The sequence below is a fragment of the Paenibacillus thiaminolyticus genome (assembly GCF_007066085.1).
GTDB lineage: Bacteria > Bacillota > Bacilli > Paenibacillales > Paenibacillaceae > Paenibacillus_B > Paenibacillus_B thiaminolyticus.
Map to the genome: position 1 here is coordinate 807,403 of NZ_CP041405.1, position 115,343 is coordinate 922,745.

A 115,343-nucleotide genomic window follows, 5' to 3' on the forward strand; every position below is an offset into this window, starting at 1 on the left:
CTTCTCAGCGAATTGTACAGCCGGTACACATGTCCGTCTTTACCCGCAGGCAGCCCCTTCCAAATTGGACTCTCCAGAAGCGCTTCTGTCGACCGCTTGGCCTCATCGTCAACCGGATCTAGGATAAAGATGCGATCACCTGCGAACTCGCCAAGCGATTCCGGGGAAATCAACCTGAAGCCCTCATTCGCATCGAGAATCTCCTGAATCGGAGCCGTCGGCTTCATGCCTCCCGGACCGTATAATAACTGCGGAAGGCCGGCCCGCGCCATCACGAACAGGCGGTCACCGGGATAATTCGTGAAGACCGATGCCGTCTCCCCTGGCTTCAGCAGCGTGGAATGGAGATTCTCCCACATCGCCGCAGCCTTGGCATGATGCGCTTGCAGCCAACCCTCCACTTCCTTTTCTTTATTAAAAATGATGCCGAGCTCCTTCATCCGTTCGTCCAACGAAGCGAAGGTATCGAACATGAATAAAATTACGCCTTCTTATGATAATGATTACCATTATCTATTTTGAGCGTACTGAATATCGTCAGGGATTACAATGGATAAAATCGAAATGGCTTTTTTCGTTTGTACAAAACGAAAAAGCCGCTCTGCATGAGCGGCTTCCTGCATCTCCTATTCGCTTAATACGAATCCGTCTCATGTCCTGTGCGTTCGGCTTCCTTGACCGCTTCTCCGGTATGCGTCGAGCCAATCGGGCCATGATCGGATGAATTCGGGCTGTTCCGCAATCCTTCCGCAACACGGCGCCCATAGTCCTTATCACATTTCGTGAACAGCTCGATCATTCGCTCCTGAATATGAGTATTGCAGGTCTTCAACGTGTTGACCAGATTCAAGATCAGATCATCGCGCTCGAACTCGTCAAATGCCCGATACGTCTCGCCTGCTTGCTTGAAATCATTTGTCCGGTCGATGCTGGCCCGCACTAGCTTCCCTTCGACATGCGGCGTATACTCCTTATTCGTTCTAGGCGCTTCTTTCAAGCCGTTCAACGAAGACGGCTCATAGTTGATATGCGGATTTTGGCCTGGAGCGACATCCACATAATAGGCCATTTGGCCGTCGCGCTGATTGGTAGCCACCCGCTTCTTCGGCGCATTGATCGGGAGCTGCAGGTAGTTCGCGCCAATGCGGTAGCGCTGCGTGTCGGAGTAAGAAAGCGTCCGGCCCTGCAGCATTTTGTCATCCGAGAAATCCATCCCGTCGACGAGCACCCCGGTTCCGAAGGCGGCCTGCTCCACCTCGGCAAAATAGTTCTGCGGGTTTTTATTCAACACCATCCGCCCGACAGGCAGCCACGGAATTTCATCTTTCGGCCATATTTTCGTATCATCCAACGGGTCGAAGTCCAGCTCAGGATGATCATCGTCGCTCAATATTTGCACGAACAGCTCCCACTCCGGATAATCTCCGCGTTCAATCGCCTCATAGAGATCCTGTGTGGCGTGGTTGAAGTTTTTGGCCTGAATCGCCTCCGCTTCGGCCTGCGTCAAGTTTTTGATTCCCTGCTTCGGTTCCCAATGATATTTGATAAGAACGGCGTCACCGTCTTTGTTGACCCATTTGTATGTATTGACGCCGGACCCTTGCATTTGACGATAGTTGGCTGGGATTCCCCACGGTGAGTATACGAACGTGACCATGTGGAGCGTCTCCGGCGAATTGCAGCAGAAATCGAAGAAGCGTTCACCATCTTGAATGTTCGTTACCGGATCCGGCTTGAAGGCGTGAATCATATCCGGGAATTTGATCGCATCGCGAATAAAAAAGATTTTCAGATTGTTGCCGACGAGATCCCAGTTCCCATCCTCCGTATAAAATTTGACGGCGAAGCCTCGCGGATCGCGAAGCGTCTCCGGGGAATGTCCCCCATGAATGACCGTAGAAAAACGGACAAACACAGGCGTTTTTTTCCCCGCCTCTTGGAACAGTTTCGCACGCGTATATTTGGAGATTGGCTCCTCTCCGACTTTTCCGTAGGCTTCAAAATATCCATGTGCTCCTGCGCCGCGTGCATGCACGACCCGTTCTGGAATGCGCTCGCGATCAAAGTGCGTAATTTTTTCGATGAATTGGTAATTTTCCAGCGTTGCCGGTCCCCGAGTTCCTACCGTCCGGATATTCTGGTTATTGTGAACGGGATGCCCTTGGCGTGTCGTTAGCGTGGAAGCGTCCTCTCCATCCCCCATGCGCCTATCGAGCGCATCCCCGGAGCCCGTTACAGAAGTGCCATGCTCCTTCGCGTCGCCTTTCCCACTGTTGTTCAAGCTTTTATTATCCATCTTCGCTCTCCTTCATCGCGTTAGTAATTTCCGGATTATATTCTATTATTATGAATTTCCGCGATGGATTATTCAGCCAGGGGAGAATCCGGAAGCTTGCAATGTGCCGACTCGTATATGCCCTGATCTGCGGTGTTATCTTCGCGATGAGTCCAACGGAGGGAGGAATATCAATGGAGGCTGGTAGTACGGTCTGGGCTTGTTCGCGTGGTGCAACAGAAACGCCCCTATTTTTGTAACGTCTGTACAATATAAAAAAAGGGCTCTCGCCCCTCTCAAACTAGTTCACGTTTAAGAACATTTGAACCTCCGCACGGCGAAAGCCATGGGATTCTTAGCTAGTAAGCGCACGCAGACCATTTCTGTTTTGTACAACTGCTAAGTTGAGGGCTAGTTCAATAGCCCATCCTAATTCAGAGCATATAGCTAACTAGGCTGACAGACTGTTACCATCTGCCACAGGTTGACACATGATGTTGATTGCACCAACTCTATCGCGGTGTGCGCGATAACCGCATGAACACTGATACGTCCGATCTTTTGCCTTGTTGCGATCACCGCAGGATGGGCATATCTGCGAAGTATACATGGACTTCTACAACCTTGATTCCAGCTAATCCCGCTTTGATTCCGTCTCCAGCCGGGCCAGGATGGCCACAAGCATTGGTTTGATCTCCTCCAAAAGTGAGCATCTCCTTTCGTGAACAGACTTAATAGCACTTATTTATACACTTTTGAACTGTTAATAGCTAATGAATTTTATAGAAAAAGAACATTTGTTCCCATAATATAAACACATCATGGCTCGTCCACAAACTTTGCGCTAAGCCAGAAGGAGCCGGATATAATGCTTCCCACGGCAATATCCTTGTCAAGCAGCTCAAGATCGGTAACGACATCGATTTCTCCGCCAAGTGTTTTTACTTTGCACCATGAGAAAGAGCTGCCGGCGTATTCATTTGGTATCACCGTAGCCTCCACGACTCTGCCCGTAAATATTGCGGTTGATGCAGGTTCATTCGAATTTCCGAACAAGCCGGAAGGGATAAATGATTCAGCTGCGAATTTCACTTCCCCTTCTTGGGATTGACTATATTCTTCTTCATTATCATATACATTGACCTCATGGGAAAAAGCAGTCAACTGGATGCTTATCCGTTGCGGAACTTCGACCTGGCCAAAAAGTCCAAGGTTCGGCATGTCGAACACAAACGGGCAGCTTCCAGATTCAAGAGATTCGTCTGGTTCCATCCAGGCATGACATGCGCCGTCCAGCACAGAATCGGTCTCCCGATCGATTATCGCCGTAAGCCCGACCTCCAGTCTTGATTTACCGGCGAAGTGCGGATTCAACCCGATGATCTCATTTTCTTGATTAACCTGCAGCCACAGTTCAATTCCGTTGCCTGCTTCAAAGTATATATATTGACCTTGATCAGCCTCCAGCAGCGTTCCGTGCTCTATCGCAACGCCTGCTATCTGCTCAAAGTCTTCACGCGATTGCACTGGAAATCCGATTGATGTCATATGGTTTGCCATGTTCATCCTCCATTTGGAAAGCGTCTGCCTCCACCAATATCAATGCCTGCCAGCAGTTCCTTTTGATACTTGCTGTGTCCATCCGTGCTGCCTGCATACTGAAAGCCGCTCGCTTTGTAATACTCATTGAGCTTCCCATTGTCGTCTGCACAATCCAGCTTTATATATTTCTTAGATTCCGGAAATTGTAATCCTTGTGCGATCCAGCGTAAAATCGCCTTACCCAACTCCTGGCCCGAATGGGCCCGGGACAACGCTAATCTATGAATAAAAATGGAGTCATCCAGACGCTCGCCTTGCCAAATATGCCGTTCCCAACCGTGTTATCAGCATTTTATCCAAATGACTCTCCTCGATCCCGGAACAGCTCCGCCACAAATGGCGTGACATCAAGCTCAGATAATTTATCGATGGCAATCCAGCGGGCTCCTAACGAATCCTGTCCGTCCCGCTTGCTCTTAATTCATAGCGGTCATCAAGCAATTCTACATCATAAATAATGCCGATATGATGGAGCTCCTCCAATTGATTTGCACTATATGGGTAAATAAGCGTATATGAGATCGCTGATCTAATCTTTCCATCGATACCTGTAATGCCGGTCTCCTCTTCTATTTCTCTTTCAAGAGCCTCATACGGCTTCTCTCCGAACTCAATTGTTCCGCCGGGAAGATCCCATTTTCCGGTATGCGGTCCTCTTGCTTTTTGAATGAGAAGGAGTTCCGTAAGACCATAACGGTTTCTATCGTTGTGTTCAAGGTAGCTCCCTTCGTTGGGGCTAGACATGAGCAGCGATATTGACGAGCTGGCCGAATGAGATAAACATCTCCCTGTCGTCATTATAATGGATTTTTTCTATTCTTTCTTTATTTTCTTGCCAAATCTATCCTTACCCCCTCGATCATCGTCCATTGAACATCGAAGTTATCATCGAGGAGGACGAGATCGGCCTGACAGCCGGGAGCGATCCGGCCTGTATGATGATTCCCGAGGATATCGGCGGGAGTCGTCGCAGCCATCTGCACCGCATCGGTTAACGGGATTCCGAGCTCGACCGTCAATTGCAATGCTTTATTCATGGTGATCGTGCTTGATGCCAGCGTTCCGTCCTTCAAGCGGGCGATTCCGCCGCTGACCTCGACCTGATGGCCTCCAAAGGTGTACGTCCCGTCACCCAGCCCCATTGCCTGCAGAGCATCCGTAATCAGCACCATTCGCTGCGGCCCCTTCAATCGATGCATCATGTGCGAGCGATCGCGGGATGCAAATGGACGTTATCCACGATCGCTTGAAGACTGACATGCTCTTCCTCGAACGCGGCGACCACAAGTCCGGGATCCCGATGATGAATCGGCCGCATTCCGTTGAAGCAATGCGTGACATGACTAGCTCCCTCGGCAAAGGCCTGCTTCGCCTCTTCATAAGTCGCAGCAGGCGTAAAGGTTCCTTCATGCTTTATCCATGTTTGAGACGCCAGACGAAGCTGCGCACTTCCTGTAAGCATATCGTGCAAATTTACTTATGCAGCAGCTCGTCTATCGAATGGCTGAACAGAGGCTTGCTTAGTTCGAGTATCGCTTTGGCGTACTCCTGTATCTCTTGCTGCGCGTCGTGCTCCAGACGCTGGTTCACAAAATGACATACGGACTGCAGCGACGCGGTCCAATACCAACGGACATACATGCCATATGCCGGCAAGAATAAACGGGCTTGTTCAGCGCAAATGCCATCTTGAAGCGCTTGCTCATACTTGGCAATCCCCTGCTCGATATAGTTCATAAGCTCGTCCGTATATTTTTGCCCGAGCCCCCACGATAATGGGTCGCCGCTGCCCTGTTTCGAATTTTCAGGCTGGCTTCTCCATTCTCCTTCAGCCGGGATATAGAATGTCGGTTCCTCGGTGATGTATCTTCGGCTTGACTCGTTCCAGCCTTCTAGGCTGTCCCCAGTGCCCTCCATATGAGCAGATCCGACAACATATTTCCACCATTGGCGGGCGACCATAAGAGGCGCATAGATCTCGTATTGCATGATGGCATGCCGAAATGGAGACGTATGCCCTTCCCGGGCTAGAAACTTGATCAGTCTGATATCTTTTTCATTCAATTCCTTCGATTCTTTCGCGTAGGATACCCTGGCCGCATTCACCACAGTCAGATCAGATCCCATATGATCGACTAACCGGACATATCCTTTATCCAGCACATGCTGCATCATCCCGGTTCCTCTCCCTTGTCTTGTTTTCAATAGATTATTTGTAGTAACGCTTGAACAAATTTCGCTTCATATCCTTATTCTCGGTGCTCAGTTGAAAATCCTGTCGACATAGAAAGGATAAAGCAGCACATGAGTCGAATGCCCGGATCAAAAAGGAGCTAGAATGTTGCAGCTGCTCCTTGTAACGGTTTATATATTCCATTCTTTATTTACCGTATATGTATAGATGCTATCCCACTCACACGTTACCTGACATAATAGACCTGTACCCCGAACTGTCTCGAAATGATGCTGCCGATCTCGTCGATATGCTTCCCGCCAAGACTACCTTCGGTCTGGTTGATTTAACTGAGTTAATTTTTCCCTTATTTCCACCTCGTTCACATCTCTCCCTCCATTGCAAATAGACAACCAGCGAATATTTCTTCTTGTAGTTGGGGAACATCCCATCAAAAGGAGTGTGTGTGGATGGAAATCATCGTTCGAACTCTGTGCGCATTTATATCGTTACTTCTATTCAGCCGGCTGCTTGGAAAAAAACAGATGAGTCACATTACGCTATTCAATTATATTACAGGCATAACGTTTGGATCTATAACAGCAGTAATGGCGGTAGACAAGCGTATTTCCATTCAAGACGGGTTGATCAGTTTAGCTGTATGGAGCATCTTAACAATTGGCGTCAGCAAGCTTGCCTTAAAGTTCCCGCGCATCCGTGTGCTGCTGGATGGCGAACCCGCCATCATTATTAAAAAAGGAAAAATTCTCGAAAAAACGATGGCCTCCACCCATTTGAACATGGATGATTTGAGCATGCTGCTTCGGGAGAAAGATATTTTCTCGATCAAAGATGTTGAATATGCTGTTCTTGAACCGCATGGCCGAATTAGTGTTCTCAAAAAGCCGGAAAAACAAGTCGCAGCCAAAGAAGATGTAAACGTGAAAACTGCACCGCTGCAATATATGCCGACTGAGATTATTGTCGACGGATCAGTGGTCGTCCAAAATCTTCGTGATCTGAACTTGTCTAACGAATGGCTGGAAAAAGCGCTCCGCAAAGCCGGAAGCTCAATCGCTCATATTCAACAAATATTTTATGCGGAACTGCAAAGCGATGGCACGCTTCATATTGATAAAAGAAGTGACCACGTACACTAAGCTTCCTTACCTAGACGCATCGCTAGCTGGAAGCGGAATCTCGCTATCTTTGGACGGATTTGGTGCGATGACGGGCTTGACCAGACGCGTTCGCCTTCCCGTGTTCGCTCGGATAATAGCCATAGGTTTTGCGGAACAGAGCGGAAAAATGGCTTATATTATGGTAGCCGACCATGAGGGCCGCTTCGCTCACATTGCCTTCTCCTTTCTCCAAAATTTTCCGCGCTTCATTCATTCGCAGCGCACGCACGTAGCCGAATACGGTCGTGCCGAACAATTCCTTGAAGCCGAGCTTGAGCTTATAATCATTCAAGCCAGCCAATCTGGCAAGCTCAAGCAGGCTCGGAGGCTTCCTCCAGCAATGAGTCAATATTTCCCTCGCTTCGTGAAGACACCGGATATCCTCGGCGTTCAGCTTGGATAGTTCTGTTCGGACCCGTTCTTCCTTTTGCGCCCCGTCCAGGTGATGGACCAGCAGTTCATTCGCTTTTCCTTCCAGATACAGCTTCCGGAGGCTTCCCCGATAAGGGCATTGCGCCATTTGTTCCACGATATGGGCAATGTGGGGAGAACCGGCCGTCTGTCTGCAGTACGTGGAGTCATCCGTCAGCCGGACCACATCAGGATGCAGGTCGCGGAACTGGCGGAAATCTAGCCGGAGCTCCATATGCCATAACCGTTCCTGCGGATACAGCTCCGCATGCACCCTCGAATCATGGATGAAGATGAAATTGGACACGCCGGGCGCCAAGCCGTAGTCTGAAGCTCGGCCCTCCGTACTCCAGCAACCCTGGCCTGACAATGTATACGTGATCTCCAGGTGAGGATACTGGATGCCGACATCCATCGTCACCGGTTCGGACAGACTCGCCTCGAACCAATTAATCTCCATTCCACGCCGCAGCACAATCCGCTGCACACGGCCTGTGCCACCCAGAATCGGAACAGTATACTGATATTGCTCTTGCGGATCCGTCGACGGAGATATATCGCTTAACTGTTCAAAGACACAGTCTAAATTTCGCGTATTCATTTGCAGATTCAACTACGTTTCCCTCTCTTCCTCGAATCAGAAGTAGAAGCTCTCCAAAATGAGCTATACTAAATATATCGAATACATATTGTATATGTGCTATTTTTTTGCCTAAGGTAAAAAAAGCTCTCGTCACCTTATATTTCAGTTTATTTGATAATGATTCTCATTGTCAAATTTTTCGTCCCGTCAGGCACAAAAAATCGCCGCCTACCCAGCCGCAATTGCTGAATAGAAGGCGATTAGTTACAATTCATATTCCCGCTACGATGCGTTTACCCCGGATGGAGGCCTGCCGCAGCACCTCATCTTCGTCGATTGTCATCAATTGCCGATGCCTCATCAGCACCTGCCCATTGACAATCGTCGTGTCGACATCCGCTCCGTTGGCGCTGTAGGCCAGCAGCGATTCGATCTGGTGGATGGGCTGCAGATGCGGCTTGTTCATGTCAATGAGGATCAGGTCGGCCCGCTTGCCGGCTTCGAGCGTCCCCACTTCACGGTCGATATTCAATAGCTTGGCGCTCTCCCGGGTCGCCATGCGCAGCGCCTGGCCGGCAGGCAGCCTCGTCGGATCGCCGTAGTCGAGTTTTTGCAGCCAGGCAGCCGCTTTGATCTCCTCGAACAGGTCGACCGTGGCGGCGCTTCCGGCGCCGTCAGTTCCCAAGCCAACCACAATATCCTGGTTTATCATATCTACGATCGGCGCAATCCCGCAGCCTAGCTTCAAGTTGCTAACCGGATTATGCGCCACGCCGCCGCGCATGCCTTTCAACAGCCCAATGTCTCCCCGGGTCATATGCACGCCATGCGCCAACAGCACATGCGCCTTCTCGAACAACCCGGTATTGTACAAATATTGGGCGGGCGTCTCGTTGTATTTTTCACGGATAGACACCACTTCTTCTGTCGTCTCGGCCAGGTGGATATGGATCGGAAGACTCATCGCCTCGGCCAGCCTTGCGATGTGCTTCAGAGGCTCGGGCGGACAAGTATACGGCGCGTGGGGAGCAAGCATCGTCGTAATTCTGCCGTCTGCCTTCCCGTTCCAGCGCTCGATAAGCCCAAGCGCTTCCGTCAATCTCTGGCCCCTGTCGTCCTGCAGGAATACCATTCCCCGGGACAAAGAAGCGCGCATGCCCACTTCTTCAACTGCGGCGGCGACTTCATCCATATGAATGTACATATCCGCGAATGCGGTCGTGCCCGATTTAATCATTTCCGCCATCGACAGCTTGGCGCCCCAATAAATATCTTCGGGCGTCATATTCGCTTCTGCGGGCAGCATTTTGCGTTCAAGCCAATCCATCAATTTAAGGTCATCCGAGAAGCCCCGCAGCAAGCTCATCGGGGTATGCTGATGCGCATTGATCAGGCCGGGCATGGCGACCATGCCTTCCCCTTCGATCACTTCATCAGCCTCCACGTCCAGGGAAGGTCCGATTTGTTGAATCGTATCCCCTGCGATATGGATATCCCCATGATACGGAGCTTCCCCATCTTTCATCGTCACAATGATCACATTTTTGATTACCCTATTCATCGGACAGTCCTCCTCCACAGCAATGATAATTCGAGGATAGACTATGACGTCACGTTAAGGTCAATGCGATCGGCGTGATTATGCTTCCGGAACGATCACCACTTCGGGTTCGGGAATGAAGCCGAAGTGCCGGTAAATCCCCTCAGAGATGATATCCCTCAAATAGAGGATATCGGACGCCGTCGCATCGTTATGATTCAAAATCATATTGCCGTGATACGGCGAAATCATCGCCCCGCCATGAGCAAGCCCTTTTAAGCTAAGCCTATCGACGAGGGCACCGATCGAGGCGCCTGCCGCGTAGTTATTTTTAAAGAAAGAGCCGCAAGATCGGGAAGTAAAATGCCGGTTCCCCGTCCGGTACTGGTCGATATCCGACAGTTGCCCAGGTATAGCGTGATTACTAAGCTGAAGCCCCTTCACTTCATTGGAAAAGAAAGAATAAAACTGCGACAGCGATGACAGCTTGCCGCTGCTTTCCTTATATCTCTCCAGGATGCCGCTGAGTCCGCCCTGTACCGGTTCTTCAGCTTCGGGAACCCGGAGCTCCGCCCCTACGATGATCCATGGCTTCTGTTGAAAGATCGATTGTTTATAGGAGAATTGGCAATCTTCGGCACGGATGACCTGCAGAGACAGCGTCGGGTCGGTTACATCCACGTAATGCACCTTCTCTACCTTATCGCCCATCTGATCATCGTGATACTTCGCATTCATATAAATACCGGCGCCCACGCAGCCCGGCAGCAAATATGTAAAATGAAATCCGGATGTTCCCCAGATCAAGCCTGCGACGGACAGCATCGACAGCGGTAAGCCAGAAGAAACAAACCAAGCGGACCCGTCAACCTGTCTGATCTCGGCGAAGTTCTTCAAGGAAATAAAGACGGTTCCCCGCCGCGGCCGCTCCGGAAACAGAATGTTCGTCCCCATGCCGAACACGAAATATTCCATCCCGTATGTTTTGCACCTATCCAAGATGGTCATAAGCTGTTCCGCCGTTTCCGGCATCGCAAAATAATCGGCCTTCCCTCCGATTCCATAAGAGGAGTGATCCGCTAACCGCACTTGACGTTTGCACAATGTATGAAAAAGCTGATGGCGATCATTCATCGCTGTGAAAAAACCCCTTTCGAACGAGATGCGTAAGATTCACCAATGCAGGCTTTTTCATTATACATGACAATCTTGTATATTGTTCGCACGCCCTTTAATATACAAAAATAGCCTTCCTCCCTGATCAAGGTACCTGATCAAATTCAATTCGCGCCTCAGTGTGCCTGCCATTCTTCCTCCTTCATCTTGATATTCAACGCCACTCCTTCGATAACAATCGCGGTCAGTCCCGCTTCCGTCCTGGTCTCATGCCATTCGCCCTCTTCCCAATATGCGGCATATCCCGCCTTGATGCGGTACTCTTTATCCTCTGTGCCCTTGACAACGCCTTCTCCTGCCACGACGGCAAACAATTGTGATACGGATGCTTGATGATAGCCGACGATTCCGCCTGCATCGACATGCATGCAGCCCATGCGAATCTTGTCCGTTGCGTCAATCATTCCTGTCATGATTAGATTTTTACTGTCAAACGCCTTAATTTCCTGTCCTATGTCCTTGCCGAAGTTATAGATTTTCATGTATGTATTCCTCCTCTAATTCGTTAAGTTTCACAGATTTCATGTCATCTTTCCGAGTAGTATGATTATACAACATAAAAAACAGCCGATTGCTCATAAAACGAACAGCCGACTGTTTTTATTCAAATATGCTGTTCCTGTACTTACCCTTGCATCATGGCAAATGCCCTGCACTCCTGAGCGCAATGCAGACAGATCCTGCTGCACATTTGCGACATTTGATCCGGGAATCGGGCGCACTCGTTCCCGCACATTTCACAAATCTGGGCACACAGTCCGGCCGTCGCCTTGGAAAAAATGCTGGCGCTCGCCAAATAAGATGCCATCGTTGCACATATCGTCACGCAATCCCGCAGTAGAAGAATCTGCCTTCTTCTGGCATGAATATCGGGTGTGCCGAGCATAGCTGTCACCATATGCTCGCACATATTCAAGCAGTCTTGCACCGTTTTTAACAACGGCGGGAACATCATCGGATGAGCCATCATTGGTTGCACTTGACCAGAACCCCCTAAACTTCGATTTGGATAAAACATACTTATAGCCTATTTCTATGCCCTGGGCATTTGTCCCGATAACAGGTATCGGGCTATAAGCTCGTCCCTATTGAAACGAAAGAAAAAGAACGGCCTGCACAAAACAGACCGTTCTTCGCTGCAATTATATTTATTTTATTCCGCGTGCGACGTGGTTTTTCTCCATCTGCGCTTTTAGCTCATCGACAGTCATCCCTTTTTTCGCGGCCAACTGCTCCAGCTTTGCTTCGCGCTCCTGCTCCATTTGCGCTTTTAACTCATCGACCGTGATGCCTTTCTCGGCTGCCAGCGACTCCAGATCCCGGCCGCCCCGGAATTTACCTTTCGTGCCGCGCTCCTGCTCCATCTGCGCCTTCAGCTCGTCCACCGTAACTCCTTTTTCTGCGGCCAATTGCTCCAGCTTCGCATCGCGCTCCTGCTCCATTTGCGCTTTCAGTTCATCGACCGTGATGCCTTTCTCGGCTGCCAGCGACTCCAGATCCCGGCCGCCCCGGAATTTACCTTTCGTGCCGCGCTCCTGCTCCATCTGCGCTTTCAGCTCATCGACCGTGATGCCTTTTTCTGCCGCCAGCTGTTCAAAATTAATGCCACGATCTTTATGCAAAGCGAATGGCTTCGCGGTTGCTTCTTGAGTTAAGGTTGTATCGGTCTCCGCTGCAAAAGCGGACCCCATTGCACTGACGGCAAGAATAGCTCCAAAGGCGGTGACTGCAAGCGATTTGTTCATTTTTTTCATTTGATTTCCCTCCAAAATGGTATTTTGTCCTACAAGAATGAGTTTATATCGTTCACCTGAACTCACCCTGAATGCCGACTTTAAACTGCCTGAAAATATAAAGACTCTTATCATTTCTGCGTCGTGGCCAAGTCGTTCTTATCGCCTATCTTCACGCGCACCTCCTGTTGTTGTCCATTGCGCGACATCGTAAGCGTCATCTCTCCCCCGGCTGGGGAAGCTTCGATTTTGTCGGTTAGCTCCTGCACACTGGAGATGTCCGCCCCGTCGACGGCCGTGATGACATCGTAAGGGCGGATGCCGGCCGCAGAGGCGGGCGATTGCTGCTGCACGTCTGCCACGAGCACTCCGTTGGCGCTGCTCAGCTTCAAGTCTGCGAGCATATCGTCGGTAATATTGAGCGCGCTGATGCCGATGTACGGCAAAGGCTCCTTCGGAATCGATTCGTTATGCTTCAAGCGATCCAATACGGAGGATACCGTGCTTGATGGAATGGCGAAGCCGATTCCCTGCGCATCCGCATTGACGGCCGTATTGATGCCGATGACTTCGCCGTTCACGTTCAGCAAAGGTCCGCCGGAGTTGCCCGGGTTAATCGCCGTATCGGTTTGCAGCAAATGCTTATAATATCTTGTCCCCTGCTCGTCATCGATCTGGATAGGCCGCTCCTTGGCGCTGAGCACGCCAGCAGTCACCGTGGAATCGAATTCGTATGGATTGCCGATTGCCACGACAGTATCGCCTACATTGCTTGCATCCGAATTCCCGAGAGCCAGAGCAGGAAATGGCTTATCCCCCTCTATCTTGATCACGGCCAAATCCAGATCATAGCTGCTGCCCAGCAGCTTCGCCTTGAACGGCTCATTATAGCCCTGAACATACACATCGATCTCATCCGCTCCATCGATAACATGCTCATTCGTCAAGATATACCCTTCCGATTCAAACAGAAAACCGGAGCCTGTGCCGCTAGGCTGCAAAGCGCCACTGTCGTACTGCTGTCCGGAAGCGTCGCTGCTGCCATTGTCAAGCCGCTGCCGGGAGAACGGACTGCCGGACAACGGATTGCTCCGGTTCGGGCTTGCTTTCGTTTTCGTTTCGATTTTGACGACTGCTGGGCTGGCTTGGCTGACGATGCTGGAGAGAGTGCCGGACCCCGCTCCATTGAACGAAGCGGTCTGAATCCCGCTATCGGCGGGTGCCTGGGCCGACACGTTGTAGGCAAGCGGCTCATCGCCGCCGAATACATCCATCCGGCCGGCTGCGAACAGGAGCCCCCCGATGGCCAACGATCCAGCCATAAATGCCGCAAAGATCGGCCGCCATGAGCTTGTGCTCCGCGCGGTATCTCGCCGGCCCGCAGGAACCATCTCCAACGGAACGTTGACCTTGCGCGTTTCTTTACATTCTTCCTTCATCTTATATACCGCCTTTCTATCTGAAGCATGGGTTTATTATGCCGGCCATGGGTGAAGGAAGCTTGTCCGTCCGCTGAGCATCCGCTGAAACCTTTATTTGGATCGGCTAACCTTCCTCTTTCTCAGCTTGTTTTCAGATTTTTTTAAGAGCCGCTTCAGCTTCGTCCTCTATACTGGTTGCAGCAATATCCGCGTGTGCAAGCCGCTTACAGGCAGGAGGAACCATATGGGACAATTGAAAGGCATCAAAATACTGCTCGTCGACGACGAACCGAACATTCTGCAGTTTCTCGAACTTGGCCTGACCAATGAAGGCTTCGAGATACAGACCGCGACGGACGGCATAGCAGCCGTGGCGATGGCGAACGAATTCCAGCCGCATGTCGTTATTCTCGACGTCATGATGCCGGGGATGGACGGCTTCGAGGTATGCCGGATGATCAAGAAATCGGAGAACGCAGCCGTCATCATGCTGACCGCCAAAGATGAAGTGGACGATCGGGTGAAAGGGCTGACGCTCGGCGCGGACGATTATATGATGAAGCCGTTCAGCTTCGAGGAGCTCCTTGCGCGCATTCACGCGCGAATCCGCAATCAGTTCCCTCATTTGTTCGGCGAGGTCATAGCCGGACCGTTCCGGATCGATGACCGGCGCAAGGAGATCATCTTCGACACCCGGGTGCTGGAGCTGTCCCCGACCGAATACGAGCTGCTGAAGTTTTTGGTCCTCAACCAAGGCCTTGTGCTCAGTAAAGCAATGATATTGGATCGAGTATGGGGCTATGATTTCGGCGGTGAGGAAAATATCGTCGAGGTGTATATCCGGTCATTGCGGGAGAAGCTGAATGACCGCGAGCACCGGCTTATTCGGACGCTGCGCGGGGCCGGATACCGGGTCGATCTGCCATGAAAGCGGCGGAACGGCTCAGGCGCTTCATCCACCCTGGCTCGTTGCGGTTTCAGCTATTATCCCGTTCCCTCCTTATTCTCGCCGCACTGCTTATGCTCATCGGCGTATTCCAATATTTAGTAATGCAGCAATTCGTCTATGAAAATAAGGCGGAAAGCTTGAAAAGCCAAATTTCATCCTTTCCGCGCGAGGCCTGGCAGCTGCTGACGGACCGGGATGACGGCGTGTCGGGGCGGCGGCCGATGCTGTTTTTGCCTGCCGATGCGTCGCTCGCCATTATCGATGCGAACGGTGCTATACAGGCCGTATCCATGGGGGATAAGATGGCCGATCCGCCCGAACTGTCCCCGGAAGAATATCAAGCGGCCATGAACAAGAGCAGGAAGGAAGTCAATTATCGGGTCATGAACGACAGCGAGGGAGAGGAGCAGCTGCTCGTGCTGCAGCCATTAGAATGGAAGGGGCGGATGATCGGACTCATTCAGGTCAATACAAGCACCAAGCCGTTGAAGGAGATGCTGGCCAGTCAGCTTCTGACCTTCCTATCGCTGTCTGTCCTGGCGCTGATCGGCGGCATGATCGCTTTCCTTCCCGTATTGAGAAGAACGCTTATCCCGCTGTCCAATATGGTGCATACCGTCGGAAGAATCGATGCGGGAAATTTGGCGGAACGCGTTCCGTCCCGTCAGGGCCAGCTCGAAATCGATCGGCTCGCGTTATCGTTCAACGGTATGCTGGAAAGACTGGAATCCTCGTTCGAAGCGGAAAAGGAAGCCAAAGAGCAGATGCGCCGCTTTATCGCAGACGCCTCCCATGAGCTCCGGACGCCGCTGACATCGATTCACGGATTCCTAGAGGTTCTGCTCCGCGGCGCCATGAACCAGCCGGAGCAGCTGCGCAAAGCGCTCATCTCAATGCACGGGGAATCCGAGCGGATCAATAAGCTGGTGCAGGATCTTCTTCTGCTCGCGAAGCTGGACCGGGCTCCGGTCATGGAGCTCGCAGACGGCGACTTGAATCGCGTGCTTCGGGAGCTGGGGCCGCAGCTCTGTCTGCTTGGCGGTCAGCGGCATGTGACGCTCGCTCTGGCGGAAGAAGCGAATTGCAAGTATGATCCGGACAAAATGAAGCAGGTTGTCCTGAATTTATTCCATAACGCCGTTCAGCATACGGATCCGGAAAAAGGAGATATTCGGATTGTGACCGAAACCGTGCCCGGCGGCGTGGAACTGACTGTGCGGGATAATGGGACGGGGATCGGGAAGAGGCATCTTCCCCATTTGTTCGACCGTTTCTACCGCAGCGAATCTTCCCGCACCCGCAAATACGGCGGCGCCGGGCTTGGCTTATCGATTACGAAATCGATTGTGGAGGCGCACGGAGGATCGATCCGCGTCAGCAGCGCGGAAGGTCAGGGCACCTCGTTTATCGTTACGCTGCCGGCAGCTGTTCCTCCCTTGCACGGATACGTGGAGGGACATAGATAACGCAAAAGGCTCCGTTCGCTGCCGATAGCGGGACGGAGCCTTTTGGTATTTATATTTTATATAAGCTTACGCAGCCGTAATCGGTATAAACTGCTAAATAATCGGTCGTGAACGCCAGTGAGCAGTTCTTCACCACATGCTCGAGTTGGAATTCAAGGACGCATTGCTTCGTGCGCATATGATACAGGATGATCTTGCCATACTGATACACGGCCACAAGCTCTTTGGCGGCATCGACGGCACAGCTGCGGATGATGCCGCCCGTGTCCCAGTCGCCGCATGGCGCCATGGTGCTTAGATCGCAGCACACTATCCCCCAGCTCCCGTACTGCTCCTGCGTGAATAGATACCGATCGTCAGGCGAGAAAAACATTGCCGCCGTCATGGCGCTTGCAGGCTTAGCAATCACCGTCTCCCGCTTGGCTGACATGTCCCAGATGGAGATCTCGCCGCTATTGGCGCAAGCAGCAAGCAGTTGCCCGCTGTACGAGAGGGCGGCGCACAGCTGCGGGCTGTGGCCGCCATACAGCTCGCACTCCACTTTTTTACTGTCGATCTCACATTGATTCAGCAAATCATACACGACGATCCGCGGCTCGTCGTACCATACAGCCGTGCTGCCGGATACAGCCAATGTGCTGACGGGATGTATCGCTGCGGAAGCGTAATCCCGCAGTGCTCCGCTGTCGAGCGACAAGCCCCGAATATGATGGCTGTCATTGATAAGCAGCTCTCCGGCCTCCGGGCAATACCGCATCTCGTAAATCAAATGATGTCCCGCCAGCTCATAGGTATGCCGTATGACGCCGTGCTCGTCCAGCAGATAAATCTGTTCTTGCTCGAATTGTCCGACCACATAACCGGCATAAAACATATTGGTGCCGGGCACGGTCGCAAGCGGCATAGATCCGGTATACCCGCTGCCGATATACCGATGAAGGACGGGTTCCCCCGCCCCCGCTTCCAGGTTGCTCAGAACGAAGCCTTTTTTCAGTCTGCTCCATACTTCCTTTTCCGCATGTTTGGCCGCTTGTTCCGGGGTTTCGAACATTTTTTCCCGCTCTTTGCCGCCATTGGCGGACGTGGTGACTCGATTCCCGCTGCATTGGATGCTCCATGTTTTGCCGCTGCTGCGATCCGCCAGCATTCGCTTCATCGGGGGCTTCCTCCATTCTAGGCTCTTACATATTCGTACCAGATTTCTTCTTCTTCATCGGTCATGGAACCGGTCATCGCCGAAAAGTCGATTTTCCGGTCAAAACGATCCTTCAACAGCGCAAACTGCGGAAAAGAGGCCGTGATTTTCTTCAGCGAGGCCGACCGGGCGATCTCCTCCAGCTTGCCTATATCCGGGCAGCCGCTTAGCTCCAGGGACTGCAGATGCTCCAGATCGGCCAAGATCGAAATATCATTCACAGCCGCATTGGTCATCTTCACGGTCCGAAGCTTGCGGCAATTTCGTAAAAACTCCAGATTCGGCAAAGAGACCTCTTCCAGTTGAATCACCCGCAAATTCACGAGCTGTCCCAGGACAGCCAGATCGTCCTCGGCAACGGAACCAAGCCCGGACAGCGTCAACTCCGCAAGCTGCTCCAGCTCCGCCAGACCGCGAAGCTGCTCGCCATCCGGACGGCTGACCTCCAAGGCGCGCAGACTATGAACCGCCTTGAGCGGCGACCAATCACGAATTGCCGTCTGCTGCACATCCAGCGCTCTTAATTTGGGCAGCACACGAAGAGGAGATAGATCCGTAACTTCCGTGCCCGCGAGGAACAGTTCCTGCAAATGCATCAATCCCTGCAGCGGGCGAAGATCCGCTACCGGATTTTTCCCCAGATACAGCCTCTTCAGCTGCGTACAATGACTGACCGCTTCAATCGAGCCGATCTTGTTCATGCTCAGCACCAATTCCCGCACATCGGTACAGCGTGCCAAGGGGGCAATATCCGTGAGCCCCTCCTGTATGAAGCGAAGCTGCTTCGCGCGCACAAAAGCTTCCGGAGATCCGCACGCCGCCACCACCCTCGCCTTCCACTTGTCATCCAGCCCGCCGAACCATGCCAGCGGATCCGGGGCATTCGAATCGAGCCGAAGCGGCTCGAGCACAGGCAGATCCAGCGACCGGATCGCATCGAGAAAATGGACTTGGCTGTCCCGGCCATAGCTCCAGAAGCGATAGTCTTCTTCTTCATGGACGGTATAATTCCTCTCCTTGGCCGTATCGCGGATAAATTGCAGGAGATGAGTCAGACGATGGGCAATGACATATTTGACTTCTTCATCGCGGCCGAAGTTGATCACCTGCCCCTTCCTTCCCTGCTCATCGGGATCGAGGTCGATACCAAGGTGGTTGCCGCCCCAATCCTTGCTAATCGGCAGCCAGCAGCGGTGAATATACCGTTCCTTAATCCAGGCGGCAGGCACGGAGTAATGCTCCCCTTCCCATGCATATTCCTCCTCCAGCTCCGCCCATATTCGCCATTCCGTCAACATGCAGTCCAAGGACAGGAACGGAAGGCCGAAAAACAGCCCGGGACCATCTTCGCTTTCTCCATTATGGATCAGGTAAAGCTCCCGCAGCTCGGCCGGCAAGGAAAATCCCAGTTCCTCCTCCGCCTGGCGCAGCTCTATCTCCGTGGCGGGCGGGTTGAGAGATGCGGCCAATTCCGGCAGATCTCCCCGAAGCCGTTCCGTGATTTCGTTCAGCAGCTCTCTCAATCTCATGCTTCCTCCTTAACGGCCAGATCTTTGATCAGATATAGAAGCAGCTCATCATCGACGACGGCCGCTTGGCCGGGAACGACCGGAACGTTCTTGTACATGATTCCATTCCCGTCCATGACGTAACCGCGTGTCGCATACATGATCTGGGCAGGGCCATAGTCTCGATAAAGTCCGACTCCAAGCCCGATATATCTATATGTCTTAGCCGCTACGTCCTCCAACTCATCAAATAACGCACTGGCAACCTTCCTTCTTCTGAACCGGGGGAATACATTCAAATCATTGATTTCGTATACCAAGGAAAAGACAAATCGCATTCATGGTCGAGCAATGCGGCTTCATCAACCGTTGACAATTGTCGTAATGTGATGTTGTCTGCCACCCTAGATCCCACTCTCCTTCATCAGTGCCAGCAATGCTTCTGTACCGCGATGGCCCCCAGACATACGGACCGCTATGTAAGGTCCTTCTTATAGTAATAATGCTTGTATCCAATTGGCGCATTCTCGAAAATGGCGACGACCTCGTAGCCATATTTTTTGTAGAATTCGGGAGCTTGAAAACTGAATGTATTCAGTTTAATGAACGTGCAGTTTTTTGCTCGCGCGATTTGCTCCGCTTCTTCCAATAATCGTTGCCCCAACCCTTGTCCGCGGTGATTGTCATCCACCCATAAAATATCAACTTCCATCCAATTCCATAGCACGGTGCTGTTCAGACCGGCAACAATCTCTCCGTTATCATCCTTCAAGCATAAATTAACGTCTTCGAGGTGGGCGTTGGGCACGCATTTGGCATTGAACTCAATCAATTTGTGCAGGACATGCTTGGATTCTTCGGGTGTGCTGTGAAAAAGCTTAGGTTTGTTTGTCATATTTCTCCTCCTGTAATGCCTTTATATGAAATAGAACATGTTCCATTTCTCGTATTTCTTGCCATCTCGCGCTTTCTTGTAACTCTCCTGTTCACGTCGCTACTATACCACATCCTGGGTGTTTTCGTAATTCAAAAATTCATGCTCTTCATGCTCTGCGATCATACTTACAGCCCATCCAATCCTCCCCCGGATTCCCCATCCATGTTCAAAAATTTGATATTTTTTCGCCAAAGATGGGCGGCGCTTTTACCCAAGCCAAATGGTATGATTAAAGAATTCTGCGGGACCTTACTACAGCAGGCAGGAGGTGATATTGATGTGGATGCCTGATCGCCGCAGCAGCCAGCCTCTCTATCAACAGATAGCGGATGACATCGAACGAAGAATCGCGTACGGCGAGTTCCCGCCAGGCAGTCTGCTGCCTTCCGAACGCAAATTAGCCGCGCAATTGGGAGTGAATCGCAGCACCGTGATTCTGGCTTACGCGGAGCTTCGTGCCCTGGGAATCATCGAGAGCCGGTCGGGAAGCGGAACCCGGGTAAGCAAATATAAATGGGGAGCGACGCCGAAGCATACCCCGAACTGGCACCGGTATGTCGAGGGCGGAAGCTTCCTGCCGAACGTCGCTTTTTTGCGCCGTATCCGGGAAGCGCTGCAGCAGGACAGCACATTAATCGATTTTGCCAGCGGCGAATTGGGTGCGGACCTCTCTCCTGTGGAAGAAATCAATGCGCTCATCGATGAAAATCACTATACCGGGTATCTCGGGTATGACAATCCGCAAGGGTTTTTACCGCTTCGGGAAGCGCTCGTCTCCTTTTTGAGCCAATATCGGGGCATTCAGACGACAGAATCGTCCATCCTCATCACATCCGGATCCCAGCAATCGTTATATTTGATCACCCAGTGTCTGCTGGCCCCCGGGGATGCGGTTGCGATCGAAGATCCTTCATATTGCTACTCGCTGCCCATGTTCCAATCGGCCGGTCTGCGCTTGTTCCGGCTTCCCGTCGATCAGCATGGAATCCGGCCTGAGGATGTGCGCGCGCTCTACAAAAAACATCGAATCAAGATGGTCTTCCTCAATCCGAATTATCAGAATCCGACAGGCGCCGTGCTCGATGCCGAACGACGGGCGGAACTGCTGCATGTGACGAGCGAGCTGGGGCTGCCGATTGTCGAGGATGATCCGTTCAGCCTGACGGTCTATGACGGCAACCCGCCGCGGCCGCTCAAGTCCATGGACTCGCTCGGTTCGGTCCTCTATATTGGCTCATTCTCCAAAATCGCCGCCTCCGGGCTGCGTGTCGGATGGATGGTCGCGCCGCATTCCGTGGTCGATCGGCTGGCCGATGCCAGACAGCAGATGGACTTCGGGCTTAGCGTCGTACCGCAAAAGGTGGCGGCCCAGTTCCTGAAATCCGCCTACACCCGGCCGCATTTGGATCGCTTGCGCATGAATCTGCTCTACAAGCGGGATGTGGCGATCGAGGCGCTGCAGCGCGAGCTTCCAGGCCTGGTCAGCTTCCCGGTGCCGCAAGGAGGCTTGCACCTGTGGTGTAAAATCTTGCCCGAGGTCAATGACGGCAAGCTGCTGGAGGAAGCGATCCGCAATGGAGTCATCTTCGCGCCAGGCAGCGTATACGGCTCCGATTCCGGCTATGTGCGATTCACCTATGCCAGGCCGAAGGCGGAAGAGATCGCTCCGGGCATTGCCGCATTCGCCGCCTCTCTTCGGGCGGTTCTTGGTTAGTGTAAGTAAAAAAGGTGGATGAACGCGCTGTATAGTTATCCTATACACGTCAGTTCATTCACCTTTTTTCATTGCTTATCTATCGCGAGGCTCCCGGCTGCGCCTCGCCACCCCGGCTTCATAGGCTGCCGCGATGACTGCTTGGCTCACTTTGTCCGCCACCTGAGGATGGAAGACACTCGGAATAATATACTGCTCATTCCGTTCCTCGTCGGCAATGACCGAGGCGATCGCTTGGGCGGCGGCAAGCTTCATCGATTCTGTAATGCGGGAAGCTCGGCAATCCAGTACGCCGCGGAACATACCGGGGAAGCACAAGACGTTATTGATCTGATTCGGGTAATCCGATCGTCCTGTCGCAATGACGCGCGCATACGGCTCCGCTTCCTCCGGCATAATTTCAGGGGTGGGATTGGTCATCGCAAATACGATCGGGTCTGCCGCCATCCGCTTCACCTCCTCCGTCTTCAACACCTTCGGACCGGATAGACCGATAAATACGTCAGCTCCCTCAAGGGCTGCAGAGAGGCTGCCTTCCACCTTCCGCGGGTTCGTCTGGCTGGCGAACCAGTTCCAGAGCGGATCCGAATAAGCGCGTCCGCTCACGAGGGCTCCTTGACGGTCCACGCCGATCAGGTCGGACACTCCGGAGGCCAGCAATATTTTGGCACAGGCCATCCCCGCCGCCCCCAGACCGCATACAACCACTCTGCACTGCTCCAGTTTTTTCCCGACGACTTTCACGGCATTGTACAGCGCAGCCAGGATGACGACGGCGGTTCCATGCTGATCGTCATGAAAGACCGGGATATTCAGCTCCTGCTTGAGACGTTCTTCGAGCTCGAAGCAGCGGGGAGCCGCAATATCCTCCAGGTTGATCCCGCCAAAGGCCGGGGCAATCGCTTTAATAATGCGGATCATCTCTTCCGTATCCTGCGTGCTCAGACAGATCGGAAAAGCATCGACGCCTGCCAATTGCTTAAAGAGCACCGCTTTCCCTTCCATAACCGGCATCGCGGCTTCCGGCCCGATCGATCCAAGGCCAAGCACGGCGGAGCCGTCAGAGACAACGGCTACCGTGTTCCGTTTGATCGTCAGCGTATGGGCGCGGTCGGGATCTTGATGGATCGCCATGCATATCTGCGCCACGCCCGGCGTATAGGCCCGGGACAGATCGTCCCGATTTTTAATGGGCGTCTTGGGATGAATCTCGATTTTGCCGCCCAAATGCATAAGAAAGGTCTGATCCGAGACGTTGATTACCGTAACCCCTGGAAGCTGGTCAACCGCGGAGACCATGCGTCCAATATCTTGCGGGGAACGCAGATGAACCGTAATGTCTCTCACCGTTCGCACAGGCCCAACGCGATTGATGTCCATCGCGACGATGTCGCCGCCGGCATCGCTTATCGATGAAGCTATCGCTCCGAACGTTGCGGAATCTTGATCATACTCCAACCGTAAAATAACGCTGGTGTTCATTTCCAACGAGTTATGCATAGGTTGCTTCCCCCTCGCCGCCATATTGTTAACGCTGCAATGCTTTCACATCATTAATGATTTTGTCGTAGGGCGTATCCATCATCCCGTCGTACTTGGCTACGACCGTGCCTGACGGGTCAACCAAGAAAAACGAAGTCCCGTGAATGACTTGATCCGAGGACTCATCCTTCGCAATGGCTGTCTTGAAGGAATCGAGCAAAAAGGTTTTGATCTCGCTGAACGAATAGCCGGTCAGCGCATGCCAATTCGAGAAATCGGCGTTGAACTTCGTCAAATATTGCTTTAACGCCTCCGGATCGTCCCGCTCCGGATCGACGGAGAACGAGATCAGCGTCGCATCCACGCCCGCTGATTGGAGCCGCTGCTGCAATTCAGACATATTGGCCGTCATCGACGGACATACTGTGGCACAATAGGTGAACACCATGTCCGCGATCCACACCTTCCCTTTCAAATCGGACAAGGACACCGGATCCCCGTCCTGGTTCATGAATGCTAACGGCGCAACCTCGTACTGAAGCTGATTCGGCTTCCCGCCGCCGCATGCGGAGGCGAACACCATCATCAGGCCAAGCAAGACGGATAAGATCGCTTTGTTCATGGCTTATCCTCCTCTGCCTGTGTGTGGGTAGAGAGCCATTGCGCCAATGTCTCGATTTCATCGGCACGAAGCACTTTTTTGAAGGCCGGCATCCCTTTGGCTCCATCCTGTATCGTATCGATGAGCTGCCGCTCTGACATTTTCGAGCCAATCTCCTCCAAGCTTGGCCCCACCCGTCCGCTTAGATCGGCAGCATGACAGGATAAGCATTGCTTCTTATATAGGGTCATCGCATCGGTCCCTCCCGAAGCGGCTGCTCCCGCTTCACTCCCTTGACGGTCCGTTCCCCCGCTGCACGCAGCGAGAGCAAGCGCCATTGCGACGATAAGCAGTCCACCGCCCAACGATGCAGCCCGTGAATATGACCGCCTCATGTCGCCACCATATTGTAGAGCATAATCCACATGGAGCCGACCACGATGACGAGTAAAATGATCAAGCCCAAAATCAGCGTCACCAGGTTATACCGGGGCTTGGGCTCCTCCCGCAAATGCATGAAATAAATCAATTGCACGATGAACTGCAGCACGGCTGCCGTCATCAGAATGGCGGTGTTCGCGATTCCCTCGGCCCAGCCGTACAGGACGGCCGTAACCGGAATGATCGTCAGCACGATCGAGAACAGAAAGCCGAGCGTGTACGATCGGAAGAATCCGTGGCTCCCGGTGTCCTGCGGAGCTGTCGTGTCCTGCTGCGCCATCTATCTCACCCCCATCAAATAGACAATGGTAAAGACAAAAATCCATACGACGTCAAGGAAATGCCAAAACAGGCTGATTACATTTACTTTGCGCTTGGTAACCGGCGTGATGCCATGCTTGGCGAGCTGAATCATCAGCGCAATCATCCAGACCAATCCGATCGACACATGAAGCCCGTGCGTTCCGACCAAGGTATAGAAAGCCGAGAGGAACGCGCTCGTGCTGATCGTGGCTCCCTCGCGGACGAGATGAATAAATTCACTGACCTCCAGCACAATGAAGGCGGTGCCGAGCAAGGCCGTGACCCCAAGCCACCCGAGCAAGGCGCGTAGCTTGCCCCGGTGCATGGCCAGTACGGCGAGGCCGCTCGTATAGCTGCTCGTCAGCAAAATGATCGTGCTGGCGATAATGCCGCCGAGCTGGAACAAATCTTCCGGGCCCGGCCCGCCGTTCCGGTTCGGCTGCAGCACAATATAGGCAGCGAACAACGTGCCAAAGATGATGACATCAGTCATCAGGTAGATCCAGAATCCGAACGTGCGCATCTCTTCCATATCCGGATGAGCATGATGATCCGAATGCGGCGCGGGATGGCCGGCATGTACGGAATCGTTGATGTGAGCCATTCTTGTATTACCCCCTTAGCGCAGCTTCTGTGCGTGTAATCTCCTCTACCGGGATATAATAGTCGGTATTGTAATTGAAGGAATGAACCAGCATGCATACCGCCACGCCAGCCAGACCGGCCACCGTCAACCAGACCCAATCGAATACGAACCCGAATCCGGCCGTAAACCAGAACATCGACATCACAAAAGGAATGCCCGAATTGCGCGGCATATGGATCGGTTCCAGCTTCGGCGGTACGGGAGATTGTTCCCCGCGCGCCCGCCGCTGCTTCTCCTCCCACCATTCATCCTGGGAAGACACTTGCGGCAGCGTGGCGAAATTATAATGCGGCGCCGGAGAAGGAATCGACCATTCCAAGGTGCGTCCGTTCCATGGATCCCCCGTTGTATCTGTGGGCGCATACTTCACGCTGTACACGCTCTGCCAGACTTGGAGCAAGAAGGCGATTCCCATCAGCACGGCTCCGATCGTGGATACGAGATTCATCTCCCACCATCCTTTGTCCCATCCGTACGTCACAAGCCGGCGCGTCATCCCCATTAACCCGAGCACATATTGCGGCATGAAGCAGACGTAAAATCCGATATTCCAGAACCAGAACGCCCACTTCCCAATCCGCTCGTTGAGCGTGAAGCCGAACAGCTTGGGCCACCAATAATACAAGCCTGCGAAATAACCGAACACGACGCCGCCGATGATCGTATTATGGAAATGCGCAATCAGGAAGTAGCTGTTGTGGAATTGAAAGTCCGCCGGCGCAACCGACAGAAGCACCCCGGTCATCCCGCCAATGATGAAGCAGACGATAAAGCCGATCGTCCACAGCATGGGCGTCTCGAAGGTGATTTTTCCCCGGAACATCGTGAACAGCCAATTGAACACTTTGACGCCGGTCGGGATCGCGATCAGCATGGTCGTGAGTGCAAAAAAGGCGTTGACATCCGCTCCGGAGCCCATCGTAAAGAAATGATGCGCCCAGACGAGAAATGATAAAATACTGATGATCATCATGGCATACACCATCGATTTATAACCGAACAGCTTTTTCTTAGCAAAAGTCGATACAATCTCTGAAAAAATGCCGAAGGCAGGCAGAATGATGATATACACCTCAGGGTGACCCCACATCCAGATCAAATTGATATACATCATCGGGTTGCCGCCGCCGTCCAGGGTGAAGAAATGCGCCCCCAAATAGCGGTCCAAAAACAGCAGCGCCAACGTCGCCGTCAAGATAGGGAACGAGAAAATGATCGCGATGCAGCTCGACAACACCGACCACGGGAATAACGGCATTTTCATCAGCTTCATGCCGGGAGCGCGCATCTTCAGAATCGTCACGATAAAGTTGATGCCGGTCATCAGGCTGCCGATCCCCGAGATCTGGATCCCCCATATGTAGAAATCCTGACCAACGCCCGGATTGAACATTCGCTCCGAATAAGGCGGATAGGCAAGCCATCCCGCATCAGGCGATCCCCCGATGACAAAGGACAGGTTAAACAGCATCGCGCCCCAGAAGAAGAGCCAGAAGCTCAGCGCATTCAAAAAGGGAAAAGCGACATCGCGCGCGCCAATCTGCAGCGGCACCACCACGTTGAACAGGCCGAACATGAACGGCATCGCCATAAATAGAATCATTATGACGCCATGAGTCGTAAAGATCTGATTATAATGATCCGGCGTCAAAAAGCTCAGCTCCGGCATCGCCAGCTGCGCCCGCATCAGGAGTGCGTCCACCCCGCCGCGGAACAGCATCAGAAAAGCGGAGAGGATGTACATGATGCCGATTTTTTTATGATCGACTGTCGTCAGCCATTCGCGCCACAGCCAGCCCCATTTTTTAAAATACGTCAGCCCAAATACAATCGCGATAATGGTCAGAACGATGGTGACATCGGCACCGTATATTAACGGATCGCCCGTCACAAAAAATTCCGATGCAAAGCTTTTTACTTTCTCCCACATGGAGCACTCTCACCTTCCCTTTCGATTCGACCCCGTTATTCTTGGAGCTTGATGTTCTGAATGTCCTCCCAGGACAAGCCATGATTGTGCGAGGAAGCATACTTCGTGACCGTCATGTAGAACAGGCCTTCCGGGAACGAGGAAAAGGTCTTCACATCCGATGCGGCTGGCTCCGCCAACTGCTTGTAGCCTTCCAATGTGAGCGCAGGCGAAGCGGCCTTGACCTCGCTCACCCATTGATCGAATTCCTCCTGGGAAGTGGCCTCCACGTCAAAGTGCATCTTCGCAAAATCTTTGCCGGTGAAGTTGGCGCCGGAGCCCCAATATTGGCCACGCTCATCCGCCTGTAGATAAAGCGTCATCGCCATCCCGGACATCGCGTACATCTGACCGCCGAGCTGCGGAATCCAGAAGGAATTCATCGGGGCATCGGCCGTAATCTCGAATCGGATGGGCACGTCCTCCGGAATCTTGATGCTATTGACCGTGGCGATGCCTTGCTCCGGATATTGGAACAACCATTTCCAGTCCAGCGAGGTCGCCTGGATGGTCAAGGCCTTGCGGTCCGATGCGAGGGGCTTGGACGGCTCGAGGGCATAAGTGCTCTGTACGGTAATAATGCCTAACACGGCAATGACCACGATCGGAATCCCCCACCAGATGACCTCCAGCTTGGTGTTGTGCTCCCACTCCGGCGCATACTTCGCTGTCCTGCCCTCCTTGTCCCGGTAGCGCCACACAATAATCGCCGTAAGGATCAGAACCGGCACGATAACGATGGATGCCAATACGGTGGAGATCACCATGAGATCCCGCTGTTGTTCGGCAATCGGCCCTTTCGGATTGAGCACGATCATATGCTCGGTGCATCCGGCCGTCAGCAAGAGCAGCGGCGCAAGCATGGATAGGAACGCCAGCCAGCGGAAGGCGTTGGATCTCTTCATTTTTTCATCTCCTATCGAATGGTGTGATTAATGTCACGCCCTACTTTAAAAGGGAACGGTACAGGTGTCACCATCCACTCGCGAAATGAAAAAACCGACCATGTTCAATAAAATGAAACATTTACGTTCCCCTTTAGCGCTGCCCGCTTGCCTGTTCGCTTCGCCTTTTTTTGATTTTTGTTCACAATCTCTACAAAAACAGAGGCGCCATGCCGATATAGATAGTACAGGGAACAACACCGTTTCTTGGAAATCAGTTGATGGAGGGATTTATATGACAGTTTTCATCGCAATACTCGGATTCCTAGGCGCCATAATTCCCCCGCTGATTGATTTACTGAAGCACTTCATCGTCTAGTATCGATATTCGCTCCATACACACGCCCATGAATCGAGGCCTGGCCGCCTTGGTTCATGGGCTTTCCTTGTGGTGTAAGCCTCCTGGCAAGTTAGATCCCCAGAATAGGCAAAGACGCTTCCACCCCCGCTATGATAGCGAGGTTGAAGGCGTCTTCGTGAATTGATGCGGATGGCAACCCTGCCTTATTGCATTCGATGCTTCCAAGAGCGGATGGCGATGTCCGTCAGCACGCCGAACAGCAGCGTTGCCAGCACATTATGGAGAAGGCTGGCCAATAAATAGGCATTCTCGTCGGCAATCGTTAGGGTGAGCAGTCCGCCGCTCACAATCTGTGCCATGGTGAGCGCGAGGGCCGCCACGGTTCCGGCTCTCCAATCGGAACGCCGGCTCTTGATGGCGGCGCGGCGAACAAGGATATGTAATCCGGCAAGCAGGAGAAGGAGGACCGCGGCGGCGGCACGATGCGCGAAGACAATTCCCGACGCCCCGTACAGATACGGGATAAGCTCCCCATTACATAGCGGCCAGCCCATGCAGGCCCCTTCGGTCCCCGTATGACGGATGTAGGCCCCCAAATACACGACGCCATAACAGTAGATCCAGATCCCCCATGCCGCGATATATATCCATTTCGGTAGATGACGGGGGGAAGCCGGCCCGGTCTTTTTGTCCACTCGATAACACCATGCAACCAGCAGCATGCTGCTGGCTACGGCAAGCAGCGATATCCCGAAGTGAAGCGCCATCACGGCCGGCTGCTGCGGCCATTTGACCGCCGCCGCTCCCATCAAGGCCTGGACGATCGTGAATAACAGCGTTCCGCCGGCATACGCCGCCGCCTCGCGATGATGTCTCAGATGACGCCATGTATACCAGAACGTCACCACCACGATGATGCCCACGATTCCGGTAACGAAGCGGTGCGAATACTCGATTAACGACTCCAGCGTGTAGGCCGGAACGAACTTCCCGTTGCACAAGGGCCAGTCATCTCCGCAGCCGCGCCCGGAACCGGTCTTGGTCACGAGAGCTCCCGCAAGCAAGACCAGAAACATACCGGCGAAGGAAGACCATGCCAACAAGCGGTAACGAAGCGATAACAAAAGACATGACCTCTTCTCTGTGCTGTATTATCCTACTGCCGCAGTAAGCCTGACTGCTGCACTTCCGTATAGAATCGCTTGAATTCCTCGATATTCATCTGCTGCGCGGCGTCGGACAATGCGGTGGCGGGATCCGGATGAACCTCGACCATGACGCCGTCTGCCCCCGCGGCCAGCGCCGCCTTGGCGCAAGGAGCCATAATATCCTTCCGGCCGGTGGAATGCGTGACATCGACCAGCACCGGAAGATGGCTCTCCTGCTTCAGAATCGGCACGGCAGAAATATCGAGCGTGTTCCGGGTCGCTTTCTCATACGTCCGAATGCCGCGCTCGATCAGCATCACTTGGCTATTGCCCCGCGATACGATATATTCCGCCGCGTGGAGGAATTCATCGATTGTAGCTGCCAGCCCGCGCTTTAACAGGATCGGCGTGCGTACCTCTCCCGCCGCCTTCAGCAGCTCGAAATTCTGCATATTTCTGGCGCCGATCTGGATGACGTCGATATACTCGCAGGCCATCTCGATGTGGGACGGGTCCACGATTTCGCTTATTGTCTTCAATCCGAATTCGGTGCCGACTTCTTTCAAAATCTTCAGGCCCTCTATCCCGAGACCCTGGAAATCATAAGGGGATGTTCTTGGCTTGAAGGCTCCCCCGCGCATGACCGTAATGCCGGCTTCCTTGAGCGCCGCGGCGACTTGGCGCACCTGCTCATAGCTCTCGACCGAGCAAGGGCCGGCGATCATGACAGGCCTTCCCCCTCCGACCGCAATCGAATTCAGCGTTACGATAGTATCTTCCTGTTGATTTTTGCGGCTGACCAACAGATGCTTTTTCTGCTCCTCTTGTTGAAGGTTCAGCGACGCCTGAAAAATTTGCTTGAACAGGTGGCGAATCGTTTTGTCGTCAAACGGTCCTGTATTACTGGCGACTAATCTGTCAAGCATCGCTTTTTCCCGCACCGGGTCGAATTTGGGAACGCCCTGCTTCCCTTTTTCACTTCCGATCTCCTGCGTAACGCGCGCCCGTTCCGACAGCAGCTCCAGCAACTGAGCGTTAATCGCGTCCAATTGCTCCCGCAATTGATGAACATTTCGTTGCGTCATGGCATTCTCTCCTTTTCTCTTTCTACAAAAAACACGACCCAAGGTCGTGTCTGGCTCAGGGCGCCCGAGGGCAGCCAAGGCGAGGATCCGCAGTTGAGCGGAACTGCCTCCCTTTCATTATGACATGCCTGCAGTTCGTACGACTTCTTGTTTTTTATCGTTGTAGTTCTCCCAACAGATCAACCCGCCGATTCTTGCGGCAGGGGTGTCGATAACCGTCAGCGTACTGCCGTCCCCTTGGCCCCATAACAGTCGTTCCGAACCGGTAGGGACAAGCTTGCGATGAATGCCTGACAATCGGCCATCTGGACCGATGTATACGATGGAATTGTACAGCGTGCCGGTACTGTATTCCCGATCCCGCTCCACTGCGCCGATGACCAGATACACGCCCAATTCCTTCGCCAGCTCGCCCCAGGACTCGGTCTCCGCTCCCGGGACATCGATGGCGCTGGCCCAATATCGTGCCCAGTCTCTTCTTCCGTCGGCATTCCGGCTTCCGACGCGCGTGCCGAAGCTCAGCCCCCGCGGATAGCCGGGCACGAACACCTCCGGGAACACAATCAATGCCGCCTTGAATATAACGGAAATGCCGCAACCCGTAACCATCCAATCTGACGATTTCTGCACCAGCCACTTTACCCGGCTAACCGGATTGGCCTAATCCATCCCAAATGGATGGTTACTTTTCGGGCGCCATGCTTTACATTCTTGATTACATTCAACCGACGAGAAGCATGTTCATGCATCGTTCATCACTTATATTGAGAAATGGAGTGGATAGCAGTGCTTACCGAAGAGCAATTGCGCGGCGTTATGGTTCCTATCGTGACGCCCTTCGATCGCAGCGGGAATGTAGACTTCGACTCGTTCACAAAACTGATTGCGCGCTTGGTGAGCAAAGGAATTCACGGCCTAATCGTGAATGGAACGACCGGGGAATCCCCGGTAATTGAATCCCGTGAGCTGGAAGACCTCATCCGGACTGCGCGCCAGTCCATCCCGGCAACCCAAGCCATTCCGCTCATTGTAGGGACCGGCTCTAACAATACGTCGGCTACCGTGAGAAGAACCGCGCAGGCCAAATCGCTGGGGGCGGATGCCGCTCTCGTCGTCACGCCCTATTACAATCGACCGTCGCAGCAAGGCATTATCCAGCATTTTCAGGCGCTTGCCGAGGCGGAGCTGCCCGTTATTCTATACGATATCCCTTATCGCACCGGAGTTCAGCTTGAACTGGAGACGATGAAAGCAATCATGAGGATGGATCATGTGATTGGTCTCAAAGAAAGCACAGGCAATTTGAAGCGGCTCGCCGCACTGGCCCGCACGATGACCAAGCCGGTTCTGTGTGGAGAGGACGAACTCTTTTTTGCTTCCTTGTGCTGCGGAGCGGCTGGAGGAATATTAGCCAGCGCGAATCTGGACAGCGATCAGTTCGTGCAAGTGTATGAGCAGTATCAGGCGGATAACATCAATGAATCGCGGCGACTATTCGATCAACTGCTGCCGCTAATTCAGTTTCTCTTTTCCGAACCGAATCCCGCTCCGCTGAAATGGCTGCTCGCGCAGCGTGGACATATCCGTTCCGACCGGCTTCGCCTGCCGATGACCGCGATTAGCAGCGCCGCGAGCAAGAAGGGAACTCGTCTCATCCAAGGGCGTACGTGAAGATAACGTCGAACACAATAATTTTGAACACCAAAAGCCTCCTCGCCCTTCTGGCTGTGGAGGCTTATTCGTGGAGGCTTTTCCATGTCAAGCTAATGTACAATGAATGCTCTGTCCATTCCGACAGCAGCAATCCGGCCGGGAAGCTTAATTCTTGGCATTTTTGTCTCTTATAATTCCATGGCTCGAACCGATGAGCACTTCTTTTCCGTGTTGATTCCTATAAACCGACTTTAATTCGATCTTCTTAAAGCCTTCCAATTGTTCAATCTTGGTTAACGTTACTTCACATGTTATCGTATCGCCAGTAAAAACAGGCCGAATAAATTCACTTATCATCTCTCTTGCGATATAGTTCAGATCACCGCCAATTTTTGTTCCTATACTAGCAGTTAATAAGCCCTGAACCATTACACGTCCTCTTTCATCAGGTTCTACATGATGACTGCCTTGATCCCCTGAAATACGTCCAAACTCCAAAACATCTTCTTTAGTAAACGTTCTTTCCCATGTAAAAACATCATTTATTTGAATCATCCCTTCCCCTCCTTCACATGTAATATTCTGTATTTCAGCCTAACACAGAATTAAATGAATGACCATTCATTTTTCGCCCTTTTCTACGAATCTTACCTTTTAGCAGCATAAGAATGCACATTGGAGTGCTCTGTCCATTCCGACAGCAGCAATCGGGCCGGGAAGCTTAATTCTCTGCTTTTATGAACGATCATTCCGTGCGTTGAGCGGATGTCCGAACCGATGGGGAGCACGTCGAACTCTCCTGCGGCTAGCTCGGCTTGCACCGCAATTTCCGGAATGAGAGCAAATCCAGATCCGCATTTCACGGATTGCTTAATCATATCAAGGCTGGGGAGCTCCAGCGCCTCCTTCACGGCAATCCCCGCCTCCTGCAGCGCTTGGCTCGCTTGCGTATGATACAAGCAGTCGGTCCCGAAGCTGATCAAGACCTCTTGGCTTAGCCGCTCAAGACCTTCCGTCTCCACCTCCCTCATCAGCGCCCGGGAAGCAATAAAAATCAATTTCTCTTCCACCAAGGGATAAAAGATGACGTCATGCCGCTGCGGATCGCGCGGGACCATGCCGAAGTCAATCGCATGCTCCAACACATGATCGAGAATATCCTGATAAAATCCCGCTTCAATCTGCAATTTCACCTCGGGGTACTTGTTCACGAAATACTGCATAAAAGAAGAAAAGCGTGTCAGAAAAAAAGATTCCTGCATGCGAAGATATACCGTGCCCTTCGGCTGCTCCAGCTCATTCATCGCTTCCTCAATCGAAGAGCCCAAATGAACAAATTGATAGGCATACTTCATCATTTTTTCACCGGCGGGCGTAGGCTTTACGCCACGCGGCAAGCGATGGAACAATTTCTGCTTGCAAGCCTGCTCCAGAGACTGAATATGGGTGGTTACTGTCGATTGAACATATCCTAACCGCTCTGCCGCGCGGCTGAAGCTTTTTTCTTCCATCACGGCAATAAACGTTTTCATGACTCTTCCTTCCAGCAATTCTATCATAGGTTCCCTCCTGATATCGAAAAACGAAATACGTTCTATCGTATTTCCTCATGACTGCGATAGCTAATTCCATGATATCATAAATCTCGCAACAATATTACAAATCGATTTCAAAATTCGATAGGAAAGCGAGAGGATGAAAAATGAGTCAAAAACAAGGTTTCCGCTTGGGTGTCTATATTTTCAAAGATGCCGAAGTCGTCGATTATGCCGCGCCATACGGCGTATTTTCGGTAGCGCGCAGGCTGGATCCCGGGCTTGACGCCTTTCTCGTCGCGGATGCCTTAAGACCCGTCCAGACCCAGGCCGGCCTTACGGTCCACCCCAATTACAGCTTCAACGACATGCCGGATATGGATGCCTTTCTTATCCCCGGCGGGTTCGGAACCCGGCAGGAGACCTACAACAAGCGGCTGCACCATTTTATACGCTCCCTGCCCGAGTCGACCTTGCTGACCAGCGTATGCACAGGCTCCTGGATCTATGGGAACATGGGGCTGCTCGACGGGCTGCCGGCGACCAGCCGTAAAGAACCGGATCGGCTGGAAGCTTCCGCCATGGGCAAGGTGCCTATCGATCGCCTTGCCGAACTTGCGCCGGCGTGCACGATCAGCCGGGCACGCATTGTCGATACCGGCCGAATCATTACCGGAGCAGGCATCGCCTCCGGGATGGAAATGGGCTTCCATTTGTTGCGGCGGGCCGGCTATGACGAAGCCTTCATCTCGGATGTAGCCAGAGTGATGGAGTATGGCGAAGCGTATAGCCTGTACAAAGAGGATATCGAATATTTCAATCCAATCGGAAAATAAAAAGAGCTGCCGAACGAAATCGACAGCTTCTACAGCAGCCGTTTCCCGGTATTGAACCGGGGAGCGGCTTATTTACTCGATCACATCTCCATATCCCATTCAAGAATGGAATTCACGCTTTCTGCTCCTTTCAGATAACATCTAACATCTCCCGCATTACAAATCCTCGAATGACTCCGACATCCACAGCAATTCTATCCCTAATCACGTATCTGGGTGAATGACCATACAATACATCAGATGAACATCGGGGAGTGAATGAAGTTGATCAAACTGACATTGGACATGGCGAAGCTGCTGATCGCTGCCGCGGAACGCAAGTCTCGCGAGCTCGGTCTGGCCGAGGTGATCGCTATCGTCGACGAAGGGACGAACCTCATCGCACTGCACCGGATGGATAATGCCCGGATCGCCGCTATCGATATCGCCCTCAACAAGGCATGGACGAGTGCAGCGATGAAAATGCCGACATCCAATCTGTCGGAGGCAGCTCTTCCCGGCGGACCGTCCTTCGGCATCAACACGACGAATCAAGGAAAAATCGTTATCCTGGGCGGTGGCATTCCGCTTGTCAAAAAAGGGAGCATCGTCGGGGGGATCGGCGTAAGCGGCGGCACAAGCGCGCAAGACATCGAAGTGGCCAATGCCGCCGTGCAAGCATTCGAGAGTATCCACGAGCGAGGCGGCTCGCCAATCGGAACGGCACGAATTGGTACGCGCCAGCCAGCTGTTCCCTCGCCTTACTTGATCCGTGAATGAACGGCTCACTTTTCACTGAAGAAAACTTGCACGGCGATAAGGACTCATAAGAAAGCCTCCTTATTTTTGATAATAAAAAGGGCCAATTCCTCAAGCATGTAGAAAACATGCGAGGAATTAGCCTTTGAATAAACTCTTTTGAAAGGCACGAAACCAATCAAGGTCATTTAGTCTAATTATTAATTGATGCCCAATTTTTAAATATCTCCAGTATCTCTCTAAGATTGTTTGGTCCACCGTATCCCTTAAAAGTATTTTCTTCTACAAAACAATGAATCCAATCGTTATTGCTACGTTCTATAATTGTTTTTGTATATTCCATTTCCTCTAGAACGGTATCATTTAAACTAATTTCTACAGACCACCCGGGGTTATCCAATGTGGCAATTCTTAGACCATAACTATGCTCCCAGTCGTTATCGCAGTTCTGTAAAAACCAATTCTCCAACCAAATTAATATATCCATTTTTAATCACCACTTCATAGGGGTTTCTTTCCCTGATCTTCTAGGTTCTCTAACTCCTCCCGGAGTCTTAGGATCATGGACGTGTGGTTCTTTAACCTTTTGCCCAGTTACTTTGTTATAATGACCATCGCCTTTACCAACACCGTCATACCGCTTTACTTGTTCCCACTTATTTGGGTTATTCGTATTAGTTTGTGGTTTATACGTTGAGTAGTTTGTTACACTCCCATTAGAGTCTCGTTTAAATGTAGTGTGTGCTCCAATTGCGGAGTTATCAGGTTTTAAATTGTTTTTTGCTTTTCCAACATTAGACGCCTGGCTAGATCCTCCGCCTCCCCCTGTAGGCGCTCTCATCGGGATACTTCTTATTCCGCCGGCTCCACAATTATGCGTCCATATTTCCAGCTCGGTTACGAAATAATTATGTACTCCTTCGACACGGAAGTTATACACAGTGGTGATGTCGTTCTTAATCTCGATACGATCAATCGGATAAAGTTTGCCTTCTGGATTTTGAAGCAGGTCACCTGCTTTTAGGTGTCTTGCCTCCACCCAACCTTGTCCAGGAATCCAGAACGGATGCTCTTCCGTCGTCGTTATCGTTATTCCTTTGACCGTAATTTGATACGTTTCGTTTGCTTGTCTCTGGAACAATTCAATAACTGCATTATATCCTGTTTTTCCTGTAAGTTCATCCTTCGTCAGTACAAAATCACCGATGCGGATCTCTTCAATCGGCTTGAAGCCTGAAGTCGTTTGTACCGGCGTTCCGGCAGAGAAGCAATGCAAATTACAATTCGCGATGGATTGAGCAGAAGCAAGAGGAATACTCGTAAATGAAAGGATAAAAAATAACATCAAAGAAATAATTTTTTTCATGTTCTTCTCCTTTTTTGCAAAAATTTAATCGGATACTGCGTCCCTGATTGGTCACGGTATGCTATCGTTCATACATTTCATGTTGCTGCTTCGGTTGATATTAAGCAATGTCTTTCCCCCTTAGCTCGTCACACAGCAAAGTTATCTATATAAGGTGCTGGATGACGTATATTCCTTGTCAAAAAATGATGTTTTCGAGTATACCAAAAAATGCCGGCTCGTGTCCTTGTTTTTGAAAATACTTTAAAGATTTGTAATAAACTCCGAAATGATGGGTTCGAAGCAACGACAAGAAGGCTGCTGAGGGAAGCCTGAATGGATTGATTCTCGGGCGGAGCGCTAGGGAAAGGCTGGAGAGTGGGGTGCAATCAGCAGACCAAAACGGCATCAATCAATGGCGTGCCTGTACCGGGTGAACTTATCGACGGTGTGACATACGCTCCTGTCCGTGCAGTTGCAGCGGCGTTGGGTAATTAAGACGATAATGTATAATTACGGTATTCTATTATTCCTAGGATAAGCAAGAAAATATATTACATAATATTAACCTCCAACCAATTCAAACGAAAAGCAAAGAGCCGTGAGTAACTACTCGCGGTCTTTATGTATGTATGAATAAACACAGGAGTTCTGGATATGTTATTGTTCCAATCCACCTGTTCTTTCAATGGTGTAAGTATTTGTAAGGCAAATAAATGGTTGAATATTTCGTTTAAGTTTATAGTAAAGCAATATACCGCTCATAAAGAGAATCGTAATCTGTCATATTTCATTACTTCAAGCATCTCAGATCAATGAATTTGAATTAACTATAGGAGGAAAAGTAATGAAAAAAGGTTTGAATGGTTTTCAAATAAAATTGATTGCCTTATTTTTCATGACGTTAGATCATATCTATGCTAATTTTTCAGTCGTAGCAGATATCCCTATTTTATTCACAATACTTGGAAGAATAGCTGCGCCATTATTTATATTTATGGTAACACAAGGGATGAGACATACTCGTAGCAGAGAGAAGTACTTACTTCGTTTATGGGTTGGATCTGTGGGGATGAATGTAGGAAATAATGTTTTAAACTCATTATTCCCAAGAAGCGATGGTGCAGTGCTATTTGCTAATATATTTTCTACTATGTTTGTAATCTGCCTTCTCATTTATGGATGTGAAAAAATTATCGACTGTTTTAAAAATAGAAATTATAAAAAGGTTGTTGGTTTTTCTCTTTTAACTTTGCTTCCCTTCATTGGTTCAGGTTTATCACTCCTTTTGATGAGTCATATGGAAAATCCAACTATGTTATTGTTATTCAAATTAATTACTACCACTATCCCTTCCATATTGTTCGTTGAAGGTGGTTACATTATTGTACTTCTTGGTATTGGATTCTATTTATTTGGGAAAAATGCAAAGAATACTGGTATTTATTACCTCTTATTTTCAGCACTTATTTTTATAAGCCAAGTAGATATTTCTTCTTTTCAAGCATTGCTTCAGAATAATCAATGGTTCATGGTTTTAGCTTTACCTTTCTTACTACTTTATAATCACGAAAAAGGTAAAAGCATGAAATATTTATTTTATTTCTATTACCCATTGCATATATATATTTTTTGGATTGTATCTACATTTCTAGTCTAAAAAGAGTCTTAAAAACTGATCATTTCGATAAGCAAATACCCTTCGAATAAATGGGAATTACCTAAGTTAACTGCTTTATTACCAGAAACGGTAATGGTTATTTAAGTTTAGAACAAAGGAATGATTTGCCAACCCTTTTATGAATAAGGAGAAACGAAGAGAGTGATATGCTCCCCTTAAGTAGACAGGTGAAATAATAAAACCTTCTGCTTTAGAACACTCACAACAGAAGTTATTCTACGGAACTCAAGCTCCAAGCCGTAAAAGATTATCTATCCGGGGAGTTCACGTAAAGTCGAGTTATTCATCTTCATGACAAATCATCATCTCTTATGTGTTTGGACGTTCCAATAATAATTCTCTCGTATTTCAGACAATGAAACAGGCATTGCAAAAAGCTCCAGGAAGCAAGCCCTTGTTTCATAGCGACCGGGGTTACCAATATACCTCCTTGGCTTCAAGAAGATCTTGGACGATAACGAAATGACCCAGAGTATGTCCCGTGTTGGACGGTGCATCGATAACGATCCAATGGAATCTTTTTGGGAACTCTAAAATGCGAGAAGTATTATTACATACCTACCATACCTTTGAGGAGCTCGAGGGGGACATCCAGGCCTACATCCACTTTTACAATTACGAACGATTACAGGCAAAACTAAACGGCCTTGTTCCAATGGAATTCAGAACCAAGGCCGCTTAAAGAATTTTTACTTTTTGTATTGTCTACTTGATGGGGGGCAGTTCACATACTTCCTACGGCTCTTGTTTAACTTAGAAAGCTCTAGAGGAAAACTCGAATTGATAACCACTTCCGCCATCATTGGGAACAATGATGTATCTATAGAAGCCTGTATATTTTCCCGGTCTAAAAGATTTTGTTATTTGATTTTTGGTTTTAGTGGTTTTTCCTATCGCGACTTGTTTATTATTTTCGTTATAGATTTTTATTGTCATTCCTACACCGTCTTTATCCCACAAATGGTAACGGATTTCATTTCCGAAACTAGGCTCATAATAAAATGAACCTTTATACTCTCCCTCATCTGGTATTTCATCTTCGACTATATCCAGTCGATCCATTGTGCTGAAAACTGGAACGGCCTCATTCTGAATAGTCCTTGGCTGCGCAGAAGCAGATAAAACGGGAACTGCAAACAAAGTCAAAGCAGTTAAGGTGAGCAATACCTTTCTCATTTAAACACCCTCCTAAAAAAAGTATAGGTGACTGTAAATGATGGGTTTCTAAGTTTACATTACCATATTTCTGGTAAAAAGAAAACCATAGTATATTGGAGCGCATCATGTCATGGCAACAGCATCGCCAACATGAAGGGGAAATGGATCGGTGGAAAATACACCTGCATTAGGTGTGAGAAGCCCATGTACGACGCATTCGGAAAAAGATGAGCCCCGGCATTATTCCAGGGCTTTTCCTTTACCCACACCCGTTTGATATCGTTCCCCCGTATCCGCATCAACTTGCACTTTTCCTGATTTGGGGTTAAGCGTTTTCCCCATATACCAGATAATAATTCCCGACACAATAAACAAAAAAGCAAGCGGCAGCCGGGAATCTATTGAGTTTAAAACACCCGGGCCCTTCCAAACAATCACAAGAAACTTCCTTTTCTGGTTATGTCTAAATTGAGCCCTGCGCACCGTTCCAGTTTGACATCCATGAGCATTCCCTTCTTTGCATCGTAGCTGGAATACTCGTGCTCAATGCGGTGGCCAAAAGACCATGAGGGTTTTCTGACCAACTAAGTTGTAGCCGATCCAATTGGTTAATTCAGACCAGAGTTTTCCATTGAGTCCCCCCTTGGGGGGAGGTTCATATAAAAGAGTTTACACAAAATCCCTGACAGACCCCGTTTTCTATGCATATTATAAGCTAATTTTACGAAAACCTCGCTTATACAAAATGATGGACAGACCTCAAGATCGAAATATATACTCACTTATCTTTATTCTACTTTGGGTAGAAATCCACTTCCGTTACACGTTGAGCATAATTCTAGTTTGCGAGTTGATTTGTAAAAATCAGCCACTCCACAACTAGGATCATAGTACTCCCAATCTAAATAATAATTTATAGCCAATGCTACTTCTTCCCATGTTTCACGTGCACATGCCTTAAGGAATTTATTTATTTTTTGTTCTACTAATTTTAGATTAGACTCCATATCCTGCTCATGTACAACAAATATTCCTCTTCCACTCACAACACCGTCTTCCAATAAAATCTCATTTAATTTTTGGGGTGTCATAACTCTACAGTAAAATATATCTGCCCCTTCATCATCTTCTGTAGAAATGTTAACATCTACGCCTATAACAAAATTATTGATATCAATCGGTTTTTGTACAAATGAAATGTGCAAATTTTTTAAAACAGGTTTAATCATTTTTTCCACTCCTTTTTGAACTACTCAAGTTGAACATGATAGTTTGTAAGTTGTCTTCCTGATGAAATAAATGTTTCAAAATTCGCTTCATTGGCGCCTTTTCCTTTTTTGTATTGAATCCTCACACGCCCACTACTCGTCCCCTTACCATCAGGCGGCTTCCCATTGGGCTTGCTTGGTTTCTGCGGTGAAGGCGTTTTCGGCGGTGGAAGATTTGACCCTTCGCATGTCTTAGATACTCTACCCAGCGGAGCACGGCTTCAAAAGTTTCCTTTATTTTGAAAAAAATGTGAGAAAACGAAGACAACAAAAAACAGGTCAATCCTGATGCTATCTAATCATAATGAACCTGTTAAATGTAACGCTGTTACGTTATTCAGGGTATAAAATTAAAGCATAAATGTGTGACTAAGCAAATTGGAAAAATCTTTTCTACGGGTATTACATGGTTATATGTGTTATTGATAGAATGAAGGGTTTATTTGGCACTGGGTAACCTCCACCAAAAGAAAAACCTTGAAAGGTAGGAAGCCAATCAAGGTCTTTACTAAAACATGATTTTTAAAACCATTTTCTACTTACTGTTTACTCTAGCTTTCCTGTCTGTTTATCAAGTAATAGACATGAGATTTTCTTCGCTCCCACGAAGTAATACTTTTCATTATTAAAACCTTCTGCAATAAACTTAAAAATATAATTACCGATTTCCACTTCAAATTTGTCAGTTAATTCTTCTATTTCTTTTTGAGTGGCTAATTGAATCACACGACTTGAAGTATCGGTTTTCCATCCAAAAGGGATTGAAACAAAAGATATTTGCTCAAAAGTAATCTCAATGTTAGCCTCTTTTAAGGTATTATCCAACCGACCGATAATTGTTAAATCCCAACCATTGGATAAGGCAACATCAAAATCCATCCAAAGTTCCTTAGAAACGTATTCGTTGATATTCTCAACTACTTGAATTACTTCTTTTTCATTCATTAAGAATCTTTGTTCACTCAAAATTAACACCCCTAATCACGGTAACTGAATATGTGTATCTCTAGCAGCATTTTCATTAAATAATGGGTTTGGACGACCGTCTTTATAAGTTTCCTTTAACGTACTTTCATGATGCCACTTTCCATTGGTATCCATATACTCTGTTCCCTCTCCACGTTTCTGCCTACTCACCCTATAAATGCTTCCAGTTTTTCCGTATTGAGATTCAGCTTCATGTGCTCTAACCTCGTACTTATAATCTCCTTCTGTCCATTTTTCGTTGAATCTTCCAGGCGATTTATCCAAACCTTGTCTTTCTACTGCAGTTTTCAGGAAATCACTTGGGTTATTTGATTTAGACAAATCAATACCTTTACCCGTCCCCTCAGGCTGCTTCCCATTGGGCTTGCTTGGTTTCTGCGGGGAAGGCGTTTTCGGCGGTGGACTATTTGACCCTCCGCTTTTAAACATTTGATAAAGCTCATTGAGGGTTTCACCAGTATTAGATAAACCTTGATACGTTACTCCTGCTCCATGTCCTGCTAAAGCGACGGATTCTCCGGTAACAGCTACGCCTACAGGTGATAATACTGCGGCATACATCAACTCGTACGCCATCTGCTGACCCATCATGAGTCTGGCTTCCGCTTCCATGAGCTGGGCTTCGCCCAGAATAGCCAGCCACGACTTGGATGGTTCTTGCTCCGGCTTTGGCTGCTCGGCCATGTAACGCTCGTAGTTCGCCCTCCAGCGTTGTCTCAGTTCGGATGGAATCTGATGGTAGACCTGCTCCAACTCATTCGCAGACTGAGCCATACGTCGGACATAAGAAGCGATATCGTTCCATGATGCGGGTGTTCCTAACTCACGCGCACTTGTAAATACCTTGCCCAGCAGCCACTTTCTATAATAGGCATCCTTGGCTTTCTCGTGCTCGTATTGACTGATGAGTCCTTGCATGACCAGAATGGCCAGATATTTCAGCGGATGCAACCCGCCTTTTAGACTTCTATTATTGTTTCAGTATATTTTTTGTCATCTAAAAGATTTTCGATCCAGAACTTTCGTTGTTCAGCCCCTCCAATATTTATACCGAAATAAAAGGATGGGTCTATAAACAATTCCTGTCCATTAATTAAGTTTAGCTGAATGCTATTACAAATAATTTGTTCTTTATCGTTCAGTTCCATCCCGTTAATGATAATACTTTTAACCGTATTTTTAGCCGACATCGGATCTGTCAATATTATTTGACTTACTGATGTTTTACACGGTTGCATATCCTTATCAATTTCGAACTGATATCGTATTGAATCTACTATCCTCACACTTAGTTTAGAGTACTGCTCAATTGATTCAAATTCGATACATTGATCCCCCACTTCAAAATAATAATACCGCATATCTGGACAGAAGTCCGCAATTCCATCTTCAATATCGACAAAGCCAACTAAGTAAATATCCTGAATGGAATTACTCTTAAAGATACTTATAAGTTTTTCTAGCATAAGAACCTCTCCTTTTTAAGGCACAAATAGAATACTTAAGTCCATACCCTTACCAACAAACGAGACTGTTCCATCATTTCTAATAGTCCGGCTACTGTTGTGATGGGGTGTCCGATCAATTCACCTGATTTGGGCGCCTTCGGATGATTTGAGGCATATTCCTTTCTCATGATTCCATACGTATAATCTTCTACAACTTGTTTGTTGCAACACAAGGATGCTTAGTTTTGCAGCAATAGTTTATGCAGCAAAACTAACTGGTTTTAAATAGAGAAATGGGCATGATAGGCTTGCTGGCCTCTGACTAAAATTGCCTAGAACTGCAGCGTAAAAATGCTCAAGTTGAATGCAAAAAAGCACTTGTCAGCCCGTTTGCTGAGAACTTGACGAAGGAACAACACTATATCCGATTTTTACGCGAAGCAGAAGGGTGCTCGATCCGTGACATCGCCAGACAGATGGGCATTCACTGGAGAACCGCGAAGAAGTACGCCGATCAGCCCAACTGGAACGAATCGATTGGCAGAAGAAAGAGTTAAAGTCCAGTTATGGGGCCATATATGGAGATCGTGGACAAATGGCTGGAGGAAGATCTCCTACTTTCCCGGAAACAGAGCATACCGGCATATGGATCTACCAGTGGCTGAGAGATGAACACCGGTTTACAGGCGGACAATGCCCCCTATTTTTCAAGCCAACTATTTCATTCGAACTTATCCTATGCTGTGTATACGATTACGTCAATTTTGGCTCTACGAAAGTTGAGTTAAATAATCATCTAAGTCATCTCCATCTAATGAAAATAAACATTGATAAACACCTAATTCTTCACCCTCATATTCAACATCTATAAAAGCAGATACAAATTTTATTGGCTCATCAAACGTATAATTAATTGTTAAACTAATTTTACTAATATTGGTTTCCAAAAAATTCATATCTACATTACCGAACACTTCCGAAAACTCATCTGGTTCTTCCTGTTTATAATTTTCCATGTAGTTCCAAAATCCCTTTTTAGTACGTTCAATTATATTATGTATAGAGACCCAGTTCTCAAATTCCTCAGTATTCACTTGTTCATCTCCTTTATGTTAATGTAACCCTTTTCCGAATAGGTCAAAAACAGAACATACTTTTGAAATTTATAGTACCTGGCTATAACTCAATTCACATTCATACGAAACTAAATAGCCAGTCGCCGAGTGATTTTCGACGACTGGCTACAGAATGTGGTTTGATCCCTGTCTACAAATCTTTATATTATTCGGGCAAAGTATACATCACATCAAAAGGATTCTTATCTTCAAAAAAACGAGTATACAATTTTGTCATATCTGCTGCAACTAGGTTCTTGTCACTGCGTATTAAACGCCCTAATTCTACTAATATATTTGCTTCTTTTGGACTGACAATTTTTCTATCTAACATATATTTTGTGCTTTCTGGTGTTACCCACGCCCAATCATTTACCGCTACTTCAGTAGATGGATATCCAAATGAAAATGAACTGATATGTGCATACCTTGAACACAAAGGATGAACAATTAACAAAAATGTTGAGATTACCCCGGAGCGGTAACTTAACCTTTGGAGCGTTTCAACTTCATTAGCGAATGATTCCAGGTGACTAGGTAAATCTCCCCAATCCCTTTTGGCCATTAACACTAAGATTTCAATTGCCACTTCTTTATTTGGAGATTCCGCCAATTTAGTAAAAATTTCATTCATAGTATTGCCAGAAACTGAAAATGCACCAAAACATCTGACTGCTTCTGGAACAATCACTTCCCCTAACGAAACCAATCTTATATACTCGTCTAACAGTTTAGTATCGTTGCTAACATAATGTGGAGACTCGACAATAGTTTCAATTATTTGAGCCTTTATACTGTTATCCTCAACCAAGGGAATCATGCTACTAAGAAAAGTAATACTATCGCCTTCTAGTGCATTTATAGCAGAGCTATTTTTTAATAAATTTAGCGTTTCTACCAAAGTACTATCATAATCTTCTTCTAAACAAAAGTCATATATCGTTGAGATGATTTTTTTGTCCATATGTCTCCTCCAAATATGCTCTTTCATTTCCGTGGGGAATAACTGAATTTGACGCAGATCTCCTTAGACAGAGGCGAAGGTACGTGCCAGACGAGGGCGGAACTCTTGTTCAATGTAATCACGGATTGTTATGAAAGGCAAAGTGATGTCTAACTTGGAATTTGGCCAGTGGACCTCCATCTTTGGGGACACCAAACTCACGTCTGCGCTGGTCGACCGCTTGGTGCACCATGCACACATTCTCTCGTTTACAGGCAGCTTCCGTTTCAAATAAGCTATGGAACGAATCACTTTGTAAGCTTTGGAGGTTGGCAAGTGCCCCTGGCCCTTTTGGCTGCAAAATTGAGCATTTTTCACTTGCAAAAAACAGTTTGTACACAGAACTTATCCTTAACAGTTTATTAGACAGGGTAAAGGCCACCATAAAAAACGTCTTACACATCCTCATATTATTATGGGAAGTTGGCACACAAAGTAAACTCTCGCTATTTTCATGCAAGGTTTGCGAGTAAAAGCTCATGAAGGATTATACGTAGTATGTTTAACTACAATAATTTCCGGGTACACATACGTACCTCATGATTTTTCAAATTCAAAAAAATTATAAAAGCGGTTATCTTAAAGGCAACCGCCATATTTTAGCTTTTATATAATTATTTTGAAATTTTAGTTCACAAAATTTCTTCAATTTCAGATTTAATTCTACTTAATGTATTTTCAAGTATTTCCATATCCAATTCTCCTGCTAAATAGTATAATTTTAACCAGTAAGCATTATTGTCAAGAAAAGTATCGAGCGCTTTTCTAATATTTTCTTCTGTAAGCTCCTTAACAATAATCATTGGTGGCATGGCAGGAAGATATTCGATGTTTTCTTTTTCCATTAATGTCTCAAGGTTTTTGGGAGTACCGACAACTAGAGTATAGGTAAAACCATCATCTAGTTCCACAAAAACGTCAATATTATCATCTTTTATATTTTCTACTTTTTGTAATGAAGTTGGAAAATTAATTCTTTTAATTTTCACTCATATCACTCCTTATTTCCCATATAGTTCTTTTTTTGATTTACCTAGAATCTCCATCTTACTATCCTTCATCCTATAAAAGACCCTTCCGCCATCCAAATAAATTCTTACTCCCTAATCCAGGATTTGTATTTCCCCTTATAAATTTTTGTATTATCTCATCTACTTGTTGTTGTGTGGCTTTATCTTTACCCATTTGCTCTGCTGCTTTAACTAGTTTAGGGTCTTTTTTTAAAGATGATGTTATTGATAGAGTATTTCCCGTACCCTCCCCCCCAGGCGAAATTCCCATTGGGCTTGCTTGGTTTCTGCGGGGAAGGCGTTTTCGGCGGTGGACTATTTGACCCTCCGCTTTTAAACATTTGATAAAGCTCATTAAGGGTTTCACCAGTATTAGATAAACCTTGATACGTTACTCCTGCTCCATGTCCTGCTAAAGCGACGGATTCTGCAGTAACAGCTACGCCTACAGGTGATAATACTCCCGTACCTGATAACGTAACACCAGCGCCTCCTCCCAATACAGCGCCACCCATTTCTAATACTCCGGCTACAGTTGTGATGAGGTGCCCGATCAATTCACCTGTTTTACGCGCCTTCGGATGATTTGAAGTATATTCCTTTTTTAGGGGTGGGAAGTCTAACGTCAAAACTTCTAAAACGGCCGTTCCTGCTCCTTTTACAACTTCTCCACCGACATCTGCGGCATACTTCAACTCGTTCGCCATCTGCTGACCCATCATGAGTTTGGCTTCCGCTTCCCTGAGCTGGACTTCGCCCAGACACGACTTGGATTGTTATTGCTTCGGCTTCGGCTGCTCGGCCATGTAACGCTCGTAGTTCGCCCTCCAGCGTTGTCTCAGATCGGACGGAATCTGATGATATGCCTGCTCCAACTCATTAGCAGACTGGGCCATACGTCGGACATAAGTAACTTGTTTCTGAAGGGCAAAAAAGCTCATTCCTACTCATGGTTCAAGTTGGAATAAGCCTTTAAAAGTTTACCAAGTGTATTTATAAATGTTCAGTTTAATTTTATTATACGATCTCAATATGTAGTCTCAATCTATTTTCTTTTTTTGTTACTTGGGGATTCTTTACTTTTGTTTGAGGGCAGGTCTGCTCAGTATTGGGTATCCACACCCCAAAAACATACTTAAGAAAATATTTCAAACTAGAATTCATCCAATGAGATAGCTTCAATAGAGCTACAGTAAAAGTCGATAAAATTATACCCATCGTCTTCCCCATATCCACTATCATCATGAACATGATATCTTTGAGTAATATCCCATCCTAATTCTTTGTTGTCGTGGATTATCAAACCCCTCGTCAGGTAAAGATTGGTTACTTTTCTTAAATTTAAGTCAGAGACATTATGATACCTAACCAGTAGCTTAAACCTTTGCCCTGTTTCTATAACGGATACAAAGAAAAGAATATTAAGTGTCGTAGTGTAATTATCTTCATAATCAATATCAATATTATAATCAATTCCAACTATCTCCTTGTAAATCCAAGAGCCTAAAACATTCAATTTCCCAGTTATGAGTTCATAATTTTCAATAACCACAGATTTTTTCCTCCTTCACTAATCAATAAATTTGATACTGTTTGTTGCCTCATCGATTACACCTTGTCTCAGTCTACCTGTAAGCGTGTCCATAAAGTATTTAATTTCTGTTTTTAAACTTTTCCCTGCATCTTGATAGATATACTCATGCATATGCGGATTTGTATGATGAGCAGAATTTCCATGGTCGCTATAATCAATTCTATACTTTTGTTTCCCTCCTTGATCATAAATGACTCTGGATTTCTCTATTTTCCCACTAGAACCTAAGCGACTAAAATCAAATCTATCTCCCGGAGTTCCTTGCATTGGTGCAATGTTGTTTTTGTAATACTCATCAGGTAAAAAGGGTTCTTTAGCAAATCCGTCACCCTCACCTTTCCCCCCAGGACTTGTTCGAATCCGTTGATTTCGGCGCTTCGGGCTTGCTTGGTTTCTGCGGGGAAGGCTTTTTTGGCGGTGGACTATTTGACCCTCCGCTTTTAAACATTTGATACAGCTCATTGAGGGTTTCACCAGTATTAGATAAACCTTGATACGTTACTCCTGCTCCATGTGCTGCTAAAGCGACGGATTCTGCAGTAACAGCTACGCCTACAGGTGATAATACTCCCGTACCTGATAATGTAACACCAGCGCCTCCTCCCAATACAGCACCAGCCATTTCAAATAATCCACCTACCGTTGTGATGAGGTGCCCGATCACTTCCCCTGTTTTACGCGCCTTCGGATGATCTGAAGTGTATTCCTTTTTTAGGAGTGGGAAGTCTAACGTCAAATCTTCTAAAACGGCCGTTCCGGCTCCTTTTACAACTTCTCCACCGACATCTGCGACACACCCCGTCCGCCATCTGCTGACCCATCATAAGTTTGGCTTCCGCTTCCATGAGCTGGGCTTCGCCCAGAATAGCCAGCCACGACTTGGATGGTTCCTGCTCCGGCTTCGGCTGCTCGGCCATGTAACGCTCGTAGTTCGCCTTCCAGCGTTGTCTCAGATCGGATGGAATCTGATGATACGCCTGCTCCAACTCATTAGCAGACTGAGCCATACGTTGGACATAAGAAGCGATATCGTTCCATGATGTGGGTGTTCCTAACTCACGCGCACTTGTAAATACCTTGCCCAGCAGCCACTTTCTATAATAGGCATCTTTGGCTTTCTCGTGCTCGTATTGACTGATGAGTCCTTGCATGACCAGACTGGCCAGATATTTCAGCGGATGCAACCCGCCTTTTAGACTTCTATTATTTTTTCAGTATATTTTGTGTCATCTAAAAGATTTTCAATCCAGAACTTTCGTTGTTCAGCCCCTCCAATATTTATACCGAAATAAAAGGATGGGTCTATAAACAATTCCTGTCCATTAATTAAGTTTAGCTGAATGCTATTACAAATAATTTGTTCTTTATTGTTCAGTTCCATCCCGTTAATGATAATACTTTTAACGGTATTTTTAGCCGACATCGGATCTGTCAATATTATTTGACTTACTGATGTTTTACACGGGTGCATATCCTCATCAATTTCGAACTGATATCGTATTGAATCTACTATCCTCACACTTAGTTTAGCGTACTGCTCAATTGATTCAAATTCGATACATTGATCCCCCAGTTCAAAATAATAATACCGCATATCTGGACAGAAGTTCGCAACTCCATCTTCAATATCGACAAAACCAACTAAGTAAATATCCTGAATGGAATTACTCTTAAAGATACTTGTAAGTTTTTCTAGCATAAGAATCTCTCCTTTTTTAAGGCACAAATAGAATACTTAAGTCCATACCCTTACCCGTTTCAAGTAGGGTAACAAATTCACCATTTGGTTTAGTCGCAACAGTCATACCATTGCCCCTGTATATATTTAATACTTCACCATCTTTTTTCAGAGTGCCCTTACCAACAAACGAGACTGTTCCATCATTTCTAATAGTCCGGCTACTGTTGTGATGGGGTGTCCGATCAGTTCACCTGATTTGGGCGCCTTCGGATGATTTGAGGCATATTCCTTTCTTATGATTCCATACGTATAATCTTCTACAACTTGTTTGTTGCAACGCAAGGATGCTTAGTTTTGCAGCAATAGTTTATGCAGAAAAAGTAACTGGTTTTATATGGAGAGATGGGCATGATAGGCTTGCTGGCCTCTGACTAAAACTGCCTTGAATTGCAGCGTAAAAATGCTCAAGTTGAATGCAAAAAAGCACTTGTCAGCCCGTTTTCTGAAAACTTGACGAAGGAACAACACTATATCCGATTTTTACGCGAAGCAGAAGGGTGCTCGATCCGTGACATCGCCAGACAGATGGGCATTCACTGGAGAACCGCGAAAGAAGTACGCAGATCAGCCCAACTGGAACAAATCGATTGGTAGAAGAAAGAGTAAAAGTCCAGTTATGGGGCCATATATGGAGATCGTGGACAAATGGCTGGAGGAAGATCGCCTACTTTCCCGGAAACAGAGCATACCGGCATACGGATCTACCAGTGGCTAAGAGATGAACACCGGTTTACAGGCGGACAACGACCCCTATTTTTTAAGCCAACTATTTCATTCGAACTTATCCCATGCTGTATATACGATTACGTCAATTTTGGCTCTGCGAAAGTTGAGTTAAATAATCATCTAAAATAATCATCTAAGTCATCTCCATCTAATTAAAAGAAACATTGATAAACACCTAATTCTTCACCCTCATATTCAACATCTATAAAAGCAGATACAAATTTTATTGGCTCATCAAACGTATAATTAATTGTTAAACTAATTTTACTAATATGATTTTCAAAAAATTCATATCTACATTACCGAACACTTCCGAAAACCCATCTGGTTCTTCCTGTTTATAATTTTCTATGTAGTTCCAAAATCCCTTTTTAGTACGTTCACTTATATTATGTATAGATACCCGGTTCTACAAATTCCTCAGTATTCACTTTTTTAATCTCCTTTATGTTAATGTAACCCTTTTCTGAATAGGTCAAAAATCAGAACATACTCTTGAAATTATAGTACCTGGCAGTAACTCAATTCACATTCAAACGAAACTAAATAGCCAGTCGCCGAGTGATTTTCGACGAATGGCTACAGAATGTGTTTTGATCCCTGTCTACAAATGTTTATATTATTCGGGCGACCAGAAGTTCCATTAAAAGATGGATTGTATGCTCCAGTTTTACCCGTCCCCTAAGTAGTAATCTTAAACTAAAAAAAGAAGATGGTAGTTGAGTAACCAACTATCATCTTCATCTCAATTCAATCTGTAGTTGTAATTTCAAGCAATTTAGTTTCTATAAACTCTATTACTTCTATATAATTGTTAGATTCAAACCTTTCGATTGGTTTATCCCAGTCTTCGTTTATCAAAATAACAACCAAGAAATTACCTTCTGGCAAAAAATCTGGTCTCCAGCCCATATCCAAGGTTATTGATTTTTTTTGATGATGTAACTGCAATAAACTGTCTGTAAACATAAACCAAATATCATCATCTGGATCTAAATTGCATGGATCAATTTCCCAAAAATTATTTTTATTTACTGACCAACCTGTAGGAATTCTCATAGCATGGATATTTAGCTTAGGCACGTCCAATTTCACAAACTGTCTCATAATAGATCCTCCAACATATTATTTTATCCCTAATTTCCTGAGGTACTTGTCTAACCTAGCTCCTGCTATCGGATGCCCGTGGTATATATTACCATTAGTGAGTTCTGCTCTGATCCACTGAGTAGGTATACCATTGTCATAACCAATAACTTTGCCTGTATCATAAATAAAGTAGTAGTTATTATTTCCGTTATCAATTATATGTCCATTCGACAGTGCTTCTTTTTCAATTATCTTATTATTAGCATCAGGTAAGTATTGTGCATTTTTGTCACCTGTTTCACTAAACCTTTTTGCTTCTTCAGCAGTCTTTGCTTTTAAATGTTTATGGCCATGAGGGGTGTATTCAGCATTATAGATCTTCGTTCTAAAATCTTTTCGTTCATAATATCCTCCATAAGCATCATTACCCGTCCCCTTACCACTTGAGTTCTTATTTTTTCCCGGCGTAGATCCTGATGCTGAATTCTTCGGATCGCTCCCAGGATAAGACTTCCGAACCTCGATCTGATTCTTCGTCGGCTCAAGCGGTTTCTGCGTAGACGATTTATAGTTCGCATTTGGCCCATCGTATGCCAACTTGTTCTTGGACAATTGCCCAGCGGACTTTTGAAAGGCTTCCCAGCCTTCCTTGATAACCGTCTTCGCTTGACCCCAGTTTACAGTTGACCCCCCACCTTGTGGTACAACGCCATACTTCGGCTTATTAATCTTCGCACTGGTTCTTGCCTCTACTTTTGGCACCGGCGTCTTTGCATTCACCTTTGGAAGAGTAGATCCGCCACCTTTTAATGTAAAATTAAAGCATTTGAGGTGCATACAAACAAAATGGCGAAATCTTTTACGGGTATTACATGGGTTATATGTCTTATTGATTGAATGATGGGTTCATTCGGCACTGGGTAGCCCCCACCCAAAAAAGAAACCTTGATCGGCACGTTACCAATCAAGGTTCATTATTTAACCGTTTTGATGTTCCTTTTTCGCCAAATCAATCGCCACGGCTAATTTAATTTGAAATATTTTACTTAACCTTCTTTGGAAATCCTTCAGATTAAAAGTTTCGATTATAGGAACTTCCGAAGGATTGACTCTGCTAATTTCAACTTTGGCAATTCTATCAAGGTCAACTAAAATAGTGAATATATCTTCGCCTTGTTCAGGTGTCCAATTCAAAATATATGCACTTTTTACTTCTCCAAAAGTAGTTCTCAAAACATTCAATATCGCTTCTGCTTTAGCATCTTGAGCCAAAACTATATTCGAGCCTTCTAACTCCTTTCTGAAATCCTGTTCCTGTTTGCTTCCTATTAGTTTCATTTTATCACCCCTGGAGTAGCAGTAACTAGATTCCCGTACTTATCAGTTAATACCGTCATAATATTTGTAGGAGAACCACTAAACTTGTCAATACCTATGTTGCAGTCTAATGTAACTTCCCTTACATATCTAGCCTGCTTCTCAATTGTCCCATTTGCTAACTTTATGTCTGAGTATAAAACTCTTGAAACTGGAGTGTTCACAACTTCTTTACTTTGAAGAACTCCCTTTAGTTCGTCAGGTGTAATTGAGAATTGGGAAGCATTCTTTGAAGGGTTAAAATGTCTATCTAGTACATGATTAAAACCTGCCCCCTCTTCTGCACTTCCATTTCTTAAGTTTACTCTAGACTGAACAATCGGAGGCATTCCTTCAATCTTACCCGTCCCCTCACCACTTGATTTCTTATTTTTCCCCAACGTAGATCCCGACGCTGAATTCTCCGGATTGCTCCCCGGATAGTATTTCCGCACCTCGATTTGATTCTTCGTCGGTTCAAGAGGTTTTTGCGTAGACGATTTATAGTTCGCACTTGGCCCATCGTATGCCAGCTTATTCTTAGACAATTGCCCAGCAGACTTTTGTAAGGCTTCAAATCTTTCATTGATAAACGTCTTCGCTTGACCCCAGTTTACAGTTGACCCACCACTTTTTGGTACAACACCATACTTCGGCTTATTAATCTTCGGACTGGTTCTTTCCCCTACTTTTGGCGCTTGAAGCATTTTTTGGGGTGACTTAATTAATCCTTTCGTTACCGGACCGCCTACAACCCAACCGGACGTCCCTAGTAAATCCGCCCAGTGCTCAGGGGAAGCAACTTCCTTCGGAAACATCGCCCCGCGAATCATTCCATGAATTCCAAACGTTAGATGATTAGCTGCATCAGCCGGTGAATCTAGCCAGTGTTCCGCCCGATCCATATAACTGGTGAACATTGCCTTTGGAATTCCGGAGGATATATAGTCAAGGAAGCTGCCAATGGAATCAAATTTCTTCTCATTTCTTTCGGCAGCTGCTTCATAGGCTCCTTTTCCTAGCTCACAAATACTGTCCCATGATTTTTCAAAAAGATTCCGGTTATCTTCCTTGACTCTGCATAATTCCGGCTTCGGCTGCTCGGCCATGTAACGCTCGTAGTTCGCCTTCCAGCGTTGTCTCAGATCAGATGGAATCTGATGATATGCCTGCTCCAACTCATTCGCAGACTGAGCCATACGTTGGACATAAGAAGCTAAATCGTTCCATGATGTGGGTGTTCCTAACTCACGCGCACTTGTAAATACCTTGCCCAGCAGCCACTTTCTATAATAGGCATCTTTGGCTTTCTCGTGCTCGTATTGACTGATGAGTCCTTGCATGACCAGACTGGCCAGATATTTCAGCGGATGCAACCCGCCTTGTGCACCTCCAGCCCGGCTCGTTCCTGTACTTCGAACAGGAACAGCTGCGCTTGCTAGCAGACTCACACTCACCGCCGCTCCGGCAAGTCCGCCTAATGCCCCTCCCGCTACTGCTCCTATCACCGGAATGGAGCCTAGCAGCTTGGACTCCGTACTCAGCAATCCATCCGCTCGTTTTTGATCGGCTGGGCTCGTGATCTTCGCAGTCGGAGTCTTGGCATTGTTGGTGGTGGAACCCTCCCGCGCTGCGGCTTGTGCTGCTTCGTAGTCTTTCACATTCATCAGCGGCGGCTCCGGCACAGGAGGAAGATCCATGACGAACACGGGAGCCTTTACCGTTCCCTCTTGATTCACCACCGGGGCCTTGATATCCGTTTCACCGTCCAGGACCATGCAGCTGGCTCCGCCTGTGAGGTACAATGCACTTCCCGCTGTAAGCGACAGTTCCTGACCTGCATCCAGCTTCACGTGACCGCCTTGAATCTGTACATCGCCCGGGCTGCTGACGGTAATACCGTTCCCTTCATGGAGTGTAATTGACAATGCTCCCGAGGTAGACAGGGTCAGCTCTTGTTCAGACATGTTCACGCCGCTACCTTGCGTATGTCTCCATACTTTAACGTCCGGCTCCCCTTGCGCGTGGCGATGCTGGCGCGAATCCATGACATAGGCTTCCTGTTCCCGGCTCGTCGGCAAGTAAAGCTCCACCCGCTCCCCAACCTCCGGCATATCATACCAGCCACTATGTTCTTCCGCTACATAGCGGGTGGCCACCGGGAACCAGCATGCTTTCTCCGGGTCCTGCTTGGGGTCAATATCCAGTTGGAGTTGTACCAGGTCTTGATGTACCTTCAACACGCTGCCCGTCAGCGCAATCCCCGTAGCTTGATCGTTCTCATAACGGGCAAGACGAATATCCTGTTCAGCCTGGAGATCATAGCGAGTACGCAGCAGGCCGTCCTCCAGCCGTGTCACGGCCCGAACGACAATGAGCTCTTTTCCTGATCCAATCGGTAACGCAATGATATCTCCTAATGCATAGTATTCCAGGTTTTCAATCACGTAGGTCACATACGAGCCTGCATGTTTTCCCGGCTTTCCCCTCTCCAGCTCATGGAACGTTCTCCGTACCTGGCAGCTTACATTCCGTTCCACCTTGTACCGTTTGCCTTCCGGTATCCCGAAGAATACTTTGGGCGACGCTGCGGTTACCTCCGGCACGAGCACTGACCCAAAGCGAGAGGCTAAGCGTTGTAAAAACGCCCAATCCGTCTCCTCATATTGTAGAACAAAAGCGCCCAGTTTGGCATCATTCGTTAAGGTATCAATGGCATCTCCATACTTGTATTTTCGAATCATCGTGGTAACCAGATCCGCGTAGGTACGATGAATATCCTGATAGGATCGCTTCTTGATCCGGATATCCATCTGATACGAATGCGATGCAGCTTCCAGTTCAAACGTATACACGCCCCGAATGCAATGCACAGACAGGCGCGTAACAATGCCATGGAACAATCGTCTCCGTGATTGTCCCTGCTCATCCAATTGACGGATAACGATCGGTTCCTCTTCCATGTTCTGTCCAATGCAGGCGGCTCCCTGTTCTTCCGACAGCATGCCGCTTACCGTTAAATAGGCGTGATCGTTGATGGTCCTTGTAATTTGAAGCTTCTCTATATGCTGAGGCTGAAAGGAACCGTAGAAACGCAGACTTTCATACCCGATTCCGTCATGTAATACACTCAAGGGAGTTCATGTCTCCTTCCCGCTCCTTAATCCAACTCCTGCCCGTCATTTTCGATGTGGATATGACCGCAATATAGACACTGCAGGGTGCAGTTCTGCGTCAAGGCAGGCTGCCCCTCGATCTTCATATCACTTTTCCCGTTCAGCCACGGCATCGTCAGCACCGGAACACACGGAGCCTTCTTCACGCCATAAATGTCTACCATCTCACTGGCCTGTACGGCTGGATTGAGCAGGCTTGAGCAATTCCCGAAAGACTCAATGTTCACCCCCGGAACGTAATCTCCAATATTCAATTGTGCTTTGTTTTTTATGTAGACGCCATGGCTAAAAGGCCTTTTCAAACGGGTAGGCTGCGTACCATAGCTACAGCTTACGATCGCTCCTGCCACGACATAGCTTTTTTTCGCGCCGCTTCCCGGTCTTACCTGTGTATTATCCACCTTACTCTATCCTCCTTCCTGCCTCCATCTCGACCCTTTGTACTCGAATGCCGGTAAAGAATCGCCGCAGTAAGCTTTCCGCCACAGCCAAATGGATATAGATATGAGGTTCGATAAGCCCCTTAATCCGAAAAACAGGCGACTCCACCTCCCCCTGTCTCAGTACGAGGCGCTTCAATGTCTGATTGGGATACCATTCCGTCTGTGCGGACAAACAGTCCTCCATCGGCGGACGAAGCAACCAGTATACATCCTGTCTGGCCTGCTGGAAATCGGTAAGGATGGCCGCTCTCCATTCCAGTCCCGGCATATATTGCTCCAATAATGCTTTCATCCGATCCGACACCAGCGGCAGAGGAAATTCCAAAAAATCCGGGTACACCGTATGTGGATCGGTATGTACAGCTAGAAAAAGAGAGGCCTCCTGTTGTTTCTGTCCCTGGGTCTCCGTCAGGATATCTGTTACTTGCAAAGGAGACATCGCAGCAGGCTCCACCCGATTCTTTACCCGCTCGTCTACCATCAGTCGAAAATATCTCAATGCAGCCACTCCCTTTTCCTAACGGCATCCCTTACCTGTGCCGGCTCAGAAGACGGCTCTCCATCTGGAAGCGAAGTCGCCAAAGTTGCCCCGTCCAATCCAATGGCTTCTCTACGCTGTGCATCCGTAAACATGACTCCTTGTACATTGGCTCCCGTAAAATCAGCCCCGCTCAAACAAGCACCTTCAAAAGATGCACCTGATACATCTGCTCCAGCAAAGCAGGCATCCGTTAGATCCGCCCCGTTCAAAGTCGCTCGATGCAGTAACGCGTTTTGAAACACGGCTCCGCGCAGCTGTGCATCTGTAAAACGGGCCTGCTGCAAGCTCGCCCCTGTGAAATCCACGCCAACAAAACCCAATGGCTCCCAATCTAAAGAAGCGCCTGGTCCGAATCCGGCGTTCCCCATAACGGCATCGAATATCGCCCCTTCATCGAGCATCCGCTAAAATTGGCTCCACAAAGCAAGCTGTAGGTCAAGTCGATTCCATTCAACTGGCTTTGCTGCCATACCGTTCCTACCAAAACACAGCCATGCAAGCGGCTGCGCTCCATCTCCATCTGCCGAAAAGCCGTATAGCGAAAATCCAGCAGACTGTAATCTCCATCTGACAGATGAACCTGGGTCAACGCTTGATAGCTGTACGCATATTCTTCTTTTTCCTCCAGCCATGACCGAATCTCACTCGCCTCCATAGCTCTGCGATCTTCGCGATACACCGATACGCTATGGTCCATGTATTCCCCCACACGAATCTCGAATATCTCTTCCCGCTCCAGCTCTTGAAACTCCGGCAAGCACACGGCCTGTTTCATCGCCAGGCGCATCATATTTACAAGGAGTGCATGAACATGTTCTGCCGCCTCCAGCATGGCATGCTCCCATTCAAGCTCTGATAGAGACATAAACTGCTTCTCTGCCTCCCTTCGTAATTGCTGCTGCAAATCGGCCCAATAGGCATAGGACCAGCTTATATCCCATTCAAATCGGATCGGCTCAGGATCAAGCATCCATCGAGCATCCGAAGCCTCCACCAGATAAGCAGGCCGCCCCTCCAACCATGCGGTTCGCAGCATGGAGCAGGTGATATAACCGATCTTTCCTTTTCTTCCTTCAATCTGTTCGCGCCGAATATCCCGGCAATACCCCCGAAAATCCTCGATACAGGCCTTTATCCGCTGCTCTTGTACCGCCTTGAACTTCAATGCCCAATCTCTACGGATAAGAAACCACGCCTGCTTCAAGACGGCTTGGGCTTGCTGCTGTGGATTTAGCTCTTCGTTAGGCTCCTCCATTTGTGCATTCCTCCACGACCTTGAAGTTCTTCCTATGTCATCTCATCATGCTGCCGCCATCCTGCGGCCGCACCATAAATAGCCTAGTTCGACTTGACTTCACTGCCCTTCATATCCGCTGACCCGCTCAATTGAATATGACTGCCTTTGCACGCCATACGCAGCTCGCTGCCTGCGGACAAACTCATCTTTTTCCCGGCAGACAAGCTCAAGTTGCCACCCGCCGATATACTCACCTGCTTATTACTCACAATATGAATGCCTTCCTTATCGTCCAGCTTGATAAAAATAGCGCCATCTTTCCCCGTCACAACCAGTTCATTCGGTCCCAGACGAATTTCTTTTCCATGAGGCGTTCGCCAGATTTTCATCTGCGGATTGGAAAACTTGTTGTGTCCGCGCTCTCTGCCCGCACGTCGAACCGCACTTCCCGCAATCCCATCCTCTTCACGGCTGCCTGGAAAATACAAAGAAACCGGGTCCCCTATTTCCGGCATCACGTACCAGCCTGTATGTCCCCCGCTGCTATACACCGCTGAATAAGGAAACCAATGCGCCTGATCGATCTCCTGCTTCTCGTCGCAATCCAGATGGATACGCACCTGATCCTGACGCACGTCCACGACCACCCCGCCTAGCGAAGCACCCGCCAGTTTTTCCTGATAGTAGCATTTCTGCCGTAAGCCTTTGTACGGGGTAAGCACATATTGATGCCGCAGCAGCCCCTGTCTCATCTCCGAATAGGCCTGAATGACAAACAAGCTGTGTCCCTGAAAAGCCAACCGGGCCCCCAAATCCAGCACCTCGTCCGTCTCTACCTCATAAACAATAAAATCATTTTCGTCCACCTTTACCTGCTCGTTCTGCTGAAAATAACGGAAAGGCAGCATTTGCTTGCGCACGGTATAACGGGTATGATCCAGCACCGCCTGTACCGGGGTGTCCTCGATGCCAAAATAAAATTTAGGACTGTCAAACCGGGCCACAGGCATCAGACTTGTATGATAGCGGGAAGCCATGCGTCGTAAAAAAGCCCAGTCCGTCTCTTGATACTGGATAGCAATCCGCCCGATGGACTCTCCGCCTGTCGCTCCATCAATCACGTCCAGCCCTTCATAATCCGCGCCAATGATCTCCAACATCTGGGGAATCGTCATTTTGGTATACTGAAAAGAACGGGTGCGCTGCTGGATATCCATCCGGTAGGTATGAGAAATGGCCTCGACCACAAGATAGTACACATCCCGAACGACCTTCACTTCGACCGAAAGGGCGATCCCGCTGAATAGCGGCTTGCTGTCGCCCGATTCCTCCCGCTGACTCACCTCAATGACCGTGTTCTTCTCCGTCTCTTCCACATAGCTGTCCCGCATCTCTTCCGGGATAATTCCGGTAAAATAAAGCCGGGTATGCTCGTTAATTTTCTTCATGAGGGTAAGCTGCTCCAGCTCGACCAGCTTATAGGGATGGATTTGGATATTATCGTAGCCCAGGCTCATAGCGAATCCGCTCCTTTCCTCAACGTAGGGTGCAAGGGCGATGGCATAGAATGAAGTGATTGGACCGTATTTTCCGCTACAGGCAGCCATCCCTCCATGTCCGATTCCATACAGTTAAACGTCCCCATCATCACTTGTCCTTCATGGACAAAAAGCAGGATTTCGTTGTACAAATTCGTATCCACGCCTGCAGCTATAAAACGGATTATCCCGATGGATAGACCCGAACGATTCATCATCACTTGAGTACCCATCCAGTTACGGATAGGTTGTACAGACCGCAGAACGTCTGCCATCTGCTCGACAAAATCAGGAAGCTCCTCGACCGCCAAAGGGGTTTCCGTTCGATTAAAGGTGATATTCACCGTCCCATCCTCCGAAGTATATATGACCTCCGGCCGATGCTCCGAAGGATATTTAAACCTGGCTTGCGCAAGCGGCATTAGCTTAAACAATTTCGGAACGCTAACCTCCATTTTCCCGTCCAAAATCACTTTCATTTCCAATGGAATGAGGTCATTGCCCAGCCGTAACGATGATATTTGTTCAGTCATCGTTTTATCGTGAGCGTTTACAGTCGTTTGAGATAGGATCGTAATTTCGTTATTGTTATTAGATGCAGCATTATGATTAAGCTTGTTTTTGATGCTAAGGACCTGCTCGTCCATATAGTTCATAAGGGTAGTCCCTTCTTCTTAGTAATATGGGCTCAGAAAGCTAAATGGGGAGGATATATTTAGCATTTTGTCTACATCATAAAAAAACGACTAACAAGCGTCAATGAGTCTTCCACATAGGTCTATCGCGCCAAATTATAGGCATCTGATAGCGAAATCTGTCGAATGTCAACCATATGTTTCCACACTTAGGAAGCCGCGAATGATCCCACTCTACATCGGGAAGTAGGGGGAAGCCAGCGAGAGGCGGGAGCAGCAAGCCTCCACTTGCGAGCGATGCGCATACTGGAGCAAGGTTTCGACGACGCTACGGCGGTAATGTCGATTCCAGAGAAGTACCTGAGTGTCTGTCGTACGACAGAGCGTGTAAACATGGAAGTACGGCGTCGTGCGGTGTGATTCGTAACTTTCCACGCCGCGATTCTGCCTAACGATTACTTGGAACCTTGCTAATGGAGATAGAAGAAAAATGGAGCAATGGCCGAAAGTATCTTGATATGAAGGATTATTTGGAGTGGCGAAAAACGAACGTAAAAATCCCATCCAAAAGTGTCGATTAAGGTAGAGGAGCGAGTTGGTACTTGCCCCCGGCATTATATCGGGGCTTTATGTGTTATGCATACTGGGGACGAAATGGGGACCGAGTGAACATCTTTCCTCGGAATAGACTCCATTAGGTTCCAAGCGTTTTGTAATTTATGAGGAATTGAAACGAGCTACAAAAGAATGTCTTAAGGTATGCACTGAAAAAGATAGTTATCCATATGATTTAGCAAAGTACTTCATTAATAGGGGTAACTTTGTGTCAATGCGACAAAAACAATGTGCTATTCCAGTAAACTAGAGTACAAAAGATTTGTATAGGTCAACAGAACATAACATGTGTCGTTCGACAAGAGTTGAAATCGGACATTTGTTATCAAGCCTGAGATATCAAATAGGTTTCAATGGTAAAATGAGGATTTGAAGGGGCGTTTTTGCTAGTTTTAAGTGAGGATCTGATATTATGACTACTACATTTCCTCGTAAAAATGATCATCTTTTTTTTATTAATAAAGAGGTAATCGTTGTTAAAGTGTTTTTGAGTTTTCAATTGGCAGAAGTTCGTTATCTTAGTTCTTTCGATAGCTTCATTGTTGATATTAATGTTTTAAATCAATACGCTGATAAAAGAAGCTCAATATCCATTAAGTTATTAGGTGGGGTAGTTTAATGATTCTTAATTTTATAAACACTCCGTTAGATGGTGATTCTTGGGAGATTTGAATAAATTCATGTTATAGAATGAAATTTCAAGATGAGCATTTTACAGAGATACCAGCAGTTCACGGCGGTGATGCTGGAATAGAAGGTTTTACACGCCTGGGTAGAGTTTATCAATGCTACTGCCCTGAACGTGAGTATAGTGATGATGAGTTATATGATCATTTAAGAAACAAAATGACTAGAGATATAAATAAACTAACATCGATTAAATATGCTGGTAGATTAAAAGAAAATTAAGGAGCCAAAGAAGCCGGAACATGAAATCCTTCAATTTCAACAGTCAATCCCAGTGGATCTATCGCTTCCTGAATAAAGAAAATATCCTTAATCTGTGCAACATCAGCTCTTGCTCCCCCCAGAAAAGAACCTTGGATATAGTTCATCTTGCGCGAGATCGACGGATTTCGTAACAATAGGTACCGCAGTTTTTCCGAAAAATGCTAATCACACTAAACAGGATAATGGCCTGGAGTATAAAAATGATATGCTCTGCGCAAGGACAAACAGATTATCCGGGCCGGGCATCAACGTAAGAAGAACGGCTACCCCCAGAAAAGATAATACAGACACGATGTCCATCCAATCAGCTCCCTTCGTTCTTGTTAATTGGCTCCATTTGCGAGGCCATGCAGATGTCGGCGAATAATCGATATAAATTCGGTAACGTAAGCTTCGGATTTTTCGTGTTTACGCGTACATAAAGCAATTGTATTGACAGGAAGCAGCTCGTCCACATGCACTCGGGCCAGCGCTCCCCGATCGACATACTCCCTGGCTGCCAGAGAAGAGATGAAGCTGGCTCCATACCCGGAAGCGACTGCATGGATCGTCTCGTTCAGCCCGCTAAATTGGAGCGCGACTTGGGGAGGGCTCACCATGTTCGTCTTGCATAGAGCGAATAGCCGCTCCCGAACAGCGCTTCCTTCCTCCCGCATAATAAAGGGCTCCGTCATCATTTGACGGAAGGTGATATGCTGATTCGCATACTTGTGATCCGGGGCGACGACGAACCATACTTCATCCTGATAGAGCTCCTCCCGCTCTACTTCCCCGGAATGACTATCGGGCTCTCCTCCGCATACCGCGATATCCGCCGCATAATTGATGAGCTGCTCCAGCGCCTCCTGCGTGTTCGCCGTTGTAATCTGCACCTCAATTTCCGGATGCTTGCTTTTGAATCGGGCGGCCCATCTTGGAATGAGGCAGCTCGTTGCCAAATACGTCCCGACGATACGCAATCTCCCGCTGCGATGAGTTCGATAGTTTTCCACGATCGCTTCGATTTGCTCTTCCAATGCAAAAAGCCGCTTTGCCGGATTCATTATTTTTTGTCCAATGGCCGTAAGCGCGACTCCCCTTCCTTTCGGTTCGAATAAAGATACTCCCAATTCCTTCTCGAATTTCTTGATCTGGGCCGTGATGGCCGGCTGGCTAATATTCAGCTTCTCCGCCGCTTTCGTCACGCTCCCTGTCAAGGCAACGGTATAACATATTTTGAGGGCATGCAAATTCATATGAAGCGCTCCTATTATATATTTTCATTATATGTAGCGTTCAAAATATATTATTATTCTATATTTTTCAATAGTATACTCGAGACGATAACGGAAGTAAATATGGAGGGCTGAGCCTTGGCAAAGACGACTTTATACTTGACGAGACATGGACAGACGGAATGGAATGTGGAAGAGAGAATGCAGGGGCACAAAGACTCGCCTCTTACAAGCTTGGGCGTGCTTCAAGCGGAATGGCTGCAGCACAGATTAGCGCCGGTGCCGTTGGATGCGCTCTATTCAAGCTCCAGTCTGCGGGCTTGGAGAACGGCCCGGATCGCGGCGGGCAATAAGCAGGTCAGCATCAGACCGATGGATGAACTAATGGAAATCAATATGGGGCTGTGGGAAGGACAGCATATCGAATTTATCGAGAATCAGTTTGCGCAGCAGTATTTTCATTTTTTCAACCGCCCGGACTTGTATCAGCCAACCGGCTTCGGAGAAACCTATGAGCAATTGATAGGCAGGGCGATCCCCGCTATCGACAGCATCATCTCCAGACACCAGGGCGAGACCGTGCTGATTGTGACTCACCGCATTACCCTGAAGACGATTATGGGCTACTATGGGAAAAAAACATTGCATGAGCTTGGAACCTTGCCGGATATCCAGTCGGCCAGTCTCAGCAAAATATCGATAGAGGACCATGTTCCCATGATTGAAATGTACGGGGATACATCTCACTATCAATAGGGAGCACAGGTCTTGCCGGCGATAACAAACCGCCCCGCCTGCGAGGAGGGGCGGTAATATTTATTATGTTAACTGGTACAACGATTTGGCATTACCATCTGGCGGCCCACGCTTCGATTTCGACTTTGAGAGAAGGAAGCCCCAGAGCCGGCACATAGGACATCGTCATCGAAGGAGCGATCCCCCCATGGAACTTCTCCCACACTTCATCGAAGTAGTCCCAATCCATTTCTTCGGTAGCCAAAATATTGATCTTGATAATATTATCGGCGGGCACCGCCTCCCCTTTCAGGATGCGCAAAATATTTTGCAGCGTATTCGATAGCTGCCCGTTCAAATCCGAAGGCATGTCTCCGTTCATGTCAGTCCCGACTTGTCCGGACAGCACCAGCAATTCCGCCCCTTTCGGAACGACAGTGAGATGACTATAAGGGCCGACCGGAGCGGCAACCGTAGTCGGATTGCTGCGTTGAACCTTTTTGACCTCTTTCCCTTCCCAAGTATTGTCGTTTACGATAGCTAATGTCTGATGATCTTCCCAATAGCCATTGATGTTTACATTTTTCTTGGCGATGCCTTCTTTATGGAACCCGGCTTTTAACAGCACTTTGAGGGAACCTGTGTTATGCGGCATGACCCCCGCTTCGATGCGGTGAAGATCCAGTTCCTGAAACGCATAGTTGACAACAAGCTTGACCGCTTCGGTCATATAGCCTTTCCCGTTCTGTTCTTTATCGAGAAAGTAGCCAATCCAACAGCTTTGCAGGTTGTATCTTACGACTTCGGTCAACATAATCTCGCCAATGATTTGTCCCGATGCTTGCGCACAAATGACAAACAAATATGCTTTGTCTTCTTTGCTTTGCTCCATCGCCTCTTTAATACGATCCTCCTGGCCTTGGAGCGTATAAAAAGACGCTTCCCGCAACCCTGTGAACTGTTGAAAGAAATCCCTGTTCTTTACTTCGAGAGCGAGCAGCATATCCGCATCCGACACCTCGACAGGTCTGACGTACACATTACTTCCGATCCATTTCATAGTTCTCTTCTCCTTTGTGGTTAAAAATTAAAAACGCCACAGGAACCCTGTGGCGCTTAGCACAAGCTATGTAACCACAGGGAAGCGGCCTGTGGCATTATATCCGCTGTCTTATAAGTAAGCGTGCGCAATGCTGCAGGAAGTAGCCGCTGTTATCCAATTTTGGACACACTTCTCCCGTGATTGCGCAGCATCAAAGAAAACAGCAGTGGAGTACCCCGTACCTGCAGACAAAGACTTTAAAGCTCTCTTCTTCATACGAATACTCCTCCTTTCGCCATTTCCTCGTTATAAGTGCAAATGATGGTACAATTCATATATCTCACATACATTCTTCACGTACAAATAGGTAATCATTGCGATTATATATCGAAAAATATACAATTGCAAGATTTCAATCATGTTCATGTTATTGAACGCTCATAAGCAAAGAAAATCATTACAACACCTAAAAGAGCGCAAACTGTATACATTTGAGAGTAGGACGTAAAATCTGCGACTGGTCCCATTACTGCACTGCCTAAAGTAATACCTAAATCAGCCGTGGCGATAAATAAACCGAGCAACACATTACGGTTTGCATTTGGTAACACAAATGTCAAATAGGTTGTTAATGTAGGATACAATAATGCCTGAGCTGTCCCCATCAAGATAGCTCCTATGTATAAAAAGATGGCCCCACCCGTTAACGAATAGCTAACCATTCCAGCTGCTACTGCTAAAATAGACATAATCCCCATTATAAATTTAGGGTGCCACTTACCATCGGAAGGAATTCTCTTTCTCAGCGTAAACCTTGCCAAAACAATTGTACCTGCTTGAAGCATTAAGTAAATACCAGCATTGCCACTCGTTAAATCATTAGCATACAGAGGGATAAACGTTGCTATTGCGCCAAACACTGTAGATGCAGTTAACATTAGTACACTGCATTTAAATAAAAATGGGTTTGTCACCAAATAACTAAAGGATTTAAATACATTATTAACAGTTTCAGCTTCTGTCTCAATTTTAGCTTCATTATTATCTTGTATTTTGATACTATAACCAAAAACCCCTGTCATCACAGCTATACCAATCATAGCAAATGTAAAGTAATTCATACCCCCGCTTTCCCATATCCCTAATGCAAGAATAGGTCCAATAATACCAGGCATATAAGTAAACAAAGAATACAAGGATACACCTTGCGAGAGCTCCTTCTCTGGTAACGCATCAATAATGCCAATCTGTAATGCCATCGAGAAAAAGGCCGTAGAGACCCCCTGAAGTATACGCGCTACAAAAAAGCCGCCTAATCCTGTTACTGTATAACTAATCAAAGCTAGACCATTACATAAAAGTATGACACGCAAAACCCTTATCGGTCCGTATTTATGAATAATTTGACCTGCCCATGGTCTGAAAAACATAGTCGTAAACATATAGGCACCCATGATTAATCCAATTGCCGAAATGCCAACATATATAAACGCATAAAAGACCAAGACATTGCTTTATTCAAGTTATTCCCCCCCTAGTTTGAAATCCTGTAAGCTTCTTAAAGTACTTCTAACTTCACATTCATTTCATATTCACATTGAAGCAGGGATTGTGTATAAGGATGGCAACTTTCATTAAGCTAAAGATATCTTTACAGTTTATTTATCTTGTTTCCACACATATCCGACTTTATAAAAAAACGCCTGAGCATGACACTTCTCAGACATTGAAATGATGAATATTGTTGAACCAACTTATAGTCCATTAATAAAACAATAAACAATTTCTTCTTCTAATTGACTTAATTTACGATTTAGTTGAGCAGATAGCTCATGAACCAAATTCAAGTGGTTTCTTTGATGTTTTTCTGTCAAATCACAAATTAACTTCAATAGCCTTATATAACCGATAAAATCATTTTTAGATAATGGAGGTTCATGCGAAAGCACATAGATTTCGGCCTCAAACATTTCAATATTTTCTAAGAGATGTCTAACATTATCAATCTTATATTGTGGTTGTTGTGTGTAAATACTTGGATACAAGCAGTCCCCTAAGAAAAGTACTTTTTCTTCCTCTACAAAAATGAGTGAGGAGTCATCAGAATGATCTCCACCTACATGCTTGATTACACACCGAATACCACCTAAATCAATCTCAAATTTGTCCTTAAAAGTAATATTAGGTAAAGTGATAATGATATTTCTGTCCACTCCAAATTCTTTTTTTATCATTTCTGAACAAAACTGATTCTCTAAGCCTTTTTCTACACGATTATCTAAAGCTTCGTCTGACCAATCATATACCATCATTTTTTTCAGATGCATTTTTGTGTTTTCATGTGCTATGGTTAACATATTCATCTGATTTGTTCCAAAGCTATGATCCCAATGCCAATGTGTTAATACTACAGAATGATAATTAGAAATTTGAGATTGATCTAGTTCACCAAGAAATAACTTAGCATGTTTTTCAGAATTTCCTGCATCTACAATTAAAGTTTGGTGAATCCCACATATAGCAGACAGTATTGGCCGATCTGTTTCAGGATCATGCGGTAAATAATGTATACGATTGGTTAGTTTTTTCAAATTTTTCCCCACTATCTTAACTCCCTTTGTTTTTTTAGGCTCCGACAATCTTATTTAATGTATCAAGAACATTTTTTAACTCTGTCAAGCTTACTTTCGAGTAATATTTTTCCATAAGGATGTCGTCAATTTTTTTTAGAAGCTGATGAAACTCTTGACCCCTGTCCCCAAGATAAATAAAGGTCTCTCTACGGTTTGTTGAATTCTCTTGACGATATATCATGTTCATTTCTTCAAGCTTTGAAATTACTTGGCTAACCGCACTTTTTGAAATATCAAAATGATTTGCAATATCTTTGGCAATTACCGGCTCATTACGAATGATATAAGACATTATAATTTCTTGTTGAGGCGTTAAGTGAAAGTTGTCTAATTCCCCAACCTCTTTGGTTTCTTGTAAAACTAACAACTTGAACTGCTCAAATTTTTGATTGATTTTGTCTATAATGATTAAATATTCATGCACAGATTTATCATCCCTAATTCATTTTAAAAGTTTATGATTAAGTTAAGTTTACTTAACTGTCATATATTTGTCAATTATTAAAACAATCAATTTGCAAGCTCCGTCCAGGATGATGAATAAGTCGCCTAAACGAGAGCGCTGAAAAAAACGAGGCGCAGCAGCGATTTCAACATCGCCCTGCCCCTCGTTTTGCTTGTATCTCATTTCGTCCTTGCACTTACACCAATTTCACCAAATGATATTTCTTCTTTCCTTTGCGGATAATGATGAAGCGCCCTTCAATCGCATGCTCGGCGCCGACGACGAATTCCAGATCGCTCACCCGCTCGCCGTTCAGCGAAATCGCGCCATTCGTAATATCCTCGCGCGCCTGGCGCTTCGACGGCTCAATGCCAATATCGACGAGCCATTCCACGATATTTTTGGATTCCGCGGAAGCCTCAAACGTCGGCATTTCCTTGAAGCCTTGCTCAATTTCATCCGCTGTCAATGACCGGATATCCCCGCTGAACAGCGCGGCGGTAATTCGTTTCGCCTGCGCCAGCATTTCTTCGCCGTGAACGAATCTCGTCATTTCTTCGGCCAGCGTTATTTGCGCTTCGCGCTTATGCGGCTCGGTGGCACTTTCTCGGCTAGCGCTTCAAAAAGACGAAGGACAGAGGCTCGGTTGGAAAAAATGCGAATGACGCGTTCTCGACGCCGCAACTCGCCATTCAGACGTTCTATAGCATTTGTGGTGCGTGTACGTTTCCGACAGGTAGCCGGTCGCTGTCGCATCTTCAAAGCCCTCTTCTAAGACCCTCATGGCCTTTGGAGCTTTATCTTAAATGTTTCTTGTGTCCGCTCTAGCAGTGTACGGGCACTGGTCTCATCAGCAGCTTCGTAGATGGCCCTTACATGAGCCTTCACTACGTCACGGCACGATTTAGGAGCAGCATCTAGAATATTACGCATAAAGTGGGTTTGACACCGTTGCCAGGTTACGCCTTGGAAATGTTGCCGAATCGCTTTTACCAAACCACCGTGTTGGTCGCTTGTAATGATATCAACACCGGATAACCCACGACTTTTGAGGTGCGTAAAGAAAGCTCCCCACGTTGATGCGGACTCGGTATCATCTACGGCATGTCCAAGCAGTTCCCGGTAGCCATCCGCATTAATCCCAGTTGCAATCATCACGACACGTGAGCGCACACGACCGTCCTCCCGAACTTCGACGTACAGGGCGTCTACACTAAGAAATGGGTAGGCCTTGTCCAGTTTTCGGTTATTCCACTCCTCTACGAAGGGATCCAGTTGCTTGCAGAGCTCACTAACAGTCGATTTGGAGAACTCCGTCCCGCATAGTTCTTCAGTGATATTGCTTACCTTTCGCGTTGAGACACCATTGAGCACCATCTCCATCATGGCTAAGATAAGGGCTTGCTCACTACGTTGGTATCGAGAAAAAAGTTCCGTCGAGAACCGACCGTTGCGGAAACGCGGAACTTGCAGGATTAATTTTCCCACCCGTGTTGTCAGCCGATGAGGATATGATCCATTACGGTAACCTGCACGTTCTTCTGAGCGCTCATAGTGCCCCGCCTTCAGTTGTTTCGTTGCTTGCGCCTGCAATACTTGATTTAAGATGGACTCTAATAGGGCCGCTATTCCCGCATCTCTTGATTCGAATAAAAACAGTTAATGCAAAAGTTGTGAATCTGGGATAATCTGGTATTGGGTCATAGCTAGATCCTCCTTTGGAATGTTGTCTCGACAACCTCATTCTATACGAGGATCCTTGCTATGACTCTTCTTTTTGCTATTTTCTTTTTTACACAGTTATATGGACTCAGCTAAAAAAAGCGTCATAATTTGCTAGGATAAATCGTCTTAGTAGTAGATTAGCTCTTTCGGTTACAGACATCTTCAAGGCTACCTTACTTGACTTGAGCGAGGTAACAAACAAGAAGCTGTAAACCAACTAGAACTTGCCATAGAAAAGAGGGTAGCTTGCATCGAGGAAATGGGGAGGTGAGTTCTTTTTTTATGGTTGGTTTGAAGGGCTAATTTTTTTATTTTAAATTTATTTTTGAGGAGGATTAAAATGAAGAAATATTTATCGGTTTTACTGACGTTAGTATTGATGTTAACTTTGTCGACGTCTGTTTTTGCACAAGCGGAAAGCCAGTTTGATGGACAAGCTTTGGCTAAGGCTTTGGTTCATAGTGAAGATGCCCAAGCTTTATGGAGTAAGTATACAGATGAAGAAAAAACCGCTGTAAAAGGATTAGCGAGCCAGGGAACTTCACTGCTAGAGCAGTACGCTGCTGAAGGAGTAGGTGCTCAAGAGCTCAATGCCAAGACTGCCGGCCTTTCGGATGACCAAGAACTGGCTGTAGCAGTTGCGCTTGTTCAGGTTGATACAGTTGTCACAGACCTTGTAACACCATTAAAAACTTATACGTATGGCCGTCAGGTAGAAGGCAAAAATATAGTTGATGGAGTCCTTTGGAGACAAGAACACTCTATTGAATGGACTGTTGGGTCAGATAATTTCTTGACTTACGCGAGCCGAACGGCGACTCCTTATGTTGCTCACTGGGCTATAGGCTGGTCGTTTGACGGGTTAACAACCGATGAACAGGAGGGTGGCCGTGATTGGAATTACTATGAATCCGATGTTGTCGGTCATTACAAATTTGAGGTATTAGGTCAACCTGTTCAGAATCAGTACCCTAGAATTTGGCTGCAAGGTTGGTATGACGGAACCGTTTATTATGAACATTGATTTTAAATACCAAAAAAGAGGCTCTTCGCCGCTAGCGATGCTACCAGCATAATATGCTCTATGAAAATTCCAGAAACTCTTTGAAAATCGGACAAGGGGATTGGTTCAGATGCGAGCGATGCGTGGCTCCATGCTGTTGCCAATTCCTTTTTCATTTCAAGGCGAAATTGAGCTTCCCTGCCAGTACATATACCATCGCGATGATGTTTTTCTCAGAACGGTAACCTCTTGCCTTTTCGTTTGGCTGTGCTGTTTGTTGCACCGCAAGGATGCTCAGTTTTGCAGCAAAAGTAACTGGTTTTATATGGAGATATGGGCATATTAGGCTTACTGGCCTCTGCGAAGCCTGTAGCTTCACCCCTTCGCAGTGAATCATGCTCATAGAGGCTCCATGTCAAACCTATGCATAAACCTTACTTGTTGCTATATATTGATAAAATTTCTTGGCTGCAGAACTCGCACTTTTCGATTGCAAAAACAGTTTGGCGGCTTGGAAGAGGCTATTCACACCTTCCAGTAAACCGTTGTTCAGCTTCGATTTAAACCATCGAATGACGCCGTCATAATGCTTCTATAGCATTTTTGCGACTTCAACCATCGGCTCTAAACGGCAGCGCAGCCCCCACTGAATCCAATCCTGAAGCACCATAGGTGCAATCGAAGCTAAGAAAACGATAGATTTCCCGCAGGATCAGCCTCATCCTGTACGCCTTGGCTGTATCAAGATCGCATTCTTTAAGCTTATCCATATCCATTGTTTGTTTCTGGGCATGACTCAGTTTGTCCGATTTTTCAGCCAGAGATATCGCGTATTCCTTTAATAAACGCCGGTGACATGTCCATACAGACTTCCGTAATGTTGTCTACCTTGCCGCCACGGGCCTCTAACTGCTTCTTGCATTCCGCCCATGTACTGAAATCCCGGCCTTTGGTTACGTAAATAACGTTTTTTTTCTTAGTATCCATGAAGATAATTATGTAGTTGTAACCGCGCTTAGCCGACGTCTCATCCGTGCTTATTTTAGTGACGTAGGACAAGTCCTGCGCCACGATCGGATTGTAATGATGAAGTATACGCCACAGCCGAGTATCATGTTCTCCGAGCAACCGACTGACGGCATTCATCGGCATATCCTTGGCAAGCTTGATGATGAGCGCATCGAAATGCAGGGTAAAGTAATGATTCGGTTTATCCAGTGTCCATGGAACATTGACTCTGGGCTCACCACACTTTGCACATGGGAATAACGCCCGCTCTAGAAACTTGACGTATACGTCCAATCGCTTGGCTTCCAGGCTGGACTCACCTCACGAATGTATCACGGTTCCGGATATGAAGAAGGTCCTCCAGTTGCCCTTCCTTTAGATTCTACTGCTCTCTTGATTTCCAGTATTAACAGTTTTTCATATGGCGAAGAAGCAAAAAAGAACACCGTTAGCGGCAATGTCATTAAGATAAGGCGCGGAAACCATAATCAAGCAAAAGAGCAGGTTATCGAAAAGATAGCCCGCTCTTTTTTTTGAAAGAAAATCAAGACTTAACAGGTAGATGGATATGTGTGGCGAAGACCCTTGAAACACGAGGAGGCCACGTCCATGAATGAGTATGCGATTTCGCTAAAAAAAACGCTGACATCCCTTATACGAGAAATGGCAGCCGCACCAGCTCCTTATGTCAAAAACCCTGAAAAAGATTTTACCCGAAAGAAAAAGCTGCCCTTTGAAACGGTGATGCAACTCCTGATCTCCATGGGGGGCAACAGCATATATAAGGAACTTTTGGAATCACAAGGCTATGACGTAAACACCGCAACCACTTCCGCTTTTGTCCAACAGAGGAATAAAGTCCTGCCGTCTGCTGTGGAATTCTTGTTTCACGCATTTACGCAATCGGTTACGGATATCAAGGACTACCGAGGGTATCGATTACTTGCCTTTGACGGTTCGGATTTGCATATCGCAACTGACTCTGCGGACACGGACACCTATTTTCAAAGTCAACCGAACACGAAAGGCAATAACCTTCTGCATTTGAACGCTGCCTATGACTTGTGCAACAGACTGTACGTGGATGCCATTGTTCAGCCACGAAGGTTATGCAACGAGGGAAGGGCGCTGGCTGCTATGGTTGACCGTTCTCCCATCAAGGGCAAAACCATTGTGATTGCCGATAGAGGCTATGAAAGTTACAACAATTTCGCGCATCTTGAACGCAAAGGGTGGAACTATGTCATACGGGTAAAGGATTTGGATTCCAATGGTATTCTTTCGGGCTTGCGTTTGCCCTCTAGCGGAGAGTTTGATAGGGACATTCATCTGACACTCACCAAAAAACAAACCAAAGCGGTCAAGGCTCATCCAGAGAGGTACAAGTTCGTCCCTTCCACGTCAACCTTTGATTTTTTGGATTTGCACGAGAACTTGTTTTACCCGATTTCCTTTCGGGTGGTTCGTTTCGTCCTGCCGAGTGGCGCTTTTGAGACCGTCATTACGAATCTTACCGCCACGGATTTCCCACCGGGTGAAATCATGTCTATGTATAACATGCGATGGGGCATTGAAACCTCATTCCGGGCATTAAAGTACACCGTCGGTCTGACGAATTTTCATGCAAAGAAACGAGAGTCCATTACCCAAGAGATTTTCGCAAGAATGCTCCTGTACAATTTCGCTGAAATGATGACCTCGCACGTCGTCATTTCCCAAATGGAGAAACGGCACCCCTATCAAGTCAACTTCACGGTTGCCGTTCACGTGTGTAGACACTTCCTGCGCTCAAGGGACGATGAACCCTCGCCCGATGTTGAAGCACTGATCCGCAAAAACATTTTGCCGATTCGCCCCGTTCGCCCAGGGCAGCAGAATACGCGCAAAATCCGCTGGAAATCAGTAGTTAGCTTCGTCTATAGAGTAGCATAATTCGTTTCATATGAACATTTTTTTAAGCGGATCATCCCTCCGCTTTGTTTGCTGTACACTTTTTTCCTTTCTTGTATACAAAAAAGAAACGGCACAGGGCTTTTTCCCATGCCGTTTCGGATTCCATTTTTATTTCCGCTCTTGTCTTGGAGCTAAACTTAATGACATTGCCGTTAGCGGTGTTCTTTTTACATGAAGTAAGCCGGTTGCGGGTAAGGGTCTAAGGTACATACTGTTGCTTCTCATGCTTGTGGTCATTTATATCTCCCTCAATAACACCTTCACTTTGTACTACAACCGAATTATTTTGTGAAGTGTTGAATTGCGAGGCAGTATACAAGAATGCAGCCGTTGCAAGCCCCATAGCGGTGTAAGCAATCGCTATTCTCATTTTGGCATTTCCGGTCTTCCATAGGATAATGCCAATAACGCTCAGTATTATAAATAACATGAACTTTCTCCTATCACATTATGGTTTAAGATGCTTTATTTCGTGTCGGTGATCATTTAAATTCCCTTCTTTGACACCTTCACTTTTAATTGTTACTCCGTTTCTAATTTTTGCGAGTTTTGTATCTATTTCAACATCAGGTGCATTTATTGAGGCCCAAACGGCCGACGATAAACCAATCGTTCCCACGATAATTACTGCGAATGAGGTAGAAAGTATGGTTTTCTTTTTCAGTTTTTTCACATTAAGCATCATATTCAATCTCCTTTTCAATTGTTTTCCGTCACCGGATAAAGATGTACAAAACCTAACGGGCAATCCTTTTGAACCTGCCATCACGTTCAGGATCGTTTGACCATATCGTTTCCGTTCGGCATAGGACATTTCTTTCACGACTTCTTCGTCACAGGACAACTCGCTCCATATGTGAATATCTTTACGAAGAACGTGAACCAAGGGATTAAACCAATGCAAACTACTTGCTCCTAATGAAAGCGCCTTGACCCATAAATCCCTCCGTTTTAAGTGGATCAGTTCGTGGTGCATTATCATATTTAAATCCACATTTATCGTATTATCGATAGGCAGGAATATGGTGGACTTCCATAGACCAACGAGAATAGGACTACGGATTGCGGAGCTATATGCCATTTCGACGTTATTTTGAATGTCAAGTGCTTGCTTCATAGAAAGTAGCTTTATTGCAGCTTCGCTATTCTCAAGAACAGGGATACGGGTACGTTGCAAACTCTTTATAAACCTTCGGTAGCAATAAATCTGCCATGTGAAGTAAGACGCAGCTCCAATGCCCCACAGACTTATAAGGATAACGGCTAATTCGGCAGAAATGGTTGATGGTAATCCAGATACAGAATTAGTTATTATTGGTTTTGTAGTAAACGGCAATGGAAACCATTGAAAAAGAAGGGCAACAGGCAGAATATAGAACCAAACCGCTAATTTTCCGAGTACATATCGCCATTTTGTTGAAATGTTTAGTGGAATGAGTCTCAGTAAGAGTATACAGATTACAACGGTGCTTCCCGCAACAGAAAGCGTACTAAGCAGTTCAAGAAGTTTACTCATTGGCCCACCTACTTCCTGGAGAACCACTGTTTCAGCTCTGCAATATCTTCGTCTGAAAGCCTATCTCCGTCATACAGAGATGAGATCAAGTTTTTAACTGAACCTTGGTATAAGCCGTGTAAAATGTTCTGTGTTTCCTGAAGCTTATATTCTTCTTGTGAAAGAATGGGGGCATATGAATTAGTTCGGCCTTGCCGTGTGACGATGGATAATGCCCCTTTGTCCACCAGTCTCGACAGGAAGGTGGAAATGGTCTGTGCCTTCCATTCCTTACCCCGTTGGGCAAAAATGCGTAGCAATTCGGTAGATGTGACAGGATGGTCATATTCCCAAATCGCTTCCATCAACTCCAATTCGGTTTCAGACAATCTTTGAACTTTGCTCACGGTGTACACCTCGTTGTATCATTACTACGTATTGTAGTAATACATTACTACATTCAGTAGTAAATGTCAAGTGAAGTTGGGTTGAGTTGAGTTGAATTTATCACTTTTAAAGGCATCCCTTGTGAGTTGCTTTTTGTCTAAAGCATAGTTTTTTCAAAATGTACTAAAATGACATTAGGAACGTATCAAATTAATTTGGTACTTTTGGGAATGATCTGATATCAGTAAAACGATCAGACGAACATAAATTCACACCTGAACAATGGAAAGATATTCTCTCCAAAATGAAAGTGACGAAATATACTGGGAAGACTAACTGAGAATATAACCAAATAATTCCAGGTAGGAATTTACTTTCAATGCAACAGGTGAAGGCTATTACAAAACGCTTTCCAAATTCGTAACCTTCGTTATCCTTACCGGCAGGTGAATATTCAATCTGTGTTGGAAATCCATTCGATGCAAGTATAATTTGGAGCGTCGTTTACGCTATCAGCCTTTTCTAAGCGGCTCGTTAAAGAGTCGCTTTTTCTTGTCTCACGCGCCAACCAAGTTAGGTACAACTAGCCGGTACGAGTCCGGTCGAGGAAAGAGCCTAGTCACTGACGGAACTGGTGGGAATGCCAATTTACTGAATTTGTGTCAATAAATAAGATACCTTGAGTATATATTTACCTGCCACAGCTTTCTTGGAACGAGCTGTTAAGGTCGTACCGAAATAAACGAACATGATCTTTCGCTCACAAACCGAGCATGAAAATCAGCAGGTTTATCGACTCTCATATGCTCCAATACTGCTAATACATGGTGATCGCTCGAGCCAATCATCTTCCCAAAGCAGCCTTATGCGAGGGGGTTTGGGCAATCGCTCGCTCCCGAAACACAGAGTTGTCAACGAAGTTCTGGAAAATCGCATCCAAACGCGGCAAGAAAAAAGCATGTATTTCCATTGCACGGAAGCTATTCGTTATCTGCTATCACATGCTAAAAACAAGCAATCTTACATTGAAGGCGGACCAAGGTTAAGCCCATCAAGCAAGTTGACGTATTAGTATTCCAAATAATACTTCGCGCATACGTAAGGCCCTACAAATAAAGGGACCGGGCATCCTAGACGAAACCCATCAAGCGTGCATTGTGATTTTTACAGAAAACAATTGCAAGCCCTGTCCAGGATGATGAATAAGTCGCCTAAACGAGAGCGCTGAAAAAAACGAGGCACAGCAGCGATTTCAACATCGCCCTGCCCCCCGTTTTGCTTGTATCTCATTTCGTCCTTACACTTACACCAATTTCACCAAATGATATTTCTTCTTTCCTTTACGGATAATGATGAAGCGGCCTTCAATTGCATGCTCGGCGCCGACGACGAATTCCAGCTCGCTCACCCGCTCGCCGTTCAGCGAAATGGCGCCATTCGTAATATCCTCGCGCGCCTGGCGCTTCGACGGCTCAATGCCAATATCGACGAGCCATTCCACGATATTTTTGGATTCCGCGGAAGCCTCAAACGTCGGCATTTCCTTGAAGCCTTGCTCAATTTCATCCGCTGTCAATGACCGGATATCCCCGCTGAACAGCGCGGCGGTAATTCGTTTCGCCTGCGCCAGCATTTCTTCGCCGTGAACGAATCTCGTCATTTCTTCGGCCAGCGTTATTTGCGCTTCGCGCTTATGCGGCTCGGTACGCACTTTCTCGGCTAGCGCTTCAATCGCCTCTTTATCGAGGAAAGTGAAATACTTCAAGTATTTCACGACATCGCGGTCATCGGTGTTCGCCCAGAACTGGTAGAACTCATACAGTGTCGTCTTCTTCGGATCGAGCCAAATCGCGCCCCCGGCCGTTTTGCCGAACTTCGTACCATCCGCTTTCAGCATCAGCGGAATCGTCAGGCCGAACGCCTTGGCCTCAGGGCCTTCCTTTTTGCGGATCAAGTCCAGGCCGCTCGTAATATTCCCCCACTGATCGGAACCGCCGATTTGCAACTGCACGCCCTCTTCCCGGTACAGATGCAGGAAGTCCATAGATTGCAAGATCTGGTAGGAGAATTCAGTGTAGGAGATCCCGCTATCCAGGCGGCTTGACACAATATCTTTGGCCAGCATCGTATTAATGCTGAAATTTTTCCCGTAGTCGCGTAAAAAGTCAATCACATTCAGCTGATGCGTCCAGTCATAGTTGTTCACCATACGCAGCTGATTGTCTCCATCGGTCAGGAATAGCTTTTTCATCTGCGCGGTCAGCGCATCCACATTCGCCTGCACCTGCTCCATCGTCTGCAGCGACCGCTCGGATTGCCGTCCGCTCGGATCGCCAATCGTTCCGGTCGCGCCGCCGATCAGAATGACGGGCTTGTGCCCGGCCAGCTGGAATCGCTTGAGCATCATGAACGGAATGAGATGCCCGATATGCATGCTGTCTCCGGTCGGGTCCACCCCGCAGTACAACGAAATCGAATGTTCTTCCACCAGCTTGCGCAGCCCTTCAGCATCTGTCTGTTGATTAATCGCCTCGCGCCATTCCAGTTCATCAATAATATTCAACATTCTCAGCTCCCTGTCCTTGTGTCTTGGTCTTATATCTGAATATACGTGATAATAAAAAATCGCCCCTCATCTGCACCAGCAGATCCAGGGACGATTGAATAACCGCGTTACCACCCAACTTGTACAATGACCGGAACAACCGGATCATCATACCGCTCTCAGCCCATTATCGTGAGCTATCCCGCTTGGCATTACCCAAGATACTCCAGAGTTGTAATTCGCAAGGAAACAGTATGCTGCCAGGTCCCATCAACCCCTGGCTTTCTGTGAACAGTGACTGCCTGCTACTGCGCTCTTTCAACGTATATTCCGTATAAGATTACAAGCCATTATAGTGAATTATGAATCGGTTGTCAAATAGATGCAGCCAGAATTATGGCCCCGCTTGATCACACTCCGCCACAAGATATTCTAGCCTCTCGCTCCTTTTACAAAACATTTATATCCGCTTCACATTCCGAATACATATCCTAACAATTCCATTAACAATCCCCTTCCATAATGAAGGGGGTTAAGCACATATTCGCTTGGAGGGATATCAAATGAAACCATTCGTACGGAAATTGCTGGTTGCGGCTCTGGCGCTGCTCATGCTTCCATTTGGCGCATGGCAGTCCGATGCGGCGCTGGCTGCGGGAGCAGGGAACCGGAAGCCGGAATCCAAAAACGTTATCGTGCTCATCGGCGATGGCATGGGACCCGCGCAAGTATCCGCAGCACGGATCTACTCCAAAAATAAGCTGAAGAAGCCGTCTTTGAACCTGGACAGCATTTACGTCGGTCAAGCTACGACCTTTGCCGACAAAGGCGAAGACGGGGATACCATCGTGTCTGGAGAAGTTACGGATTCTGCATCCGCGGGAACGGCCTTTGCGACCGGACATAAAACCTACAACGCGGCCATCAGCGTCTCGAACGAGGATATTTCCAAGCCATTCGCTTCCGTGATCGAAGCTTCCAAAGCCGCCGGCAAGTCGACTGGATTAGTGACGACAGCACGAATCACGCATGCTACTCCGGCTGTGTACGCCGCGCACGTCCGCAACCGCGACAATGAAAATGCGATCGCCTCTCAATATTTGGAGTCCGGCGTTGATGTCCTGCTGGGCGGCGGCAAACGCTATTTCGTCAGCAAGGAAGACAAAGGCAAGCGTGACGACAAGACGATCATTCCCGATTTCGAGAAAAAAGGCTATAAAGTCGTTTACGATAAAAAAGGCTTGGCGGCTTTAACGTCCAAAAACCAAAAAATTCTCGGCTTGTTCCATGATTCCCATGTCGATTATGTGCTGGATCGCAAGCCAGAGACACCGAGTCTTGCCGACATGACGGCCAAGGCGATCGAAGCTCTGTCCACGAATCCGGTAGGGTTCACGATGATGGTTGAGGGCGGACGCATTGACCATGCCGCCCACGCGAATGATTTCGGCGCGATGATCCAGGAGACGCTCGATTTCGACGCCGCCGTGAAGGTAGCGCTTGACTTCGCCAAGAAGGACGGCAACACATCCGTGGTCATTACAGCCGACCATGAGACGGGCGGCCTCTCGCTTTCCCGTGACAATATTTATGAGCTGAGCGTGGACGCATGGGACGCACAACAAATTTCTTCCGAGCTGCTCGCGCCACAGCTTGCCCAGGCAACATCAACAACGAAAATCAAGGAGCTAATCCAGAAATATACCGGATTTTCCGATCTTACGGAAGAAGAAGCGCAATATATATTGCAGGGAGACGGAGCCTCTTATAAGCAGGAAGGCGCCTTCAATCAAGTGATGGCCAAGCGTTACTTGATTGGCTGGTCCGGCCATGGCCACTCGGCCGTCGACGTCGGCGTGTGGGCTTACGGTCCGATCGTGCAGCATGTCCAAGGCCAGATCGACAACACAGCAATCGCAACCAGCATTGCGCAAGTCGCAGGATTAGATTTGGAAAAAGCAACAAAAGAATTGCAAGCGAAGTACCTGTACCCGAAATATAAAGGAAATAATGACGGCACCGTACTCTTCCCTGCCGTCAAGCTAGCTCAAGCGCTGCAAATCAAAGTCACGGACAACAAGGACGCAAAGGTCACGACATTTGCGAAAGGCAATGTTACCTTGAAAGTACAGAGCGGCAGCAAAGTGACCGTGAACGGCAAAGCCAGCACCCTTCCGGCCGAGGTCGATAGCAATATCCTCTATCTGAGTCTGGAAGCGTTCAGCCAATTGACAGGCCAAGCGTTGAAGTGGGATGCCTTGTCCGAACGCATCATACTGGAATAAGGTGATTTATCGGGCGGGATGATGCTCTATCATCCCGCCTTATTTCACTGGGGCTGCCCTGTGCCTATAAGCCGACTCGTTCGGCCCTTCTAGTCAAGCTGGGGGCATCCGGGCCTTCCCGCCGCACCCGCAGGGAGCGCCGCTGCTGCGAGGCCTACCGCACCCGCAAGGATCGCCGCTGCCGCACCCTCTAGTCAAGGCTGGCCGCTACCGCGAATTCAAGTCAAGAATGCCGCGCCCGCGACCCACATCGGCAGCGCCTTTGCCGGGCGATATGAGCAGCATACGCACATGCCCCCTGTCTTACCAATCCTGCAAAATGGCAGTTTTGATTCATCGGGCAAGCCTACTCGACGCCAATCCTGCAAAATTACATCATTTTTCTCATGTAAATCGTATCCCGCCCGCTATTTCTCGAAATTGATGCAGCGCTGCAGCAATTCCCTCTTAAGTCACCGAAAGCGGCCAAAAATCCTGCACTTTTCAGGCTGTTGAGAAAGTCCAAAGGATTTTTGGGCACTTTATCAGGACTTGTCTCTCAGTAGAAAAATTTTATCTGAATCGAAGTGCCTAAAAACTGCACAATGAAATGTCTATCCGATAGGCGAAGTCCTCAAAACTGCACGGTTTCTCAAGACACGTTGATTCAGTAGGCAAAATCCTGCTCAAATACAGCAATTCGGTAGGGACGACTTCACCAGAAAGGGAATCCTGTAAAACGGCAGCAATTTCACCCGTTTCTCTTCGACTTAGCTCAAAAGGGCCTAAAATGATGTAGCTGTGCAGCAATTCCTCGAAATGTGGACTCATTGAGCCGAAATTCCTGTAAAATAGCAGCAATTCCCTCCACACGTTAAAACCCCAGGAGATTATGATGTCTCCAGAAGGCGATGACGCTCTGAATGCCAAGTTGCGATTAGGTAATCACCCCTCCGAAAAAAACAGGGGTTTTCCAACAGCCTGACTTTTGCAGCATTGGTCCATTGGTCCACCATCATAACTTTCAGGCCCCATTGAACAGGTTAGAGAACGCGCGAATTTGTCTACAACCAAGCGCCAAACAAGTTCCGCACCTCATGCTCAGAATACCCATCTTCCCCGCGCCAGTTGACGACGGCAAAAAAGTCGTTTTTCCCGCCGCGGCCGGGCCTGTTTTTGCCCGGTGCCAGAATCCCCGCCGTTGCGAAAATTTCCATAAAGACATCCCGCTCATGCTTGCCGGAAGGGAAAACACCGTGGAGCCGCTTCTCTAACTGACGCGCCGCATCGGTTGGTTCGCAGCCGGATATGGTTTCGAGCACCTGGCGCAATATAGCCACATCCTCTGCTTGTACCTCAATGTCCTCTTCCCTGCTCAGCAGCTCCAGATCGAGCAGCATATAGGGCAGGTAATTCAAGCGAATGCCGCCCCATTTGATTCGCTCGAAGTTCAGCACATTCAGATCCTCGTCTTGATAGATCTCGCGGCTGGCCATATGGCAGCGGTCGCAAATATGGCAATCCCCATACATCGCGTAGTTTCTGCCATTTTCCGGATCGGTATATTTCCCTACGTTGCTTTCAAACGTATGCGTGGCTAATTGACGAGACAAGCTCCAACTGGAGAGCACACTGCGCAAATGCACCTTTCTCGTGGACAGACTATGCAAAAAAGCGGCCGCTACCTGCTCCTTGGCAATCTGGTTATGTAAAGCGACGAGCTTCCGCACACCCTCGTCATGACTGATCGTCAACAGATCGAACATCAGTCCCTTGCTTTTCGCATATTCAAAATCCGCTCCTGAATAATGGCTGGGACGCTCTTTCCAGCCTTGGCTGCTCCAAAAGGTTTTCAGTAAAATTTGCTTCGCTTTTTTATCCATCAACGATTTCCCCATTTCCATATGTACCTCATCACCGTGCAACATGCGGGTTTGCAAGCAGCCCTAGTATTTTTATAAATTCAGTCTACGCAGAAAAAAAACAGTACCTTACTACGAAATCGGGAGGATACTATCTTATCTCCTCATATGGAATCCACATTGCATAGCAACCCTTCTGTATATATTTCTACACTTTCATGACTATACTATATAATTATCTAATTGCTATCGGAAAATTTGAAGAAATAGATCCGCCTCACCTTTTCTCCACCTGAACAATAAGCAAAAAGCCTTAATCCGCTTGCGTGTCGGACTAAGGCCCTTTATATGGAAGCTATCACCCTTCGTATCTTTGCATTTACGCCTCATTCACATACATTCCGCCGCTCAAGCCTTTCCGCTGGCCCACACGTCTTTGACGTAACGCCCTTCCGCCTCAAGCCGCTCGAGCCATGCTTTCGCCTCCGCTTCGCTAACGCCGTGAACCGTGTGATAACATTTCCGCAAGGCGGCCTCTACATCCGGAGCCATCCTGCTTCCATCGCCGCACACATAGAATTGTCCTCCCCGATCCAGCATGCCGATGATCTCCATGTCCCGCTCCTGCATCAGATGCTGGACATACGTTTTCGGCTGCCCCGGAAGCCGCGAAAATGCGGTGTGCACCGTAACAACCCCCTCTTGCTGGAACTGCTCCATCTCTTCAAGATAGATATGATCCGCTGCGTCGCGGCAGCCGAAATAGAGATGTGCCGCCCCGAGCTGGGCACCTTGCCGCTTGAGCGCGCGTCGAGCCTGAAGGAACCCGCGGAACGGCGCGATGCCTACCCCCGGTCCGACCATAACGATTGGAGTTCGCGGATCTTCCGGGAGCCGGAAGCCCGACTCCGGGGTGCGGACGAACATCATGACCGACTCTCCCGCCTGCAGTCCGGCAAGATAATTGGATGCGACGCCGCGGTACTCGCCTTGGCCGCTCCAGGCCGGACCTTGCACGACGCTAACCGTAATGCTGGCCTGCTGCGGCTGCACGCGCGGAGAACTGGACATCGAATAGTATCTCGCTTTCAGCGGAGGCAGAAGCTCCAAAAACCGTTCGAACGGCATTTCACAGGCTGCATATTTTTCCAACAAATCAAGCATCGATATCCGCTGCTGCAAAATATTGGCCTTGTATGCCTCATCCTCCAGCAATACTTCCAGCTCCCGCTTATGGGGCGGGCATGCGGTCCGTGCGGCAAGCTCCCGAATCTGCGCCCGTGTCGCCGGCTCCTGCAATTCCACGCTGCGGCCGACAAGATCGAACAGCTTGACGGGGCGATCCAGCGGCAGATGCGCCACGCGCAGTCCGGACGTTTTCAGAATAACATAATCGTTGCCATCCAATTCGAAGCGGTTCAAGACACGTTCCACGAGTTCCTTGCGATTTCGAGGGAACACACCCAGATGATCCCCCTCTTGATACGCGCTCCCCTCCGGAAGTGCAATTTCAATATGGCGCGTGCTGCGTCCGCCTCCTGCTTTTTGAAGCTCGCGGTTGTCAACGACCTTGGCATAATGAGCATCGTACGATTCGGCAAGCGGCGCCTCGATCATGCCGCGGACCACTTCCAAGGACAGATCCGGGCTTGCTTGATGCTCCATCGCTTTGAAGCTTAGACCTAACGTGCTCATGACCTCAGGCCACAGCTGATCGCGCCAGTTCTCCACCTCGGTCTCGAAATCGCCGCCAACATCGCCCCCGCCCAGCGGTACAAGCCGCTTCGCCCCTGTAGCCGCCATCTGCCCGTCAATCCATGTCGGAACGCTCTGAAATGTGCTGGCCCAGTTGCGATCACCGCAGCCGAAGACACAATAGCGAACTCCTTCCAAATCTCCAGGGTTAACTTCCCGAAGCCACTGGACAAAGCCGCGTGCATTATTGGGCGGCATGCCGTTATAGGACGACGTAACGATATATATCACGCCCTCCGCAGGCAGCTTCCCTGCATAATCGTTCAGCGCCGCTACCTTGCTCTGGAAGCCCTGGTAACGCGCCGTATCCGCCAGTTCGCGGGCAATCCCCTCAGCCGTGCCCAGATCGGAGCCGTACAGCACGAGCAGCGGGGTATCATGGCGCTCCGCCGGAGCCAAGGCTTCCCGTTCGACGGCATTTTTCTTTGGCGCAGCCGCCCCTCCCCCGCCGACTCCGAACATAAAGCCGGTTTGTCTGCTCCGGGGGCGAATTCGGATCGTGAAGCCATCGGGCTTCACCGTCAGCGTCTCCTTCACCTTCAGTTCGTAACGGGTATGATCGATGAACTCGAAATGTTTGAGCAGGAGTCCCAGCACCAGCGTCGCCTCCTGCAGCGCGAATTGCTGGCCGATACAGGCCCGCTGCCCGATTCCGAACGGCTTGTATGCATCATGCGGCACCCGGCTCGGGTCCTCGAACCGTTCCGGGCGGAACATCTCCGCATCCTCGCCCCATGCGGACACGTCCCGATGCAATTGGGGAATCAGCACGACCATCCGGTCACCTTGGTTCACCGCATATTTTCCAGCCAGCATCGTATCCTTCTTCGCCTGCAAAGAGAAGCCCGGAGCCGTCGGCCATAGACGCAAGGCTTCATCAAGAATCATGCGGACGTATTTCAAGTTCTTCACTTGAGCGTAAGTGGGGACCGGATCCGTTAACACGCGGTCTACCTCATCATATCCTCTTTGCAGCTTCTCGGGATTATTCAACAGATAGTACAGCGCAAAGGATAATAAACCGCTCGTCGTCTCATGACCGGCGATCAAGAACGTAATAATCTGATAGCGAATGTTCGTGTCATCCAGCGCCTCTCCCGTCTCCGTATCTTGGCCCTTGAGCATATGGGCCAGCAAGTCATCCTCTTCCTGCTGACCATGGGCCTTCCGTTCGGCAATAATTTTGTCTACCAAGGAGAACATGAATTCGAGATCCTGCTGGAGCTGGCGTCTTGACTTCACCATCAGCATATCCTGAATGCCGAGGCGCTGCGCTTGGCTCATCGTTTCACTGAGGGCCCGCACCATGCTGGCGACGAATGGATGCGATTGCTCACGGTAAAAGCTGTTAAACCGATAATTGAAGCCGCATAATCCAATCGTGTCCAGCGCCAGCCGCGTCATATCTTCCGGCACGTCCACGCTTTCATCCGGGTTGAGGCGCGACCACTTCTGCACCAGTTGGATCGCGATCTCGAGCATCTTGTCGAAATAGCCGCGCATCGCCGTCCGGCTGAAGCTCGGGAGCAAAATATTGTGAGCCTTCCGCCAATTCGGATCCTCGGTTTCCGAAGTGAACAATCCGTCCCCCAAGAGGGCGCGCACCTTTTCCAGCACGGTTTTCTCAACAATTTTGTCAAAACGGGACGGATCGGTCAGGTCCTTCACCAATTCATAGCCGGACACAATGTGCAAATGTCCAAACGGCAGCTTCAATCGAAAAAATTCACCATACTCTTCCGCCAGCTTCATGAACGACTGAATAGGCATTTCCGTGTCAAGCTGGGGCAGATTGCCTAGCGGCCCGTACGTTCTGGGCTGTGGAATCGCAATCGTCATCCTACTACGCCTCCTCATTGTTAATGGCATCGCGGAATGAATATTCATTCCGTGTGCGGTATGAAAAGCGACCGGGTCAATGGACCCGTATCGCATTCCAACAACATTCCTCCACGCCGGCAAGAAGCTCGTCCGTTTCCTCCAATACCTCCGCTCTGATCGTTTCGAATAGCTTGACGAGAGCGCCATAGAAAATGGAAATCAAGGCATTGGGCGACAAGGGGGAGATGATTCCTTGCTGCTGTCCTTGGACTAAGAAGTGACGAATAAAATCCATGCCCACTTCGAATGTTTTCAGGCTTTTTTCATCCAGCAATCGAGGATTCAAGTGCGAATCAATGAACGAAAACGCTTCTCTGTTTCCTTTGGCAAAGTGGATCGTCTGCATAAAAATGTGATGAAATTGCTGCCGCACAGTACCGGATTCGGGGAAACCATGGGTTACCGTCTGGAAAAATCGCTCCGTCCATTCTTGAAACAATGAATTCAGAAGGACCTCTTTGTTCTCGAAATACCGATAAATGGTGCCGGCTCCCACGTTGGCACTCTCGGCTATCATCGGTACCGTTGTCGCATCGAAGCCGCGTTCCGTAAACAAATGCAGTGCTGCCTGCAAAATGTCTTCTCTCTTCGTCGTCGCCACTAAACTCACCTTTCTCTCGGAATGAATGTTCATTCCTTTGTATATTATACCAATAATTTCAATAATTCAAGAGCATAAAATTTTAATTTTTTGTGAAAGGACTCGCCTGAAACACCGAAGATATACCTCCTATTCATTGACTTGAAATCCTTTTCACAAAATATGATATCATTAAGAATCACCTAATCAACTCTGATCAGACGTTATAGAAGTCTAATCTGACAATCATTTCAACAGGAGTAGAATCATATGGCGAACATTTATGATATAGCCAAAATGGCTGGTGTGTCGGTTGCAACCGTCTCAAGAGTACTGAACAACCATAAATATGTTTCGGATGACAAACGGGACAAGATACTGACCATTATTGATGAACTGAATTATACCCCGAACAAAAACGCCATCGACCTAATCCGTGGCGAAACAAAGATCATCGGTCTCATCATTCCCTATAACAATAGCCAATGCTTTGATCAAATCCTGAATGGAGTGCTTAAAAAGGCGATCGAGAAGGATTATACCGTTACCGTGCTCCCATCCCAGTACAGCAAAACAAAGGAAATCGAATACCTCTCCAAATTAAAAAACAAGCTGCTGGACGGCATTATTATCGCTTCGAGGGCAAATGGCTGGGATTCCATCCTTCCGTACACGGAATACGGCGCAATCGCAGCCTGTGAATTTACGCCCCACCCTGCAATCGGCTGTTCTTACTTTGACAGATATTCTTCTTATGTCGAGGCTTTTCAGCTCTTGAAAAATAAAGGGCATAAACATGTTGCTTTTACATCGGCAAGGGGAATCGAGAGCGTCAGCACTCAGCAAGTGATAGCTGCATATAAGGAGGTATTTGGAAAGCTTCCACCTGAATTTCATATATCCAATTGTTTTTGTCTTGAAGATGGGTTCAGCGCCGCCAAGCAATTATTACATTTGCCCCAGAGACCTACAGCTATTTTTGCAAACGGAGATGAAGTCGCTGGCGGAGTTCACCTGTACGCCAAGTCAATTGACCTTCAGATTCCTGATGATGTAGCGATAATCGGACAAGAAAATCAACCTATTAGCGTTGGCTTAGGCATTACTTCTATTGATCATCAATTATCCAAAGTCGGTGAACAGGCATGTGAGCTTATTATCAATAAATCCACCGCAAAAATAAAGATTCCGTATCAGTTTATTCCAAGATCATCGGTCTAACCGTATGTTCTATGAGCGCTCTGCAAAAAGAATTAAAATAAAAAAGCTCTTTCTCCCTATCTGGGAAAAAGAGCCTTCGCCCTTCATTTCATTCGTATTCTGTACAATCGACTGACTATAGCTTCTCCTGCAAAGCAACCCCCGCCGGGAATGCCGCTTGGATCTGGGCCCGGATCGCTTCAGAACGGTAAACGTCTCCGTCCAGAATAGCGACCCGTCCATAATCAGACGACGTCCGGATCAGCCGTCCGATGCCTTGGCGGAGACGCAGCAGCATGTAAGGCATGTCGATCTCTGCGAACGGATCCGCCGCGGCTTCGCGCTTCGCCAGGAACACGGGATCGTCCGGCGGGTAAGGCAGCGACCAGATGATCAACTTGGTCAGCGCCTCTCCCGGCACGTCCAGCCCCTCCCACAGGCTGACGGCGCAGAGCACGCTGTCCGTGTCCGCCTGGAAGGCGGAGATGAGGCGGCAGATCTCCTGATCCCCTTCATACAGGAAGCGCGTGCGGGATTCAGCGGGATAGCCGGAAGCCTCCATTTCCCGCTTGAAAAGCTGCAGCTCCTCCCGCGTGCGGAACAGCATCAGCGCACCGCCAGTTGTCTGCTCCAGAATAGCGAGCGCCATCCTCGTCTTCACCGCGAAGCTGTCCTGACCATAAGGAAGCGGCGCCACCGCCTGCATGACATTCGCATAATCATAGGAAGACGGGACGGAGAAGGACAAATAGTCCCCCATCCCGAGACTGTCCGCCACATACTTGAAGGAGCCGTCCACCGACAGCGTCGCCGAAGAGAAGACGATCGGCATCCGTGTCTTGAAGAGCCGCTCCGCTAATATCTCCTTGATCGTCTTCGGCATAATCGAGAAGACGAGACCGTCTCCGCGCTCGGTCGTCCAGCATATCGGCTTGTCCGCCCGATCGAATAGGACGAGTGCCTTCTGAATCATCTCGAGATGCTCTTCGACGATGCGCAGTTCATACGCGTTCAGCGTGTAGAGCTCGCTCTCATAGACGAGCGCTTCCTCGATGTCATCAATAATCCCTCGGAAGAGGCGCAGCTCCTGCAGCAGCGGTTCATCCAGCATTATCCGGCTGCGGTCGGAGCCGGCGATAGCCTGACTGCGGTCAGCCAGCGAGCGGAACAGATATCCGCTCTGCTCAATCGCCCGTTCAATAAGCTGCGCGAGGTTCTCCCGCACCTCTCCATTCAACAGGCGAAGCAGCAGCTCCTCGAATACGTCATGCTTGAGCTTGTAGCTGACCGCCTTCAACGCGGCAGACTCCAGCAGATGGCCTTCGTCGAAGACGACCGCGCAATGGTCCGGCAGCAGCGGCAATTGCCCTTCCCGCTTCCGGCTCTCTGCCGTCCACAGATGCTCCATGTAATAATCATGCGAACAAATGATCAGATCGGCAGCCTTGCGGTACTGATCCCGGGACAGCGTCTGTCCGCAGCGGTGCCGCTTCTCGCACACGAAGCAATCCTGGAACGTATCCCAGTTGATCCGCTGCCACCGGGCATCGTTCAGTTCCGGATATTCCGTCCGGCCGCCGTACGCATGGAACGCTTGCTGAGACTCCGGGCGGCGGACAAAGCGCGGCAGACCTTCATAGATGGCGTCATACAGCGGCGCGTCATCGTCCTCCCACAAGGAGCGGGCCTGATCCAGCTTCACCAGACACAAGTATTGATCCGGCGATTTGCTGAGTCTGGCATCGATGTCCAGCTTCAGATGCGCGGACAGCTTCGCGATATCGCCTTCCGGCTTCACCAGTTGCTCGATAAGCGACTCATCCGCGCATGCGATAACCGCCGGCTTCCGCATATAGCGGGCATAACAGATGGCATACAGCAAGTAAGCCATCGTCTTGCCCGTCCCTACCCCGGCCTCGGCGAAGATGGCCTGCTTCTCGGCATAGGCGCGCTCCAACTGGAAGGCCATATATATCTGCTCATCCCGCACTTCAAAGCCGGCCTCCGGCAATACTTCATAAAAAACGTCCGCCACCCAATCACTAACCTGTGGAATATAAGGGCGAGCGGGGTTATAATCAAAGGGGTACCGTTCCAACGTATGTATAGCCTCCATCTTGTTCATGACTTCAACAGAGGAGCCGAATAGAGCGTCTGCGGCATGCCCGCTCTCCGAAGACATGCGCATTCCCTCGCACCCTGCTCCTCTTCTGCTAGATTCATTCATTCCTATTTTATCGATTTTCGCGGCATCCAGCAATGCCACGGCCTGCCATCGCAGACAACGCAACACAGCCTTGCGGATCCATGCCGCTTACGGCATATATGCGATAATGGATAAAAATACCGGGCTTCGCTTCTTCGAACCACTTTTGCACACCCGAGATCCTCACTTTCGCCATCTAGCATGAACACAACATGATTATCTCCTAGGTCTGATGCAAATACATGTAAGAAATCATATAATAGTCAAAGTGACCCCCGGTTCATTTTCATACTATCAAAATGAAACTGTGATCTAATCCACACGTATTATTAGGTAGTTCATTGACACATCGTTATCAAAAGGGAGTTGGAGAAAACGTGAGAAACCGATGGCTTGTAAGCTGCCTCGTCGCAGCAATGCTCGGGACAGCGCTGGCAGGATGCAGCGGTCCTCCGGCCGAAGAGCCCGCGCAAGGGGCGGAGCAGGAGAAGGAAACCCCTGTTCAGGTCGCCGAAGTAGAGAAAGGATCTCTAAGCCAACAAAATGAAATTATCGGCACAGCCAATCCAAGCAGATCTGTCGATATCATGCCGAAGCTGAATGGAGAGCTGGTCCGCTTGAATGTCAAAAAGGGCGATATGGTCTCCAAAGGGGCGACGCTCGGGACCATCGACGCGGATGACCTCGAAGTCCAGCTTAAGCTTGAGCAGTTCAATCTGGAGCAGGCACAGGATCAGTACAAGACACTACATAACGCCCAAGCGTCCGATCTCGAGCTGGATCAAGCGAAGCGCGGCATTGAGCAGGCTCAGCTGCGCGTCAAGCAGGCAAGCAGCCGGCTGGCCGATGCAACCTTGAAGGCCCCGATGAGCGGACAGGTCATTCGGGTTGCGGCAGAAGCGGGAGAATTCGTTACCTCGACCTCCCCGCTGTTCACGATCGTATCCACCAATCCGGTGAAGTTCTCGGCCAATGTCAGCGCGAATCAGATGCTCTTGCTGCAGAACCGGAAGGAGACGAAGGTCGAAGTGCCGGATGTGGGCAAGAGCTTTACCGCCCGGATCACGTATCTGTCCCCCGTCGCCAATGAAGGCGGATTCTACGCCTTGGAGACGCAGGCCGACAATGCGAAGGGCGAGATCAAGCCCGGCATGACAGCCAAGTTCATCGTCGACCAGGAAGTGCAGAAGGATGCTCTCCTCGTTCCTACCGAAGCGATCGTGGAGAAGAACGGCGAGTCGCATGTGTTTATCGTCAAAAATGGACGAGCCGTGGAAGAAGCCGTCGAAGTCCTGGAAGCCCAATCCAAAATGACGGCGGTGAAAGGCAATCTCCAGGCGAAGGATCAAATCGTCATCAAGGGACAAATGACCTTGTCCGACGGCAATAAAGTGAAAATCATCGAGGGGGCGCGCTAACGTGAAAATTATTGACGTCTCCGTTAAGCGCCCTATCGGCGTCATGATGGTCGTGCTCGCGATCCTCGCGCTCGGGATGGTCAGTCTGCGCAACCTCGCGATCGACCTGTTTCCCAATATCGATCTTCCGATCGCCGTCGTCGCGACCTCGTATCAAGGTGCGGCGCCGGATGAGATCGAGAAGCTTATATCGAGGCCGATCGAAGCTTCGTTAAGCACAATCCAGGGAATTGACACCGTGTCTTCGCAATCGCAGGCGAACTCCTCGCTCGTCATGCTGCAATTCAAGACCGGTACAAATATGGACAATGCCCTGATCGATGTCAGGGAGAAGGTCGACCAGATCAAAAGAATGCTTCCCGAGGATGCCAATGATCCGTCCGTGCTCCGGTTCGACCCGAATCAGATGCCTATTATTACGCTGGGCTTGACGGGCGCTTCGCCGGAGAAGCTGCAGGATATTGCAGACACGAACATCATCCCGTTCCTGGAGCGGGAGAACGGCGTTGCGTCGGTAGCGGTTTCCGGCGGCAAGACCCGGGAGATTCTCGTCGAGCTGAACCGGGCGAATCTCGCGCGCTACGGCATCGGGGCGTCGCAGGTCGTCCAGGCAATCAACACGGAGAACAAATCAGCCGTTGCCGGCTCGGTGCCGAAGGGCGTGCAGGATCTGCAAATCCGGGTCAAAGGCGAGTTTACATCCGTCAAAGATATCGGCCGGACCTTGATTCATCTGCCTGGCGGCGGACAAATTCGAGTCAGCGATATCGCCGATATTAACGATACCTTCAAGAAGCAGAGCTCGCTGACGCTGGTGGACGGAGCTCCGGCGCTCGTCCTGTCGGTGCAGCGCCAATCGGACGCCAATACCGTCGCCGTCGCGGACAATGTCGACAAGGCGGTCAGCCGGCTTCAACAGAATCTGCCGCAAGGCATCGAGCTGAAGAAGGTATCCGATACATCGATATTTATCAGGCAGTCGATCGACAGCGTCGTCAGCAATATGATGAGCGGCGGCTTGTTGGCCGTCTTCATCCTGATTTTGTTCTTGCGCAGCATCCGCTCCACGTTCGTTATCGCGTTGTCGATGCCGATCGCGATCATCTCGACGTTTACGCTGATGTATTTTACCGGGCAGACGCTGAACATTATCTCCATGGGCGGACTCGCCCTTGGCATCGGCATGATGGTCGATAACTCGATCGTCATCCTGGAGAACATCTTCACCTACCGGCAGAAAGGCATGTCCATGAAGGAAGCCGCCGTTAAGGGCGCCTCCGAGCTGGCCTCGGCCGTTATCGCCTCAACGACGACGACATTGGTCGTATTTCTGCCGATCGTATTCGTTCAGGGTATCACAGCGGATATTTTCCGCCCGCTTGCCTTGACGGTCTGCTTCTCGCTGATCGCTTCGCTCGTCGTGGCGATTACGCTGATTCCGACGCTGTCCTCCAAGATCGTCTCGCAGAAGAAGATCGTGCAATCCGAGAAGAAGGGCTGGTATCTCCGCTTCTTCGGATCGTTCGTCTCCGGCTACAAGCGCATCCTGCGATGGGCGCTGGGACACCGCAAGACGACGGTGTTCACTACGATACTCCTGCTCGTAGGCAGCTTCTTCCTCGCTTTGTTCATCGGCATGGAATTCATGCCGGGCGGCGACCAGGGACAGATTCAGATCAGCGTTCAGACGCCAAGCGGCACGAATCTGGAAGAGACGAAGAAGGTGGCCGACGATGTTGCGGCCCTATTGAAGCCATATGAGAGCATCATCGATACCGCTTCGGAATCGATTGGCGGAGGCGGCCCGTTCGGCGGAGGCGCCAATTCGGCCACCTTCACGATCCAGCTCATCCGGGCGACCGAACGCGATATGACGACGAAGGCGGTGATGCAGGATTTGACGGATGCGGTAAGCGAAATCCCCGGAGCGGAAATTACCGTATCAGCCATGGAATCCGGCTTCGGTGCGGGCTCGCCGATCCAGATCAAGCTGAACGGACAAGAGCAGGATGTGCTGGAAGAGGTCGCTTCTCAGGTCGTCTGGCTCATTTCCGATATCCAAGGGGTCTACAATGCGGATTCTTCGGCGTCCGAGGGCAATGCGGAACTGAACATTTCGATCGACCGCAGTCTGGCCGCCACCTACGGCTTATCCTATCAGCAGATTATGAACGAGATCTCGCTGGCGATGAACGGGCAGCTCGCGACGCAGTACCGCGAAGGCGGCAACGAATATGATGTGCGCGTCATCCTGCCGGAAGCGGAACGGGACAGCATCTCCGCCTTGAATGCGCTGACGATTCAATCGCAGACGGGCCAACTGGTACCGCTGTCCGCCGTCGCCCAGTTCCAGCAGCTGCAGGGACCGGTCATGATTCAGCGGGAGAATCAGCAGCGGCAGATCAACGTCACGGCCGATGTGGCCGGAAGAGACCTGGGCAGCGTCTCGGTCGAGATTATGCAGGCGCTGCAGAATATGAACTTCCCGGATGGGTACACCTACTCGATGGGCGGAGAGACAGAAGAAATGATAAAATCATTCATCGATCTGGCAATCGCGCTCGTCTTCTCGATTTTCCTCGTCTACGTCGTCATGGCGGTGCAGTTCGAGTCGCTGCTGTATCCGTTCATTATTATGTTCTCGATGCCGACCATGTTCATCGGAGTCAACTTCGGTCTGTTCATTACCGGGACGCCGATCAGCGTGACGGCCTTAATCGGGATCATTATGCTTGCAGGGATCGTCGTGAACAACGCGATTATTCTCGTTGACTATATCAACATCCAGCGCAGATCCGGGCTGGAACGGCATGAGGCGATTATGCAGGGAGCCCCGAGCCGGCTGCGTCCGATTTTCATGACGACATTAACGACGGTGCTCGGCTTGATTCCACTCGCGCTCGGCATCGGAGAAGGCGCGGAGATGCAAGCGCCGCTTGCCATCGTCGTCATCTTCGGCCTCTCCAGCTCGACCATCTTCACCCTGCTGCTGGTGCCGGTCATGTACACGTACTTGGATGATTTCTCGAACTGGCTCAAGCGTCTGTTCACGAGAAAAGACAAGAACAAGAACACGCAAGAAGCAGCCGTATAACGAGAGTTGACAAGTTAGGCAAGACAAAGAGACAACCTCCGTTCCGCCACTCGGCAGGACGGAGGTTTGTTCGTCTGCAGCCTAAGCAACAAAGCGGATTACGCATTATATTATAGAAGCGGCACGATTGTTTCATTTCATGTCATGCGGACTTGTTCCGAATAGCCTCATTCGGGCAGGACAGCCGATTGATCAGGTCAGCGAGAAAGAACAGGACGATAACCGACTGGAGGTAGTGGCGTTGAGTTTTATGGATAAAATGAAGCTTGGTCTCAATCAAGTGAAGGATAAAGCGCAGCAGACCGTGGAGGTTACGCGTATCAGCGCGCAGATTGCGGGGAAAAAGAAAGATAAAACAGCGCAGTACACCCTGCTCGGCGAGCTGGTGCATGAGGCGTATATCAATCAGGAGCTGGCGGAGCAGATGCATCACATCGAGAGTCTCTCACAAGCCATCCAGCGGCTGGAAGGAGAGATTGCCGCACTGGAGAAGCAGCTCCGCAAGGCCAAGGGCGAGAAAATATGCGCCTGCGGCGCCGTCATCACCCAGGAATCCAGATTCTGCAACCATTGCGGTCAAGCGATGCCGCTGGAGCCAACCGAGATCATCCCCGCTTCGCGCAGTAGGCGGGACGATCCTGCGATCGTTGTCAACTGCCCGCAATGCGGAGCGCTGCTGAATGGCGACTTGGAGAACTGCGTTCTGTGCGGCGGTCCGGTGAAGTGACAAGGCAGCATGAGGCTGTCCCCTAGGCAGTGCACAACGATGCGGGGCAAGATGGGACAACCGGAAATATAGAGACGGGAAGACGGCGGCTGAGGTAGTGAATCCAACGTTAATGCAGGAATTTACGCTATTTAGATCCGACAGTTCATGAAATTTCTGCAAAACTGCAGTTTTGCAGTTTTTCGGCAAGTCGAGCGTTGAGAATCAGGGGGACTGTCTCACTATAGCTAAATACTACTTATGGGACACCCCGTTCTGTTCCCGTTGTCAGTCGCTTTCCATAAACAGTGCTGGTCCCTGGCTCAAGCGGGTCATCCGCGAAATATTCGCCCAAAAAATCTTGCAGGGCCTCAGGCCGTTGGAAAATCCCTGTTTTTTACGGAGGAGTGGAGATGTCCATTTACACAATCAAAACTTGGCACTCAGAATTTTTCTACGGAGAGACGAGATCCACTATATAAAAAATGCAGTGGCGAAAATTACCATAGGCTTCTCAACGGCCTGATTTTACGGGATCCAAGAGACGCGTCGGATCCTGGGGGCATCATCGCCTTTAGGAAGCATCATTTCCTTCAGGGGGAAAGGGGGCATCATTGCCTCTAGGAAGCATCATTTCCTTCAGGGGGAAAGGAGGCATCATTGCCTTCTGGAGGCATCGTTGCCTCCTGGGCTTGAACGTGTCGATGGAATTGCTGCTATTTTACAGGAATTTCGGCTCAATGAGTCCACATCCCGAGGAATTGCTGCAAATCTACATCATTTTAGGCCCTTTTGCTTAAAGTCGAAGCGAAACGGGTGAAATTCCTGCAGTTTTGCAGGATTCCCTTTCTGGTAAAGTCGTCCATATCGAATTGCTGTATTGGTGCAGGATTTCGCATACCGAATAGTCGTAGAAATCGTGCAGTTATGCGGATTTCGCTTAGCGAATAGGCGTGTCTGGAGAAATCGTGCAGTTTTGCGGATTTCGCCTACCGGACAGACGTGTCTAGCGAAATGGTGCAGTTTTCAGGCCGTTGGAAAACCACTGTTTTTTACGAAGGAGTGGAGATTGTCCATTTTCCTGCTCACAACTCGGCACCCATAGCGTTTTAAATCGATTTTTTCTACGGAGAGACGAGATCCACCACATAAAAAATGAAGTGCCACAAAACCCCTTGGACTTTCTTAACAGCCGAAGGCCTGCGGGAATACATATTTCCGCGCCCGCTCCGAGAAATAGCTATGCTCCACCGTTGCGATGACATCGCGGACCGGCAGCCATTCGCTCCCGATCTGCCCTTCGTCGGCATGCCCGCCGCCGGGAGCGGCCCCTTGCCGCTGAAGCCTGCAGGCGTAGATGAATCCGACCCCGTGGACCGCCTTCTCTATATGGGAATATTCGTGGTTCGCCGATACATACTCCCGTACACAGAGCAGCCCAAGGTCTGCCACTGACGTACCCAGCTCTTCCTCGCATTCACGCCGCAGCGTCTCCTCCAGCGTCTCGTTCGGCTCATGGGCTCCGCCCGGCAGCGCATAGTAGACGCCCACTTCCGGCCGGTCCTTCTTGATGCACAACAGCCGGTCATCCTCCATGATTAACGCCCGCACCGCATCGCGTCTCCTTCCATGTCCCCATCCCTCCCCGGCATCACTAGCAAGCCCGAAATTGCTCATACCGCTGGCTCGCTAGTCGTGATGCATCGATTATCAGAATCGTATCCTCTGCTTCCACTATCGTATGCAGCGAGGCATCATGTATAGCATGCAGGAGGCAGCACGGGCGTAATTCGGATTCCCTCCTGGTGAAGATGCCGCCCCGGGACCCGCTTGGCTTATGGCCGCTACGCTGCCTCGCCGGACAAGATGCGGACCTCTCCCCCGGCCCGGCCTGCCCTCCTCTCAAGTTCAGGCGATGTCCCCCCCTACTCATCCGATAAGACGGGATTGTATACGGTCCAACGCCGCTTCCCAGTGCCGTCTCATCACTTCCCGCATATAAATATCATCCAGCTTCTCCTGATGCACGGAGACGGTCGTCTTGTCGGGGCTCTTCGATAGAACGTAGAGCTGCAACGTGGACGGACGATCCCATCCCTGCGGCTGCCAGGTCAAGCGCAGCTTCTGCTCCGGAATGACGGAGCGAATCTGTCCGCGGGTGCCTTCCTCTGTCACATATTCATGCCGTACCTGCAGGGGCAAAGACGGCAGCGATCCGAGCCAGCAGGACAGCCCTTCGGATGACAGCAGGAAAGTCCACACCTTCTCCTTCGAGATTGGCATCGTCCGCCGCACTCCAATCTGAACGCCTGCCGAAGCCGTCTGGCCGACAGAGACACGGCCCAGCTTCTGTCCGTACAGCAGGGCGAGCATATCGCTCCATTCCGGCGATACGTCATATTCGCCGGCAATATACCGGACAATGCGTTCATGGGACCAGACCGGATCCACTTCCCGATCCAGCTGCTGAATCCACTCTTCCCAGGCTTGGCCCGTATTCGCCAATATCGCTTCTCTGCATAGGGAACCTACCATCGACAATCCTCCCTTTTTCGTCGATACCTATCTGTATTATAGAACAAAAGCACTGGCATCGGCGGCTAGTGTTGCTTATCCCTTCGATAGTATTCCACTACATCCGAGGCCAACTCCATCAACTGCTCCTTCAGCCCGGCGGGCTCCACAATCCGCACCGGCTGCCATACGACAGGAGAAGATAGGTCGTCTGAGTATAGACCGTCAGTTCGTCAACCTTGCAATACGCATAGCCAGCGCCGCGCTCGACAAGCGCATGGCCGAGCAGCCAATGTGCGCACAGATCATCGATGGCCTGCGGGCTGCCTTCAAGATGTAGCGAAGATGCCCTTGCGGCTCGGAGGATGGAAGGAGCTGCTCCAACAAATATTGGCATGCGGAAACGCCGGCTGGCCGCTCGAAAACGGATTCGATCCGGAGAACTCCGCATTCGGACAGCTCCGCCGGGAAGTCAGGAGCCATAATATCGCGAGCATATTGTCGGCCTTCGCGATCGTCACTCACTCTTTTACCAGTCAATGAGGTGTCCGTATTCCTCATCATACGGTGCGCCGTGCTTAGCCGCTTCGCCCATTTGTAACGCCAAACGGCACGTGCACCGACGGCACGATGCGGGCCACGCCTTCGATATGTCCCATCTGATCGTCGAAGAAAATATGCGGCTTGAAGATACGCAGCACCCGGCCCTTCTCGATTCCCCCGAGGAAGAACGCTTCATCCACGCGAATGTCCAGCTTGCGCAAGGTCGTAATGACGCGTTCATGGGCAGGCGCGTTCCGAGCCGTCGCAATCGCGACCCTGATCTTCGGCTTATAGCTCGCATCCCGCTCATTCCGTTCGATTTCCCGCTTCTGCAGATTCGCGATGTCCGTGAAGAAGCGGAGCAGCGGTCCCGGCGGGAGCGGCTCATCCGCCAACGTGCGCTCATGATCATGGAACAGCTTCAATTCCCCGCCTTCCTGGAATACGGTCTCGGCAGAATCATCCGCGATAATGCCGTCGAAGTCGAACGCAATCCGAAGCTCCTCATCTTCGTCATCATCGATATAATCCGTCGGGTAGATGCAGCCAGCAGGACAGCCGCGCTCGACCGCTTCCGTAACGTCCTTCGGGTTCCCGGACAGGAACAGCGATGCATTGAACGCTTCCATATACGGGAACGGATTGCTGCCGGCGACGAACACGGCCCGGCTAATATTCAGCCCATAATGCTCGATAGACTTGAACACCCGCAGCCCCGTATCCGGATCGTTGCGCGACAGCAGCACGACTTCGACCGGCTGATCGTCGGCCGAGCTTCCGTTCAACTGCAGCAATCTCTTGATTAGCGGAAAAGCAACGCCCGTCCTCAAAATGTCATACTCATGGGCCCGCTGATACTGCCGGTATGCTTCCTCCCCCTTCTCCTGAAATACTTGATCGGCCTCCGCCAGATCGAACAGCGCGCTTGACGCCGTCGCGATGACCAATTTCTGTTCAATGTCGTATGGCATTTTCGAATTTTCCTTTCTTGTGATGCGCCTTGCGCGGCAGCGTGATCATGACCCCCGGATGTGCAGCAGAATCAGAATAACCAATTTGGCAATGGACAAGCGGATCACCATCGTCGCCATCTCGATCGGTTCTATCGGACCGCCGCAGAGATAGCGAACATAATCATAGATTACTAGGCTGGCGGGCAGCACAAGAAGAAGCGACACCAGCCTCTTCCTCCGTGACGTTCGTTGATCCGGTTGCCGTCCGATCTCATTATTCATCCGGTCCCGCCTTTTTCTTAAAAGATATGAAAATAGCTGTAATCGGTTTCATTTTATCACAGCCCGACCGCCGGCACCATGGGCCTTGTGCGTATCAGCCTGGCACCATGGGCCTTGCGTGTGTCAGCCTGACAGTGTTGGCCTGGCGGTGCCAATCGCCGGAGTGCGCAGCTTTTTAATCCAATTCGGGCCGGATCGGCTCACGATGCTCCTGTTCCACAACTTCGGTGAACAGATTCGCCTTTGGCTTCGGCTTCTGCTTCCGGGGCTTTCCTTCGAGCTGAGCAAGCATCTTTTCCATCTCGCCGATCGTGACCGGCTTGGCATGCCGCATTAATTCATACCCCATATGTCCCGAGATTTCAAGGGTTGCGCACTTGACGTCACTGATGGAAGCGATGCCCGTCGCTCTCAGCTTGGCCTCCAGTTGATCGACCGTTAAGCGCAGCTTCTTCAAATTCTCCGTGATGACCTGTCCATCTTTAATGATCAGAGTCGCTCTCCCCATGAACCATTTTTCCACCCAATTGAACCGGAGCGCGAGATACTGTACGACCAGCAGCAGAGAGACGTAGACGCACAACGTGATGATGGTTTTCACCAACCCGTCTCCTTTCACGGCATGACCAATCATGGAAGCCATCGCCAACAGCGTTATGATTTCAAGCCCCGTCATCTCCCCCACTGTTTTTTTTCCGAGAATTCGAAGCAGAATGAACCCGGTTAACAAGACAATCAATGCTTCCACGGTGAAATGTAATTTCATACGTTCCTCCCGTCTATACACCTTGCAATTGTATTTTCAAGCAAATGCGTTTATTTCACTTTGATGACAAGAGAAGCATCTACATCCTGAATCGAGCTCCGCCCCGATATTGCCAACTGCAGCTCGGTCTCGGCGATAAGACGCTCCATCACCTCCTGCACACCGGTCTCCCCCGCGACAGCCAAGGCATACGCATAGGGTCGGCCGATCATAACGGCATCCGCTCCCAGGGCTATAGCCTTCAGGATGTCGGCTCCTCTGCGGATGCCGCTATCCATCAATACCGGAACCTTGCCTTGAACCGCTTCACAGATCGAAGGCAGCGAATCCAACGTCGCGACCGCACCATCCAACTGCCGTCCTCCATGATTCGAGACGACAATGCCATCGACACCATGCTCTACGGCCATGACAGCATCATCCGGATGCGTAATGCCTTTGATCAGAACAGGCAAACGCGTATGGTTGCGAATGAAGTCCAACTCCTTCCAGGTAAAGCACGTGTTATTGCCTTCATCCAATGCGAGCTTGACAGCCTCTTCCTTATTTTGGTCCGGCGGTTCCTTCAGCATCGAGCAGAATACGGGATCCGTAAAATAATTGCCCATTCCTTGGCCTGACAAAAATGGCAGATACGCATTGCGCAGATCCGTCTCCCGCCATCCGAGCAGCGTGGAGTCCACCGTTACGACGATCGCCGAGTATCCGGCCGCTTCGGCACGCTGAAGGAAGCTCTGGGTAAGCTCATGATTTTGGGGAGGATAGAGCTGGAACCAGCGGACACGGTTCCCCATCGCTTCCGCGACGGCCTCCATCGGAATGCTCGACACGTTGCTGAGTATATAGGGAATGCCCAGCTTCGCTGCCGCGCGGGCAGGAGCGAGCTCTCCCTCCGGATGCAGAATCGTATTTACCCCGATCGGAGCGAACAGCACCGGGAACGGGAGCTTGTCGCCGAACAACGAGATGGACATGTCCCGTTCCGTAATATCGCAGCACACCCTCGGTCTGATGCGGTATTTCTGGAAGGCCTCCACATTGCTGCGGTTCGTGTCTCCCGCTCCGGCCGCTCCATACACGTAGCCGAACGGTGCGGCGGCCAACAGGCTTTTCGCCTTGCTCTCCCACTCATCAAAGGAGACCGGAAGCAGCTTCGCCGCCCCGTCTCCGCTCTCATAGAATTTCATTTGCAGCTTTTCACTATCGAACGTCAAGATGCAGATACCTCCATGTTCAGAACTGACATGATTCATGCTCCCATAGTAAAATTCCCCGGGACGCCCAGCCTTATCCCTCAATTGGAAATGAAAAAAGCACCTCCTCTTTACCGTTGAGAGAAGGTGCTTTGCTTGTGCGGCAGCATGTTAACCAGTTGCACTCAATTCGTATCGCCCATGTAGCGCCGCTCCCGCAGCCCTTGCTGCAGCGGCTTGACCAGCCGTTGAGGATACACGCGGATTCGGTCGAGCCGCTCAAGCTCGATCCACTCCACGCCGACCTGATCCGAGTCCGGATTGGTGGCGGCCTCCATCGCAAGCTCCCCGTCGAGCCGGCATTCAAAATAAAATTCCACCTGATGGACATCATAATCCCATTCCGCGTGCTCATGGTTCTTCCCGATATACTCGCGGATATACCATATATCGTTGACGATAACACGGCATCCAATCTCTTCCATGCATTCGCGAATAACGGCTTCTTCCAGCTTTTCACCGATTTCCTGGCCGCCCCCCGGGAATAAATAAAACAATCCGTCGCGATCGCGGTTCTGGGTCAGCAGAATGCGGTTGCGCTCATCGATAATAACCGCCTTGGCAGAATTGCGAATAGGCTTCATACTGCTTGTCAACCTCCTTTAGCCAAAAAAACGGATATGCTTCACTTTGGTGGCGAGCCGATCCCATGATTTCTTAAGCGGTCCTCTCCCATCCGGCAATAACGGCAGCCCGCATTCGGACGCGATGCGGGTCACGACATCTTCCACCCTCATCGAATCGGTATCGAGATGGTCCCGGAACACCGGCTGCGACAAGCCGTCAATGCACCGGTCTATCTGCTGGGCCGCCCACGACTGCCCTCCCTCGCCCCGGGTCTTCAACCGCTTCAGCAGCACTTCCTTCGATGCGCATAAGGCAAAATGATGCACGATTACGCTATCTTCCCGAAGCCTCCCAACGATCTCGCGGAAATAATCGGCATTCACGATCGTCATCGGCACAATGATAGTTCCATCATACTCGGCGTTCAAATGGCGGAGCATCGAGTAATTGCACTCCCGCCACATCGGATAATCTTGAAAGTCGCTCCGCATCATCTCATGAGGCACATTTTTCCGAATGAAATATCCTGCATTTTCCGGATCATACACAAAAGAACCCGGTATTCTGCGGTGCAGCTCAAAGGCTGTCGTTGTCTTACCGGAACCGAACGCCCCATTCACCCATACAATCATTCGCTTCACTCCATCGTCTCGCGCAGCCCATAAGTGCGTTAGGCCGTCGTATACATAGAATACATATAGTCATGATCTGCATATCATCAACATGGCAGCAACCATGGCAACGTTAGATTGATCAGTTCTATCCATCGCCTTCCAAATCGTCCTCTACGTACTATAGACTGGAATCGTCTTGTCGTCAACGGTACTGCTAATGAATGAGCCTCGCCTCACCACCGAACGCGGCCAGGCCGCCGGAGAGGAATCCCTCGGCGGCGGCCTGGCATATCGAAGCCCTCTATCAACTCTGTCGCCCGGCTAGGCCAATGCGTTCAGTACGTCGTCGATTTTGCGGTTGTGCGCGATGATGCCGTAATTCATCCACGGCCAGAAATCGACCTCATACACGCACCGGTTCCGCACGGCCGGAAGCTTGTTCCATACAGATGAATCCAATATATCTCGTTCCTCTCCGGGCGCTTCGGAATGGCGCTTGTCGAACGTAATGAACAGATGGTCGGCATCGAGCTGCGCAAGCCATTCCGCCGTCAGCGAAGCCTTACGCGTCCGGTTCGCCAGCTGCCGCACGAGAGGATGCGGCGTCAAGCCGAGGTCGCGGTACAGAACCGGGCCCGTATACCCGAGCTCCGGTCCCCCGTACAAGCTGACGCCAGCAGCCGAGATTCTGAGACACGCGACGGTTCCGTCCCGAACGATGCGCTGCAGCCGGCTCTTCGCCTCCCCTGCCTTGCTCTCATACTTCGCGATAATATCGTCAACCTTGTCTGTCTTCCCCAGCAGAACGGCTGCCATGCGCAGCGTCGTCCGCCAGTCTTCGCCAGGATGATCCAGTGCATGCACCGGTGCCAGCCGCCCGAACCGGGCGCCAGGAAGCCAGCGGCCGAAGCCTTCATCGAGCAGGATGACGTCGGGTTGATAACGGGAAAGTGCGCCGAGATCGCCTTCCGCGACATCGAAGACAGGCACATGGTCTATCCCGAGATAGTCCTGCATTCCCCAGCCGGGATGGGTACCCTGCATGACAGGCGTCATGCCCAGCGCCACCACGAAATCTTCGAGGAACGGCGCGAAGACGCGGGGCTGCTCACGATGACTGCGCCGGTAATGTCCAGGCGAGACCCCGACCTCCTGCCGGAAGCGGCGGCTGAAATAATATTCATTATTGAAGCCGACATGCTGTCCGATCTCATACAACCGATCATTCGTCGTCACCAGCAGATGCTTCGCCCGATCGATTCGGATTTTATTCACATAATCAAGCGGAGTGAGTCCCGTCATCTTTTTGAATAAGCTTGTATATTTCCAGCGGGCGACAGCGGCCTGGTCCGCCAGCTGCTCCACGGTCAGCCGCTCCGTATAATGCTGCTCGATATGCAGTATCGATTTGCGCACCGCATCAGCCTGGCTTGTCCCGTCCGTGGCGGCCTGATTTTGTCCAAGGAGGAACCTCAATAATTGCTGGAACCGGATATGGTTGTCGAAGACAGCCGTCTCATCGCTGTCATGACGCCATCGATAAATAGCTTCCACATGCTCGATACATTGCGAGAACGGATGGCATAATATCTCCCCTTGGCAAGGGAACGGCTCGCCTGCCGCAGGCGGAACGTTCTCCGAATCGGCCCCGTCCGCCCGCAGGGCATCGAAAGCCAATTGATAACAGCATAAGCCGGCATCCCCAGAGACGATGGCGGATACCGTTCCGGGAGGCATACCGTAGCATTTCCCCCTCTCGAGACGGAAGCCCGTCCCGGCCATGTCGATTCTGCCGCTGCCTCTGGTGACGACCAGCAGCGAAGAGGAACCGTTTTGTTCTTCTTTTTTGTAGCCATTCGCGGCAACCATGCAATATCGAATGTCCTTCATCACATATACCCAGGCTGGGTGAGCCGATGGATCGGCTGAATTCCCCTTCATTCCCTATCCCCCTGAACCGTTCTGACAAGATAGAAAAAGAAAGCCAATCAGCGCTGGGCTGAATCGCTTTCCATTATTGATGCACCGCCTTCCCGTCTACTTCACGAACCATTGCAAAAGATCATCGATTTTCTTCATGTTCGCCGTTATCGCGCCGGATTGCCAATGGGTTCGCTCCGCCTTGTATACCTGTCCTTTCTGAACGGCCGCCAGCGATTTCCACAGTGGACTGTCGAGCAGCTGCTCGGCTTCTTTGTTCTCCTCTGCTGACCAAGAGCCGTTCGAAGGGAAGATAATGATATGATCCGCATCGAGCTCGGGCAGCTTCTCCTCGGAGAGGATCGCATGATAATCAGTCATCTCTCGCGCAAACGGGTGCGGGGTAAGCCCCATATCCCGGTAAATAGTGCCGGTATACCGGTTCTTGACGCCGAATAAAGCCATCGTCTTGTCCCCGACATTCAGCCGGAGGACGGCGACCGTCTCCCCTTTGGTGGACTGGGACAACTTCTCCTTGGCATCGGTTATTTTTTCTTGGTACTGGGCGGCGGCGCTCTCGCCTTTTTCCGGAATACCAAGCAAGTCGGCGATTGCGGTCAAGACGTTGGCAGGATCGTCCAAGATGTCTTCCTTCAGCCGGTAGGTCGGCGCGATTTTGGAATACATCTCATATTTGGCGGCATCGGCGCCCCCGTCCACGATGATCAGATCGGGATTCGTCTCCAGCAGCGCCTCGATGCTGCCCGTGATGTCGAATAACGGCACGTCCAACCCGAGATATTCCTGCTTCCCCCAGCTTGGATGATACCATTGCACGATTGGCTCCACGCCGAGAGCTACCATATAATCCTCTACATAGATGCCCGCTACCCGCTGCGGATGGGCGGGAATCTTCACCTCGCCGAATTCATCCATGACCGTTCTCGTGCCGCCGGCTTCACTCTCCGTCCCTGATTGTGGCTTATCCTGGGTTCCCGCCGGGTGTGCTGACTGTTCCACACGGCCCGGCGCCTCGCCGCCGGCCTCCTGCTGCGCGCCGCAGCCTGCCGAGCCGAACATCAATACGAGCAATAACGCCGTCCATGCGGCCGTAAATCGAAAAGATCTGGACATTTCCTCAACCACTCCCATGCAAGATGTATGTACCCGTAAGGTGATACTGAGAATTGTCGTTATTAATAATGATTCTCATTTTCACCCGCCGGAATCCATTCTAGCTCATGGGATATCGGCTGGCAATGCACATTCGCGACGGATTTCTTACACATTTTCAAGACACGGCGGACGATCCGGCTCCATGCTCTAGTTCTAGTTCTAGCTCGTCATGCCCGCTTCCGCTTGCGGAGCTCCCTTTCTCCTCATGGCGAATATGGCCGAGATAGCGATGAGCAGTACGCAGAATGAATACGGCAGTGATAAATGAGCCGTATATAATGCGGTGCCGGTAACCGGACCCAGGAACGAGCCTCCGCCCTGAAGCGCCGCGATATAGGAAGCGACCGTACGCTGCTCCTCATCCCGGACGGCCATCGAAGCTCCGGCGCTGTACCCCAGCAGCGTGAAGCCGATGCCGATGCCCAATACCGCGAAATCGAGATAAGCGAAGCGCAGCAGCGTCAGCAGTCCCAGCAGACCGAGCGCGACGAAGAGCAGCCCGACCCGCAGCACCCGCGACGGATGCCATTTCAAATATCTGCTGATGAAAATTTGCGAAGCGACCACCATGACGCCCGAGACGGCTAGGCCGAGACCGATAAGCTGCGTGGCGGCCTGGGCATCATAGCCTAATATGTCCTGTACATAAAACCCGATTGTCACCTGAACAATGTTCAAGGCGAACGAGAGCAGAAGCCCTACCCACAAATAGAGCCGAACACGGCTGTCATTCGGAGATAGAGCAGGACGGGCGGCTTGCTTCCGCATCTTCCGTACCGGCTCCTCGGCGATGGTTGCCATGAAGAGCAGCGCGGTTACGAATAACAGCGTGGCGGCGCCATACATCGGGGCCGTAAGGCCGATCGCCGCCAAGCCCCCGCTCATCGCGGGACCAAGCACGAAGCCCAGCCCGTTGGCCGCCCCGAACAGAGCCATGCCCCGCGTGCGCGTTTCCGGAGTCGTCCAGCCCATCACATAAGCCTGCGCCATAGCCGGAATGCCGCCGAAGAAGAAGCCGGCGACCGTACGCAGGAGCAATAGCGTCCAGAACAATCCTGCGCTGGCGGTTCCGTTAAAATGGGCCTCTGCGTAATCCGCAAGCAGAGCGAACACGACCAGCGTCGCGACATAGATGACCATAATCGATGCGAGCATCTTTTTTCTGCCCATGAAGGTCATCCTCTCCCAGAAGTACCCGCCGAGAAGCCAGGTCAAGCCCGTGATGGAGACGAGACATCCGGATTGAAGCTCGCTCAGCCCCAGATGGCGGGACAGCGGCCCGATAATCGGATTGAACGCGGCGATCGAAATCATCCCGCACAATACAATAAGAAACATAATGCCCATTCTGAATTTCACAAGCATGCCTCCCCTTTCCTGGCCAGTTCACTTCATTGGCCCGTTGCACGGCAATCCGCAGCATCAGCCTTGGCAGACGCGGATGAGATTCGTTCTCAACGGTACCATGATACGATCGGGGAGAGGAGGCATGCTACCACCAGCCGGATTCATTAGCTGGTTATACGGATCCTGAGGAGCATACTGCTCCGTGAGGCAGTTGCGTTTTGGCTAGCTTCCTCCAGGGAGGCTAACTGTCATGGCTGAAGCTGGCCGAAGACCGCCGGACCAAGCTGCCCGGATTCATGCCATATTTCGCTCGGAACGCTTCCGCGAAATAGCTGGAATTCGAATAGCCCACCGCGCAGGATACATCGATGACATTTATCCCCCCTTCCATCAACAGGCGATAAGCCTTCTCCAGCCGCTGCTCCCGGAGGTAACCAAATACGGTCGCACCGTACATTTCCTTGAAGCCGGTCTTCAATTTGTAGTCGTTCAGTCCGATGAGCCGGGACAGTTCGAGCAGCGAGGGCGGCTCCGCCATCCGCTCGAGCAGGATGTCCTTCGCTTCCCGGATTTTCAGCATATCGGTTCGTCCCAGCCTGGCGCCTCCCAGCGGGCCATCCGCCAGGAAGGAACGGAAGGCCATCGAGAGCAGCTCCAATACGCTGCATTCGATCTCGATATTGGTTGCTCTGCCGTTACGAGCATGCTCCATCAACCGGTTGAGGATGACCGTGGCTGCGGGAAGAGTCGTCTCCTGGAAGCTCCGGAATGAGCGCCAGCCCATAATTTGCGTAAAATCGACGCTTCTCGTTCCATCCAACGCTTCCATGAAATGATGAAAGCTCGTCACGGGAATGCCGATGCTTACCATCGTGAACGCTTCCCTCCCGCCGAATTCGAAGCAATAATCCGCCTGATTGATGAATTGGAGCGAGGATATCCCCGGCATCATGCTGTATTCCTCGCCGTCGACCCGAAGGCCGCGCCCCCCTTGCACCGCGTAATTCAGTTCAACCATCGGCGCTTCCGTAGCGAGAGACAGCACGCAATCGCGATGCAACTCATATTCCGATAAGACGACCTCCATATCGTGGCGAGGGAGAAAGCGCCGGATTCCCCCTTCGCCGGCAGACGATGGCAGCCCCATCTGATCCGCACGGGCCCCGCTCCGGCTCGTCAGCCTTAGCTCATCGAAAAAGCGGTTGAAATTGAGGTGAAAATCTGTCCCGTTCATCTGGTGCGCCTCCGGTATGTAATCAGAATGATAATCATTCTCATTATTATAACGAAATCCTGTGAATCTGGCTATCCATTCCGGAGGATCAGAGCAATTTTGATGTTCGAAGGGTCAATTTGGCCGGCGTATACGTAATATTGCGATTCGGCGAGGGCATTCCGGCCTCAATCAGGCTAAATATTAATGCGGTTTAATTAATAAAAATTATTGCCTGCGCAATTGTAAAAAAATATTCAATTCACACACGTTCTTCTTTTTCCTATATGATAGAGATAAACAATTATCCTTATTTTTCTACCCCGTTCTATCTTCCGTTTCAAAGTCTTTCATTTCACGCGCTTTACATATTCGCCGCTTTACCGTTTACCGTTTTGGCCTATTCCCTTATTTGCTGTTCTTCGGTTTGCCGCAATGGGGTATAAGCTCTATTTCATAGAGTTTATATAACAACATTTCATAGAAAGGAGGGTTTGCCCAGTCTCCCGTCAGTTCGTCTTGCAACGTACTGAATCTAGTAAGAAAGGAGGGTGCGTAATAAAGTTAAAGGGTTTCAACTTTTGACGAAATACCGTGATCCAATTCAAAAATCAAAGGAGGAAATCGTATGAATCAGCTGCGCATGCCGAATCCATTCCTGTCCAAGCTGCTTCTTTCCTGCGGAGTCATGCTGGCCGCCATCGTCTGTATGGTACTGTTCGCCGATAAAGCGTTCGGGCACGGCTATGTCGAAGGTCCGGCGAGCCGGGCAGCCTTGTGCAAATCCGGTCAGAACCAGGATTGTGGAGCGATCATATGGGAGCCGCAAAGTCTGGAAGCTCCGAAGGGCTTCCCGAATGCAGGTCCTGCCGACGGCAAGATTGCCAGCGCCAACGGCGCCTTCCCGAAGCTTGATGAGCAATCGGCTACCCGTTGGAGCAAGGTCAACATGTCTAGCGGACAAAATACGTTCAACTGGAAATTGACCGCGCCCCATGCGACCTCCAGCTGGAAATACTACATTACGAAGCCCGGCTGGAACCCGAATGCCCCGCTTACCCGGGATTCATTCGTGCTGACTCCATTCTGCTCCGTGGACTATAAGGGAGCGCGCCCGCCATTCACCTACTCGGACACATGCAATGTTCCGGAGCGTACGGGCTACCACGTCATTCTCGCCGTCTGGGAGATTGCCGATACGGCCAACGCCTTCTATAACGTCATCGACGTCAATTTCAGCGGCACCAATCCTGGCGACACCGAGCCGCCAACGGCGCCAACCGGCCTTGCCGTAACGGGAACAACCGCCACGAGCGTATCGCTCTCATGGAGCGCCTCTACGGATAACGTAGGCGTGACGGGCTACCGCATCTACAACGGCAGCTCATTGGCCGCCTCCGTCTCGGGCTCCACGTTGAGCTATACGGTGAGCGGGCTCACCTCGAACACCTCCTATACCTTCTCGGTGCGAGCGGTGGATGCCGCTGGTAACGTGTCGGCCTCCAGCAATACCGTGATCGCGACGACGCCAGCCGTGCCGGTTGATACGGAAGCCCCGACCGCCCCGAGCGGTCTGCATGTCATGGGAACGCCGACATCCTCCAGCGTCTCCCTGATGTGGAATCCGTCCACTGACAATGTCGGCGTGACAGGCTATCGCATCTACAACAATGGCACGCTCGTTGCGACGGTATCCGGCAGCACGACGAGCTATGCCGTGACCGGCTTGACCGCCAATACGCAGTATACCTTCACCGTGCGCGCGTTCGATGCCGCCGGCAATGTATCCGCGGACAGCAATGCCGTAACGGCGAAGACCGCCGACGGCCCGGCCATTGCCGCCTGGGCGCCGAATACCGCGTATGCGGTTGGCGATCAAGTGACCTATAACGGCTCGGTCTATGAGTGCAGACAGCCGCATACTTCGCTGAACGGGTGGGAACCGCCGAACGTTCCCGCTTTGTGGACGCTGAAATAATCCGCGTGTCCCTATAAAATGTAAATCGCCCCCTACTTGGCCTTATTGGCCAGGTGGAGGGCGATCCTTTTCATGTTCTGTGCATTGGCACTCATCAATGCTTTGGCATCCGCAAAGCTTCGGTTCGCTCGTGTGGTATCGCAGTCGGTACATATACTTGCCAGAGCGGCTGAGCCGATTCAGCCTAGCCCGAGCGTCCACCATTCACGCGAATCCGTTCATCTGATGTAATTGGTTGCACAATCGATGCAAGCTGTTTTCGGCCTGAATGGTCACAGCTGTAAATAAAGCCGGTACAGCATTCGGGCAGCTTCCCCGCGCGTGACAGCCTCGCGAGCTTTAATCCGTTTATCGGCGGGAACATCGATCAAGCGCTGCTTCACAGCCAAGGACATGGTTGGCTTGGCCCAATTGGATATCGTTTCTTTGTCCACGAATTGGTTCAGGTAAACCTCCGGATTCGTAGGGTAATAATAATTTTTCTTTTCATGCAAGGATCTTGCGCCGATCGCGGTCATTTCTTCCCGGGATATCGTATGGTCCGGCTTAAACGTGCCATCTGGATAACCTTTAACGATATCCTTTTTTTCGGATGAAGCGATATATGGATGATGCCATTGCGGCGGATGCACGTCTGAGAAACTCTCCGTCGCCGTTTCATCCAAAGCGTAAAAAGCTCTTACAAGCATGGCCGTGAATTCTGCACGGGTGAGCAGGGAATCGGGTTCAAAATTGCCATTGTCTTTCCCTTTAACGATTCCTTTGGAGGCCAGAAACTGTATCGCTTGCTTTAACTCCGGATCTCTATCGTCGACATCCGGGAAGGACTTGGAATTCTCGTCCACGAAATACGTCCCGGAACGGTTGATTTCCGCTTCCATGCCGTTTTTGGACGGATTGAACTTCCCGCCGATCGGCTGCACTTTTTTTCCATTCATATAGAACACGCTGGTATGTGTCGCGTCTGCATGATTCGCAGGCAGAATAAGCTGGATGTTGCTTGATATATTCGCAAGCTCCTGCCCTTGTTCATCTGCAAATTGTACGCGATAACCGCCGCTATTCTCTTTCACCAGATGAATGACGATAACCGGATGCGAATGGAAGAGGCGCTCTGCAGTCGCAACATTTAGCACCAGTGTCGCATCCCCCGCATGAACGGTAATAAAGTCGATATCTTTCCGACCGACTAAGCCATCCTTATACAGCTTGAACATATATTCATTTTCTCTGGGCAAAGATAGAATTTCCGCATTTACGATCAGCTCTCTCGCAAGCGTAATCTCGTTCTCCGATAGCGTCTGCATTACCGCTGACTTCGCCTTTGACGCATTGCCTGCTAAGCGGTCAATCAGTTCGGGCGTTATGACGAGCTGGCCGCTAACAGGAGTCGGCTGTTCGCTGCTTGCGGCTGTGATCACAAGCTCTCCCGCTTGCGTCAGTCCTTCCACGATAACCGAATTCTGCTTGTCAGCGACAGGAATAGACCGAACGGCAGTGAAATACGTATCGGGCAACATGCTGCCGTCTACGACATACAACAATAAGTAAGTGGTCTCGTCCGGAAAGCCGGCTCTGGTTGTCGTAGCCCGTACAATGGTTTGTCCGGATTTATTCGCTGTTATGACCGGTATGCCATTCACATTCGCTAAGGTTCCTATGCTCGGATCGTCAATGGTATACGTTATTTTGGTTCCGGGAAGCACATTGTTTGTGGTAATGAGCTGTTGTCCGCCAGGCTGCAGCATCGTGATAAACGGATACAGGCTGACTTCCGGATAAGTCCGTGTCGCAGGTTGAGCTTTTGTCTCAGGACGATTACCAGTTGGTTTGTCTGTTGACCCAGAACGATTGCCAGTTGGATTGTTTGCTGTCCCAGAACGATCGCCAGTTGATTTGTTTGCTGTCCCTGAATAATCGCCAGTTGATTTTCTTCCTTTTCCAGAGCGATTGCCAGATTCCGATTCTTTCGTGAACACAACAAGCTTCGGCAAGGCAGAAACACTATCTTCCCACGCCCACAAGGTCTGATCCTTTTTCAATACATAATTTTTAAATACATATTTCCCCTTTTGTATACCCTTGTCCTTATGGTGTACGGAAGCGATATTTGAAAGCCCGGGGAACACTTTACCGTTGCCAATTGACCAGAGCTTATCGTCCTTTCGCAAAGCATAAGTCGTATCGATATTCGAATCTGTTGGCTGTGAGCTAAATTGAACAATACCTCGCGCGCCTGTCGCTTTATGTAATTGGATCGGTATACTGTCGGGTTCATACATTGCCCAAGACCAGACCGTGCCATCTTTCTTATAGGCATAGTTTGTATAACCGCCCATCTCTATGTTGACGATATCTACAAGCCCTTTGATTTCCTTTGGACCTTCGTTATTAAAATTAAATTGGTTTTGCGGCCAGTACATGTATGCCTCCCATTGCCATACCGAACCGTCTTTTTTAACCGCGTATACGTGACCGTCCGCAGATTTTATGGATACGACATCATCAAGCAGCTTGTATTGAGCCGTCGACGAAGCTTTGCCTAATCGACCTACCCAACACCAAACCGAACCGTCTGATTTCAATACATACAAGGTCTTAAATTTTTGGTAGTTGCTGGAATAATCGGCAACGAGTGAAGTTACGTCATTTAAATCTTTGATACGCTTCGGAGTAGTCCTAGAACTATCTTTAAGATAGGTGTTGTTCCTATAATCCCAATACCATACGGTTCCGTCTTTTTTTAGCGCGGCATAGTTCATCATAAATCTACTTTCCCCGTCCCTGCCCTCGAACGAGAACTGTTTCACATCCTGCAAGCCCGGAATTTGCTTAAGCCTAGCTGTATAGAATGGATCGGAAGCATGAAGTGGATAACCGAAGATATCCCAATACCATACGGTTCCGTCCTTTTTTGCTAGAAGTATATTCCCATCAAGAATGTCGAAATCCTCGCCGATACGTGTATATTCCTGTTCGCTAACGGCACTTATGTCATTCCCTTTGGCTTGCACCGAACCTGAATGAGACGTGAGGATTAACATAAGGCTTAACACCGCTGCCATCAATCGTTTCATTGTCGCCCTCCGCTAGAAATTCTCTTGTCAATCTCAATATTCTGCCTTCCGGATTCCCAACAGTAAGGCGATTGCCTGTCTTTCTTTTTCAATTTGGTTTCCCTCTCTTTTTTCTATTATTTCTCCTAATCCTTTCATCGGTTAAAAAGAGTTTAGATTTCACTTTCACCAAATTATTCATAATATATTCACTTGCCATAGTCAATGATTAATCCAAAGAATACCCCTTGGCATCATCCGAATCCCGGAAGGTCCGACAACCATACTAGCGACCGGAGTTCCATAACTCAACAGGCAGAGGAGCTTGCTTATATGCAAGCTCCTCTCTCTTAAGCGGCGCCACGGTCAATAGACCTCATAGCTTTGTCCCGTCTGCGCGCCTTCCACGCTCTAGCGATAGGCCAGCGCGACCTGCCGCACGGGAACAGGATCGAAGCCGGGAAAGATCTAAGCTGAGAACCGCCATGCGGCGCTGCGGTTGCCATGCATACAGATAGGCCGGGAAAAGAAATGTCTCATCCGAGCTCTCGTATGCAGCCGGATGAGACCGGGGAGCGTTCCTTTATTCTCCTGTCCGGGCGCGATCTCCGACGAAGGCGGAGCCTGAATGGACCGCAGCCTGGCTGTCTTCGTGGACCGCGTTGCCGGCCGGCTTCTCCTGCCCGCCCACATTGAGCCCAATGACGCCCAAAATAATGAGCAGAATCGAGACGCCTTTGAGCAGCGTCATCGACTCCTGGAACACCAGATATCCAATGACCGCGATCGCGGCCGTTCCGAGACCCGACCAGATCGCGTAGGCGACGCTGACCGGCACCTGCTTCAACGATAAGTTCAAGCTCGAGAACGCCAAAATATAAAAGACAATCATGAACACGGAAGGCCATAGCTTCGTAAATCCTTGCGACAGCTTCATCGATACCGTGCCGGCTATTTCGAGCACAATGGCGAAGAACAAATATACCCAATGCATGATGTGACGCTCACTCCTTTTTCCACATGGCCATGGCCGTCTCGAAATCTCGCGTTCTCGAACTCCACGGTAATGATGGAACTATAATATATTTTCCGGTACCACTTAGGCAGTATAGTATGCGGCTATTCCCGCTGTCAACTGGAAATGTGGTAATTCGGCTTCGAATCGATGTCTTGACTTCAGACGAAGGCGAACTTCGACAGGGCATGCCAGCCTCCGCACCCATGTGAAAAAGCGTGAAAACAGCTGCCCCTGCTGCTTGCGGATAACCGCTTCCACGCTTCGCCATTCCCTCTTCATGTAAAAGCAAACGGTCATAGTCATCTGTCATGTTCCCGCTTCTGTTATTCCTCGAACAGCTTCTCTCCCCGATGCAGTCGCCAGGCGATGCGCGCCGTATGCGGCAGCTCCCGCGCTGTCGGCGAATGGGCGGCCAAATAACGCGTCAATGCAAGCAGCATCGTCTGCTTCGCCTGTGCAGCCAGCGGTCCGCTCTCGGTGTCCCAGCGGTCATACTCCGCGCTCGCCGCCTCGTACATCTGGTACGAATGGAATTCCGCGTCCTCCCTTAACAGGGCGTGGCCGAGCGTGTTGAACAAGGCATCAATGTCCCCATTCTGACGCAAATACTGGGCCAGCCACTCGCCGGCTTCCGCCACTTGCTGCTGCCGATCGAGCAGCTTGAGGAGCCAGCCCGGATCGGTCGAATTCGGGTTCGCTTCTGCGTGCTCACCGTTCGGCCGGCGGGCGGCCGGAACGTTAAGGAAGCGATCCAGGTATACGGTGACGGCGGCGTAATAGATGGCGCGC

Annotated in this window: 102 protein-coding genes and 11 pseudogenes (2 of these 113 only partly in view); 22 read left to right on the plus strand and 91 right to left on the minus strand. The window is 49.3% G+C overall.

Annotation, left to right across the window (positions count from 1 at the left end):
* The 8 genes and pseudogenes from FLT43_RS03580 to thyX all read right to left on the minus strand — a co-directional run.
* Positions 1 to 473 carry the 5' portion of an ABC transporter substrate-binding protein gene (locus FLT43_RS03580; RefSeq protein ID WP_244194062.1) on the minus strand. 118 nt of this gene lie to the left of the window's left edge, so 473 of the gene's 591 nt are visible here — the first part of the coding sequence; it begins with the start codon at positions 471 to 473; its stop codon lies off the left edge, out of view.
* 161 nt (positions 474 to 634) lie between these two features.
* Positions 635 to 2,296, minus strand: coding sequence for a catalase (locus FLT43_RS03585; protein WP_373994947.1), 1,662 nt, complete (start codon positions 2,294 to 2,296; stop codon positions 635 to 637).
* A 430-nt stretch (positions 2,297 to 2,726) separates the two neighbouring features.
* Complete coding sequence (locus FLT43_RS03590) at positions 2,727 to 2,885, minus strand: zinc ribbon domain-containing protein (RefSeq protein WP_373994946.1); 159 nt, start codon at positions 2,883 to 2,885, stop codon at positions 2,727 to 2,729.
* Positions 2,886 to 3,094: 209 nt separating this feature from the next.
* Complete coding sequence (locus FLT43_RS03595) at positions 3,095 to 3,835, minus strand: hypothetical protein (protein WP_087440968.1); 741 nt, start codon at positions 3,833 to 3,835, stop codon at positions 3,095 to 3,097.
* A gap of 2 nt (positions 3,836 to 3,837) precedes the next feature.
* Positions 3,838 to 4,062, minus strand: coding sequence for a hypothetical protein (locus FLT43_RS03600; RefSeq protein ID WP_244194063.1), 225 nt, complete (start codon positions 4,060 to 4,062; stop codon positions 3,838 to 3,840).
* A gap of 202 nt (positions 4,063 to 4,264) precedes the next feature.
* Complete coding sequence (locus tag FLT43_RS03605) at positions 4,265 to 4,675, minus strand: NUDIX domain-containing protein (RefSeq protein WP_244194064.1); 411 nt, start codon at positions 4,673 to 4,675, stop codon at positions 4,265 to 4,267.
* Between the two features lie 26 nt (positions 4,676 to 4,701).
* Positions 4,702 to 5,264 (minus strand): annotated as a pseudogene (locus FLT43_RS03610) (N-acetylglucosamine-6-phosphate deacetylase); the annotation flags it as partial.
* An 86-nt stretch (positions 5,265 to 5,350) separates the two neighbouring features.
* Entirely contained in the window at positions 5,351 to 6,052 is a 702-nt protein-coding gene (thyX, locus tag FLT43_RS03615) for an FAD-dependent thymidylate synthase (protein ID WP_087440969.1), read from the minus strand.
* 468 nt (positions 6,053 to 6,520) lie between these two features.
* Between thyX and FLT43_RS03620 the strand changes: the two genes are divergently transcribed.
* Complete coding sequence (locus FLT43_RS03620) at positions 6,521 to 7,210, plus strand: DUF421 domain-containing protein (protein WP_087440970.1); 690 nt, start codon at positions 6,521 to 6,523, stop codon at positions 7,208 to 7,210.
* A 43-nt stretch (positions 7,211 to 7,253) separates the two neighbouring features.
* On the opposite strand, the gene FLT43_RS03625 is transcribed toward FLT43_RS03620, so the two are convergent.
* From FLT43_RS03625 to FLT43_RS03655, 7 genes are all read right to left on the minus strand, one after another.
* Complete coding sequence (locus FLT43_RS03625) at positions 7,254 to 8,255, minus strand: helix-turn-helix transcriptional regulator (RefSeq protein ID WP_087440971.1); 1,002 nt, start codon at positions 8,253 to 8,255, stop codon at positions 7,254 to 7,256.
* Between the two features lie 241 nt (positions 8,256 to 8,496).
* Positions 8,497 to 9,786, minus strand: coding sequence for an amidohydrolase (locus FLT43_RS03630; RefSeq protein WP_087440972.1), 1,290 nt, complete (start codon positions 9,784 to 9,786; stop codon positions 8,497 to 8,499).
* Between the two features lie 78 nt (positions 9,787 to 9,864).
* On the minus strand, positions 9,865 to 10,899 hold the full coding sequence (locus tag FLT43_RS03635; RefSeq protein WP_087440973.1) for a UDP-N-acetylmuramate dehydrogenase: 1,035 nt from the start codon (positions 10,897 to 10,899) through the stop codon (positions 9,865 to 9,867).
* A 158-nt stretch (positions 10,900 to 11,057) separates the two neighbouring features.
* On the minus strand, positions 11,058 to 11,423 hold the full coding sequence (locus FLT43_RS03640; protein WP_087440974.1) for a cupin domain-containing protein: 366 nt from the start codon (positions 11,421 to 11,423) through the stop codon (positions 11,058 to 11,060).
* Between the two features lie 143 nt (positions 11,424 to 11,566).
* The gene (locus FLT43_RS30985) at positions 11,567 to 11,959 is read right to left on the minus strand and encodes a four-helix bundle copper-binding protein (protein WP_479691893.1); all 393 of its coding nucleotides are present in this window, start codon (positions 11,957 to 11,959) and stop codon (positions 11,567 to 11,569) included.
* A gap of 130 nt (positions 11,960 to 12,089) precedes the next feature.
* A complete protein-coding gene (locus tag FLT43_RS03650) occupies positions 12,090 to 12,695 on the minus strand; it encodes a hypothetical protein (protein ID WP_087440975.1) in 606 nt (201 codons plus the stop codon).
* A 110-nt stretch (positions 12,696 to 12,805) separates the two neighbouring features.
* The gene (locus FLT43_RS03655; RefSeq protein ID WP_087440976.1) at positions 12,806 to 14,113 is read right to left on the minus strand and encodes a S1C family serine protease; all 1,308 of its coding nucleotides are present in this window, start codon (positions 14,111 to 14,113) and stop codon (positions 12,806 to 12,808) included.
* A gap of 226 nt (positions 14,114 to 14,339) precedes the next feature.
* Between FLT43_RS03655 and FLT43_RS03660 the strand changes: the two genes are divergently transcribed.
* Positions 14,340 to 15,023, plus strand: a complete 684-nt coding sequence (locus FLT43_RS03660; protein WP_087440977.1) for a response regulator transcription factor — start codon at positions 14,340 to 14,342, stop codon at positions 15,021 to 15,023.
* On the plus strand, positions 15,020 to 16,510 hold the full coding sequence (locus tag FLT43_RS03665; RefSeq protein WP_087440978.1) for a sensor histidine kinase: 1,491 nt from the start codon (positions 15,020 to 15,022) through the stop codon (positions 16,508 to 16,510). Before FLT43_RS03660 ends, FLT43_RS03665 begins: the two co-directional genes overlap by 4 nt.
* 49 nt (positions 16,511 to 16,559) lie before the next feature.
* Here the strand turns inward: FLT43_RS03665 and FLT43_RS03670 are convergent, their stop codons facing one another.
* The 3 genes from FLT43_RS03670 to FLT43_RS03685 form a co-directional block, all read right to left on the minus strand.
* Positions 16,560 to 17,666, minus strand: a complete 1,107-nt coding sequence (locus tag FLT43_RS03670; RefSeq protein ID WP_087440979.1) for a hypothetical protein — start codon at positions 17,664 to 17,666, stop codon at positions 16,560 to 16,562.
* Between the two features lie 17 nt (positions 17,667 to 17,683).
* Positions 17,684 to 19,234 carry an SMI1/KNR4 family protein gene (locus FLT43_RS03675; RefSeq protein ID WP_244194065.1) on the minus strand — a complete coding sequence of 517 codons (1,551 nt, stop codon included), beginning with the start codon at positions 19,232 to 19,234 and terminating at the stop codon, positions 17,684 to 17,686.
* A gap of 454 nt (positions 19,235 to 19,688) precedes the next feature.
* The gene (locus FLT43_RS03685; RefSeq protein ID WP_087440980.1) at positions 19,689 to 20,108 is read right to left on the minus strand and encodes a GNAT family N-acetyltransferase; all 420 of its coding nucleotides are present in this window, start codon (positions 20,106 to 20,108) and stop codon (positions 19,689 to 19,691) included.
* Between the two features lie 319 nt (positions 20,109 to 20,427).
* Here FLT43_RS03685 and pdxR point away from each other — a divergent pair, with 319 nt between their 5' ends.
* The gene (gene pdxR, locus FLT43_RS03690; protein ID WP_087440981.1) at positions 20,428 to 21,864 is read left to right on the plus strand and encodes a MocR-like pyridoxine biosynthesis transcription factor PdxR; all 1,437 of its coding nucleotides are present in this window, start codon (positions 20,428 to 20,430) and stop codon (positions 21,862 to 21,864) included.
* Positions 21,865 to 21,939: 75 nt separating this feature from the next.
* Here pdxR and FLT43_RS03695 read toward each other — a convergent pair whose 3' ends face one another.
* The 10 genes and pseudogenes from FLT43_RS03695 to FLT43_RS03740 all read right to left on the minus strand — a co-directional run.
* Positions 21,940 to 23,364 carry an NAD-dependent malic enzyme gene (locus tag FLT43_RS03695; protein ID WP_087440982.1) on the minus strand — a complete coding sequence of 475 codons (1,425 nt, stop codon included), beginning with the start codon at positions 23,362 to 23,364 and terminating at the stop codon, positions 21,940 to 21,942.
* Between the two features lie 28 nt (positions 23,365 to 23,392).
* A complete protein-coding gene (locus FLT43_RS03700) occupies positions 23,393 to 23,968 on the minus strand; it encodes an SCO family protein (RefSeq protein ID WP_087440983.1) in 576 nt (191 codons plus the stop codon).
* A complete protein-coding gene (locus FLT43_RS03705) occupies positions 23,965 to 24,312 on the minus strand; it encodes a c-type cytochrome (RefSeq protein ID WP_087441033.1) in 348 nt (115 codons plus the stop codon). Before FLT43_RS03705 ends, FLT43_RS03700 begins: the two co-directional genes overlap by 4 nt.
* A gap of 26 nt (positions 24,313 to 24,338) precedes the next feature.
* Positions 24,339 to 24,668, minus strand: a complete 330-nt coding sequence (locus FLT43_RS03710) for a cytochrome o ubiquinol oxidase subunit IV (RefSeq protein WP_087440984.1) — start codon at positions 24,666 to 24,668, stop codon at positions 24,339 to 24,341.
* Complete coding sequence (cyoC, locus tag FLT43_RS03715; protein WP_087440985.1) at positions 24,669 to 25,295, minus strand: cytochrome o ubiquinol oxidase subunit III; 627 nt, start codon at positions 25,293 to 25,295, stop codon at positions 24,669 to 24,671. It abuts the gene before it with no gap.
* 7 nt (positions 25,296 to 25,302) lie between these two features.
* Positions 25,303 to 27,267: a cbb3-type cytochrome c oxidase subunit I gene (locus FLT43_RS03720; RefSeq protein WP_087440986.1), complete on the minus strand. Its 1,965-nt coding sequence runs from the start codon at positions 27,265 to 27,267 to the stop codon at positions 25,303 to 25,305.
* Positions 27,268 to 27,302: 35 nt separating this feature from the next.
* Positions 27,303 to 28,211 (minus strand): ubiquinol oxidase subunit II, encoded by a 909-nt coding sequence (gene cyoA, locus FLT43_RS03725; protein ID WP_087440987.1) that lies wholly within the window; start codon positions 28,209 to 28,211, stop codon positions 27,303 to 27,305.
* Between the two features lie 543 nt (positions 28,212 to 28,754).
* Positions 28,755 to 29,675: a COX15/CtaA family protein gene (locus tag FLT43_RS03730; protein WP_087440988.1), complete on the minus strand. Its 921-nt coding sequence runs from the start codon at positions 29,673 to 29,675 to the stop codon at positions 28,755 to 28,757.
* 32 nt (positions 29,676 to 29,707) lie between these two features.
* Positions 29,708 to 30,784 carry a bifunctional 3-deoxy-7-phosphoheptulonate synthase/chorismate mutase gene (locus tag FLT43_RS03735; protein ID WP_087440989.1) on the minus strand — a complete coding sequence of 359 codons (1,077 nt, stop codon included), beginning with the start codon at positions 30,782 to 30,784 and terminating at the stop codon, positions 29,708 to 29,710.
* 162 nt (positions 30,785 to 30,946) lie between these two features.
* Positions 30,947 to 31,357 (minus strand): annotated as a pseudogene (locus tag FLT43_RS03740) (nitrilase-related carbon-nitrogen hydrolase); the annotation flags it as partial.
* 213 nt (positions 31,358 to 31,570) lie between these two features.
* Here FLT43_RS03740 and dapA point away from each other — a divergent pair.
* Positions 31,571 to 32,455 (plus strand): 4-hydroxy-tetrahydrodipicolinate synthase, encoded by an 885-nt coding sequence (gene dapA, locus FLT43_RS03745; protein ID WP_087440990.1) that lies wholly within the window; start codon positions 31,571 to 31,573, stop codon positions 32,453 to 32,455.
* Positions 32,456 to 32,602: 147 nt separating this feature from the next.
* On the opposite strand, the gene FLT43_RS03750 is transcribed toward dapA, so the two are convergent.
* The gene (locus FLT43_RS03750; protein WP_087440991.1) at positions 32,603 to 32,992 is read right to left on the minus strand and encodes an FAS1-like dehydratase domain-containing protein; all 390 of its coding nucleotides are present in this window, start codon (positions 32,990 to 32,992) and stop codon (positions 32,603 to 32,605) included.
* Positions 32,993 to 33,084: 92 nt separating this feature from the next.
* Entirely contained in the window at positions 33,085 to 33,996 is a 912-nt protein-coding gene (locus tag FLT43_RS03755) for a LysR family transcriptional regulator (protein ID WP_087440992.1), read from the minus strand.
* A 143-nt stretch (positions 33,997 to 34,139) separates the two neighbouring features.
* On the opposite strand from FLT43_RS03755, the gene FLT43_RS03760 reads away from it, so the two are divergent.
* Both FLT43_RS03760 and FLT43_RS03765 read left to right on the plus strand, forming a co-directional pair.
* The gene (locus FLT43_RS03760; RefSeq protein ID WP_087440993.1) at positions 34,140 to 34,808 is read left to right on the plus strand and encodes a DJ-1/PfpI family protein; all 669 of its coding nucleotides are present in this window, start codon (positions 34,140 to 34,142) and stop codon (positions 34,806 to 34,808) included.
* Positions 34,809 to 35,066: 258 nt separating this feature from the next.
* Complete coding sequence (locus tag FLT43_RS03765; protein ID WP_307719688.1) at positions 35,067 to 35,567, plus strand: GlcG/HbpS family heme-binding protein; 501 nt, start codon at positions 35,067 to 35,069, stop codon at positions 35,565 to 35,567.
* Between the two features lie 172 nt (positions 35,568 to 35,739).
* Here the strand turns inward: FLT43_RS03765 and FLT43_RS03770 are convergent, their stop codons facing one another.
* Positions 35,740 to 36,033 (minus strand): immunity 53 family protein, encoded by a 294-nt coding sequence (locus FLT43_RS03770; RefSeq protein WP_087440995.1) that lies wholly within the window; start codon positions 36,031 to 36,033, stop codon positions 35,740 to 35,742.
* 6 nt (positions 36,034 to 36,039) lie between these two features.
* Complete coding sequence (locus FLT43_RS03775; protein ID WP_087440996.1) at positions 36,040 to 36,912, minus strand: polymorphic toxin-type HINT domain-containing protein; 873 nt, start codon at positions 36,910 to 36,912, stop codon at positions 36,040 to 36,042.
* Between the two features lie 826 nt (positions 36,913 to 37,738).
* Between FLT43_RS03775 and FLT43_RS03780 the strand changes: the two genes are divergently transcribed.
* Positions 37,739 to 38,551, plus strand: coding sequence for a TraX family protein (locus tag FLT43_RS03780; protein WP_087440997.1), 813 nt, complete (start codon positions 37,739 to 37,741; stop codon positions 38,549 to 38,551).
* Positions 38,552 to 39,053: 502 nt separating this feature from the next.
* Entirely contained in the window at positions 39,054 to 39,254 is a 201-nt protein-coding gene (locus FLT43_RS30765; RefSeq protein ID WP_115057871.1) for an IS3 family transposase, read from the plus strand.
* Positions 39,255 to 39,325: 71 nt separating this feature from the next.
* Here FLT43_RS30765 and FLT43_RS03790 read toward each other — a convergent pair whose 3' ends face one another.
* The 8 genes from FLT43_RS03790 to FLT43_RS03825 form a co-directional block, all read right to left on the minus strand.
* Complete coding sequence (locus FLT43_RS03790) at positions 39,326 to 39,748, minus strand: hypothetical protein (protein ID WP_087440999.1); 423 nt, start codon at positions 39,746 to 39,748, stop codon at positions 39,326 to 39,328.
* Between the two features lie 222 nt (positions 39,749 to 39,970).
* Entirely contained in the window at positions 39,971 to 40,168 is a 198-nt protein-coding gene (locus FLT43_RS03795; RefSeq protein WP_087441000.1) for a hypothetical protein, read from the minus strand.
* A gap of 350 nt (positions 40,169 to 40,518) precedes the next feature.
* Entirely contained in the window at positions 40,519 to 40,959 is a 441-nt protein-coding gene (locus FLT43_RS03800) for an Imm8 family immunity protein (protein ID WP_087441001.1), read from the minus strand.
* Positions 40,960 to 41,544: 585 nt separating this feature from the next.
* Complete coding sequence (locus tag FLT43_RS03805; RefSeq protein ID WP_087441002.1) at positions 41,545 to 41,964, minus strand: hypothetical protein; 420 nt, start codon at positions 41,962 to 41,964, stop codon at positions 41,545 to 41,547.
* A 15-nt stretch (positions 41,965 to 41,979) separates the two neighbouring features.
* Positions 41,980 to 42,936, minus strand: a complete 957-nt coding sequence (locus FLT43_RS03810) for a hypothetical protein (RefSeq protein ID WP_087441003.1) — start codon at positions 42,934 to 42,936, stop codon at positions 41,980 to 41,982.
* A gap of 8 nt (positions 42,937 to 42,944) precedes the next feature.
* A complete protein-coding gene (locus tag FLT43_RS03815; RefSeq protein ID WP_087441004.1) occupies positions 42,945 to 43,451 on the minus strand; it encodes a hypothetical protein in 507 nt (168 codons plus the stop codon).
* 752 nt (positions 43,452 to 44,203) lie between these two features.
* The gene (locus FLT43_RS03820; protein WP_087441005.1) at positions 44,204 to 44,527 is read right to left on the minus strand and encodes a hypothetical protein; all 324 of its coding nucleotides are present in this window, start codon (positions 44,525 to 44,527) and stop codon (positions 44,204 to 44,206) included.
* 187 nt (positions 44,528 to 44,714) lie between these two features.
* Positions 44,715 to 45,512, minus strand: coding sequence for a hypothetical protein (locus FLT43_RS03825; RefSeq protein ID WP_087441034.1), 798 nt, complete (start codon positions 45,510 to 45,512; stop codon positions 44,715 to 44,717).
* A gap of 96 nt (positions 45,513 to 45,608) precedes the next feature.
* Between FLT43_RS03825 and FLT43_RS03830 the strand changes: the two are divergent.
* A pseudogene (locus FLT43_RS03830) lies at positions 45,609 to 45,786 on the plus strand (ATP-binding protein); the annotation flags it as partial.
* 397 nt (positions 45,787 to 46,183) lie between these two features.
* On the opposite strand, the gene FLT43_RS03835 reads toward FLT43_RS03830, so the two are convergent.
* From FLT43_RS03835 to FLT43_RS03910, 16 genes and pseudogenes are all read right to left on the minus strand, one after another.
* The gene (locus tag FLT43_RS03835; protein ID WP_087441006.1) at positions 46,184 to 46,540 is read right to left on the minus strand and encodes a hypothetical protein; all 357 of its coding nucleotides are present in this window, start codon (positions 46,538 to 46,540) and stop codon (positions 46,184 to 46,186) included.
* Positions 46,541 to 46,758: 218 nt separating this feature from the next.
* Positions 46,759 to 47,283 carry a hypothetical protein gene (locus FLT43_RS03840; RefSeq protein WP_087441007.1) on the minus strand — a complete coding sequence of 175 codons (525 nt, stop codon included), beginning with the start codon at positions 47,281 to 47,283 and terminating at the stop codon, positions 46,759 to 46,761.
* 54 nt (positions 47,284 to 47,337) lie between these two features.
* On the minus strand, positions 47,338 to 47,502 hold the full coding sequence (locus tag FLT43_RS29200; protein WP_164776698.1) for a hypothetical protein: 165 nt from the start codon (positions 47,500 to 47,502) through the stop codon (positions 47,338 to 47,340).
* Between the two features lie 212 nt (positions 47,503 to 47,714).
* Positions 47,715 to 48,113, minus strand: coding sequence for a hypothetical protein (locus FLT43_RS03845; RefSeq protein WP_087441008.1), 399 nt, complete (start codon positions 48,111 to 48,113; stop codon positions 47,715 to 47,717).
* 18 nt (positions 48,114 to 48,131) lie between these two features.
* Entirely contained in the window at positions 48,132 to 48,617 is a 486-nt protein-coding gene (locus FLT43_RS03850; protein ID WP_087441009.1) for a hypothetical protein, read from the minus strand.
* 212 nt (positions 48,618 to 48,829) lie between these two features.
* The gene (locus FLT43_RS03855) at positions 48,830 to 49,339 is read right to left on the minus strand and encodes a hypothetical protein (protein WP_087441010.1); all 510 of its coding nucleotides are present in this window, start codon (positions 49,337 to 49,339) and stop codon (positions 48,830 to 48,832) included.
* An 8-nt stretch (positions 49,340 to 49,347) separates the two neighbouring features.
* A complete protein-coding gene (locus FLT43_RS03860) occupies positions 49,348 to 49,854 on the minus strand; it encodes a hypothetical protein (protein WP_087441011.1) in 507 nt (168 codons plus the stop codon).
* A gap of 1,518 nt (positions 49,855 to 51,372) precedes the next feature.
* Complete coding sequence (locus FLT43_RS03865; RefSeq protein ID WP_087441012.1) at positions 51,373 to 51,729, minus strand: hypothetical protein; 357 nt, start codon at positions 51,727 to 51,729, stop codon at positions 51,373 to 51,375.
* 18 nt (positions 51,730 to 51,747) lie between these two features.
* A complete protein-coding gene (locus FLT43_RS29940) occupies positions 51,748 to 52,473 on the minus strand; it encodes a hypothetical protein (protein ID WP_244194067.1) in 726 nt (241 codons plus the stop codon).
* Positions 52,474 to 52,689: 216 nt separating this feature from the next.
* A complete protein-coding gene (locus FLT43_RS03875) occupies positions 52,690 to 53,049 on the minus strand; it encodes a hypothetical protein (protein WP_087441013.1) in 360 nt (119 codons plus the stop codon).
* Positions 53,046 to 56,201, minus strand: coding sequence for a contractile injection system protein, VgrG/Pvc8 family (locus tag FLT43_RS29945; protein WP_244194068.1), 3,156 nt, complete (start codon positions 56,199 to 56,201; stop codon positions 53,046 to 53,048). Before FLT43_RS29945 ends, FLT43_RS03875 begins: the two co-directional genes overlap by 4 nt.
* A gap of 26 nt (positions 56,202 to 56,227) precedes the next feature.
* Positions 56,228 to 56,644 (minus strand): DUF4280 domain-containing protein, encoded by a 417-nt coding sequence (locus FLT43_RS03890; RefSeq protein WP_087441014.1) that lies wholly within the window; start codon positions 56,642 to 56,644, stop codon positions 56,228 to 56,230.
* Position 56,645: 1 nt separating this feature from the next.
* Positions 56,646 to 57,167 (minus strand): hypothetical protein, encoded by a 522-nt coding sequence (locus FLT43_RS03895; protein ID WP_087441035.1) that lies wholly within the window; start codon positions 57,165 to 57,167, stop codon positions 56,646 to 56,648.
* Positions 57,168 to 57,181: 14 nt separating this feature from the next.
* A pseudogene (locus FLT43_RS03900) lies at positions 57,182 to 58,482 on the minus strand (pentapeptide repeat-containing protein).
* A gap of 83 nt (positions 58,483 to 58,565) precedes the next feature.
* Positions 58,566 to 59,981, minus strand: coding sequence for a phage baseplate assembly protein V (locus tag FLT43_RS03905; RefSeq protein WP_087441015.1), 1,416 nt, complete (start codon positions 59,979 to 59,981; stop codon positions 58,566 to 58,568).
* Positions 59,978 to 60,658 (minus strand): hypothetical protein, encoded by a 681-nt coding sequence (locus FLT43_RS03910; protein ID WP_087441016.1) that lies wholly within the window; start codon positions 60,656 to 60,658, stop codon positions 59,978 to 59,980. Before FLT43_RS03910 ends, FLT43_RS03905 begins: the two co-directional genes overlap by 4 nt.
* A gap of 270 nt (positions 60,659 to 60,928) precedes the next feature.
* Here FLT43_RS03910 and FLT43_RS29950 point away from each other — a divergent pair.
* The 3 genes and pseudogenes from FLT43_RS29950 to FLT43_RS03920 form a co-directional block, all read left to right on the plus strand.
* Positions 60,929 to 61,218 (plus strand): annotated as a pseudogene (locus FLT43_RS29950) (transposase); the annotation flags it as partial.
* Between the two features lie 446 nt (positions 61,219 to 61,664).
* Entirely contained in the window at positions 61,665 to 61,871 is a 207-nt protein-coding gene (locus FLT43_RS03915; RefSeq protein ID WP_127510987.1) for a hypothetical protein, read from the plus strand.
* 71 nt (positions 61,872 to 61,942) lie between these two features.
* Positions 61,943 to 62,161, plus strand: a complete 219-nt coding sequence (locus FLT43_RS03920; protein WP_127510986.1) for a hypothetical protein — start codon at positions 61,943 to 61,945, stop codon at positions 62,159 to 62,161.
* Here FLT43_RS03920 and FLT43_RS29205 read toward each other — a convergent pair.
* The 3 genes and pseudogenes from FLT43_RS29205 to FLT43_RS03930 form a co-directional block, all read right to left on the minus strand.
* Complete coding sequence (locus FLT43_RS29205) at positions 62,158 to 62,307, minus strand: hypothetical protein (RefSeq protein WP_181823469.1); 150 nt, start codon at positions 62,305 to 62,307, stop codon at positions 62,158 to 62,160. The genes FLT43_RS03920 and FLT43_RS29205 overlap by 4 nt on opposite strands.
* A 97-nt stretch (positions 62,308 to 62,404) precedes the next feature.
* Positions 62,405 to 62,503: pseudogene (locus FLT43_RS29955) on the minus strand (LysE family translocator); the annotation flags it as partial.
* Positions 62,504 to 62,526: 23 nt separating this feature from the next.
* Positions 62,527 to 63,438, minus strand: a complete 912-nt coding sequence (locus FLT43_RS03930; RefSeq protein WP_087441017.1) for a LysR family transcriptional regulator — start codon at positions 63,436 to 63,438, stop codon at positions 62,527 to 62,529.
* 117 nt (positions 63,439 to 63,555) lie between these two features.
* Here FLT43_RS03930 and FLT43_RS03935 point away from each other — a divergent pair, with 117 nt between their 5' ends.
* Positions 63,556 to 64,173: a histidine phosphatase family protein gene (locus tag FLT43_RS03935; RefSeq protein ID WP_087441018.1), complete on the plus strand. Its 618-nt coding sequence runs from the start codon at positions 63,556 to 63,558 to the stop codon at positions 64,171 to 64,173.
* Between the two features lie 91 nt (positions 64,174 to 64,264).
* Here FLT43_RS03935 and FLT43_RS03940 read toward each other — a convergent pair whose 3' ends face one another.
* From FLT43_RS03940 to FLT43_RS03965, 6 genes and pseudogenes are all read right to left on the minus strand, one after another.
* A complete protein-coding gene (locus tag FLT43_RS03940) occupies positions 64,265 to 65,212 on the minus strand; it encodes a GNAT family N-acetyltransferase (protein ID WP_087441019.1) in 948 nt (315 codons plus the stop codon).
* 404 nt (positions 65,213 to 65,616) lie between these two features.
* Positions 65,617 to 66,716 (minus strand): annotated as a pseudogene (gene cntE, locus FLT43_RS03945) (staphylopine family metallophore export MFS transporter CntE).
* A gap of 232 nt (positions 66,717 to 66,948) precedes the next feature.
* Positions 66,949 to 67,797 carry an MBL fold metallo-hydrolase gene (locus FLT43_RS03950; protein WP_164776668.1) on the minus strand — a complete coding sequence of 283 codons (849 nt, stop codon included), beginning with the start codon at positions 67,795 to 67,797 and terminating at the stop codon, positions 66,949 to 66,951.
* A 22-nt stretch (positions 67,798 to 67,819) separates the two neighbouring features.
* On the minus strand, positions 67,820 to 68,251 hold the full coding sequence (locus FLT43_RS03955) for a MarR family winged helix-turn-helix transcriptional regulator (RefSeq protein ID WP_087441021.1): 432 nt from the start codon (positions 68,249 to 68,251) through the stop codon (positions 67,820 to 67,822).
* A 217-nt stretch (positions 68,252 to 68,468) separates the two neighbouring features.
* Positions 68,469 to 68,893: pseudogene (locus FLT43_RS03960) on the minus strand (S4 domain-containing protein); the annotation flags it as partial.
* Positions 68,894 to 68,935: 42 nt separating this feature from the next.
* Positions 68,936 to 69,865 (minus strand): annotated as a pseudogene (locus tag FLT43_RS03965) (IS256 family transposase); the annotation flags it as partial.
* A 472-nt stretch (positions 69,866 to 70,337) separates the two neighbouring features.
* Between FLT43_RS03965 and FLT43_RS03970 the strand changes: the two are divergent.
* Positions 70,338 to 71,021, plus strand: a complete 684-nt coding sequence (locus tag FLT43_RS03970) for a hypothetical protein (RefSeq protein ID WP_087441022.1) — start codon at positions 70,338 to 70,340, stop codon at positions 71,019 to 71,021.
* Between the two features lie 481 nt (positions 71,022 to 71,502).
* Here FLT43_RS03970 and FLT43_RS30770 read toward each other — a convergent pair.
* Positions 71,503 to 72,354, minus strand: a pseudogene (locus FLT43_RS30770) (transposase); the annotation flags it as partial.
* Between the two features lie 263 nt (positions 72,355 to 72,617).
* On the opposite strand from FLT43_RS30770, the gene FLT43_RS03980 reads away from it, so the two are divergent.
* Positions 72,618 to 73,940 carry an IS4 family transposase gene (locus FLT43_RS03980; RefSeq protein ID WP_115057867.1) on the plus strand — a complete coding sequence of 441 codons (1,323 nt, stop codon included), beginning with the start codon at positions 72,618 to 72,620 and terminating at the stop codon, positions 73,938 to 73,940.
* 220 nt (positions 73,941 to 74,160) lie between these two features.
* Here the strand turns inward: FLT43_RS03980 and FLT43_RS03985 are convergent, their stop codons facing one another.
* From FLT43_RS03985 to tyrS, 4 genes are all read right to left on the minus strand, one after another.
* Positions 74,161 to 74,391, minus strand: a complete 231-nt coding sequence (locus FLT43_RS03985; protein ID WP_087441685.1) for a hypothetical protein — start codon at positions 74,389 to 74,391, stop codon at positions 74,161 to 74,163.
* An 18-nt stretch (positions 74,392 to 74,409) separates the two neighbouring features.
* Positions 74,410 to 75,477, minus strand: a complete 1,068-nt coding sequence (locus FLT43_RS03990; protein ID WP_087441686.1) for a M56 family metallopeptidase — start codon at positions 75,475 to 75,477, stop codon at positions 74,410 to 74,412.
* Between the two features lie 8 nt (positions 75,478 to 75,485).
* Positions 75,486 to 75,863, minus strand: coding sequence for a BlaI/MecI/CopY family transcriptional regulator (locus FLT43_RS03995; RefSeq protein WP_087441687.1), 378 nt, complete (start codon positions 75,861 to 75,863; stop codon positions 75,486 to 75,488).
* 1,283 nt (positions 75,864 to 77,146) lie between these two features.
* Positions 77,147 to 78,406, minus strand: a complete 1,260-nt coding sequence (gene tyrS / locus FLT43_RS04000) for a tyrosine--tRNA ligase (protein ID WP_087441973.1) — start codon at positions 78,404 to 78,406, stop codon at positions 77,147 to 77,149.
* A 545-nt stretch (positions 78,407 to 78,951) separates the two neighbouring features.
* Here tyrS and FLT43_RS04005 point away from each other — a divergent pair.
* Positions 78,952 to 80,673 carry an alkaline phosphatase gene (locus FLT43_RS04005; protein ID WP_087441688.1) on the plus strand — a complete coding sequence of 574 codons (1,722 nt, stop codon included), beginning with the start codon at positions 78,952 to 78,954 and terminating at the stop codon, positions 80,671 to 80,673.
* Between the two features lie 1,043 nt (positions 80,674 to 81,716).
* Here the strand turns inward: FLT43_RS04005 and FLT43_RS04010 are convergent.
* From FLT43_RS04010 to FLT43_RS04020, 3 genes are all read right to left on the minus strand, one after another.
* Positions 81,717 to 82,535, minus strand: coding sequence for a hypothetical protein (locus tag FLT43_RS04010; protein WP_087441974.1), 819 nt, complete (start codon positions 82,533 to 82,535; stop codon positions 81,717 to 81,719).
* A gap of 387 nt (positions 82,536 to 82,922) precedes the next feature.
* Complete coding sequence (locus FLT43_RS04015) at positions 82,923 to 86,108, minus strand: bifunctional cytochrome P450/NADPH--P450 reductase (protein WP_087441689.1); 3,186 nt, start codon at positions 86,106 to 86,108, stop codon at positions 82,923 to 82,925.
* A 76-nt stretch (positions 86,109 to 86,184) separates the two neighbouring features.
* Entirely contained in the window at positions 86,185 to 86,751 is a 567-nt protein-coding gene (locus FLT43_RS04020) for a TetR/AcrR family transcriptional regulator (RefSeq protein ID WP_087441690.1), read from the minus strand.
* A gap of 249 nt (positions 86,752 to 87,000) precedes the next feature.
* Between FLT43_RS04020 and FLT43_RS04025 the strand changes: the two genes are divergently transcribed.
* Positions 87,001 to 87,951, plus strand: coding sequence for a LacI family DNA-binding transcriptional regulator (locus FLT43_RS04025; protein WP_087441691.1), 951 nt, complete (start codon positions 87,001 to 87,003; stop codon positions 87,949 to 87,951).
* 115 nt (positions 87,952 to 88,066) lie between these two features.
* Here the strand turns inward: FLT43_RS04025 and FLT43_RS04030 are convergent, their stop codons facing one another.
* On the minus strand, positions 88,067 to 90,028 hold the full coding sequence (locus FLT43_RS04030) for an ATP-dependent DNA helicase (protein ID WP_087441975.1): 1,962 nt from the start codon (positions 90,026 to 90,028) through the stop codon (positions 88,067 to 88,069).
* 485 nt (positions 90,029 to 90,513) lie between these two features.
* On the opposite strand from FLT43_RS04030, the gene FLT43_RS04035 reads away from it, so the two are divergent.
* The 3 genes from FLT43_RS04035 to FLT43_RS04045 all read left to right on the plus strand — a co-directional run bounded on the left by FLT43_RS04035 (position 90,514) and on the right by FLT43_RS04045 (position 95,375).
* Positions 90,514 to 91,554, plus strand: a complete 1,041-nt coding sequence (locus FLT43_RS04035; RefSeq protein WP_087441692.1) for an efflux RND transporter periplasmic adaptor subunit — start codon at positions 90,514 to 90,516, stop codon at positions 91,552 to 91,554.
* A 1-nt stretch (position 91,555) separates the two neighbouring features.
* A complete protein-coding gene (locus tag FLT43_RS04040) occupies positions 91,556 to 94,648 on the plus strand; it encodes an efflux RND transporter permease subunit (RefSeq protein WP_087441693.1) in 3,093 nt (1,030 codons plus the stop codon).
* A gap of 250 nt (positions 94,649 to 94,898) precedes the next feature.
* Entirely contained in the window at positions 94,899 to 95,375 is a 477-nt protein-coding gene (locus FLT43_RS04045; RefSeq protein WP_087441976.1) for a zinc ribbon domain-containing protein, read from the plus strand.
* Positions 95,376 to 96,539: 1,164 nt separating this feature from the next.
* On the opposite strand, the gene FLT43_RS04050 is transcribed toward FLT43_RS04045, so the two are convergent.
* The 13 genes from FLT43_RS04050 to FLT43_RS04110 form a co-directional block, all read right to left on the minus strand.
* On the minus strand, positions 96,540 to 96,965 hold the full coding sequence (locus FLT43_RS04050) for an NUDIX domain-containing protein (protein ID WP_164776177.1): 426 nt from the start codon (positions 96,963 to 96,965) through the stop codon (positions 96,540 to 96,542).
* A gap of 318 nt (positions 96,966 to 97,283) precedes the next feature.
* Positions 97,284 to 97,889 carry an SRPBCC family protein gene (locus FLT43_RS04055; protein WP_087441696.1) on the minus strand — a complete coding sequence of 202 codons (606 nt, stop codon included), beginning with the start codon at positions 97,887 to 97,889 and terminating at the stop codon, positions 97,284 to 97,286.
* Positions 97,890 to 98,019: 130 nt separating this feature from the next.
* Positions 98,020 to 98,265, minus strand: a complete 246-nt coding sequence (locus FLT43_RS04060) for a hypothetical protein (protein WP_127510890.1) — start codon at positions 98,263 to 98,265, stop codon at positions 98,020 to 98,022.
* 181 nt (positions 98,266 to 98,446) lie between these two features.
* Complete coding sequence (locus FLT43_RS04065) at positions 98,447 to 99,382, minus strand: 5'-nucleotidase (protein WP_087441698.1); 936 nt, start codon at positions 99,380 to 99,382, stop codon at positions 98,447 to 98,449.
* A 45-nt stretch (positions 99,383 to 99,427) separates the two neighbouring features.
* Complete coding sequence (locus FLT43_RS04070) at positions 99,428 to 99,646, minus strand: hypothetical protein (protein ID WP_127510891.1); 219 nt, start codon at positions 99,644 to 99,646, stop codon at positions 99,428 to 99,430.
* Between the two features lie 175 nt (positions 99,647 to 99,821).
* Positions 99,822 to 100,412 (minus strand): DUF421 domain-containing protein, encoded by a 591-nt coding sequence (locus FLT43_RS04075; protein ID WP_087441699.1) that lies wholly within the window; start codon positions 100,410 to 100,412, stop codon positions 99,822 to 99,824.
* 50 nt (positions 100,413 to 100,462) lie between these two features.
* A complete protein-coding gene (locus FLT43_RS04080) occupies positions 100,463 to 101,626 on the minus strand; it encodes an alpha-hydroxy-acid oxidizing protein (RefSeq protein WP_087441700.1) in 1,164 nt (387 codons plus the stop codon).
* Between the two features lie 164 nt (positions 101,627 to 101,790).
* Positions 101,791 to 102,249: an NUDIX domain-containing protein gene (locus FLT43_RS04085; RefSeq protein WP_087441701.1), complete on the minus strand. Its 459-nt coding sequence runs from the start codon at positions 102,247 to 102,249 to the stop codon at positions 101,791 to 101,793.
* 18 nt (positions 102,250 to 102,267) lie between these two features.
* Positions 102,268 to 102,864 (minus strand): AAA family ATPase, encoded by a 597-nt coding sequence (locus tag FLT43_RS04090; RefSeq protein ID WP_087441702.1) that lies wholly within the window; start codon positions 102,862 to 102,864, stop codon positions 102,268 to 102,270.
* 303 nt (positions 102,865 to 103,167) lie between these two features.
* Positions 103,168 to 104,787, minus strand: coding sequence for an AraC family transcriptional regulator (locus FLT43_RS04095; protein WP_087441703.1), 1,620 nt, complete (start codon positions 104,785 to 104,787; stop codon positions 103,168 to 103,170).
* 96 nt (positions 104,788 to 104,883) lie between these two features.
* Complete coding sequence (locus tag FLT43_RS04100; RefSeq protein ID WP_087441704.1) at positions 104,884 to 105,900, minus strand: ABC transporter substrate-binding protein; 1,017 nt, start codon at positions 105,898 to 105,900, stop codon at positions 104,884 to 104,886.
* A 201-nt stretch (positions 105,901 to 106,101) separates the two neighbouring features.
* Positions 106,102 to 107,307 (minus strand): MFS transporter, encoded by a 1,206-nt coding sequence (locus FLT43_RS04105; protein WP_087441705.1) that lies wholly within the window; start codon positions 107,305 to 107,307, stop codon positions 106,102 to 106,104.
* Positions 107,308 to 107,530: 223 nt separating this feature from the next.
* Positions 107,531 to 108,523, minus strand: coding sequence for a helix-turn-helix transcriptional regulator (locus FLT43_RS04110; RefSeq protein ID WP_087441706.1), 993 nt, complete (start codon positions 108,521 to 108,523; stop codon positions 107,531 to 107,533).
* Positions 108,524 to 109,130: 607 nt separating this feature from the next.
* On the opposite strand from FLT43_RS04110, the gene FLT43_RS04115 reads away from it, so the two are divergent.
* A complete protein-coding gene (locus FLT43_RS04115) occupies positions 109,131 to 110,480 on the plus strand; it encodes a lytic polysaccharide monooxygenase (RefSeq protein WP_087441707.1) in 1,350 nt (449 codons plus the stop codon).
* A 32-nt stretch (positions 110,481 to 110,512) separates the two neighbouring features.
* Here FLT43_RS04115 and FLT43_RS04120 read toward each other — a convergent pair.
* From FLT43_RS04120 to FLT43_RS04135, 4 genes and pseudogenes are all read right to left on the minus strand, one after another.
* Positions 110,513 to 110,666 (minus strand): annotated as a pseudogene (locus FLT43_RS04120) (IS5/IS1182 family transposase); the annotation flags it as partial.
* 86 nt (positions 110,667 to 110,752) lie between these two features.
* Positions 110,753 to 113,557 carry an S-layer homology domain-containing protein gene (locus FLT43_RS04125; RefSeq protein WP_087441708.1) on the minus strand — a complete coding sequence of 935 codons (2,805 nt, stop codon included), beginning with the start codon at positions 113,555 to 113,557 and terminating at the stop codon, positions 110,753 to 110,755.
* A gap of 562 nt (positions 113,558 to 114,119) precedes the next feature.
* Positions 114,120 to 114,530: a DMT family transporter gene (locus tag FLT43_RS04130; RefSeq protein WP_087441709.1), complete on the minus strand. Its 411-nt coding sequence runs from the start codon at positions 114,528 to 114,530 to the stop codon at positions 114,120 to 114,122.
* Positions 114,531 to 114,877: 347 nt separating this feature from the next.
* Positions 114,878 to 115,343, minus strand: partial view of a Rieske (2Fe-2S) protein gene (locus tag FLT43_RS04135; protein WP_087441710.1) — the end only. 1,307 nt of this gene lie beyond the right edge of the window; the window shows 466 of its 1,773 coding nt (coding positions 1,308–1,773); the start codon falls outside the window, past its right edge; the stop codon is at positions 114,878 to 114,880.

Coding starts and splice junctions, on each gene's coding strand:
- FLT43_RS03585 (WP_373994947.1), bottom strand. CDS start 2,296: ATGGATAATAAAAGCTTGAACAACAGTGGGAAAGGCGACGCGAAGGAG.
- FLT43_RS03590 (WP_373994946.1), bottom strand. CDS start 2,885: ATGTATACTTCGCAGATATGCCCATCCTGCGGTGATCGCAACAAGGCA.
- FLT43_RS03595 (WP_087440968.1), bottom strand. CDS start 3,835: ATGGCAAACCATATGACATCAATCGGATTTCCAGTGCAATCGCGTGAA.
- FLT43_RS03605 (WP_244194064.1), bottom strand. CDS start 4,675: ATGACGACAGGGAGATGTTTATCTCATTCGGCCAGCTCGTCAATATCG.
- thyX (WP_087440969.1), bottom strand. CDS start 6,052: ATGATGCAGCATGTGCTGGATAAAGGATATGTCCGGTTAGTCGATCAT.
- FLT43_RS03620 (WP_087440970.1), top strand. CDS start 6,521: ATGGAAATCATCGTTCGAACTCTGTGCGCATTTATATCGTTACTTCTA.
- FLT43_RS03630 (WP_087440972.1), bottom strand. CDS start 9,786: ATGAATAGGGTAATCAAAAATGTGATCATTGTGACGATGAAAGATGGG.
- FLT43_RS03635 (WP_087440973.1), bottom strand. CDS start 10,899: ATGAATGATCGCCATCAGCTTTTTCATACATTGTGCAAACGTCAAGTG.
- FLT43_RS03640 (WP_087440974.1), bottom strand. CDS start 11,423: ATGAAAATCTATAACTTCGGCAAGGACATAGGACAGGAAATTAAGGCG.
- FLT43_RS30985 (WP_479691893.1), bottom strand. CDS start 11,959: ATGTTTTATCCAAATCGAAGTTTAGGGGGTTCTGGTCAAGTGCAACCA.
- FLT43_RS03650 (WP_087440975.1), bottom strand. CDS start 12,695: ATGAAAAAAATGAACAAATCGCTTGCAGTCACCGCCTTTGGAGCTATT.
- FLT43_RS03655 (WP_087440976.1), bottom strand. CDS start 14,113: ATGAAGGAAGAATGTAAAGAAACGCGCAAGGTCAACGTTCCGTTGGAG.
- FLT43_RS03660 (WP_087440977.1), top strand. CDS start 14,340: ATGGGACAATTGAAAGGCATCAAAATACTGCTCGTCGACGACGAACCG.
- FLT43_RS03665 (WP_087440978.1), top strand. CDS start 15,020: ATGAAAGCGGCGGAACGGCTCAGGCGCTTCATCCACCCTGGCTCGTTG.
- FLT43_RS03670 (WP_087440979.1), bottom strand. CDS start 17,666: ATGAAGCGAATGCTGGCGGATCGCAGCAGCGGCAAAACATGGAGCATC.
- FLT43_RS03675 (WP_244194065.1), bottom strand. CDS start 19,234: ATGAGATTGAGAGAGCTGCTGAACGAAATCACGGAACGGCTTCGGGGA.
- FLT43_RS03685 (WP_087440980.1), bottom strand. CDS start 20,108: ATGACAAACAAACCTAAGCTTTTTCACAGCACACCCGAAGAATCCAAG.
- pdxR (WP_087440981.1), top strand. CDS start 20,428: ATGTGGATGCCTGATCGCCGCAGCAGCCAGCCTCTCTATCAACAGATA.
- FLT43_RS03695 (WP_087440982.1), bottom strand. CDS start 23,364: ATGCATAACTCGTTGGAAATGAACACCAGCGTTATTTTACGGTTGGAG.
- FLT43_RS03700 (WP_087440983.1), bottom strand. CDS start 23,968: ATGAACAAAGCGATCTTATCCGTCTTGCTTGGCCTGATGATGGTGTTC.
- FLT43_RS03710 (WP_087440984.1), bottom strand. CDS start 24,668: ATGGCGCAGCAGGACACGACAGCTCCGCAGGACACCGGGAGCCACGGA.
- cyoC (WP_087440985.1), bottom strand. CDS start 25,295: ATGGCTCACATCAACGATTCCGTACATGCCGGCCATCCCGCGCCGCAT.
- FLT43_RS03720 (WP_087440986.1), bottom strand. CDS start 27,267: ATGTGGGAGAAAGTAAAAAGCTTTGCATCGGAATTTTTTGTGACGGGC.
- cyoA (WP_087440987.1), bottom strand. CDS start 28,211: ATGAAGAGATCCAACGCCTTCCGCTGGCTGGCGTTCCTATCCATGCTT.
- FLT43_RS03735 (WP_087440989.1), bottom strand. CDS start 30,784: ATGACGCAACGAAATGTTCATCAATTGCGGGAGCAATTGGACGCGATT.
- FLT43_RS03750 (WP_087440991.1), bottom strand. CDS start 32,992: ATGATTCAAATAAATGATGTTTTTACATGGGAAAGAACGTTTACTAAA.
- FLT43_RS03755 (WP_087440992.1), bottom strand. CDS start 33,996: ATGATAGAATTGCTGGAAGGAAGAGTCATGAAAACGTTTATTGCCGTG.
- FLT43_RS03760 (WP_087440993.1), top strand. CDS start 34,140: ATGAGTCAAAAACAAGGTTTCCGCTTGGGTGTCTATATTTTCAAAGAT.
- FLT43_RS03765 (WP_307719688.1), top strand. CDS start 35,067: ATGAAGTTGATCAAACTGACATTGGACATGGCGAAGCTGCTGATCGCT.
- FLT43_RS03770 (WP_087440995.1), bottom strand. CDS start 36,033: ATGGATATATTAATTTGGTTGGAGAATTGGTTTTTACAGAACTGCGAT.
- FLT43_RS03775 (WP_087440996.1), bottom strand. CDS start 36,912: ATGAAAAAAATTATTTCTTTGATGTTATTTTTTATCCTTTCATTTACG.
- FLT43_RS03780 (WP_087440997.1), top strand. CDS start 37,739: ATGAAAAAAGGTTTGAATGGTTTTCAAATAAAATTGATTGCCTTATTT.
- FLT43_RS03790 (WP_087440999.1), bottom strand. CDS start 39,748: ATGAGAAAGGTATTGCTCACCTTAACTGCTTTGACTTTGTTTGCAGTT.
- FLT43_RS03800 (WP_087441001.1), bottom strand. CDS start 40,959: ATGATTAAACCTGTTTTAAAAAATTTGCACATTTCATTTGTACAAAAA.
- FLT43_RS03815 (WP_087441004.1), bottom strand. CDS start 43,451: ATGCTAGAAAAACTTATAAGTATCTTTAAGAGTAATTCCATTCAGGAT.
- FLT43_RS03825 (WP_087441034.1), bottom strand. CDS start 45,512: ATGGACAAAAAAATCATCTCAACGATATATGACTTTTGTTTAGAAGAA.
- FLT43_RS03840 (WP_087441007.1), bottom strand. CDS start 47,283: ATGATGGGTCAGCAGATGGCGAACGAGTTGAAGTATGCCGCAGATGTC.
- FLT43_RS29200 (WP_164776698.1), bottom strand. CDS start 47,502: ATGAGCTTTTTTGCCCTTCAGAAACAAGTTACTTATGTCCGACGTATG.
- FLT43_RS03850 (WP_087441009.1), bottom strand. CDS start 48,617: ATGAGCTGTATCAAATGTTTAAAAGCGGAGGGTCAAATAGTCCACCGC.
- FLT43_RS03860 (WP_087441011.1), bottom strand. CDS start 49,854: ATGCTAGAAAAACTTACAAGTATCTTTAAGAGTAATTCCATTCAGGAT.
- FLT43_RS03865 (WP_087441012.1), bottom strand. CDS start 51,729: ATGAGACAGTTTGTGAAATTGGACGTGCCTAAGCTAAATATCCATGCT.
- FLT43_RS03875 (WP_087441013.1), bottom strand. CDS start 53,049: ATGAAACTAATAGGAAGCAAACAGGAACAGGATTTCAGAAAGGAGTTA.
- FLT43_RS03895 (WP_087441035.1), bottom strand. CDS start 57,167: ATGGTAGACGAGCGGGTAAAGAATCGGGTGGAGCCTGCTGCGATGTCT.
- FLT43_RS03905 (WP_087441015.1), bottom strand. CDS start 59,981: ATGAGCCTGGGCTACGATAATATCCAAATCCATCCCTATAAGCTGGTC.
- FLT43_RS03910 (WP_087441016.1), bottom strand. CDS start 60,658: ATGAACTATATGGACGAGCAGGTCCTTAGCATCAAAAACAAGCTTAAT.
- FLT43_RS03915 (WP_127510987.1), top strand. CDS start 61,665: ATGACTACTACATTTCCTCGTAAAAATGATCATCTTTTTTTTATTAAT.
- FLT43_RS03920 (WP_127510986.1), top strand. CDS start 61,943: ATGAAATTTCAAGATGAGCATTTTACAGAGATACCAGCAGTTCACGGC.
- FLT43_RS29205 (WP_181823469.1), bottom strand. CDS start 62,307: ATGAACTATATCCAAGGTTCTTTTCTGGGGGGAGCAAGAGCTGATGTT.
- FLT43_RS03930 (WP_087441017.1), bottom strand. CDS start 63,438: ATGAATTTGCATGCCCTCAAAATATGTTATACCGTTGCCTTGACAGGG.
- FLT43_RS03940 (WP_087441019.1), bottom strand. CDS start 65,212: ATGAAATGGATCGGAAGTAATGTGTACGTCAGACCTGTCGAGGTGTCG.
- FLT43_RS03970 (WP_087441022.1), top strand. CDS start 70,338: ATGAAGAAATATTTATCGGTTTTACTGACGTTAGTATTGATGTTAACT.
- FLT43_RS03980 (WP_115057867.1), top strand. CDS start 72,618: ATGAATGAGTATGCGATTTCGCTAAAAAAAACGCTGACATCCCTTATA.
- FLT43_RS03985 (WP_087441685.1), bottom strand. CDS start 74,391: ATGTTATTTATAATACTGAGCGTTATTGGCATTATCCTATGGAAGACC.
- FLT43_RS03990 (WP_087441686.1), bottom strand. CDS start 75,477: ATGAGTAAACTTCTTGAACTGCTTAGTACGCTTTCTGTTGCGGGAAGC.
- FLT43_RS04005 (WP_087441688.1), top strand. CDS start 78,952: ATGAAACCATTCGTACGGAAATTGCTGGTTGCGGCTCTGGCGCTGCTC.
- FLT43_RS04010 (WP_087441974.1), bottom strand. CDS start 82,535: ATGGATAAAAAAGCGAAGCAAATTTTACTGAAAACCTTTTGGAGCAGC.
- FLT43_RS04015 (WP_087441689.1), bottom strand. CDS start 86,108: ATGACGATTGCGATTCCACAGCCCAGAACGTACGGGCCGCTAGGCAAT.
- FLT43_RS04025 (WP_087441691.1), top strand. CDS start 87,001: ATGGCGAACATTTATGATATAGCCAAAATGGCTGGTGTGTCGGTTGCA.
- FLT43_RS04045 (WP_087441976.1), top strand. CDS start 94,899: ATGGATAAAATGAAGCTTGGTCTCAATCAAGTGAAGGATAAAGCGCAG.
- FLT43_RS04055 (WP_087441696.1), bottom strand. CDS start 97,889: ATGGTAGGTTCCCTATGCAGAGAAGCGATATTGGCGAATACGGGCCAA.
- FLT43_RS04060 (WP_127510890.1), bottom strand. CDS start 98,265: ATGCCAATATTTGTTGGAGCAGCTCCTTCCATCCTCCGAGCCGCAAGG.
- FLT43_RS04065 (WP_087441698.1), bottom strand. CDS start 99,382: ATGCCATACGACATTGAACAGAAATTGGTCATCGCGACGGCGTCAAGC.
- FLT43_RS04070 (WP_127510891.1), bottom strand. CDS start 99,646: ATGAATAATGAGATCGGACGGCAACCGGATCAACGAACGTCACGGAGG.
- FLT43_RS04075 (WP_087441699.1), bottom strand. CDS start 100,412: ATGAAATTACATTTCACCGTGGAAGCATTGATTGTCTTGTTAACCGGG.
- FLT43_RS04085 (WP_087441701.1), bottom strand. CDS start 102,249: ATGAAGCCTATTCGCAATTCTGCCAAGGCGGTTATTATCGATGAGCGC.
- FLT43_RS04090 (WP_087441702.1), bottom strand. CDS start 102,864: ATGATTGTATGGGTGAATGGGGCGTTCGGTTCCGGTAAGACAACGACA.
- FLT43_RS04095 (WP_087441703.1), bottom strand. CDS start 104,787: ATGAAGGGGAATTCAGCCGATCCATCGGCTCACCCAGCCTGGGTATAT.
- FLT43_RS04100 (WP_087441704.1), bottom strand. CDS start 105,900: ATGTCCAGATCTTTTCGATTTACGGCCGCATGGACGGCGTTATTGCTC.
- FLT43_RS04105 (WP_087441705.1), bottom strand. CDS start 107,307: ATGCTTGTGAAATTCAGAATGGGCATTATGTTTCTTATTGTATTGTGC.
- FLT43_RS04110 (WP_087441706.1), bottom strand. CDS start 108,523: ATGAACGGGACAGATTTTCACCTCAATTTCAACCGCTTTTTCGATGAG.
- FLT43_RS04115 (WP_087441707.1), top strand. CDS start 109,131: ATGAATCAGCTGCGCATGCCGAATCCATTCCTGTCCAAGCTGCTTCTT.
- FLT43_RS04125 (WP_087441708.1), bottom strand. CDS start 113,557: ATGAAACGATTGATGGCAGCGGTGTTAAGCCTTATGTTAATCCTCACG.
- FLT43_RS04130 (WP_087441709.1), bottom strand. CDS start 114,530: ATGCATTGGGTATATTTGTTCTTCGCCATTGTGCTCGAAATAGCCGGC.